We start from the raw sequence: 115,343 nt of genomic DNA on the forward strand, positions 1-115,343 counted from the left end.
CCAAATCGATGTCGTCTCCAAAGCTTTCCTCGGCCTCACCGTTTCGTGCGCACGCTGTCACCATCATAAGTTCGATGCCATCAGCCAAAAAGATTACCACGCGTTTTACAGCATCATGACCAGCACGCGGCCGGCGACGATTAATGTCGATTCCCCCGCACGGCAGCAATTAAACGTTCCGGCAATGAAAAAAATGAAAACCGAGATTCGCGCCGCGCTGGCCGAGCAATGGTTGGCAGAGGCGGATCGGTTCGCCGGGCGTTTACTGAAGCCCGATGGCCCGATGAAAGACGCCCTCAGCAAGGCCGGAGGGAACGCTAACCCGCTCCACGCCTGGCACCGCTTGCAGGCAACGGAGGGCGAAGAGTTTCGGGCCCAGTGGACGCAACTGGAGGTGGACATGAAAGCTAGCTTCGAACGTTGGCAAGCGCAGCGCGCGCGACCGTATGCGCAGCATTGGGATTTCCACCGCGGCGCGGCAATGGCGTGGGTGCAGGCGGGCAACGGGATGGGGCACGACCAACCCGCCGGTAGTCTTGCGGGACAGTTTCGCGTGCTGCCCAAGGGCGACCGCCTAATCGGCGACATTTTGCCCACGGGTATTTACACGCATCTATTGTCGGATAAACACACTGGCTGGCTCGGCTCGCCGCGGTTTCGCATCGGGCCGAACGAAACGCTGTGGGTGCGCGTGCGCGGCAGCGGCGGCGTGATGGCGCGGTACGTCGTCCAAAACTACACGCGCAACGGCACGGTGTATCCTGCCACGCGGCTCAATGACGGCAAGTGGCGTTGGCAAAAATGGAGCCTGAAATATTGGGAAGGCGACGACGCGCATCTTGAAATTTCCACCGCCGGCGAACAAGCCGTGCTCACCGCGGGCAACGCCAATTCGTGGTTCGGTGTCACCGGTGCGCTCGTGCAAAAGCCCGGCCAACCCGCGCCGGGCGATGAATCTGTGGAGACCATTTTGCCACTTTTCACCGGTAATGCGCCGGCTGATCGCGAGGCGTTGGCCGCCAAATATGCCGCCACGCTGCGCGATTGTATCGAGTCGTTTCGCCGCGACAAGATGAGTGATTTTAAGGCGAATTTTCTCAATCATTTTGTGCACGCCAATTTGCTTTCCAACACCGCCGCTGCCGCGCCCGCCGCCGCTCAGCTCGCGGCCGCCTATCGCAAGCTCGAGGCCGCCGTGCCCGTGCCGCAGCGCGCGCCGGGCGTGGTGGAGGGCGACGCGCGGGATATGCCGCTCTTTGTGCGCGGCAGCCACAAGCAACCGGGCGAGGTTGTGCCGCGGAGATTCCTTGAGGCGTTTGACGCAAAGCCGTTTGACACCAAACAATCCGGCCGGCGCGAATTGGCCGAGGCGATGTTGCGGGCGGACAATCCGCTCGTCGCGCGCGTGATTGTGAATCGCGTGTGGCATCATCTTTTTGGGCGTGGACTCGTGGGCACACCAGATAATTTTGGCAAGCTCGGTGAACTGCCGACGCATCCGGAGTTGCTCGACTACCTCGCCACGCGCTTTGTGCGGGAAGGTTGGTCGCTGAAAAAACTCATCCGCGAACTCACCCTCACGCGAACTTTCCAGATTAGCGCCGTCAGCACCGCCGCCACGCGTGACGCTGATCCCGATAACCGTTTGCTCGCGCGCGCGCACTTGCGGCGGCTTGAAGCCGAGGCCATCCGCGATGCCATGCTGCAAGCCAGCGGCGCGCTCGACCGCAATCCGCTCGGTGGATCGGACACGTTTAATACCAATCGCCGCGGTGTTTACGTGAGCGTCATTCGCAACAACCTCGACCCATTTCTCACCGTGTTCGACATGCCCGTGCCCGCCACTGCCAAGGGCCGTCGCGATGAAACCAATGTGCCCGCGCAATCGCTCACGCTGATGAATGACCCCTTCGTTATCAGTCTCGCCGCCCGCCTCGCCCAGCGCGTGACCGGTGAAGAAAAATTTAAAACTGCCGAGGCGCAGATTCGTCGCTTGTTTCAACTGACCCTCAATCGCAAACCGTCCACGCAAGAAATCGCAAACGCAAAAGCTTTTCTTCAAAACGCCGGCGGTCGTCAGCTGGTGGCGAGGAAAAAAATGAACGCCGTGCGCGAACGCCTCAATACCGCCAGCGCAAAGGTTGCCGCCATCCGCGAACCGGTGCGCAAACGGCTCCTCGCCGAACGCAAGCGTGAGCATGAGAACCCAAACCCCGTCGGCCCCAAGCCCTTTGCCGCATGGGATTTTGGCAAAGGCACGGACGACCAAATTGGCAAATTGAACTTGAGCCTGCACAGTGGCGCTAAAGTGGAGAAAGGCGCGCTTGTCCTCGATGGTCGCGCCGCCTTCGCCCGCAGCGCGCCGCTCACTCAACCGCTCCGCGCCAAAACGCTTGAGGCGTGGGTGCAGTTGAACAACCTCAGCCAACGCGGCGGCGGCGTGATGACCGTGCAAACGCGCAACGGCGTGCTCTTCGACGCCATCGTCATTGGTGAGCAACAATCCGGGCATTGGATGGCCGGCAGCAATAATTTCAAACGCACGCAGTCGTTCAATGGCCCTGCCGAAAAAGAATCTCAACCCGTTCAGGTGGCTATCGTTTACGAAACTGACGGGACCATCCTCGGCTATCGCAACGGCAAACCTTATGGCCGACCGTACAAAACGAGTGTACAACCCTTCGCCGCTGGTAACGCGGAAATCCTGTTCGGTCTGCGCCACGGCACCGCTGCGGGCAGCGGCCGGATGTTGTCCGGCAAAGTGCTGAAAGCGCGCCTATATGACCGCGCGCTGAATCCCGCCGAAGTGCTCGCCTCCGCCGGTGGCAATCCGAATTATATTTCAGAAAAAGAAATACTCGCCGAGATGAGCGCTGCGCAACGGAAGCAGCTTGAAGGATTGAAAATCTCACTGCAAAAGCTAAACACCGAAATGAGGGTGCTGGAAAAAACCGGGGCCGATGCGCCCGACCCGTGGCGTGATTTGGCGCAGGCGATGTTCAACCTTAAAGAATTTATTTACGTGCAATGAATCAAAAATCAATATCACTGACCCGTCGCCAAATGCTCGCGCAGTGTTCCACAGGGTTTGGGCTGATGGCGTTGCAGGGATTGATGGGGGGGGCGGCGTTTGGCGCAAAGCGGAAGCCGCACTTCACGCCGCGGGCGAAGCATGTGATTCTTTGTTATATGTCGGGCGGGGCTTCGCAGGTGGATACGTTTGACCCGAAACCGAAGCTCAAGGAACTGCACGGCAAGCCGATGCCGGTGAAAATTTTGCGGACACAATTTAATAATAACGGCAACGTGATGGCTTCGCCGTTTGCGTTTAAAAAATATGGTCAGAGCGGTTTGCCGGTGAGCAGTTTGTTTCCGCACGTGGCGGAGAGCGCGGATGAGTTGGCAGTGATTCGGTCGCTGACGAGCAAGGTGAACGAGCATGCGCAGGGGAATTATGCCTTTCACACCGGCGTGCCGTTCATGGGGCATCCTTCGGCGGGCGCGTGGATGACTTACGGGCTGGGTACGGAGAATCAAAACCTGCCGGGCTTCGTGGTGTTGCAAGCGGGCGGGGCGACGGTGCCGCACGGCGGGGTGGGGTTGTTCAGCAATGGCTATTTGCCGGCAGAAAATCAGGGTAGTATTATCGTGGGCGACAAGGCGCCGGCGGTGCGCAACATCCAACCGCGCGAGGCGGACGCAGCGCAGCGGTCGCGACTGGAGTTTGTGAAGGGGCAGGACACGGATTTTATTAAAAAGATTGGCGGCAATAATGACGTGGAAGCAGCGGTGCGAAATTATGAAACCGCTTATCGCATGCAGACAGCAGTGCCGGAGTTGTGCGACTTGCGCGGCGAGACGGCGGCCACCAAAAAAATGTACGGCATGGATTCGCCCAACGGCGTCACGGCGGCGTACGGGCACCAAGCTCTGCTCGCGCGACGGCTGGTGGAACGCGGTGTGCGGTTTGTGGAGCTGAGTTGTCTGCCCGAAAAAATGGGCGGCGGCCAAGCCCCCAATCCGTGGGACCAACACGGCAACCTCAAAGGCGGGCACGAAAACATGGCGCGCCAAGTCGATCAACCCATCGGCGGGTTGCTCAAGGACCTCAAGGGGCGCGGGTTGCTGAAGGACACGCTTGTCATTTGGGCCGGCGAATTCGGCCGCACGCCCTTCTCGCAAGGCAGCAACGGGCGCGATCACAATCCATACGGCTACAGCGTATGGCTCGCCGGCGGCGGCGCGAAAGGTGGAACGGTGTACGGCGCCACCGACGAGCTCGGCTACCACGCCACCGAAAACAAATGCGACGTCTACGACCTCTGGGCCACAGTGCTGCACTTGTTGGGCGTGGATCACGAGGAACTCACCTACCGCCACGGCGGCCGTGATTTACGGTTGACCGATGTGCACGGGAAAGTGATTCGGGACGTGATCAACTGATGAGCGGAATTGAGCGTGAATGGATGAATCAATCGTTGCTTTTTTCGGTCAAAAATCAAACTCGGACAAAAGCTAATGAGTATTACTAGGAGAACATTTTTGAAGGCGGGCGGGGCGACGATGGCACTGCCGGTTTTGCACTCGGCGCCGGGGGCGATGGCGGCGGCGAAGAAGCCGGGCAAGCCAGACAAAAAGTTGGTGATAATGTACATCCCCAACGGCATCGTGCGGCGGTGTTTTTTCCCAGAGGAGGAGGAAGGGGTGTTGCCGAATTTTGTGGGCGGTTTTAACGCGGACAAAACGAAGGACCGGCGCAAACAGAACAAACCGGGGATTTATCCGCTGGAGCTGACGGAGACGATGCAGCCGTTGAAGGGATACACGAAAGACGTGACGCTGATTACCGGCCTGGACCGCACTTTTAAAAACGGGCAGGACGTGCACGCGCAGGGAGCCTCGTGCTATCTCACAAGCCTCTCGCCGGTGCAGGCGGCCGCGCAGGGGATTCGGCATCCGAACGGGCGCAGCCTCGACCAAGTAATCGGTGACAAGGTGGGCCACAAGACGGCGCTCAACACGCTGGAAATTAGTTGCAACGGATTCACCGCCGGCAAGGAGTCGATAGAATTTGACAACATTTCGTGGTATGGGCCGGATAAAATTGCGCCGTCCATCCGCGATCCGCGCAAGCTCTACGATCGGTTGTTTGGGAAAAATGATTTGCGTGCGCACGTGAACGATGTGACCGGCCTGGTGCTTGCGGATGCCAAGTCGCTTTCCAAAAAATTGGCCAGCGAGGATCGTGCGGCGTTGGATGAATTCATGACGATGGTCCGCAACATCGAGGTGCGTATGGCCAAGCTCGAGAAATTGTTGGCGGGTGCCGATGTGCGCGTGCCAAAAAATGAAGTGCTGCCGCGCGGCAAATACATCCAGTTGCAGGCGGATCTAATGTTGCTGGCGTTCCAGATGGGCATCACGAATATCGCCACGTTCATGATCGGCCCCGAGCGTTGGGAGGCCACGCTGCGGTACGAGGGCGTGTTTGATAATCCGGTGAATCATCACACGATGACGCACAATCAAAAGGGCAAAGGCTACCTGTCGGTGGCGAAGATCGACCGCTTCCACATGCAGCAATACGCCTACGTGCTCAAGCGGATGACGGAAATCAAAGAGTCCGACGGCAGCACGATGCTGGACAATTCGCTGGTCACTTACGGCGCGGCGCTGGGTGATGGTTCGACGCATCAGTATTATGATTTGCCGATGATCGTCGCCGGCCGCGGGCAGGGCCAAGTGAAGCAGGGCCGGTTCATCCAAGCCAAGAGTGGCACGCTTAATTCAAACCTGTGGCTGACGCTGGCGAAATTGATGGGTGTGGAAATGGATTCATTTGCCGACAGCACGGGTGTTATTTCTGATTTGTGGACTTGATCGCAAATGTTTGTTCGACGATTCATTTTTCAAAGTTGCCTTCTTCTTGCGTTATTGGGCATCGCTTCGGCTCAGGCGGCGGAAGAGTTTGAGCAGTTTCTTAAACCGCTCTTTGCCAAGAGTTGCGTGAAATGTCACGGCGGCGAAAAGGTGAAGGGCAAAATTAATCTCAAGCAAATCACCACCGCCCAGCAGTTCCTCGCCAAGCCGGAGCTGATCCAGGAACTCATCGAGGTCATCGACGCCGCCGACATGCCGCCCGAGGACGAGCCGCAACTCACCCAAGCGCAGCGCACAAAAATGCTGGCCACCCTGAAGGCTCAACTGCGCGCGGCGACCGTTGGCATCAAGGCGAGGCCCGTCCGCATCCGGCGCCTCAACCGTTTCCAATACAACAACGCCGTGCGCGATTTGTTCCAGCTCAACCGCGACGTGTTCGCGCTGCCGGAAAAACTGATGACGCGCGAATCGATTTACCTCAACGCGCCCAAGATGCCCGACCGCGTCAACGTCCGCTCGCTGGCACTGAACCCTGCGCCCGGCATGCGCGCGGTGCGGGCGTTCCCGAAAGATTTGCGCGCCGCCCACGGGTTCGATAATCAGGCCAACCAACTCACCCTCTCGCCGCTGCTGCTCGATGCCTTCCTGAGCTTGAGCGTGTCCGTTGTCGAGAGCCCTGATTTCAACGAGCAAACTGTCGGCATTTGGAAAACATTTTTCCAGCCGCCCGCTGAGGGCGCTGACCTTCCCGCCGAAACACGTAAACGAATCGCGGTCTTTTTAGCGCTCGCCTTCCGCGGCCCCGTCGAGTCGACCACTATCGACCGCTACACCGCCTACGCGCTCGGCAAAATAAAGCAGGAAATCCCGTTCACCGCCGCCATGAAAAAAGTCGCCTCCGCCGCGTTGTCCTCGCCGCTTTTTCTCTATCGCTATCAACTTGCTGACGCGAAGAATTCGCAGCACGCCCTTGCCTCCAACCTCTCATTTTTCCTTTGGGTCAGCGGGCCGGATGCCGAGCTGCTGCGTCTGGCCGAGGCGGGCAAACTGTCCGAGCCCGCCGTGTTGGAGAAAACCATCGACCGCATGTTGGCCGACCCAAAAATTGAGCGCTTTCTGGACACCTTCCCCGCGCAATGGATGCAGCTCGAAAATGTATTGGCCGCCACTCCCGACCCCAGGAAACACCGGTTGTTCGCGCTGGACAAAAACAACCCGGCCAGTCTGCAAATGTTGATGGAGCCGCTGCTATTATTTGACGCGGTATTCGTCGAGGATCGACCCATCGCGGACCTCATCACACCTAAGTTTGGTTACCAAAGTGATTTTCTGAAAACATGGTACACCACCGACTTGGAACCGCCGACGGTGGATGTCCGCGAGATTGTGGAGATGAACCGGCGCAACGCGGAACGACGGAACGGCCTGGAGAAACTCATCAAAAACACCAAGACCGATCTGGAAGCGATGCTCAAGCCCGTGCGGGCCAAGTTGCTGGCAGAACGCAAAAAAAATACCGGCGGGAAAAAACCAGTGGACTTGAAGCCCTACGCCGCCTGGGAATTTAATGGCGACCTGAAAAGCTCAGTCAATTCACTCGAGCTCAAGGCGCACGGAAAAATTCAATTCAAGGACGGCATGGTCGTGCTCAATCGCGCCTATCTGTTGAGCAATCATTTGCCAATTGATTTACGCGCGAAGAGCCTCGAGATTTGGTGTAAGGTGGGCAATGTGAACCAACGCGGCGGCGGCGTGATGGGCATCCAAGGTCCGGGCGATTTCTTCGATACCATTGTGCTCGGCGAACGCAAGCCGCGCCATTGGATTTCCGGCAGCAACGGATTCAGCCGCACGCTCGACTTTCCCAACTCAACCCCGGAGAACGCGGCCAACGAATTGCTGCACCTCGTCATGGTTTATCAGCCCGACGGCACCACTCGGATGTATCGAAACGGCAAACCCTACGGCCAACCCTTCCGACGCAGCTCGGCGACGTTTCCCAAGAATCGCAGTTCGGTTATTTTCGGCCTGCGCCATCTGCCGCCGGGCGGAAACAAATACCTCAACGTAAGCATCGACAAAGCCCGCCTGTATAACCGCGTACTCACCGCCGCCGAGGTCGCCGCTTCCAGCACTGGCACCCATCTTTACATCTCCGAGGCTGATGCGTTGCAGGCCATGCTGCCCGCACAGAAAAAGAAACACATGGCTCTGAACGATACGCTCAAACAGGCGGAGGCTGAATTGAAGAACATTCCCCAGCCTCGGGACACCGGAAAAATTCAGCAGGCCGCCCGCCAGAAATTTGACAACGAAATACGCAATAAGCTGCGCGGCAAAACCTTCGAACGTCTGCCGGTGGTTAACCCCCGCTACGGCGGAGTCATCACCAGCGCCGCCATGCTCAGCATGACCGCCGGGCCCAAGCGCACCCATCCCATCGGGCGCGGCGCCTGGATCATCGAGGTGATTTTTAATGACCCACCACCGCCGCCACCCAACGACGTGCCGCCGCTCAACGAGGATGCGTTGGACAAAAACCTGACCATCCGCGAAAAGTTTGCGCAGCACCGAGCCAACCCCAACTGCGCCGGCTGCCATTCCCGCCTCGACCCGCTCGGCTTCGCGCTGGAGAATTTCGACATCACCGGCCGCTGGCGTGATAAGTATCCCAACGGCCGCACCGTCGATGCCACCGGAACCTTGCTGCGAAAATACAAATTCAACGACATCGTTGATTTCAAAAAATCGCTAGTTCAAGAAGATCGACGTTTTGCCAAAGCCTTCACCGCACATTTGCTAAGATTCGCGCTTGCCCGCGAACTCACCCCTGTTGACACACTGGCGATCGATCGCATCGTCAACCAAACCGAGAACGAAGGCTTTAAACTCAAATCACTAATTAGGAAAGTGGTTCAAGCCGAGAGTTTCCTCAAATCAAATTAGTCGCCCCGCCGGAGGTGTTTTTCCATTGGCTTTGGAGGGTTGGGGTGTGTACTTTCGGGGCCAATTATGCTGCGTATTTTTATTGCTCTTATTGTGTTCACGCTGGGCGTTTCGGCTCGGGCTCAATCAATCTCGGATTCAGCGACGCCCGTGCGAAACATTTCGGCACCCGAAGGCTTCAAGGTGGAATTGCTGTACTCGGTGCCTAAGCCGCAACAAGGATCTTGGGTGGCAATGTGCAATGACGACAAGGGGCGGATCATTGTGAGCGATCAGTTTGGAGGGTTGTACCGGTTCACACCGCCAGCACCGGGGAAGTCGTTGAAGCAATCGGATATCGAGCCGGTACCGGCAAAGATCCGAGCCGCGAACGGCCTGCTCTGGGCGAATGGGGCTTTGTATGTGGGGGTGAATGATTACGAACGAAAATTTCCCAGCGGGTTGTATCGGGTGACGGATTCGGATGGGGACGACAAGCTGGACAAGGTGGTGTTGCTGCGTGAGATGTTTGCGCGGGGCGATCACGGCATCCACGCCATTTTGCCCGGACCGCAAAACTCGCTGTATCTGATCACCGGCAACAACACCACGCCGCTCCAGACGCAGAAATCGCGCGTGCCGTTGCATTGGGGCGAGGATCATCTACTGCCGCGCATGCCCGATGGGCGCGGGCATAACCGCGATCGGCTGGCGCCGGGAGGCATTATTTACAAGGTGTCGCTGGACGGGAAGCAGTGGGAGATTGTGTCGGCCGGCTTTCGGAACATTTATGATGGCGGCGTAAACAAGGACGGCGAGCTCTTCACGTATGACGCGGACATGGAATACGATTTCAACACGTCATGGTACCGGCCCACGCGCATCAATCACGTGACCAGCGGCAGCATGTGGGGGTGGCGTAATGGCACGGGCAAGCGGCCGGAATTTTATCCGGACACACTGCCGGCCACGATCAACATCGGCCCCGGCTCGCCCACGGGCACGGTGTTCGGCTACGGCGCGAAGTTTCCGGCTAAGTATCAGAACGCCTTTTACATTCTCGACTGGAGCTGGGGCAAGATTCACGCGGTTCACCTCAAGCCAAACGGCTCCAGCTACACGGGCACGAAGGAGACCTTCATCACCGGCAGTCCGTTGCCGGTAACGGATGTGATCATTCATCCCAAAGATGGTGCGATGTATTTCACCATCGGCGGCCGCAAAGTGCAGTCGGGCGTGTATCGCGTGACCTACACGGGCAAGCAATCCACCGCGCCGGCCGTGAAGCGCACGATGCACTATGGCCGCGTCCTCCGGCAGAAGCTTGAGAATTTTCACGGGGTGCAACACAAGGACGCCGTGAACCAGTCGTGGCCGCATCTGGGCGATGACGATCGATTCATCCGCTGGGCGGCGATGACCGCGGTGATGCATCAACCCGTTTCGGAGTGGCAGGAACGCGCTTTGCACGAGAAGGATGCGAACAAGCGCGTGGTGGCGTTGCTCGCCTTGTCCAAGGTGATCGGAGCAGACCCGAAAAACGTTGTGGCCGGAGAAGCCAAGGATGCGCCCAAGATCAGTCCGGCACAGCGCGCGGCTATTTACAAAGCGCTCGGGCAGGTGAAGTGGAGCCAGCTCACGCACGCAAGCAAACTCACCCTCGTGCGCGCCTACCAAATCGCCCTCATCCGATTAGGCCAGCCGAACGACCGAATTGCCACCGGCATTATCAAGCACTTGGACCCGCATTTCCCCGCAGCAAATTTCGAGCAGAACTGGCTCCTCTGCGAAACGCTCGCCTATCTGCAGGCGCCCCACACGGCGGCCAAGGGCATCCAACTGCTGCAGGACGCGGCCACGCAGGAGGAACAGATCGAGTACGCGCGCTCGCTGCGGATGCTGAAAACCGGCTGGACGCTCGAGCTGCGCACGGCCTATTTCAACTGGTTCCTCAAGGCGGCCAGTTACCGCGGCGGCGCGAGCTTCAGCAAATTCATCGAGTTCATCCGACGCGATGCCGAGGCGAGTCTGGACACTAAAAGCCGCGAGCAGCTAAAGGAATTACTGGCGAAAAAGCCCGTTCAGAAATCGCCGTTTGAGATCATGGCGCAGGCGATGATTGGTCGTAATTTCGTGAAAGAATGGAAGCTTGAAGAACTCAGTACGGCCTCCAAGACCAAGCTCAAGGGCCGTGACTTCGAGCGCGGCCGAAAGATGTTCGCCGCGGGCGGCTGCTTTGCCTGCCACCGATTCGCCAATGCAGGCGGCATGACCGGGCCCGATCTCTCCGGCGCCGGCGGCCGTTATTCGGCGCATGATTTGCTCGAGCAAATCATTCATCCGAGCAAGGAAATCAACGAGCAGTTTGTGCCCGTGATTGTGAAAATGAAATCCGGCGACACCCTCACCGGCGTAGTCGTGAACATGAACGGCGACCGCGTGACGGTGAACACGGACATGTTTGATCCCAATCAACGCGTCAACGTGAACCGCCCGGAGGTCGAGAGCATTGAGCCCTCCAAAGTGTCCCCCATGCCTCCGGGCCTGCTCAACCTCATGCGCGAAGATGAGGTCATGGATCTCCTCGCCTACATCCTTAGCGGCGGCGACCGCGACCACACAGTCTTTAAGAAATAATCATGAAAAAACTCCTCACTCTACTCCCGATAATCTGCCTCACCGCCTGTCTCGGCTGCGGCGGCGGTGGGGGCGATGCAACGCCCTCCGATAACAACAACAGCGGCGCCGGCACCCAAGGCAAGCCCACTGAAAGCAAGGGCGTGATCGCCTACTCGCCGCTCACGCTTTCCAACCCGTTTTTCAAGGTGATCGGCGATCACATCAAGGCTGAGGCCGAAAAGAATGGTTACACGGTCCGCATAGTGGATCCGAATATGGACGTGAAAAAACAATCCGATCAGATGGACGATTTCATTTCCAGCGGCGTCACCGCCATCATCCTTGTGCCGTGCGACCGCCTGTCTGTCGGCCCGTCGGTGCAAGCAGCGAACAAGGCCGGTATTCCGGTGTTCACGGTGGATGCCAAGTGTGCGGCGGAGAACGCCAAGATCGAGGGCCACGTGGGCACGGATAATTTTCAGGGCGGCGAACTAGCCGGCAAGGCGATGATCACCGCGCTCGGCGATGCCGGCGGCAAGGTGCTGGTGCTTGACTTCAAAAAGGCCAACTCTTGCGTGTTGCGCGTGGGCGGATTTAAGAAGGTGATTGATGCTCACAACAAGACGGCCACCGGTAAAATCGAGATTGTCTCTGAACTCGACGGCAACGGGGACCGCACCAAAGGCTATCAATCCACGGCCGATGCCCTGCAGGCGCATGAGGATCTCGATGCCATTTTTGCAATCAATGATCCCTCCGCCCTCGGCGCCTACACCGCTGTGAAGGAAGCGAAGCGCGATGACAAGATCAAGATCATCGGCTTCGATGGCCAGCTCGACGGCAAACAGGCGATCAAGGACGGCAAGTTGTACGCCGACCCCATCCAGCATCCGGACAAGATGGGCCGCCAGATCGTGCAGCTGATCATGAAATATCAGGCCGGTGAGAAATTCGAGTCCGAGACGCTCATTCCCGCCACGCTCTACACCAAGACCGAGGCGGACCAAGATCCGGCGCTGAAATAATCCATGGCCGCTGCCGACCACCCGCCGTTGCTCCAGATGCGCGGCATCAGCAAGGCCTTCCCCGGCGTACAGGCGCTTAGCGGAGTGGGCCTCACGCTGCATGCCGGCGAGGTATTGGCGTTGCTCGGCGAAAACGGCGCGGGCAAAAGCACACTGATCAAAATCCTCGGCGGCGCCCATGCGCATGACGAAGGCGAACTGAGCATCGACGGTTCGCCCGCGCGCATTGACTCCCCGCAGGCGTCACAAGCCGCCGGCATCGGCATTATTTACCAAGAGTTCAACCTCGTGCCCGGCCTGACCGCGCGCGAAAATATTTTCCTCGGCCAGGAACCGGCGGGGGTCAGTTTCATTCCGCACCAAAAAGAAGCCGACCGCGCTCGTAAGCTGTTCCAACGCATTGGTGTGGAAATCGATCCCAATGCCATGTGCCGCGATCTCACCGTGGCGCAACAGCAGGTCGTGGAGATCGCTAAGGCGCTCGCGCAGGACGCCCGCATCATCGTGATGGACGAGCCCACCGCCGCCCTCACCCCGCGCGAGGTCGACGGCCTGCTCCAGGTCGTGAGCGAACTCCGCACCCAGGGCATCGGCATCATTTATATCAGCCATCGCCTTGATGAAATCGATACCATCGCCGACCGCGTCACCGTGCTGCGCGACGGCAGCCACGTGGCGACCCGTGACAAGACCGACCTCGCACGCGATGAAATGATCGAGCTGATGGTTGGCCGCAGTCTCGATAAGGAATTTCCCTCGCACGACTGCCAACCCGGCCCCGTGCGGTTGGCGGTGAAAAATCTCTCGCGCGGCAACAAGGTCCGCGACGTGTCCTTCGAGCTGCACGCCGGCGAAATTGTCGGCCTCACCGGCCTTGTTGGCGCGGGCCGCACCGAGACCGCCCGTCTCATTTTCAGCGCTGATCGCAAGGATACGGGCACAGTGGAACTGGACGGCCAACCCATCGATGCCACCTCGCCGCGCGATGCCATACGCGCCGGCATTTGCCTGCTTACCGAGGATCGCAAATCGCAGGGCCTCGTGCTCGGTCAAACCGTACAGGAAAATTTTGGCCTGCCCAACCTGATGCAATTCACCCGAAGTGGCCTCATTGACCGACAAGCGGAGAGCGATGCCTTCGCTAAGTTTGTTAAACAAATCCCGATCAAGGTATCCGATCACGAACAACTCGCGCGCAATCTATCCGGCGGTAACCAGCAAAAGGTCGTGCTCGCCAAGTGGCTTCAACGCAATGCCGACGTGATCATTTTCGACGAACCGACCCGCGGCATCGATGTCGGCGCCAAGTACGAGATTTACCGACTCATCCATCAACTGGCCGACGACGGCAAAGCCATTCTCATGATCAGCTCCGAGCTACCCGAGATCCTCGGCATGAGCGACCGCATCCTCGTGATGAACGAAGGCCGCCTCACCGGCGAGATCACCGAGGTCCCCCGCGCCTCGCAGGAGGACATCATGAAACTTGCCACACAACGCGAACCCCTCGCCGCATGAAGAACCTCGACTACAGCAAACTGCTTGCCGACTACGGTAATGTGCTCGTGCTGCTGGTGTTGTGCGCAGTGGTGAGCTTCGTCACGATGGAGGAGCAATCGCCCCGCAGTGAAGCCGCTGCAGAGCGGTTAGCGGAGACAATCGCCGGCAACAATCCACCGGACGCCACCGTCGCGATCCTCGTCCGCAGCGGCGAAGGCGCAGAGAAATTTTCCGGCAACCTCGAAACGGCCCTCACCAACGCCGGGCTCACCGTCACCACCAACGTGATCGGCAATCCCGCCGCTGCCCGGGCTGCGCTGGAGAGCCAAGCCGCGCCGCTGACCGCCATCGCTGCCGACGAGCACATGATCGTTTTTTGCAACGAGCAGCTACCCAAGCTTGCTGAGGAATCCCCGCACCTCGCCAAGACCGCCGCGTATCAACCCATCAAACACAAATGGCCGAATTTCCTCAAGCGGGACAACCTGCTCAACGTGCTCAAGCAAATTTCCATCGTCGCCATCATCGCCATTGGCATGACAATGGTCATTATCACCGCCGGCATCGATCTATCCGTTGGTAGCCTCATTGCATTCAGCGGTGTCATCACCGCGCTGACCATCCAGCAACTCGGCGGCAGTGATCCCTCCTTAACGCATTTTCTGCTCGGCAGCGCCGCGGGCATCCTGGCCTGCGCCGCCATCGGCTTCGGCACCGGCGGCTTAGTCACGCTGTTTAACATCCCCGCGTTCATCGTCACCCTTGGCGTCATGTTTATTGCGAAAGGCTTGGCGTTCATCTTTTCTGAATCCGCGCCCGTCCCCATCGAAGGCAGCTTCGCTTGGCTGGGGCGCGGCGCTGATTTTCTCGGCTTGCCAAACTCTGTCGTGCTCATGCTGTTACTCTACGCCATCGCGCACGTGGTGATGACGCACACCTCTATCGGCCGTTACATCTACGCCGTAGGCGGCAATCCCGAGGCAGCGCGGCTTTCCGGCGTGCCGGTGAAGTGGGTGCTCGTGTTGGTCTACACCCTATGCGGATTGCTCGCCGGCTTGGGTGGCGTGATGGAAGCCTCGCTGCACACTACCGGCGATCCCAAGAGCGGCACGCTGGTGGAGCTGCAGGTCATCGCCGCTGTAGTCGTCGGCGGTACGAGCTTGGCCGGCGGGCAGGGGAAAATTTTCGGCACGCTCGTCGGCGCGCTCATCATCGGCGTCATTCGCAACGGCATGAACCTCACCGGCGTGGAATCCCACATGCAAAACGTCGTGTACGGCGTGGTCATCCTCATCGCCGTGATGGTGGACCAACTGAAAAACCGCGGCCTGAAAACCGCCGGTTAAACCAAGTCCCCGCGCAACATGGTCACCGCTTGGCCGCGCAGTTTCACGCGATCGCCAGCCAGTTCCATGTCCACCACACCGCCGCGACGTGAAGCTTGGTAGGCGGTCATGTTGGCTTTGCTGAGTTGTTCCGCCCAGTAGGGAGCGAGAGCGCAATGCGCGGAGCCGGTGACGGGATCTTCGTTGATGCCCGCGGCGGGGGCGAAGAAGCGAGAGAGGAAATCATATTGATCATCCGCGCTGCGCGTGGTGACGATGAACCCGCGCACGGGCAGTTCGCTCAGGGCGGCGAAGTCCGGCGATAATTCGTGCAGTTCCTCTTCATCGGTCAATTCCACGAACAGGTCAAACGGCGTGCGCCCGACGTAGCGCGGTACGCTACCGAGCAGATCGGACAAGCCCGGTGGTGGCTCGATGGGTTCAGGCGGCGTGGCGGGGAAATCCATCTCAATCCAATTGCCGGCCCGCGTGGCGGTAAGCACTCCACTGCGGGTGTGAAACCGGGCGGGTTCATTCCCGGGCAACCGCTCCGTTTCCCACAGTACATGGGCGCTGGCGAGCGTGGCATGGCCGCATAAATCCACTTCGGTGACGGGCGTGAACCACCGCAGATCAAACCCGTCCTTCCGCGGCACGAGGAACGCCGTTTCGGACAGGTTCATCTCGGCTGCGACCGACTGCATCCAGCCAGCGTTCCCTGAAGTTTCCAGCAGGCACACTGCCGCGGGATTACCGGTGAACGGCCCGGACGCAAAGGCATCGACGATGTAAAGGGGAACGCTCAAGGACCCAATAATAGAGTGGGAAGACTGGTAAACCAACCGTTAACAGGGATCATCGTGATTATTCCTGTTCCATTACTCATACCGCAACGCCGCCACGGGATCGAGCCGTGACGCACGCCATGCGGGGTATACGCCCGCGGCGAGGCCGAGCAGCGTGGTGAAGAGGAGCAGTGCGGGAAAGAGCCAGCCAGGCATTACAAATAAATCCGCCGAGCCAATGATGTGGCTCCATTTGTAATGTGAAAAGGTGTTGCCGACTTGGGCCATTGCCCAACCGAATAGGCCGCCGAGCAATCCGCCGAGCAACCCGATGGCGGCGGCCTCGCAGGCGAACATTTTCAGGATGTGCGCACGCGTGGCGCCGAGTGCTTGCAGCACGCCGATCTCGCGCTTGCGCTCCACCACAGCCATCAGCAGCGTATTGACGATGGAAAACGTGGCGACAAAAAACGCGATGCTGCCGAAGAGGATCATGATGTTTTGCAGCGTGGCAAAGAACTCGTGAAGTTTGCCGATGAGATCCTCCATCGTGTGCGCGCGGAACCCCAATTCCTTCACGGCGGCTTTCACGCGCGGCACGTCTTCCTTGCTTTTGGCCAGCAGCACCATCCCCATGCCCCAGTTTTTTTCAGTGTACATTTCTTCGTTATTAAATAGCACACGGCCCATTTGCATCGCGAAACCGTCGGGGACATAGACGATGTTGGTGAGTAAACCTTTTTTGGAAATGCCCACCACTTTGGCGCGGAACTCCACCGGCTCGCCTTCGGGTTCGGCCATTGCCTTGAGTTCCTCAGAGTTGGCGAGGTCGCGCAGCAGAAAAAACAGGTTGAATACCATCCGTACGCGGTTCTTGGGAGGGTCTTTCAACAGCGTGGCGATGCGCTGAATTTTTTCCAGTGCAGACGAATCCAATCCGCCGCGTCCTACCAGCGCAAACATGGGATGTTCCGTCACGCGGATGGTTACCATGCGGCCCATCAATTGGCCGGGGCGTTCGAACCCCATCGACTCCAGATACGCCTCGGAGATGATGCACTCCCGCGCGTCGATGGACGAAAAGCCCGGGCCGCTAGAAAGCACTTGCGCGCCGGCATCGATCCACGGCACGACGATGGTGTCAAACTCCCTCGCGTCGTCGTCGAGTTGCACCGAGCGCGCCAGCACAAACACCTTGGGTTGCACGCGTTCCACGCCGTCGATCTGGCGCATTTGCTCCACCGTTTCATTGTCGATAGTTTGAATTTTCAGTGTGCCAAAAAATTCGTCCTTCTTGTCCTCTTTAATTTCCTGCGGCGCTTTGCCGATGTTTTTGAACATACCGCGGGCGGCGCGATTGGGGCTGCCGCCTTTCTTGGGCCACGCCTCCACCGTGAGCGGGTTGGTCACCGCACGCACTTGTTGATCGAGAAAAAACGAAAGGCCGTGCCCCAGCGAAACCGTGGTCACCACCGCCAGCGCGCCGATAATCACGCCCACCATCGTGAGCGCCGTGCGCATTTTTTTGCGCGTGAGATTCAGGAACACGTCGTGGATCAGATCGCGCGTCCTCATGGCTTCACCGTCTCCTCAATTAATTTCCCGCTGCCGAGGCGGAACTGTCGTTGCGCTCGATCGGCCACCTCCAAATTATGCGTCACCAACAGCATTGCGATCTGATGCTCCGCATTGAGTTGCACCAGCATATCGGTAATTTCGTGTCCGGTCTTTTCGTCGAGATTGCCCGTGGGCTCATCTGCCAGCACCAGCTTGGGCCGATTGGAAAGCGCACGTGCAATCGCCACCCGCTGGCGTTCGCCGCCGGAAAGTTGATTGGGCAAATGCCCGCCGCGATGGCCGAGCCCCACAAGCTCGATCAATTCCCGCGCGCGGGCGAGGCGTTCGGTGCGTTCCATTCCGGCGAGCTTGAGCGGCACCTCCACATTTTCCTCCGCCGTGAGATGGCCCAATAAAAAGAAATCCTGAAAAATAAACCCCACCGAATCGCGCCGATACGCCGCCAGCTCATCGGCAGATTTCTTCTCCAATGCCTCACTGTGCACACTCACGCGCCCCGCCGTGGCCGTGTCCAGCCCACCCAACAGCGCCAGCAGCGTGGACTTGCCCGAACCGCTCGGCCCCACCACCGCCGCCAGTTCACCCTCGGGAACCGAAAGGCTCAAGCCATCCAAAGCCCGCACCTCTTCATCGCCCACTTGATAAATGCGCGTCAAATTTTCCGCCTCAATGGCTGCCATATGTCGCGGGTACGATGCCGAAACAGAGGGGGTTACGGCTAGTTCAAAAACACAAACTCCTTCACATTGAAGAGCGCGAGGCAGAGATCAGTCCAGGGGTTTTCGTCTCGTGGTGGGCCCTAGTCTGATCTCAGACTTCTTAAATGATCATTGAGTGCTTTTGTCTCATCATCTTGGTCATCATTAAGAAGTTTCTTAATTTTCTCAAAATTCGCTCTCTTTTCCGCATTTGGATCCACTCCTTCCACCATTTCCCATGGCCTTTCCTTTACATTACAATTGGACCATTTTTTGCGTTTGGCAAGCTCAGCCACTTTCTCCGTGCAAAATACGTCCATCACCATTTCATCAGCCCGTTTTCCAAGGAATTTATTTCTGTAACCGAATAAATCTTTTTGATTCCAGGATGCAAAATCTAAACCATAAAAGGGTTCCCATAACGGATCATCCCCAAGTATATACTCCAAAGGGGGAGTTCCATCTGCTTCTGGGCTAAAATTACACTTGCTGAAATCCACGCTCACTCCTGGCTCGGGGAGCAGGACATAGTAATCCCGAGGCGGCGGCTTTTTCCATCCATCAAGGTACTTTTTCAGTTTCAGTTTTTCACATTTCAACCCCGTTATTCCAGCCTTTTCCATATCATCAATGACGCGCTGGGAACAAACAACCGAATTATGCCAAACTGTAGGCAGGCCAAAACCAACATCCAGAAAATCAGACCACACACTTCCTGATTCAATGCAAACCCATTTCTTTCCCCGCAAAAAATCAGACCTGGATTGGCAATGAACACCGGTGCCCCCCCCCGACGCGCACAAAGCGAGCACCTCCCCACGAGCAAGTATTTTTATTAGAGTCCAAGATATAAGCTTTATCCATTATAATGCCTCATTTTCTCTATGTGTTTTCGGATTAAAAGGTCTGCTTGGTTTTCGGTGATCATTTTTGACTCTAATAGTTTTAATGGGATCATTTAGGTTATCAAACCTAGTCCAAAAACACAAACTCCTTCACGTTGAAAAGCACGTGGCAGAGATCAGCCCAGGGGGGTTCGTCTCGTGGTGGGCCCTAGTCTGATCTTAGACTTCTTAAATGATCATTGAGTGCTTTTACTTCCTCATCTTGGTCATCATTAAGAAGTTTCTTCATTTCCAAAAATTCTGCTCTCTTTTCCGCATTTGGATCCACTCCTTCCACCATTTCCCATGGCCTTTCCTTCACACTACAATTCGACCATTTCTTGCGCTTGGCCAGTTCCGCCACTTTTTCCGTGCACAACACATCCATCACCATTTCATCCGCGCGTTTACCTCCATACTTGTTGCGATACCCAAACAGATCCTTGCCATTCCACGAATCGTAATTCAGACCAAAAAACGGTTGCCAAATAGGATCGTCCCCGGTCGGCCCGCCATAAGGTGCTTCTCCGTTTCTGTCCGGGGTATAGTTACACTTGTCAATGTCTACACTAACCCCCGGTTCTGGGAGCAGAACATAGTAATCTTTGGGTGGCGGCTTTTTCCATCCAGATAGGTATTTTTTCAGTTCTACCTTCCGATAGTTTAAGCCGGTGATGGCAGCTTTCTCCATATCATCAATTACGCGCTGAGAACAAATGACTGAATGACGCCAGCAAAATGGATCTGTAAATCCTATGTCTAGAAAGCAGCACCATACACTCCCTGTTTCAATAGAAATCCAATGATCATTTTTCAAAAATGCATCTCTTTTCTGACCCATTTGGCCTGATGCGTCATCTCCCGTTTGGGCGTATCTCTCACCACCCCACGAACGAGATAACGCATCTGGTTTTATAGTAAATATTTTCGGTTTCATTTGCTGATCCATTGCGAAATAAATAGTTCAATTTGGTCACGAGCTTGACGTTCTGAAATTGTTCCTTTTTGCAAGGCTTCATCTATTTCATCAAGCATGGATTTCCATTTCAAATTGTATTTATGATGATTATGTAGTCTCCGGTGGATCGATGGAGAGAGCCATTTACCATATGCCGGATTATTCACATCAAATCCATGGGCCGCAAACTTATTTCTGAATTGATAAGGCAGGACGTGATGAGCCTGTTTGTTCTTGGGTATCGTTTTACCACTTGCACGCGCGGATTTTATCATTTCATCTCGAAGTTGGCCGTGATGTCCAACCCGCAAGATCCCTATTTCATACAGTTTTTTGCGGATGTTGAATTTCAGCCCAGCTTTGGCCATCAATTCACGTCCTAGCTTAATGCTCAGCTTTTGGGCACCTCGAATGGCATTCACCACCCTTTTGCGTTGCGTTGCGGCCAATCCCTTAAAAAGAGTGAATTCCGTTCCATCCGGCAATTTGAATTTAATCCCCCGAGCTTTGGTGCTGGCAGTCACGATAAATGGCAAATATGCTGCGGCAGCATAATAGTTGCCGTCTAATATTTCCGATGTCGCCAGCACCCAATCCAACGGCTCACTGGCTAAAGTGATGCCTGCCAGATAGAGATTAGCTACCAATGATGTACGCTGGGCTACTATTTTAACCGCTCCAAATCGAGCCAGCTGAAATGCAGAGTGCCTGTCATAATCGATCAATTCTTTTTGAATGGTCGGCAGAATTTGATGGATTTGGGTAAAGAGTTCCTGAGCGGCATCAACAACATTAGCATCTCTTAGGCCTATTTCAATGAAATGCTGGTTGTCCTTGAACCCTTGCCTGGAGTTGGCTTCTGCATTATTGAAAGTGAAACGCACTAAATCGTTTTCTTCCAGTTCACCGAGTACCTTTTCCGCAATATGTCCATATATAAAATAATACGCACTGATTACTTGGTGTTCTGTGGGTGTCTGACTTTTTCTGTTTGCATCAGAGGGAGGGCGGGGTAGGGAATCATCTGAAAGGGGGAAGAAGGTATAGTCGCTTCTGTCTACCATCTGGCCATCACTAATTACTTTTATTTCTACTTTGGAATGAGACCATGACTCCTTGGCATCTGGGGAATGTTTTTTTGCAGTGGGCAGCTTCAGGATTTCGGGAGCATATCGATAAAAAAGAAAGAGATTTGGTGTTCCTTTTTGTGTAGGATTTTCAGGGTAATAATAGCTTTTTTTTCCGTCAGGGCCTTTGATGTTGATGAGGTTGAATTCTGTTCCATCAATCAACATCTTTGGATTCTTCGGAATCCCAGCTGTTTTGCGGGCACGTGGAATGACTAAATTCCACTTTGGATTTTCGGTCATTTTTGCAATATTCGAAGTTAAGTTGACCACACACTCAAAACCGGTAACTTTCCCAATTTGGAAATATGTGCTCCCATTCACTGTGCGTTGTCCCCGTTCGCCGTGAATACACGTGCTCATTTTGTTTGTGAAAACAAAATGCAAATCACATTCAAAACTTTTCAGGTTTGAATTGTCTTTCATCGGTTCCAGTGCTTTGGTTGGAACCACTGCCAAGTGGGTTAGCGGCCCATGGCTGGGATTTCCACGCCACTCATATGGAAAAGGTGAATTTGGGAAAACCCATGTTTGCAAATTCATAAGTCCAACACTGTTATCAAATGCTGTAACCCGAACGTCAGGGCCTTTGTTGCCTCCAAAATTGGTGTAGTCAAATACGATGTTATCTTGTTTGATTGGGAATATATCCGGCTTTTCAATGGTATGCAGAATGATAGTTGCGTACGCTCGACTGGATAATCCCGCTGCATTCGTAGCCGAGTGAAAGGATACAACTCTGCTGCCGCCCTTTGGTCTTGGAATGCGAATGGAACTGCGAAATTTAAAACGATGATCAGAAGGCTTGAATGGTGTTGGTGTGAAACTTTTATTTACCTTGTTGGTCAGTGTAATGGAACTAGTTGCTTTGCCATCCACATATACGAATAGTTTAGTAACTTTGTCTCTTGAGTATTGTGATAAATGGTCTGCAAACTGCCCTCCAATATCGGCGGACAGCACTTGGTAGCGTGAGTTTTGGTCTGATTCCCAATACAATTTGGGAAGAATTGAAGTGATTTTAAGTGATGAAATTGGCGGCTGTTCGTACTCAGGCAATCTTGTGAATTGTCCACTGACTGGGTCAAACCCTATCATCTCAATTTCAAAAATGGCAGGTGGGGACTCAGGGAGCGTTTCATTATGCGGGACTTGGGGTTTCGGGGGGATTGGAGTTTCTTTGGGAGGCAATGGAATCCCCAACCGAAGCGCCTGCCGCAATTCAGCCAATGTATATCCCTCAGGTGATGGAGGTATGGAATTGTCTGATTGGGCGCTCAGTGTGTTTAGAACCCAAAGGAGTGCGGCGAAAGTAGCGGTTAGGACGGGTTTGTTGCTCATTAATTCGAGGGGATCAAACCTAGTTCAAAAACACAAACTCCTTCACGTTGAAAAGCACGTGGCAGAGATCGCTCCAGGCTTTTTCGGCGGGTTGTTTTTCGCCGTGGGCTTTGGCTTGCGTTTGGAGGAAAGTGAAGGCGGCGTTTTTTTCGTTGGCATTGGGTGGGCGACCGAAGGCGGTTTCGTAGGCGGCGTCGATGCGGTCGGGTTCGTTTACTGTGAGTATGCGTTTGGCCCAGAGTTTGGATTGCTCCACCACGAAGGGGTCGTTCATCAGGATGAGTGCTTGGGCGGGAACGTTTGACGAAGTGCGGCGGCCGAAGGTGGTGAGCGGCAGCGGGAGGTCGAAGGCGAGCATCATCGGCGAAAGAAAATTGCGGCGCACCTCCTGATAAATTGTGCGGCGGCCCGCGCCATCGAGCGGCCCTTTGCGCCCCGGACGGCCGCGGCCTTCCATAAATGGCGTGAGGTGCACAGCCACGGGCGGGCCGTACATTTTTTTGTCCAACCGGCCGGACACCGCGAGGATGGCATCGCGGATGGCTTCGCCTTGCAGCCGCCGCACGCGCATTCGGTGCAGCAGTGTGTTGGCGGGGTCTTTGGTTTCGTTGGCAGCGTTGGATGGTTTGCTGCTCATTTGGTAGGTGCGCGAGAGCATAATTTCACGGATGAGTTTTTTGGTGGACCATCCGTTTTTCACCAGCCGTTGCGCCAGCCAATCGAGCAATTCCGGATGTGTCGGCGCTTCGCCGAGCACACCAAAATTATCCGTGCTCGGTACAATGCCGCGTCCTAAAAGATGATGCCAAATGCGATTGGCATAAACGCGGGCGGTCAGCGGATTTGCCGCATCGGCGATGTGATTGGCCAGCGTGATGCGGCCAGAACCGGCGGGCACCGGTGGATGTTCGCCCACGAGTGCGGTGAGGAAACGGCGCGGCACTTCCGCGCCAAGATTTCCGTGCCCGCCGCGAATGAACACTTTTTCATTCCGAGCCGTGCCCTCCAGCATCACCGGTACCGTGGCCGGAGCCGACACAGCGTTGGCACGTTGCAGATATTTTTTTAGCATCGTTGTCGCTTTGGGGTCGCTCAACTTAACGATCGGCGCCAATCGGGGTACCGCGCTGGTGGGGGGCTTGCCGTTATCAGATATCCAAAGCTCGCGCACCGCCGCGTAGCCATCGGGCTTCAATCCTTTGCCGTTGTGAATTGGGCTGGAGAGATCGGCAAATTCCAAATAGCAGTGGTGCCCTTTCCACATCGCCACGTTAAAGGTCACCCAATGCGGCTGCTCGTTGTTGAGCGTGCGGGTGTTGCCACCGTAAATTGGATTTTGAATGATTTTGAAATTATCAATCACCACATTCACGCGCACATCGCGCCCAAGTGCCAAAAGGTGGATATGGTTTTCGGAAATCTCAAATGTCTGCGACCGTAGCGTGCCCTGAAATTTTCTGCCCAACAATCCGCTGTGCAGCCAACCTGCCGGCACGCCACGGAGGCCATCGGTTTCCACGGTGAACTCGCCGGGCGTTGTCAGCGCATTCGTCCACGCCGCGCCGTCGGCAAACCAATCTTTTCCCACGCTGCGGCGAATGTCGGAAATCAAACGGTAGTCCTTCGGGGCGTCAGCAGCTTTGAGAACGGCAACGGGTTTGAGTTGTGCCTCGAACATTTTTTTCAATACTTCTTTCATTTTCGCCAACGCCTTCTGCGTGTCGCCGAACTTCGCGGGACCATCCACCGAACCGTGCGAAAAACTGCCGCTCTCAATCATCCCGTAGAGCGCATAAAAATCGCGGGTGCTGATGGCGTCGAATTTATGATCGTGACAGCGCGCGCAGGCGATGGTCATTCCTTGAAACGCTTTGCCGATGACGTCGATTTGGTTGTCGATGATTTCGGCTTGGTACGCGCGGATGTCCACCGGCGAATGGCAATGCTGCCCCATCCACCACCATGCGGTGGCGAGGCGGCTCTCGTTCCAGCCGCCGTCCTTGTCAAAGCGCGGTTTGATTTGGTCGCCGGCGATGTGTTCCTTCACGAAACGATCGTAGGGCACATCGTCATTGAAGGCGCGGATCACATAATCACGATAGCGCCACACTTCCTGATTCATAAAATCGAACTCGTGCCCGAACGTCTCCGCGTAGCGCATCAGGTCGAGCCAATGGCGCGCCCAGCGTTCACCGAATTGCGGCGCGGCAAGCAGTTCGTCCACCACCTTCTCAAAGGCCTTGGGCGAGTTGTCCGCCATAAACGCCTCCACCTGCGCCGGCCTGGGCGGCAGGCCGATGAGATCAAAATACGCGCGGCGAATGAGCGCGCGTTTATCGGCCGGACCGGTAGGCTTGAGCCCGGCAGCTTCCAGCTTGGCGAGGATGAATTGATCGATCGGCGACGCGGGCCAGTCGGCCTGTTTCACCTTGGGCGGGGCGCCGGCCTGAACCGGTTGCCAAGCCCAATGCTCGGCCTTGCGCTTGGCGAGGTCGAACTGCTCCCGAGCGCCCGGCCCCACAGCCGCTTCCTTGGGCCACGGCGCACCGCGCTTTACCCACTCTGTGAAGTCGGCAATCTGCTGATCACTTAACTTGCCGCGTGGCGGCATTTCGAGATCCACGTTGTCGTACTCGATGGCTTCGATGAGCAGGCTCTGTGCTGGCTTGCCGGAAACTATCGCCGGCCCGGTATCGCCGCCCTTGAACACGCCGGCGCGATGATCGAGCATCAGATCGCCCTTCAGTTTCTTGGCGTCAGCGCTGTGGCATTTGTAGCAATGCTCAGCCAGCACGGGGCGGATTTTCTTTTCAAAGAACTCGAGGTCCGCCGCGGTGAATTCAGCAGCGGCTAACGGCCAAGCCGTCAAAAAAAACAAAGTGAACAGTCGTCTCATTTTAGGTTTTTATTTTCTGTTTTTGTGATGCCGCCGTGTTGGCGCAGGAAATTAGAAACGTCGCGATGTTCCGCTGCAAGATCGAGTGGTCGATCACCGGCGCGGTCTTTTGTGTTCACCTTCGCGCCATGAGCCACTAGCAGTTTGACCACCGCCAAATGCCCGTCGCGCGCGGCCAAGTGCAGAGGCGTCCACGCGGGGCCGTACGCGGTGGCGTTCAAGTTTGCGTCGGCGGCGATGAGTTCTTCGGCGGCGGCGATGTCGCCGGATTGGGCGGCTTGGTGGAGGGGTTTGGGGTCGTTGATGAACGGGCGAATGATGATGTACTGAATCCCCGTGGAAACAGCGGTGCAACCGGCCAACAACGCCGTGGCCACAATGAGTGGTGTAAACAATTTGAACCGCGTGAGCATCTGCATCGAGTGTACGACATGGCGCACAAAAATCAATTCACCGTTTGCTTGGATTGTGGGGAATTTTTGCGCATCGTCGCGGGCCGTTTATGAGTAGTTCCAAACATATTGAAAATCCGGATGTGGTTTTGATCGGCAGCGGCGTGATGAGTGCCACGCTGGGAGGCGTGCTGAAAAATCTACAACCGGACCTGAAAATTCAGCTCTATGAGGTCACCCCCGAGCTGGCCGCGGAAAGCTCCAACGGCTGGAACAACGCCGGCACCGGGCACGCGGGCATTTGTGAACTGAGCTACACGCCCAATCGCGGCGCGGACGGCGAGGTGGATGTGAGCAAGGCGATTGAGATTTTTGACCAGTTCGAGCAGTCCAAGTATTTCTGGGGCTACGCCGTCCGCAGCGGGATGATTGAGGATCCCAGCCAATTCGTGAATCCCGTGCCGCATATCGCTTTCGTGTATGGGCAGGAACAGGTGGACTTCCTCCGCTCGCGGCACAAGGGCATGAGTGCCCATCATTTTTTCAGCAGCATGGAATACACCGCGGACCGCGACACGGTCCGCGAATGGGCGCCGCTCCTGTTGGCCGGACGCGATGAGACGCCCATTGCCGCCACCAAGATGGATCGCGGCACGGATGTGAATTTCGGCGCGCTCTCCGAGTTGCTCGTGCAATGGCTCGGCAAACAGGACGGTGGCGGTTACGCCACTGAACATCGCGTAACCGATCTGACCCGCACGAAGGACGGCTGGGATGTGGAGGTGAAAGATCTGCAAAGTGGCCGTACCTTTACCAACTCAGCAAAGTTTGTCTTCATCGGCGCCGGCGGCGGAAGTTTGCCCTTGCTGCAAAAGAGCGGCATCGCCGAGAGTAAAGGCTTCGGCGGATTTCCCATCGGCGGCCAATGGCTCGTCTGCCACAAACCGGAGATCGTGGAGCAACACGTCGCCAAAGTGTACGGCATGTCGCCCGGCGCCGCACCCACCATGGCCGTGCCGCACTTGGATACGCGCATCATCGACGGCAAAAAAGCGCTGCTCTTCGGTCCGTACGCCGCGTGGACCACAAAATTTCTCCACGGCGGCGGCAGTTTCTGGGATTTGCCCGGGTCCATCCGGATGGACAACATCGCCTCGCTGATCAAGGTCGGTCTGCACAACATCCCCCTCGTCACGTATCTGATGCAGCAAGGCACCCAAAGCATGAACACGCGCATGAAAGAGCTGCGCAATTTTTATCCCGACGCCAGCACGGATGATTGGGAACTCATCGACGCCGGCATCCGCGTGCAGGCCATTAAGAAGGAAGACGGCGATGCTGGCATCGTGCACTTCGGCACCGAGGTCATTTCCGACCAAGACAAAACCCTCTCCGCCCTGCTCGGCGCCTCACCCGGGGCGTCCGTCTCCACCAACATCATTTTGGAAATTGTGCAGGATTCCTTCGGTGACCTGCTCAAGACCGACGCTGGCCACGAGCGCATGAAGGCGATGATCCCGTCCTACGACGAAAATCTCATCGACCCCAAAAACGCCGCCCGCCAAGCCGCTCTCAGCGAAGAAGCCGAGCAATCACTGCAGTTAATTTGAAAAAAAGACCGCCCTCCTCATCATCGATTCAGACTAGGAAATAAGATTGGTTTCACAACTCCATTTCAATTAGCCTATTCCTATGACAGGCATTTCGTATATGGTGGATGAAGAAGGCCGCAAGACGGCGGCGGTGGTTGACCTGCGGCGGCACGGCAGTGCTTGGGAGGATTTTTATGATGGACTCATGGCCGATTCCCGCGCCAAGGAACCGCGCGAAAGCCTCGCCTCAGTGAAGCGCCGCCACGCCCGCCGCAAGGCCAATGGCTGATTTCACAGTCAGCTTCGCACGCTCGGCCCGCAAGGAGTTGGAGAATCTTCCGAACGCCATCGCGGATCGCGCTTTGGGACGCATCGAAAAACTTGCCACCGATCCTCGCCCACGTGGCGCAACCAAACTTCGTGGCCAGAAAAATCTTTGGCGAATTCGAACCGGCGACTATCGCATCATCTTTTCAATCGATGACAAAGTGGAGGAAATTGATATCACCCACATCCGCCACCGAAGAGATGTCTATCGAGACATTTAGTTATGACTTCCCCTCTTCGCATCGGCATCGAGATTGGCGGCACGAAACAGCAAATCGTGGTGGGCGATGCGGAGGGGCGCATTATTGATCGTTGCCGATTCAGCGTGGATCCCAGCGGCGGCGGCCCCGCTATTCGCGAACGGATCGCCGAAGAGCTGCCCCCGATTTTGGCGGATCATCATCCCGAACGCATCGGCGTGGGCTTTGGCGGGCCGATCGATATCACCACCGGCACCGTTGCCGTTTCACACCAGATCGAAGGCTGGAGCGGGTTCCCCTTGCGCGATTGGCTCAACGAACTTTTCCAACTGCCCGTGGTGGTGGAAAACGACGCCAACACGGCCGCCCTTGCCGAGGCGATGCGCGGAGCCGGGCGCGGCTTCGATCCCGCCTTTTACATGAACATGGGCAGCGGCGTCGGCGGCGGGCTCATCATCGACGGGAAGATTTATCACGGCGACACGCCCGGCGAAGTGGAGGTCGGCCATCTGCGTCTGGATCCGGACGGCACCACCGTGGAAGATCGCTGCTCCGGCTGGGCCGTTGACCGCGCCATCCGCACCGCCTTGAGCACGCACCCCCAAAGCCTCCTCCACACCCTCTGCGACGACACGCCCGGCGGCGAAGCCAAGCATCTCCCCGAAGCCTTGGCGCAAAACGATTCCTTGGCTCAGGACATCCTCGCCACCACCACCCGCCAGCTCGCCTTTGCGTTATCGCACGTGACGCACTTGTTCCACCCCCAAGTCATCACCCTCGGCGGCGGCTTATCCCTGATTGGGGTTCCCCTTCGCAAAAGCATCGAACAACAACTGCCCGATTCCCTGATGGAGATTTACGGCAACGGCCCCCAAATCAAACTCGCCGAACTCGACGAAGACGCCGTGCCGGCGGGGGCGTTACTCCTCTGAACAGGACTCACCGTCCACGTCGGCTTTGCCGTAGAACTTCACGCCGCGCTCGATTTTTTCGCGGCTGTTTTGTTGGCGCCAGTCGTTGGTGTCGCGGAGGCTATAGACGCAGCCGCAGTATTCCTGCTGGTAAAACTCCTCGCGCTTGGAGAGTTCGATCATGCGGGCTGCCCCGCCTTGCTTGCGCCAGTTGAAGGTCCAGTAGGTCATGTCCTCCCAACGCGCAGCGGCGCGGGTACCGCTGGCGTTGATTTGATCCATGTTTTTCCAACGGGAAATGCCCAGAGTGCTGCTGATTAAATTAAATCCGTTTTCAGCCGCATACAAAGCCGTCCGCTCGAAGCGCATATCAAAGCACACGGTACAGCGCGCGCCGCGCTCGGGTTCCTGCTCCAGGCCGCGTACGCGCTCGAACCAGTTGTCCGTGTCGTAATCCGCATCCACAAACTCCATACCAAGCTTCTCGGCGTACCGGATATTCTCCTCCTTGCGCAGCTCGTACTCGGTGCGCGGGTGGATGTTGGGGTTGTAGAAAAAAATCGTGGTCTCAATCCCGCTCGCGGCCATGGCGTCCATCACCTCGCCTGAGCACGGCGCGCAGCACGAGTGCATGAGAATGCGCTGCTCCCCGTTAGGAGTTTCCAATGTCGGCCGCGCGTAATTCTCTAGCGTAAAGTCAGCCATATTAGTGCTGCCGTGTTTTGAATGTCTGCTGGTGGTTGTTACGCGGATTGAAAATGGTATAGCTTTTGCCATCGGCGGCCACGGACATTTTCAGCGCAATGGCCTTGCAATCCTTGGGTTCGCCAAGGTTGGCGATGTGATCTTCGGCCGTGTTGTTTTGTTTGCCATCCGCTCGAAGATTTTTATGCACTTGATACATGGCCTGAATGGATTTGGTGGAGGTCAGGGCGGCAAAGGCGGTGGGCGAGCAGCCTTTGGTGTGGCCGTTGTTCATCACGCTCACGGTCGGAGCCACGCTCTTGATCAGCACGGGGTTGTTGCTGGTGGCGAGGCCATGATGGTTCACCTGATACACATCCACGGTGCCCACGCGATTGACTGGCTCCACCAGCTTGGCCTCCATGTTCCAGGTAAGATCACCGCAATCCAGAAAGCGGAAGCCACCTACCGTGATCAGCGATGCCACGCTGTTGGCATTGTCGGATAAATCCTCGGACTTGGCGGGCACGGAGCCGGCCAGCGGATTCTTCTTTGCCCCTTTCGGAGCGGCGATGAATTTCCGGGCCGCCGCCACGAAGGTGAGTTCCACCGGGAGCGCGCCTACTAATTGCTGCAACGGCAGTTTCGCGCCGGGCTGCACGATTTCGCGGCCATCGACTTTCATGTTTTTGTATGGGCGCACTTTGAGAATGAACGCCGGATCCCGCCGGTTGCGGTCCGGGCTGCGCACGGGAATCCCATTATCATACACCATGCCGATGGGCATCAACTGGCTGAGTGGTGCGGCGCCGCCAAAATGATCCCCGTGAAAATGAGTGGTAATCAGAAAATCGATCTTCTTGAGCTTGGCCTGCTGAGTCGCCACCGCATGAATCCGCTCGGCATCGCGGGTGCCCGGGTTGCCCGTATCGATGAGAATCGATTCGCCGGCCGGCGTCACAATCAATGTGGCCGCCCCGCCTTCCACATCCACCCAATAAATGTCCAAGCCCCTTGTTTCCCGTGCGGAGGCATTCCAATTCAACAAGACCACCAAAGCCAAAAGCATGCGTTTCATTGCGGCCATCTTCCACATCTGGCGCAAAAATGCAATGGGATTGGCCTGATAAAAGGCTGGCTTTAAATGTCTGGTTCGGTCACATTTTCCTGATGAAGATGCCCTTTATATTGAAACTCATTCCTGTCACCTTTGTTGCCGCCGGATTATTTCTTGGCTGCGGAGAAGCTCACGACCACGATCACGACCACGATCACGATGGTGACGGCAAACCGGACCACGGCCCGGGCGAGCACGGCGCCTCGGCCAAAGGCGATGATTACCCGCTCAAAACCTGTCTGGTGTCCGATGAGGATCTCGAAAGCATGGGCGGCGCCTTCGTCCACAAGCACGAAGGTGTGACCGTGAAGTTTTGCTGCGAAGGCTGCGTGGAGGATTTCCAAAAGGATCCCAAGAAATTCCTGGCCAAACTCGAGGCCGCCAAGAAGGGCGAACTGCCCAAGCCCACCACGGAAACTCCTGATGAAGGGGAGAAGCCGAAAGAACCAGGCGAATCCAGTGAGGAAACCGAGGGCGGCGAAAAACCCGCGCCGACTCCCCAAGAATCCTCCGAGTAAACTCGGCGCCCGTTGAACACGGGCCACTGGGGAAACGTCTCACAACAAGCTGATGCGTGCCCTGCTGATTATTTGCCTCTTGCAGCCCGTCTTCACCGGACGGGCTGCGGAGCATTTACCCCAAGCTATTGATCGACTGATTGCCTCCAAGGCTGGGGACCAACCGCTGGCCGGGCCGGCTTCGGATGCGGAATTCCTTCGGCGCGCCACGCTGGATTTTACCGGGCGCATTCCCACAAGGGAGCAAGTGCAGCAGTTCCTCACGGATCCGGCGAAAGATAAGCGGACGCGTTTGATCGACCGGTTGTTCGCGGATCCGCTCTGGGCCGAAACGATGGCGGAACGGTTTCACGTGATGCTGATGGAGCGGCGCGGCGAGGACGGAGAATGGCGCCAGTGGCTTGCCAAATCGTTTGCTACAAATAAACCGTGGGATGCGATGGTGGGCGAAATGGTCGCGCCGGAATTTTCGAACGAGGCAAAACGCGGCGCCGGATTTTTTCTCACCAAGCGACTGGAGAAATACGGGCAAAATCCCACCGACTATCCGGGCCTCACGCGCGATGTGGGGCGGATGTTTATGGGCGTGGATCTCCAATGCGCGCAATGTCACCGTCACCTTTCGGTGAAGGATTACAAGCAGGTGGATTTTCAGGGGCTGTACTCCGCTTTTTCAAACGTTCGTCTGCAGCGAACCAACGAAACCATTCGAGTGGCCTGGGCGTCGGAGGGGTTGCTAAATAAGAAACTGGAATACAGCTCGGTGTTTAGTGAAACAAAAAAAATGACCGGCCCACGGGTGCCTTTCGGCGAGGAGATTACAATCCCGGTTTTTGAAAAAGGCAAGGAGTGGTCGGTAAAAGAGGACCGCAAATTGAAAATTACCGGCGTGCCGGCGTTTAGCCCGCTTCAGGAAATCGCTTCGCGGATGGCTACGCCAGACAACCCATTTTTCGCACGCAACATCGCCAATCGCGCGTGGTTTCTGATGATGGGCCGCGGCCTCATCGAGCCGCTGGATCTTGCCCACTCGAAAAATCCGCCCTCGCATCCGGAGTTGCTCGATCTGTTGGCCAAGGAATTGGTGGCGAACAAGTTCGATCTCAAGTGGCTTTTTCGCGAACTGGCCCTTACGCAAACATATCAGCGCAGTAGCGTTTTGCCCAAAGGCGGGGTGTCAGAAAATTTATTTGTCGCGGCAAAAGAACGCCCAATCGCGGCGGAGGTGCTGCTGCGCAATGTGCTACTTGCCACGGGTGAGCGCGAACGTGTGGCCAAGCTGGAAGAGGAAAATGAGCATTCGCTAAAAAATTTCAAGGAGCTATTCCAGGCCACATTCGCCAACGCCCCGCGCGAGCCGGAACTGGCTGTCAACGCTACACTCAAGGCGGCGCTTTTTCTTCGCAATAATGATACGCTGCTGTGGCTGGTGAAAAGGCGTGACGGCAATCTCGTCGATCGGTTGGTTCAATTGAAGGAACCGGCGAAGATTGCCGATGCCGTTTTCCTAAACGTCCTGTCGCGCATGCCGACGAAGGAGGAACAGTCGATGGTGAAATCGTTCCTAAAAAAACAAACCAATCGCGACCGCGCGCTGGGCGACTTGGTGTGGGCGTTGTTGTCGTCCACGGAATTTTTTGTGAACCACTGAATGATGATGGTTTTTATTTTTAACACAGAGACACAGAGAGCACCGCGGAACGAAAAATATTCTCTCTGTGGAACTCTGTATCCCTGTGCCCTCAGTGTTAAAAAATGAACCATCCACTCTGCAACGCCACCGAGCACGCACTGTCCCGCCGGCAGTGGCTCGGCGGTATGGGAGGGGCGGCCGCGGCGGGAGCGTTGGGCGGATTGATTTCTCCAGCCTCGGGCGAGATGCTCAAGAATAAAGAAAAACAGGTGCTCTTCATTTGGCTCGATGGCGGAATGAGCCAGCTCGAGAGTTGGGATCCCAAGCCGAACACGCAGTTTGGCGGGCCGTTCCGCAGCATTCCCACCAATTTGCCGGGCGTGCACGTGAGCGAGTTGATGCCGCGGATGGCAAGGAAAATGGACAAGATTTGCCTCGTGCGCGGCATTTGCACGAAGGACAATTCGCACTCGCGGGGCGTGGCCCGCATTCAACGTGGGGATCCAAAAAACCGCGGCGTGATTTATCCGTACATTGGTTCGGCGATCGCCAAGCTGATGGGGCCGACCGCCAGCGGCTTGCCGCCCTACGTTTGGGTGAAGCCCGGCAGCGGCGGGTTCAAGCCCTCGGACGCTGGTTTCCTTGGTCCCAAATTTGGTGCGCTGGCGTTTGGCGACGGACAGCCGCCACCGAATTTTGTCCGGCCCAAATCACTCTCGGCGGAGCAGGACGCCTCCCGCAATGAACTGCGCCGTGCGTTAAATCTCAACTACGCTCAACCGCGTCGCAAGGCAAACACCGAGGCCAACTCGTTTGTGTTCGACTCCGCCGATGCGCTGCTTGCGCGCAGCGATATTTTTGATACCACCCAATATCCGCGCAAAGAAAAGGAACGCTACGGCGAGCACTTGCTTGGTGAGCATATGTTGATCGGCCGCAAACTGCTCGAGGCCGGTTGCCGGTTTGTGAAGGTCAACAGCTACGGCTGGGATACGCACGGCGATAATTTTAACGGCAGCACCTCACTCGTCGGTAGATTTGATCAAGCATTTGCCGCCGTACTCGAAGACCTCGAGGCGACCGGCCGGCTCGATCACACACTGGTGATTGCGATGAGCGAATTTGGCCGCACCCCGCGCATTAACGGCCACGCTGGGCGCGATCATTGGCCCGAAGCCTGGTCCATCGCCATGACCGGCTGCGGCCTCAATCGTGGGGTGGTGCTCGGCGAAACCAACGCCACTGGGACGTTTGTCAAAGGCGACGCGTGGGACATCGGCCATCTTTTTCACACATGGTTCCACGCGCTCGGTATCAACTCGCACGGCATTGAATTTGACAACGGCGGGCAACCCCTGCCCATTGCCCACGACGATATGGGCGTCATCCCCGGAGCGCTCGCCTAATGGCTGATTCAACAAAACAACCCGAGCCGAAGCAGATGCAGGAATTGAAGGCCGACCGACAACTGCTTTGCACGCGCTTCAGTCCCGACGGCACCCACCTCATCGCTGGCGGCATGGATGGCAACGTTCACCGCTGGCACGAAGCCGAGCTGGTGATGGAAAAAAAAGAGAAAACCAAGGACAGCGAACAAACGGTCACTGAAAAGAAAATCGAGTGGCAACCTTTACCCGCGATGAACGGGCACCGCGCGTGGGTTGGCGCGCTGGAATTCCATCCGAAAGCCAAACAGATTTTTACCGGCGACAGCTGGGGCCAACTGCGCTGCACCGATTACGAAGGCGAAAAACCGAAAGAACACTGGAGCATTACGGACGCTCACGACGGCTGGCTGCGGCAGCTCGCTGTGGACGAAAAGCATCTGGCCACCGTTGGCCGCGATGGTGCGGTGCGGGTATGGACCCACACAGGCAAACGCATCGCGGAATGGAAAGGCGCGGAGGAAATTTTTGCCGTGACCATCCAGCCCGATGGTAAGCGGGTCGTTTTCGGCGATGCAAAAGGTGTGGTGCGTGTGTGGGATTTCGCCGCGAAAAAAATTGAACGCGAATGCTCACTCGAAGGATTTTACAAACTTGCGCGCATTCAGGATGTGTGCGGTTTGAGGCGGTTAATGTTTCTTGACGGCGGCAAAACACTTCTCGCCGTCGGCTGCGCGCCCACTGACGGAGGCACGATGCAAGGCATCCCCACGCTCGACTGGCTCGATTACACCTCCGGTAAATCAAAACACCGCTACCAATTTGGCGTCGAAAACGATGCCTTCATCAACGATGTCGCCGAGCATCCTGACGGTTATCTCCTCTGCGGCACCAGCGGCGTGACCGGTCGCGGCACCACATTTTTCATTCGCCCCGGTGAGAACGAGTCGTTTTATTCAAACACCAAAATTGCCAATATCCACGCCCTCGCTCTGCACCCGGATAAAAAACGATTCCTCCTCACCAGCACCAATCGGGGCAGCAACGGTAACGGTCGACGTCTCGACAAAGAGGGAAATTACGTGGGCAACTACTCGCCGGTGCACGTGATGGAATTGCCCGCTTAAGCCCGCTTAAGCCCGCTTAATTCAAGCCCGCTTAATTCAAAAAGCGAAAATCCAAACTGGCATAAAGGCCGTGAAAGAATTGAGTCCAGGCATGGATGGGATCTGTTTTATGAGCTAGAAATTTCAACACAATTTCACGTTCGCGCGCGGTGGGACTGCGGCCGAGGGTTTGGCGGTAGGCTTGGCGGATGCGGGCGGGGTCGTTGGGGAGTTTTTCGGTGAGCAGGCGCTGCGCCGCGGCGGCGGCCTGGGTGCGGACGAAGGGGCTGTTCATCAGGAAGAGCGCTTGCGTCGGAACGCTGCTGGTGGTGCGTTCGCCGACGACAAGGTTGGGGTCGGCAAAGTCGAATACGGCTAGAATTTCCAATGGCGTGTTCCGGAACACGGGCGCGTAAAGGCTGCGGCGGGTGTCCTCGAATTGGTAACCGTATTCGGTGGTGGTGCCGGGTTTGATCGTGTTCCCGCCCGATTTCGTATCCAGCTGGCCGCTGACGGACAGCACCGCATCGCGAATGGCCTCGGCTTGAAGGCGGCGGCGGTTTTGCCGCCAGTGCAATTTATTTTCAATGTCCACCTGTTCTTGATTTGAGTCTCCTGATTCAGAGCTCAATTGATACACCCGCGAGAGGACAATTTCGCGGATGAGTTTTTTCACCGACCAACCTTCATCGACGAAGCGCGCAGCGAGGTGATCGAGCAAGGCTTGATCGGTAGGAAGCCGACCGCTGTGGCCAAAGTTATCCATGCTCGGCACGATGCCTTTGCCGAAAAGATGATGCCACACGCGATTCACAAACACGCGTGAGGTGAGTGGATGATTCGCGCTGGCGAGCCAGTTGGCAAGTTCGGCGCGGCCGCTGGTTTTGGCGTCGATTATTGGCTCGGGGCCACGGTTCAGCACGCGGATAAAACTGCGCGGGGTTTTGGGTCCGGCGTTGTGCGCGTTGCCGCGAATGGCAATTTGGATGTCGCCAGGGTTCTCGCCCTCATCAGCGGCGATGATTTGTGGTTGCTTCACGGCCGTTTTTTGCAGCGCCTTCAATTCCGCCTCCATTTTTTTCAACATTGCCTGCGCGGCCTTGCCTTCCGGCTTGGGCGCGGGCTTCGCCACTGCCGGCGCGTTCTTCGATAACATTTGCACTGCATCGGCAATCACGTGCGCGGTGGTTCCCTTTGTGGAAATCACCACTGCTTCCCATTCGCCCACGAGAAAATCAAACGTCCCCAGCGAAATGAAATGGCCGTCAATCGGTGGCCGCTTGGTTTGGTCGATGAACTTCGTCACCTCGCCGTCCGCATGCCGAATGAGCACCGGCACTTTGGCATCACGATTGGTGCCGTGCGTGTACGCCACCCGCACCTCAAATTTTCCGTCGCCGGGAATCTTCACCCGATACGTCACCGACTTGTCGCCTTTGCCCACCGCGCCGTCATGAATGTAATTCGCGCCCACGTATCCTTGATTGGAAGTCGATCGCGTCCAATCGCCCTTCAGCTTCGCCTGCAAATCGTCCACCACAATGCCGGGCAAACTCGCCACCGGAACCGGCCCGCCGGTTTTTCCGCCGAGCTGTTTCTTTAGCGCGGCGATTACCTTTTGCTTCGCGCCAATCGCCGCTGCATGTTTCTCGGCCAAAGCCGCCTCCTTTGCCGACATCGGCAGCGGACGTTTGTTCCACGTGGACACATTACTGTGAATCACCACCTTCGTGCTTTTGAAAATGCCCGCCATTCCGTAGTAGTCCTCCGTGCGGATGGGATCAAATTTGTGGTCGTGACAGCGCGCGCAGCCGATGGTGAGCCCCATAAACGCCTTGCCCATCGTGTCGAGCTGCTCGTCCACGATGTCCATCTCCAGAATGGTCTTGTCCTGCAGCTCGTAATTCGTTGGGCCGAGCAGCAGAAATGCCGTGGCCGTGAGCCGCTCGCGCTGCTGCTCCAGCGTGCCGCCGGGGATGAGGTCGCCCGCGATTTGTTCGCGAATGAATTCCGTGAATGGCTTGTCGGCGTTGAAGGCGTTCACCACATAATCGCGATACCGCCACGCGTCTTTCATTAGCAACGTGCGGCCGCCACCGGTGGATTCGGAAAAGCGCACCACGTCCAGCCAATGCCGTCCCCAGCGTTCGCCGAAATGCGGGCTGGCCAACAGGGTGTCGACGGTGTTTTCGATTGCGGCTTGGCGATTGACGATTGCCGCTCTTTCGAATGCCGCCATTTGTGCCGGAGTGGGCGGCAGGCCGATGAGGTCGAAATAAATACGGCGTAACAAGGTGAGGTCATCTGCGTCGCGCACCGGCTTGATGCCTTTTGCCTCCAGCGCGGAGAGCACAAAACGGTCTGTGTCTGTGCGTGGCCAATCAGTTTGCTTCACTTTGGGTGCCGGAAGTTTGCGGACGGCTTGGAAGGCCCAAAACGTTCGTGCGGCGGTAAGGTTGAGTTTCTTTTCCTCATTTGTGGATTTGCTGGAAGTGCGGGGGTCAGGCGCGCCCATGGCTACCCATTTTTCGAAATCCGCAATCTGAGCCGCCGTCAGCTTTTTTTTTGGCGGCATTTTCAAATCCGCATCCGCATGCCGGATGGCTTGGATCAACAAACTCTTCCCCACGCGCCCCGGAATGATCGCCGCACCGCTTTCGCCGCCCTTCTGCCATCCGCCCCGCCAATCCAGCCGCAGCTCGCCCTTTATTTTCTTTTCCGCGCTGTGGCATTTGTAACACTCACTCACAAGCACGGGCCGGATTTTCTTTTCAAAAAACTCAATGCCGGCCAAGTCGGCAGAATCCGCCGCGCCCACAGCTCCGCCCAAAACCAATAGCGAAATAATTATAGCGCGTGTAAAATTCATCGCTCAATTCTAGGCAAAATGGACGCCCCGTACGAGTAGAACCTTCAGGTTAATCCAAAGTCTGTCCGGCACAAACATACCTTACTTCAACTCCCGCACGCGGAGGTTGCGGAACTTCACCGTGCCGCCTTTGCCGTGGTGCTGGATGCCGAACCGGCCTTTGAGCGATTGCTTATGCTCGACCTCGGCAATGAGTTTGCCGTTGAGAAAGGTGCGGATGCGCGGTCCCTTGGCTTCCACGCGGAAATGATTCCAAGCCTCGGGCTTGAACAGATCCTTGGTGGCCTTTTTGTACGCGGCGGTTTGCTCCGGCCCTTTGGGAAACAGCCAGCCGCCCATGCCGATGCCGTACACGCCGGCCGGTTTACCGCGGTCAATCTCGCATTGATAGCCCTTGGGCTTGCCTTGGTCGCCGATGAGCCGAAAGCCGAGCCCGGAATTGAAGCCCTTGTTTTCCTGCGGGATCATCACCTCGGTCTCCACCTCGAAATCGCCCATTTGCAGTTCGCTCACCACCCAGACGTTGACCTGGGAAGACAAATGCAGCTCGCCATCCACCGCCTTGAAGGTCTCCACCTTGGCGCGCGGCTCCCAGCCCTGGGTGCTCTTGCCGTCAAACAGCGGGGTCCATTTTTCCTCAGCCATCAGCGACAGGGAAACCGTCATTAAAACCAGTGCGGCACGAATCATGTCCGCAGCATACGGACGTTCCAAATTTTTTGAAACGAAGAAATTTTGGGCCACCGATGGAGGGACGAGCCAGCGAGTCCGAGGTCGCTCCGGCATGAGGGAGGGCGCGCTTGGAGAGCCCGCCTTACCTTATTCTACGCCAGAATTTCCTTCACCACATGTCCCTCCACATCCGTTAGGCGGAAGTCGCGGCCGTCGTGGAAGTGCGTGAGGCGCTCGTGGTCGAGGCCGAGGAGGTGCAGGAGGGTGGCGTGGAAATCGTGGGTGTGCACGGGGTGATCGACGGCCTTGAGGCCGATCTCGTCGGTGGCGCCGTGGGTGATGCCGCCTTGCACGCCGCCGCCGGCGAGGAAGGTGGTGAAAGCCCAGTTATGATGCTCGCGCCCGGGTGCATCGGCTTTATTATTAAACGGCGTGCGGCCGAACTCGGTGGTCCAGACCACGAGTGTGTCGTCGAGCAGGCCGCGGCTCTTGAGGTCGGTGAGCAGACCGTAGATCGGGCGGTCCACCTGCTTGGCGAGGCGTTCGTGATCCATCATGTTGCCGTGGCTGTCCCAGTTGCCGGATGAGCCGGTGTGAATCAGCTCGATGAACCGCACCCCGCGCTCGGCCAATCGCCGGGCCGCAAGGCATTGCCAGCCAAAGCCATTGGTCTGGCCGCGCTTCAGTCCGTACAACGCGTGGGTGGCGTCGGTTTCAGCTTTGAATTCAAACGCCTCGGGCACGGCCATCTGCATGCCAAACGCCGTTTCAAACGCACGCATGCGGGTGGCTAGTTCCGGATGGGCCGGGCGCGTGTTGAGCTGCCGCGCATTGCGCCGGCGCAGGGCGGCCAGCTCCAGTTCCTGTAAGTTGCGCGACACGCGCGGGGTGATGTTCGGCACCGGGCTGGCCCCGGGCTGCACGCGGGTGCCCTGATGCGCGCCGGGCAGGAAATCCGAGCCCCACACCTGGCCGCCGGCGTAGGGCGACTGCGGCGCCAGCACCATGAACGACGGCAGGTTTTGGTTTTCCGTGCCCAACCCGTAGCTCACCCACGCGCCGAGGCTCGGCCGGCTGACGGTGAATGAGCCGGTGTGCATGCCCAGCGTGGCGTTGTAATGGTTCGAGTGGCTGGTGTGCATGCTGTTGATGAACGCAATGTCATCCACGCACCGCGCCACCTCGGGAAACAGCGCGCTCACCGCCTTGCCGCATTGTCCGTACTTTTTAAAAGCCCACTGCGTGCGCTTCAGAAAAATGCGCTCGTAGCCCGGCCGATTTTGAATCTCCGGATGGTCGCCCTTGGCAATCTCCTTGCCGTGGTTTTTGATCAGCTCCGGTTTGGGATCAAACGTGTCAATATGCGACACGCCGCCGCTGAGATTAATAAAAATCACCCGCTTGGCCTTGGGCGAAAAATGCGGCCGCCGCGGCGCCAACGGATTGGCCGGCTCCGCTCCCAGCATCTCCGAAACCAACGCCGGCAACAACACCGAGCCCGCGGCCATGGAGCGCAGAAACTGTCGGCGATGCGGGTGGGGGTGAAAGGGATTCATGATTACTCCACAAACAAAAACTCATTGCTCCCGAGCAGCACGCGGCACCAGGCGGCCCAGGCTTTGGGGGCATCGGCGGCGGCGGTGTAGGCGGTGATGAAGTCGCGGGCTTCGGTCAGTTCGGCATGGGTGGCGGGGCGGCCGAGGGCGAGGGTGTGGGCGCGGCGGATGCGAGCATCGGGATCAGGCGTGGCGGCCAGTTGCCGGGCAAAGCCGGCGGCGTGGGTGTGCAGGAATTCGTTGTTCAAGAAATAGAGCGCCTGCGTGGGCACATTGCTGAGGCGACGCTGGCCGGTGCTGGCGTTGGGATCGGCGCCGTCAAAGATGGCCATCAACGGACGCCGCTGGATGCGCTGTACCATGAGGTACACACTGCGGTGGGCGTGGTCGTAATTCGCGCGAAACGGATTGTGCTGGCTGAAACCGCGCCCCTTCGGGAAGGGATGCCCCTCGGGTATGGTGAGGTTTAGCGTGCCGCTGAGGGTGAGCAGCGTGTCGCGCAGTTCTTCGGCGCTGAGCCGGCGCGGGGTGAAGGCGCCGTAGAGCTTTTGTGCGGGCCCCTCGACGGCGGCGGTTTGGTAGGTGGCCGAGAGCATGATGGTGCGGTGCAGCGCCTTGAGCGACCACTTGTGGCGGATCAGCTCGGTGGCCAGCCAATCGAGCAACGCCGGATGCGTGGGCGGCTGGCCCTGTGTGCCAAAGTCATTGGGCGTGGACACCAATCCGCGCCCGAAATGATTCAGCCACACGCGATTGGCAATCACGCGCGCTGTGAGCGGGTTTTTTTCTGTGGCAATCCACTGGGCCAGCTCCAAACGGCCGCTGCCGCGCGTCACGGGTTGGCCGCCGAGCAGGTCGAGATTTTTGCGCGGCACCACGGCGCCGGGTTGCTTGGGATCGCCGCGCTTGTGCAGGGCCACGTGCTTCACGTTGGCGGGCATCTCCTCGCTCACCGCGTAGGCGTGCGGCCTGTTCATTTCCGTGGCCCCATGCGTTTTCAGCGCGGCCTCGGCGGCGGCAAGTTGTTTCGTCAGGACTCCCGGTTGGGGAAACACTTTGCGGAAATCGCCTTTGAGATGTTCGAGTTTCCAGTCCACGCCGTCGCCAAAGGCGTGCCCATCCTTGACCTTGCCCTTCAGCGAAATTTTGCCGGTAACCGGGCTGGTCCACGCGACCGCCACGGGCCCGTCCGCTGCGGGGTGCACATAAAACGTGCGCGGCGGCAGGGCGGTCCACGCCTGCACGGCTGCGTTTCCGGAATTCACCATCACATGCGGCAGCCCGCCAACGGCGGCTTTCCACGCCTGTAACGGTTTGTGTTTATCGACTGCGGCCTCCGGTGCGGTGAGCAACACGCCCGGCTTGCGGGCATCGAGAAAGCTCCACGCAAAGGCGTTGCCGTGCCGGTCGGGATGCGGATTGGCGGCGAGCAGGTTGTCCAGCGTGTCGGCGGTGAGATCCCATTTCAGTTTGCCCTCGTTGCCGTCGGTGGATTCCAGTTCCCACTCGATCATGGCCGTGTCCGCGCCGTGATTGGCGCGCGGGCCGATGGTGAGTTGCAACAGGTCACCGGCTTTGACCTCCAACGCGGCCGCAAAGGTTTGCTCCGTTTTGATCGGCACGATGCCCTTGGCCAGTTCGGTGCGCGGTTGCGAGGCGAGCTTGATGAACGCCGCGGATTGTGTGGTGATTTCTTTTTTGATCGCCGCCACCTGGCTTTCCAGCTCCGTCTTGCGCGTTTTCCACTTGGCGATGCGTTCGGCCAGATCGCCGGTAGGATTCAGTGGAACCAGATCGGTAATCGGCCGGTTGCCTTCCGAGCCGGGATAGGCGTAGCGCGTGCTGGCGAAGATGCCGTACAGCCCGTAGTAATCCGCCGCCGAAATGGGATCGAACTTGTGATCGTGACAGCGCGCGCAGGCGATGGTGAGACCGAGGAAGGATTTGCCGAGCGTGTCGATGGTGTCCTCGATGGTCAGGTAATGATCCTTCTTCGCATCATGCCCGTGCCGCCGCGAGATGGCCAGATACCCCGTGGCGGTGATCAGTTCGCTGTAGCGTTCGGTCGATACGGTCGCCGCCGTCTTGGCTATGATATCGCCGGCCAACTGCTCGCGAATGAAGCGGTCAAACGGTTTGTCCGTATTGAAGGCGTGGACGACGTAATTGCGATAGCGCCACGCGTCGTCCACCGGCATATCGGAATTCTCCCCGGCCGTGTCCGCGTACCGGACCACATCCAACCAATGCCGTCCCCACCGCTCCCCGTACCGCGGCGAAGCCAGCAACCGATCCACCACTTTGGCGAATGCCTCAGGCGAATCATCCGCCAAGAACGCGGCAATCTCCTCCGGCGTCGGCGGCAAGCCGGTCAGGTCAAACGTGGCGCGCCGAATCAGGCTGGTCTTAGAGGCGCGCGGCGCCGGGGTCATCTGTTGGGATTCCAGTCGGCCCAAGACAAAGCGATCCAGCGGAAGTTTGACCCAGTCGGAATGGTTGACGACCGGCAAGGGCGGGGCGGTCGGAGGCTGAAAGGCCCAGTGACCGTCGGCCGCCGACAGACGTATCCCGCAAATCACCAACAGCCAAAGCGGACTCAAACGCATAGGACAGAGCCTTTTATAACCGAGAATTGACGTCAACCCCTTTTTTCTAGATTGAAATGGCCTAACGAATCGTGAATAACCTCTTGACCCGCGAGCGGGAGAGTGTTATCATTACAAACATAATCAATTTACTAAACATTAAGCACCATGTCTGAATCGGAGCCGAAATTGACGAAAAACGAGATTATCAAAGCGGAAAATCCGTCTTTGGCGGGGAATATTGGGGTGACACTGCATAATCCGGAGGCGGAGATGTTTGATGCGGATGATCAGCAGTTTCTTAAGTTTCACGGGATTTATCAGCAGGACGATCGCGATGTGCGCAAGCAGGGGAAGCATTTTATGTTTATGATCCGCGGCGTGAATCCGGGTGGGTTGATGACGCCGGATTTGTATCTGACGTACGACCGGCTCGCGGATGAGTGCGGCAACCAAACGCTGCGCATCACGTCACGGCAGAGTTTTCAATTTCACGGCGTGGTGAAGGGCGGTTTGGGCGCGTTGATGAAGGGCATCAATGACGCGCTGGCGACGACGCTTGCCGCGTGCGGCGATGTAAACCGTAACGTAATGGCGCCGCCCACGCCCGCGCGCAACGGCTTGGCCACGCGGGTGCTGAAGGATTGCGATCGCGTGGCGCAGGCGTTACTGCCGCAAACGGCGGCGTACCATCAAATCTGGGTGGAAGGCGTGAAGCTGAAACTGGACGATTCGGATTACGTGGATCCGTTGTACGGCAAAACTTATTTGCCGCGAAAATTCAAAGTCGGCTTTGCCACGCCGCCGCACAATGACACGGATGTGCTGACCAATTGTTTGGGCTTCGTGGCCATCGAGGAAGGCGGCGAATTGGCCGGATACAATCTCACCGCGGGCGGCGGGATGGGGATGACGCACAACAACACGAAAACGTATCCGCGCGTGGCGGATGTGATTGGATTTTTTACGCCAGAACACATTGAGGCTGTGGCGAAGGCGGTGCTGATGATCCATCGCGACTTTGGCGACCGCACGGATCGAAAACACGCGCGATTGAAATACGTGTTGGCCGAGCGCGGTGTGGAATGGTTTCGCAATGAATTGGAGCAGCGCACGGGTCTGCAGTTGGAAGAGCCCAAGCCGTTTGCGTTCGATCAGCAAGGCGATGTGTTTGGCTGGCACGAGGCGGCGGATGGTTCGTGGTTTCTCGGACTGCACGTGTTGTCGGGGCGCGTTCAAGGCGAACTGAAAACGGCACTGCGCAGCATCGTGGAGAAACATCGCCCCGAAGTGCGACTGACGCCTTCTCAAAATCTTTTGCTGTGTGGCGTGGCCGAAGCGGACAAAGAAAAAATTGATTCCATTCTATCTGAAAACGGTTTGGCGGTGGACGAAACAAGTCAGGGCACGGTGCTGGAACGCGCGGCGATGGCCTGCCCGGCACTGCCCACGTGCGGCTTGGCGTTGGCGGAGAGCGAGCGTTATGTGCCGGAATTTCTCGGATTGGTGGATAATTTATTGGATGACGCCGGTTTGGGCGGCGAAGAAATCATCGTGCGGATGACCGGCTGCCCCAACGGCTGCGCGCGGCCGTATATGGCGGAGTTGGGCGTCGTGGGCAAGTCGCCGGGCAAATACGCGGTGTATCTCGGCGGCAATGTCGCCGGCACGCGCTTGGCGCGCTTGTACAACCAATCCGTGCCGGCCACGGAAATGGCTGATCAACTCCGCCCCTTGCTTGAACGCTACGCCCGCCACCGGCACGAAGGCGAACGCTTCGGCGATTATTGCGCGCGCGAAGTGTGGCCGGAAATCGAAGCTGAATTATGACATCAGAATCCATTGATCAATCCAACAAACAACTGCGTGATAAATCTGCGCGGGACGTAGTCGAGTGGGCCATCGCGCAGGCGGATGGGCGCGCAATTGTGTCGACAAATTTTCGTCCGTACGAGGCGGTGATTTTGCATTTGGTGACGCAAGCGCAGCCGGACATTCGCGTGCTGTGGGTGGACCACGGATATAACCGCGAAGCAACTTACAAACACGCGGAGGAATTGAAGGCGCGACTGAATTTGAACATTCAAGCCTTCGTGCCCAAACTCACCGCGGCACATTACGATGCCGCGCACGGCGGAATGCCGGAGCCAACGGAAGAGAACGAGGAAGCCATCAAAGCCTTCAGTACGGTAATGAAGCTGGAGCCGTTCCAGCGCGGGATGAAGGAATTGGCGCCGACGGTATGGTTCACCGCGCTGCGCAAAGTGCAGAATCCAAACCGCGCAGAACTGGATGTGGTGAGCGCCGACAACAATTTTGGTTCATTAAAAGTAAGCCCCGTTTTCAATTGGAGCGATGAGGAGATGGAAGCTTATTTGGAGCAGTACGACCTCCCGAATGAATGGGATTATTTCGATCCCGCAAAGGCCGATGAAAAACGCGAATGCGGGTTGCACGCGGCGTGGGGCGGGGAGGCGGTAGCGGACAAATGAGTTCGTATCATCTCGACCATCTTGAGTATTTGGAGACGGAGGCAATTCATGTGCTGCGGGAAGTGGCGTCGGAATTCGAACGGCCGGCGGTTTTGTTTTCGGGCGGCAAAGATTCCATCTGCATTTTGCGGTTGGCGGAAAAGGCATTTCGGCCTTCGGAGATTCCGATGCCGTTTTTGAATGTGGAAACGGGGCACGAGTTTCCTGAGTTGATTGAGTTTCGCGATCGGCGTGCAGAGGAACTTGGCGCGAAACTGATTGTGCGCACGGTGGATGAAGCGATTGAAAACGGGTCCGCCACTCAAACTCCGGGACAGACCAGTCGCAATAAATTACAAATCCCCGTGCTGCTCGGTGCGATTGACGAATTTCAATTCGACTGCTGCATCGGCGGCGCACGGCGCGATGAGGAAAAGGCGCGCGCGAAGGAGCGGTTCTTTAGTTTCCGGGATTCGTTCGGCCAATGGGATCCCAAAAACCAGCGGCCGGAAATTTGGAATCTGTACAACGGTCGCATCAATCCCGGTGAAAATATGCGCGTGTTTCCGCTGTCCAACTGGACCGAAACTGATGTGTGGGAGTACATCCAAAAAGAAAACCTGGAAGTGCCAAACATCTATTTCAGTCACGAGCGCGAGTGTTTTTTCCGCAGTGGCCAATGGCTGCCCATTCCACCGGCGCACGAAGAAAACGGCAAGCCCGATCCGTACGAAGGTGCGCGCCCGAAGGAGCAAGAGGAACATCGCACGATGACGTGTCGCGTGCGAACGATCGCCGATATGATTTCCACGGGCATGATCGAGAGTCCCGCGGAGTGCATCGATGACATCATCGCCGAAGTCGCTGCCGCCCGAGTGACCGAGCGCGGCACACGCGCCGATGACAAAGCAAGCGAGGCTGCGATGGAAGACCGGAAGAAAGCGGGGTATTTTTAATCCGTGAAATCCGTGTCCCAACATCCCGTCGAGCTGCTGCGTTTTAATACGTGCGGGTCAGTTGATGACGGCAAGAGCACGTTGATCGGGCGGCTGCTTTATGATTCGAAATCGATCATGGAGGATCAGATGGAAGCGCTGGAGCGGTCGGCGGATATCACCGGCGGCGGCCAAGTGAATCTCGCTAACCTCACCGATGGCCTGCGTGCAGAGCGCGAGCAGGGAATTACCATCGACGTGGCATACCGCTTTTTCGCCACACCGAAGCGCAAGTTCATCGTCGCCGACACGCCGGGCCACGTGCAGTACACGCGCAATATGGTGACGGGCGCGAGCACGGCGAATTTATCAATCGTGCTGGTGGATGCGCGCCACGGGGTGATCGAGCAGACGCGTCGGCACAGTTATATCTCTGCGCTGCTCGGCATTCCGCACATTGTGTTTGCGGTAAACAAAATGGATCTTGTGGACTGGAGCGAGGAACGCTTCCGCGAAATTCGCGATGACATTGAAGATTTTCTGCCCAAGCTCGATACATTTAAGGATGTGAAATTCCTTCCGCTGAGTGCGCTGGACGGAGGCAATGTGGTCGATCCCTCCGAACACACTCCTTGGTACGAAGGGCCTACGCTAATGGGGCATCTTGAATCCGTGCACATCGCCAGCGATTGGAATTTGAACGCGTTTCGGTTTCCCGTGCAATGGGTGAATCGGCCGAACAATCCCACCGATAAAACGCTGCACGATTTCCGCGGGTTCTCCGGTCAAATAGCCGGCGGGATTGTCAAAGCAGGGCAGGAGGTGTTGGCGCTGCCCAGTGGCCGGAAAAGCGCGGTGAAAGAAATTTGGACGTTGGATGGCAAGCTTGAGGAAGCGTTTTCGCCGCAATCGGTGACGCTGGTTTTGGAGGATGACCTCGACATCAGCCGCGGCGATATGATCGTGGGTATGGATTCATTGCCCGGCCACAGCGCGGATATTTCCGCGCGCGTGTGCTGGATGGAGCAACGCCCGCTGCAGCCCGGCCAAAAATATTTTCTCAAACACGGAACACAAACTGTGCAGGCAAAAGTCATCAGTCTCGACAGTCGAATCAATATCCAAACCTACGAGCCCGAGCCGCATCCGGCCGAGCTGACCATGAATGACATTGGCGAAGTCCGGCTGCGCACCGCCAAGCCGTTGGTGTTTGATGGCTACACCACCAATCGCCTCACCGGCTCAATCGTTTTAGTGGAGCCCAGCACCAACGCCACCGCCGCCGCCGGAATGCTACGCGGCCCCGAAAAAGTTTATCAGCCGGAGTATGACGACTTTATGATTTAGCAATATGCTTACGGTTGCCAAATCGGCACGGCACCGGACTTGATGAGGTCACTGTCGTGCGTTGCAAGAGGCACTCCCAAAACCCGGGCAGTGGCGGCGATGATTCGGTCGGCGGGGTCTTTGTGAAACGGAATCAGGTTATTAATTTCCACCACCACTTCCGAGGTAATCCGTTGTAAATCTACCACCGATGGGTTTGTTGCTTTTTGAAACCATTCATTCAGTGTTAGTGGCAAGGTCATACCACCGCAGGCCACTGCGGTTTGAATCTCCCAAAGAGAAATATCGCTCACCATCAATGGGGCGTTTTGGATTTCCAACTCCAATGATCGCCGATAATCAAGGTTTAATCGTGAATCCTGATTGGCCAGCCAAACCCAAATGTGGGTGTCGATCAAGATCATTGCTTGAGGGGATCAGACGTCGAACCATCCTCTTCCCAAAAGCTCATTTCAGGCGGGCCATTCCACTGGATTCCACTGCTAATGCTGCGCAGCCCTTCCAAAGCACGTCGCACTTTTTCGAGTCGATTGGGGTCCATCGGTTGAGAAACCTCAGTTTCCAAAGCCCGGGCCACGATTGTTTTCAACGGCACCCCTTCTTCAACAGCCATCATTTTAGCCATTTTCATTACTCTATCGGGAATATCCAATGTCGTTCGCATAAAGGCACATTCACACATTTATGCTTTTATGTCAATGTGCGAAAAAAACGGCGCTGGGGGTCAGCGCCGTTTGCGGGTTGATTTTGTCGGGTTTAGCCGTTTAGGGCTTCGTAGACGTTGCCGACCATTCCTTCATTTGGCGTCAGCGTTTTGTCGCCGGGGGTCCATTTGGCGGGGCAGGCTTCGGCGGGGTTGGCGGCGCAGTGGGCGTTGGCTTCCATCACGCGGGTCAGCTCTTCCATGTTGCGGCCGACGTTGTAGAAGTTGACCGTGGCGCTCACGAGCTTGCCTTCGGGGCTGATGATGAAAGTGCCGCGCAGCGCGAGGCCAGTGGCGTCGTCGTACACGCCGAAGAGGCTGGAGACCACGCCGGTGGTGTCGGCGGCGAGCGTGTATTTCACGTCGGCCATCAACTTCTCTTCACGGCACCAGGCGAGGTGGGCAAATTTTGTGTCGGTGGAAACCCCGATCACTTTCGCGCCCAGTCCGGTGAGCTTGGCATCCTGCGCGGCGAGGTCGGCCAGTTCGGTGGGGCACACGAAGGTAAAGTCCGCCGGATAAAAAACGAGGATCGTCCACTTGCCGGCTGCTTTGAGGTCGGCAAGATTCACCTCGCCGAATTGGCCGGTGGCCGGCTCGTAGGTTTCCATTTTAAAATTCGGCACCTCTTCGCCCACGCTAAGCGTTGGGAGGTCGCCGCACAATTCACAACCCAGTTCATCTGACATAGTTATTCTTTCTGTTGAGGTTAAAAAGTCGGGGAGTTGGATGCCTGAAGCGGCGCGGGAAGTCAACTCTTGTTCAATTTTCCCAATCCTTCGCGCGCGCGAGGGCTTTGGTCCAGCCGGTGATGAGTTGGCGGCGGGCGGCGGGTTTCATTTTGGGCGCGAAGCGGCGGGCTTGTTGCCATTGTTTGGCGATGTCGTTTTTAGAGTCCCAATAACCGACTGCCAAACCGGCCAAGTACGCTGCGCCGAGCGCGGTGGTTTCGGTGACGCGTGGGCGCACGACGGGGACGTTTAACAAATCGCTTTGGAATTGCATCAGCAAATTATTTGCGCTGGCGCCGCCGTCCACGCGCAATTCTTTTAGCCGCACACCCGCGTCGGCTTCCATTGCGGTAAGCACATCGCGGACTTGATGGGCGATGCCTTCAAGCGCGGCGCGGGCGATGTGGGCTTGGGTGGCGCCGCGGGTGAGTCCGCAGATGGTGCCGCGCGCGTGTTGATCCCAATGCGGCGCGCCGAGTCCGGCAAAGGCGGGGACGAGGTACACGCCGCCGTTGTCCTTCACGCTGGCGGCTAGTTTTTCGATGTCGGCGGCGTTCTTGAAAAAATTCAGTCCATCACGCAGCCATTGCGTTACCGCGCCGGCGATGAAGATGCTGCCTTCGAGCGCAAACTCTGTGCGCCCGTCGATGCGCCACGCCACGGTGGTGAGTAAATTATTTTTTGACGACATCGGTTTTGTGCCGGTGTGCATCAGCATAAAGCAACCCGTGCCGTAGGTGTTTTTCACCATACCGGGCCGTGTACAACATTGACCGAAAAGGGCGGCTTGTTGATCGCCCGCGATGCCCGCGATGGGAAGGGTTTTGCCGAAGAGTTTTGTTTCTCCGACCACTTCGCTGGAGCCTCGAACTTCGGGTAACACGCTGCGGGGCACATTGAAAATTTTCAAAAGCTCTTTGTCCCAATCGCCGGTACGAAGGTTGTAAAGCATGGTGCGCGAGGCGTTGCTCGCGTCGGTGACGTGCGTGGTGCCGCCGGTGAGTTTCCAAATGAGCCACGAATCCATCGTGCCAAAGGCGAGCCGGCCTTGGCGGGCAAGGGCGCGCGCGCCATTTACATTCTTGAGCAGCCACGCAATTTTGGTGGCGGAAAAATAAGCATCAATGACGAGCCCGGTTTTGCGGTGGATGGCAGGGGCGTGGCCGGCGGCTTTGAGTCGGTCACAGTTTTTGGCGGTGCGTCGGTCCTGCCAGACGATGGCGTTGGCGATGGGCTGGCCGGTTTGGCGATCCCACAGCAGGGTGGTCTCGCGTTGGTTGGTGATGCCGATGGCGGCGACATTGGCGGCAGTGAGCTTGGCTTTTTTGAGCGCCGCCTTGGCGGTGGCGAGTTGGGTTTTCCAAATGGCTTCCGCATCGTGCTCTACCCAGCCGGGTTTGGGGAAAATTTGCGGAAACTCTTTCTGCGCCATCGCTTTCACGCGCCCCGCGTGGTTGAAAATAATCGCGCGCGAACTGGTGGTGCCCTGATCGAGTGACAGGATATATTTCATTTTTTATTTAACACAGATATTTACGATGTTCAGGATTTTTTATCTTAAAAATCGTGTCTATCTGTGTTCGTAAACGGTTTCACATCCAGAGCATCTTGTAAACGAGCGCGCCAAGGACGCCACCGATGCACGGGCCGATGACGGGAATCCACGCGTAGCCCCAATTGGATTTGCCCTTGCCGTGGATGGGCAGCAGCGCGTGGGCGATGCGTGGGCCAAGATCGCGGGCGGGGTTGATCGCGTAGCCGGTTGGCCCGCCAAGCGAAAGGCCGATTGAAAAAACGAGCAGGCCGACAAGCAAGGGTTTAAGGCCGAAGGCCCATTCTTCTTGCAATCTTTTCGACTCATCAGTACCTCCCAAATTTTCCTGTACTGGCGTGAGGGCGTCTGGTGAAAAGATTGCGAGGACGCCGAAAACCAGGACGAAGGTTCCAATTATCTCGCAGAGCAGGTTGGCAAACGGTTTGTGAATAGCAGGTGCATTCGAGAATACGCCAAGCTTGGTGGCGGGATCCTCGGTAACTTCCCAATGAGGCAGATAGGCCAGCCATACGGTGGTTGCGCCGAGGATGGCGCCGAGGAATTGGGCTGCGACATATTTGGGCACATCGCTCCAAGGCAATCCGCCGATGCTCGCGAGGCCAAGTGTGACGGCGGGGTTGATGTGTGCGCCACTGAAATTTACCACCGCGTAAATGGCCATAGTCACGGCAAGGCCCCAGCCGGCGGTGATGACAATCCAGCCCGAGTCGTGCCCGCAGGTTTTTTTTAGGCTGACATTAGCGCACACGCCTCCGCCCAATAGAATGAGGAGGAAGGTGCCTACCAGTTCCGCAGTAAATTCATTCACGCGGCGGAGTGTAGCGAGCGGGTAGCGGACTAAAAGGAAAGAATGCGGTCCGAGCGGTTACTTTCCCTCGCGCATGATATCCACAGAGCAGCCGACGGCTTCAAGTTCACCACCGACGCGAATGGCTTCATCGTGGTCGTAGCCGGTGAGCGCAGTAGGGCGCTCCTGTTCCAGCAGCTCAAAAATATCAAAGGTGCTCAGCATGGGCTTGATTCGGCGCATCACTTGTACGGCTTCATAGGAATCAGTGGGCACACGGCGGATAAGCACGCGTGTGCCTTGAGGCAGTTGGGGCTCAAGGATTTCCGGCTGCGGCTCGGGTGTGGGGAGCATCGGTGGCAGTTCCTCTACTTCAAGTTTTGGTTCGGGCTCATTTTCCAAAACATCCGGGTTGATGATTTTACCCAGCGCAATTGCGTAGCGTTCGTTGATGCCCATCGGGCTGAGGTTCACATGATTGCCCACTTGCTCCACGGATGCGGGATCGAAATAAATCACGGCTAGTTTGCCGCTGTTGTGGGTGTAAATCAATTCGGATCCTGAAGAGTCGCCCAGTTCCAGCATTTTGGGCTCTAAGACAGGAGGCTCTTCCCCTTTCGTTGGCATCTCGCTGATGTCTTTTAATATTAAAACGCTTGAGTTGAGAATTTGTTCCCGCTTTAGCACAAGGGTGCCATTGGAGTCGACGAGGTAACAATGAATCATGCTGTTTTCATCTGTGTAAGCATTGGCCTCCACTCGAACCTCTCGTTTCTGGCCGCGCCGATTGAGGTATTGTAGTAATACCACCACGGGCTCTCCCTCGTCCTCTGGCGTTTTAATGCGAAAATTCGGATTCAATATCTTCAGGTCTTCGGGGTTGATGATCCGTTCCAGATTCAAAACGATGATGTCCCCCGTATCCGCCCGGACACATTGCACGTTGTTATTTTCGTTCCAGCATGCTTCGGGCTTCACCGCGAGCTTACGTATGTCGGTGTTTTCCCAGTACTCCAGCAGCACGAATTCCCCTGAGGGCAGAACCGGGGGCAAAGGCTCCTGTTTAATCGCTTTCAACACATGCCCGCAATTCCAACAACGCATTTCACCTTCCCATGCCCGCACGTGGCCGTTGGAACAATTCGGGCAATCTCTGCTGGCAACGTTATCCTTGTTTTGTGGGTTCTTCGATAGCCCGAGCACTTCGGGGTTTTTGATGCGCTCAAACACCAGTTCCATTTTGCCTCGGCTGTTCGCAAGATTTACTTTTACCTTGTTATGATTTCGAAATGCCGAGGCGGGATCCACATAAGCGGTGCGATGTTCTCCCGATGAATTGACGTACTGGAGCAGGACTCGTTTTCCGAATGGCTTTGAGCGGGTGGCTTTTCTGTTTTCAATTTTATCTCCAACGTAATTGCCAGTTTTTGATCCTATCCAAACAAAAAAAACTATAGATGCAATCATTGCCAAGCCTCCGATGTCAGTACCAAAACCGATTTCATCCAGCACCGCAATAACCAGAATCCCTCCAATAAGGCCCACAAAGGAACCAACTATCATGAATAAGCAGCTACAGGCTTTCTTCATTATTTTAACTCCACCGTGCAACCGGCGGATTCGAGGTCTTGTTTAATTTTCTCCGCCTCAGCCCGTGGGAGGTTTTCCGCCGCCACCTTGGGAAAATCGCGGAGCATGCCGTACACGTCAAACGCGCCCAAATCCGGCCGCGCGGCCTGCAGCACTTTTGTGGCTTCGTACGAGGTCATCCCAATGGCGGTGATAACGACATTCACCGTGGCCGGTTCTGTGGTCACTGGTTCGGGTTCCGGCTCCACAGGCTCTTCCAACACCGGTGTGATTGGTTCTTCAGTGAGCGGTGGTGCTGCCGTTTGCAAATCGCGTTGCTCTAAAATGTTATCCTGTTTCAGCGCGATGCGCGTGAAGGTGGGGGCCACCCAAACATTCATGTGCGCGTTCGACGGCTGCATGGAACAGGCGAGGGCCTCGAATTCTTTTTCCTCGCCGCGAAAGTTGCGATAGCGGATGGCCTTGTCAGCGATCATCCGTTCGCGCGTGAGCGTGATGCGCTGGAAAGTGGGCTCCACGCGCACGCTGATGGTGTTGCCTTTGGAGGTGATGGAATTCCACACGGCGTTGAACACCTTGTGTTCGCCTTCGTGATTGCGGTAGCCGATGGCCGCGTCCCCGCTCCAGCCGAGTTGTTGCGGGGTGAAATCTTGTTTGCAATAGGGGCAGTGCTGTTTTTCGTTTTGCTCAACGAGAAACAGATACGCGCATTCAGGACACCGCTCCGCTTCCGGACCGCGATAGCGGAAGAGGGAGTGATCGTAATCGGATCCTTCTTCGAAGTCTTTCCCGGGTTCCGGGAGGGGGCCCAATTCATCCTGATTGAGAATACGATCCTGATTGAGCGCAATGCGGATCTTGTCCGGTGCCACCAAAATGTTCATGTGATTGCCCGTCACCTCAATCGTTTTGCGCCAGCCCTCAAAGGTTTTTTCCTCCCCTTTGGAATTGTGGTAGCGGATGGACATATCGGGCGGACCGGTGACTTTTTGCTCCCAGTTGCGCTTACGTTTGGGTTTGGGTTGGTTTTGGTCGTCGCAGTAATTGCCTAGTTTTATGCTGTAACGCATAATTACAAAAAAACCAATCAGGCCGATGGCTTGCACGACTATGTTGTCCGATGCGGATATGGTAGCCCCGGAAATAGTGCACGCAAGCGGGCCGCCAATCAGTAGTACTATCGCCCACGTACAACCTCGGCTTTTTACTTGTTCTTCCATTTCAGTTTTTCCAGTTCTTTGATTTCGCAGAAGCGAAGGCGGCTCGGTACTCGACCGTCCGCATACTGCTGGACGGCTTGCCGTCCCGCAGTATGCGGACGGGCTTCCATAACATCTGTCCACAGGTGGCCCTCTCCCTTACGAGGCCGTTTCCGGTAATGCCACTGCTTTCAGCTTCGGAGGGAACCGGTCCACGCGCGTTTGCCCGTAGCCCGGTGGCAGCCGCCTCCGCTTCTGCTCAATCAATTTCTCGGTGCGTAAAGTAAAGAACGATGATTCCAAATGCCCGTGCCGCAGCAATCGCCGCCGATGGCGCAAACTGGGCAGCCTCATCGCGCGTAATTTGGCAAAGGGCATTTTTTTGAAGTGACCTTTTTTGTGACTCTTCTTTTTGCCGTAACTAAAGGCAATGGCCAGCACTTCCTCGGCCAACCAACGGTCGAGCCGCCGCAGTTGCTGCTCGTCGTCCACGTGTTTCAAATAATAATCGATGATGGCGATGGAGCGATAGCCGTGCTCGAGCACATCGTTGGCCACCTCGATGGCCTTCCGCGCGCGGCCCTTGGGTGAGCGCAGCTTGCCGAGCTTGTGCGCGTAACGCCGCCACGCGAAGCGAAACAGGTTTTGGATCTTGCGCGATTTATCACGCGAAAGTCCCACGCCCCCGTCGGCGCGAAATTCCAGCCCGAGATGCCGGAACTTCTCACACGGTTCAAAATGTTCATCCACTTGGCTGCAATCAGCCTCCGCCGTGAAATAAAAATTCCGGTGATGCTTTGGCTTGCTGCGAAGGCGCAGGGATTCAAAGGATTCGCTGATGATCTCCTCCGCATGCGCCGTTGCGGCACGGTCGCCCGAGAATGCCAATAAATCATCGGCATAACGATAGTAGCGCAACCCCGGTACGCTCGCGAGGCGGCGGTCCAGCGGCGTTAAATATAAGTTGGCGAAGAAACACGCGATGGCCGTGCCGAAGGCTACGCCGCATTGGTTGGTGGTCACGGTGCCGTGTGTTTTGATTCCAAACTCAATCCGTTGGCGTAGCAGTTCGAAGAGGATGTCATCCGGCTCCACCCATTCCGCCAACATCGTCAGCAAGCGCTCGTGGTCGAGGCTGGGGAAATAATCCTGCACATCGCGTTTTACAAAATAAATTGGGCGCGGCAATTGACGCAGTCGCGCGTTAAGGCTGCGCTGGCATTGGTCCACGCCAAAGCCGCCCATCCGATACGCGTGGCAGTTCGGCTCGAATACGCCGTGAAAATAGTGCGTGAGCACACGGTACAGCAGCAGATCCACAATTCGCTCTTCCCACGGGAACAGGTTGATGGTGCGATGTTTGCCATTGAAGTTATAGTGCAACGCAATGCCCGGGCGAAACTGGAATGTCCCGTCTGTCAATTGCTGGTGCAGCTTGTGGATGTTTTTCAACGAATGCCGCGCGAAATCGTACAGCGTGCGGCCGTCGTGCGACATCCCCAGCGCCTTGCGCCACGTGAAGAGCGGTTTGGAATAGGCACGAATCACTGCCTGATGCAGCGCGAGCTCCGAATACACCCGCGCAAAGGTAGCTTTGCGATGCGTCGACGGTAATGGGCAATGGAGATTCATCCCGATAAACAATCTTCGGGCGCGCAGGGTTTGTGGAGGATACCCAAATGCTATGAAATAGAAAACACAAATTATCCACGCGAAATTGACGGCGCGTCTCCTGGGCGTTATGCTTGGCGCGATGTCAGTCGCCACACCCACGGACGCGTTGTCGCAGGAAATCGCTGAGCTAAAGCAACAGCTCAACGCCATCATCCTCGTGCACAATTATCAAGTGCCGGAAATTCAGGATATCGGCGATTACGTGGGCGATTCGCTGGGGCTCGCGCAACAGGCGGCCGATACGGATGCGGACGTTATCGTGTTCTGCGGCGTGCATTTTATGGCTGAGACGGCCAAGATACTTTCGCCCGAAAAAACCGTGGTGCTGCCCGATCGCGATGCGGGCTGTTCGTTGGAAGAAAGTTGTCCGCCCAACAAACTGCGCGAGCTGCAGGCCACAAATCCAAATTTTTTCACCGTCACTTATGTAAACTGCAGCGCCGAAGTGAAGGCGCTCTCCGATGTCATTTGCACCAGCGGCAACGCCCAAAAAATCGTCGAGCAATGTCCGCCCGAAAAAGATTTGCTGTTTGTGCCCGACGAAAATCTCGGCCAATGGGTGATGGAACAAACCGGTCGTCCGATGACCTTGTGGCAGGGCAACTGTTACGTGCACGTCGAGTGGACGCACGCCGCCATCACCAAAATCCGAAACGAATATCCAGACGCCCCCGTTGTCGCCCATCCTGAGTGCACCAAAGCCGTCCGCATCCTTGCCGACGAAGTGTGTTCCACCGAAAAAATGGTGCACTACTGTCGCGCCGCCGAGAGCGACGCGGTCATCATCGCCACCGAAGCCGGGATGCTGCATCGTTTGCAAAAGGAATGCCCCGACAAAAAATTCATCCCCGCTCCCACCGAAAAATGCGCCTGCAACGAGTGCCACTTCATGAAAATGAACACCCTCGAAAAAGTAAGAAACTGCATGCGCGACCTCACCCCGCAAGTCGAGCTTTCCCCCGAAATCATCCAACGCGCCAAGCTCCCCATCGAGCGGATGCTGGAGTGGACGGCGCGGTAACGTGCAACCGGTAGGATGCCGGAAGCACAATTCGCCTTGCCAGCATTTTGGCGCGTGCCACACTTGGGCATGAACCGTTATTTGATTTTCTTCGCGGCACTGTACCTTTCAACAACCCTCTTCGCCGCCGAGCGGTTGGACCGGTTAAATCTTTTGCAATTCCGTGATGCCAAGGGTGTAGTGCAGCCGGTGAAGACTCCGGCGGATTGGGAGCTGCGGCGGACGGAAATTTTGAAGGGGATGGTGGCAGTGATGGGGCCGGTGCCGGGGAAAGCGCGGCGGGTTCGATTGGAGGTGAAGGTGGAGGAGGAAGTGGATGCGGGGAAATATTTTCGGCAGCTCATCACGTTTCAATCCGAGCCGGGCTCGCGCACGCCGGCTTATCTTTGCATTCCGAAATCTGTTTTCATCATCAAGGGCGGCAAGGCACCGGCGGTGCTGTGTTTGCATCCGACGGATAACAAAGTGGGCCACAAAGTAGTGGTCGGACTCGGCGGGCGCGAGGGGCGGGCGTATGCGGCGGAATTGGCGGAGCGCGGTTACGTGACCCTTTCACCGGCGTACACGCATCTCGCCAACTACTGGCCCAACCTCGGCAAGCTCGGCTACGTGAGCGGCACGATGAAGGCGATTTACGACAACACGCGCGCGCTGGATTTGCTGGAAACGCTGCCGTATGTTGACGCCAAGCGCGGCTTCGGCGCGATCGGCCATTCGCTTGGCGGGCACAATGCTATTTATACAGCGGTGTTAGATAAACGAATCAGCGTGCTGGCGAGCAGTTGCGGTTTTGATGCGTATCCGGATTACTACGATGGCGCGGAGCGCAACTGGTTTTTCGGCCGTGGCTGGTGCCAAATCCGTTACATGCCGCGCTTGTCGGATTACCGCGGGCGCACAAAGGAAATCCCCTTTGACTTTCCCGAACTGCTCGGCGCACTGGCCCCTCGCCCACTCTTCGTGCACGCGCCTTTGCGCGATTCAAATTTCCGCTGGAAAAGTGTGGACGTTTGCGCCAAGGCAGCCCTGCCCGTTTACAAATTGTTGGGCAACGAAAACGGACTGACCATCAAGCACCCAGATTACAATCACAACTTCCCCAAGGACATGCGCGAATCGGCTTACAAATTGATTGATTCAGTTTTGAAGAAATGAAAACCAATTCACCACAGAGGCACAGAGAGGTAGGGCGTGCTCTCCGAGCGCGCCAAGGCGGTTTCGGAGAAACCGCCCTACCATTCAAGTGCTGCCAAATCATTAAATTTTGAACAACTTCTTTGCATTTTCAAACAGCAACTTGCGTTCGATTTTTTTGGTTTTGCTGTTGCGGCGGACGGCGGCAATCGTGCGGCTGCCTTGACAGCCGGGGCCGCGGCCGATGGTGTCGGCGCAGTCGCTGCCGTAGAGGAGTTGGTTTTGGTGGCGGTCGAAAAATTCCTTGGTGTGCGCCTCGTCTCGGATGAGTGCATTAAGGCCGGAACCGGCGGAGAGATCGCCAAACATGTTTTCATGATTTGAAAGCAGCTTGTCGGTGATGCCGCCGGGGGTGACTTTGCCTTGCGGGTAATTGATTTTTTGAACGTGTTTTTTGTCGATGTTGCCCCACCACGCTTGGGCGTGGCCGATGAAGTTGACTTTCGGGAATTTCTCCAGCGTCCGATGAAAATTATCGATGCCGAGGTTGTAGGTGTTGTGCTGGAAATGCAGCAGCATCGGCACGCCGAATTCCTGCGCGACCTCGGCCACGGCCCACACGAATTTTGAATCGCACGGCACCTTGAATTTCTGCTCGCCTATAATTACCGCGCCGGCCTTGAGATATTTTTCCAACTCCTTTTGCATATCCGGCAAATCCGGCACTTCATTGGCTCCAAACAAAAACTCCTTTGGATGCTGCCTGGCCATCGCATGCACCGTTGTGTTGCCACCGGTCTTGGCCGCGAGTCCGTTGCTTTTGCCATTGTGGGTGGAAGGGCGATTCACGGGCTTGCCCGAAGGCAACAGAATAGTCGTGGTCACTCCCATGGCCCGCTGATGCTTGAGCATCTTTTCGTCCGTGCGCCCGTGATAATGCGTATGCTGGTGAATATCAATAATTGGCTCCGGCGCATCCGCAGCGGCAATGTCGCGCAGCGCACAACCGGCGGCGAGGGTAGTGGTGGAGGAGGTCAAAAAACGTCTGCGGGAAAGAGCGGAGTTCATCTCTCCAGTGTGCGGGGTGAACGTAAAAAGTCAAAACGCAAAAACCTAAACCACAACTAAAAAGGCAAAAGCAACAACATCAAAATATCAGAGCTTTCGATTTTTTACTTTTCAAAAACCACTTTCAATTCGAAGGCGGGGCCGATGGTTTTGGATTCGGCGTGGTGGGCGGTGGAGTAAGTGGCGTCGGGGGGGAGGTTGGTGGTGAGCATTTGCACGCGCAGCCAGAGGTTGGTGCCGCCGAGGGTTTCGGCAGGGAGGTCCTCAAAGTAAAATGCCGCGCCGCCCCACTTCGGTTGCGGGCGGAGTTGGTCGTGCAGCCACGTCCAGTTTTTGCCATCGCGGCTGGCGGCGAGGGCTATGGCGCCGCGTCCGTTGCCGCGTTGACTGGCCTCGAAATCCCAGCTGTGGCTCCAGCAACTGAAATGCGCCCGCCGCACCCGTCGCGGGCCGAAGGGGAAGCGGTAAGTCAGTGTGCCCACTTCGCGATCACGCGCGGGGGCCCAGTAGGTGATGCCCTTGCCGTCATCTTCCGTAATGCGTTTTACGTTGTTGGTGGCGGCGAGGTAGCGCAGGGCGATGGGGTTTTGCACGGATTGAAACTGGTAGTTGAAATCCCAATCTACGGAGCGTGGGCTGGCGGGCGGGGCGGACTCGGCCTGGTGCAGGGCTTTCATTTCCGGGGCGTCGAGTGCGCGGTTGTAAATGCGCAGGTTTTCCAGCAAGCCTGCGTAGCCGGGCGGTTGTGCGCCGAGAGTGAGCGGGTGGGGCGAGGCGCCGATGCGACCGGTGGCGGGCGAGCGGGCGATGGCTTGGCCGTTGAGCCACGCAACGGCTTCGCCGTTTTCGCCGGGGGTGAAAGTAAAGGCCACGTGTTGCCACGCGTGCGAGCGGATGGTTTCGATGGTGACTTCGTGCTCGCCGTCGTCGGATCGGAAGGAACCGGTCAGTCGGCCGTTGCGCAGTTCGGCTTTGAAGGCACCGCCGTTGGCCCAGTTATGGCTGACGAGTTGATGGTTAAAACAAATCGTGTCGAAGGGATGCAGCCAAAAACAGAAGCTCAAGCCCGGGCCGTTCACTGGAAATGAGGACACGTCCACGCGGGAAATTTTCCGGCCGGTCATTTGCAGCGCGCCGTGGGCGATGCCGAGGCGGTCGGTGGCCCACGTGATGTGCTGCGCCACGGCGTGGTGGCCGTGGCGGGAGTGGTCGCGGGTGTCGCCGTGGAAGGGGTAATAGCCGATTAGATTTTTTGCCAACGTCGCCGGGCCCGCATGGGGAGCGTCGGGAGCGGGGAGTTTGGCGGCTGGTGCGGCTGGTGCGGCTGGTGCGTCGTGGGAGTTTTCGGGTGGGGAATCATTGAGCACGCTCCAAGCCACGGCGGTGAACAGGAGAATCCCTGCCGCGATAGCCCAAAGCGCAGGGCGGCGTTGCGGGGCGAGCGGCCGGCCTTGGGCGAGGCGGCGGAGGTCTTCGGCCATGGCTTCGGCGGAGGGATAGCGGCGGGTGGGCTCGGGATGGCAGGCGCGCACGATGACTTCATTGAGGGCGAGCAGTTGGTCGGTGCGTTCTTCGCCGGAGAGCGTGGGGAAGCTCGGAAACTCCATGCGATCTCGGCCGGTGGCCATTTCATAAAGGGCCACGCCGAGGGCGAAGAGGTCGCCGGCGGGCCGTCCCACGCCTTCGGGCGGCACGTAGCCCGCCGTGCCCACGGCGGTGGCGGCGCTGCTCTCGGTGCGCACGAGGCCCACGTCAGCGAGGCGCGGTTGGCCGGCGATATAAATGATGTTGGAGGGTTTCACATCGCAATGCACCAAGCCGCGCGCGTGCAGTGCGCCCAGCGCGGTGGCGAGGGTTTCGGCGATGTGCAAACAGTCGGCGAAGGGCAGCCGGTCGTGGGTGTCGAGTTGCTGGGCGAGGGTGCGGGGGGTGTAATTTTCCGGATTGAAATCCTCCGAATTGGAATCGAGGTCGTCGGCAATGGCGTTGTCCGCGAGGTCGAGAGTGCAGTAAAACCAGCCATCGCCTTCGCCGGTTTCGTGAAGGGTGGCTAGCTCGGGCGTCTCTCGCGCAACGGGCGCGGCGGCCTGCACGGCACGGAGTTCGCGGAGGTACGGCTTGTCACTGCCGAAGGCGTCGCGCCGGACCACTTTGATTGCGCGCCACACACCGGTGTCAGTACCGGCATTGGATTGCGCCAGCCACACCGTGCCGTAGCCACCCGCGCCGATTTGTCGGTGCAGCGTGTGCCCGGGGATTTCAGGCGGTGTGGGGGTTGGCTTGGGCATTGAGTGGGGATCAGTGTTTAGTGCTAACCCTCAACCCTCAACTCTTTTCCTCTTCAATCACCTTGGCCACCTCGGCGCGGATCAGCTTGGCCACGCGAGTGCGCGCGAGGTACACTTGCATCTTGCTCACGCCCAGCTTCGCCGCCACCTTTTCCACCGGCCAATCGCGGTTCACGTACAGGTCGAACATCTGAAACTGTTTCGGCGCGGCGGTTCGTTGCACGCGTTTTTGGGCCACGTCCAGCAGGTCTAGCTGCGCGGCTTCCCAGTCGCGCAGCGGGTCGATGCTTTCGGGGTCGGGCAGTTGCTCGATGGCGTCGGTCTCGCCCGCGCCCGCGCGTTGGCGGGTCGGCTGGCGGGAGTCGCGCCGGAAATGGTCGATGATCCGCGAGCGCGCCAGCAGCAGCAGCCACGTCTTGAACGAGGCCCTATCCGGATCGTACTGGAACCGGTGGATTGCCCGCGCCACCTGCACGAACGTCTCCTGCGTCACATCCGCCGCATCCTCCTCCTCCAGCCCCGCCTTCAGGCAAAACCGCCACACCACCTCCTGATACAACTCCATAAACTCCCGCCACCCCTCGAAATCCTCCGAATCCCGCAACCGCTCCAGCAACGCCACCGGCGTGGAGACCCGATCCGCCCGGCGCGATCTTTTCTTTTTCGGCTTCGCCATCAACAACCCCTTTTACCCTTCAACGCTCGCGGCCGCCAATTTTTTTCAAAAAAAAGTATTTTGATGAAAAAAAAGCAATCGTCTCAGCGTTTAAGGGTAAAAGACCGTATCGGTCCAGCAATCGGCCAAGCCCCTGAATAGCAGTCTTTTCAATGACCATCCACCTGAGCAGAAAGGGCCAACAATACGGGCCGTACACCTTGGTGCAGGTCAACCACTACTTGGAGGACGGCACGGTACTGCCCACTGATGATGCTTGGGCCGAGGGGATGGCTGGCTGGGTGCCGGTGGGGCAAATCCCCGGAGTGGAGCTGCCCGGGAGCATTGCAGCCAACAGCATCCCGCCCCCGCCGCCACCGATGATGGCGGCGCCTTTTGCGCCCATAGGCGCACCCATGCCGGCCCCCCGCACACGGCGAACTGGATTGATCGTGGGCATCGTGCTGGGCGTGCTGGGAGTTGTGCTGGTGGTGGGGCTGGGGCAGGGGGACGAGGGTGTGGAGTTTGGCAAGATGCACCGAGCGTACCATTCGCGGATTTTTCCTATGGAGATGGAAACGCTCAAGGAATTGCAGCGCCTGGAGAATGTGCGGTCGGACCGCGAGGTCTTGGCCATCGCTCGCGACGTCGAAAACAACCTTTCGATGCGGATTTTGGCCCTGAAAACCATCGACCTGAACCATAATGAAATTGAGGGGTTGAATGACGATTATATCAAAAACTGCGAGCGCGGATTGGAGAGCTGGGGCGAGACGATCCGCGCCCTTGAAGCCGGGAACGATCGCGAAGCCGAAGCCATTCTGGAAAGGCTCACCAAGCGCGAGTTGGACGGCATGATCGAATGGGTCAAGCGTTTCAACCGCCTTTGTGCCAAGCACGACCTGCCAGATCTGGAGACGATCATGGAGGGAATCGCTGAGGGCATGTAACGCCCGGATCGCTGTCATGACGGTGGAATTGAAACAATACTGCCCGTATTGCAGTGGCAAGATTGCCTATCCGCAGGCCTTGGCAGGCACCGCCACCCATTGCCCGCATTGTCGGCGCGAAGTGGAGTTGGCAAAAGATGTGCTGCAGGATTGCCGCTCATGCGGGGAAAAAATGGTATTTTCTGAATCGATGGTGGGCGAGCAGGTGCGCTGTCCGGGCTGTGGGCGAACACTAAAACTGCACCGGCCCGCGAAGGATGCCCTGTGGCGCTCAGGCAATACAGAGGAGACTGCCTTGGCCAAGAGTCAGTTTTTCCTAGTCATGCGCGGGCAAACGGAGGGCCCGTTCACCGAGGCGGAGGTGTGCAATTATATTGAGAAAGACTGGGTGCGCGCGGACACGCGGGTGCAAATGGGCGCGGGCGGGGCGTGGCTTATCATTGGTCAAGTGCCGCAGTTTGCCGCGAGCTTTGCCCAGCAGCGGGCGCCCAAGATGGCGGTGGAGGAGGAGTTTACCGACTCAGGTCCCCCGGAAATTACCGTGCAGCTGGGCGACCAGAATTATGGCCCGTACACCGTCGGTCAAGTGCGTCACGCGCTCAAGATTGGTTCATTCGACGGGTACGCCAAGGCGCATCGTCCCGGAATGCCCGGCTGGCTGCCGCTAAAAAAATGGGGAGAATTCAAAAATCTAGAAGTGGTCAAGGCGCTGGGCGCTGGCTCCAAAAGCTCGAAAAACCAAGGGTTCCCGTGCGCCATAGAGTGTTTGTTGACGGGACTTATCTTCTGGGTCGTCGCTTTGTTTACTCAAGTTTTCAGTGGGCCTATAGGGGTGGTGCCTATGGGGGCGATTGTCTCGTTATGCCTAGCCGCCTGGATCTGGTCGATGTGTCGGTCTTTAGTTTATCCGGATCTCGGCTTTGAAGAGGAGAGTAGCATCTTCTCAGCGCAAGGCATGCGTTACGAGAAAGTCATAGCAGGCATAGTGTTTTGGGGCACGTATATAGGATTAAGGGTCAGTGATATGTGGAAAAAGCATACCGGGCAGGGCGAGGAGGTTTGGCTGAAATTTTTTCTGATTCTTGTCCCCACTGGTTATTTGTTGTTTCGCGGGTTGATGGCTGGAATGCTATTTTTCTCCAAACCGGAAAAAACAATCTCAAGTTGGATCATTAACTCTATCGGGCTATTGATCCATGCCATTTGTTTGTTGTTTTTTTTAATTGGGTTTGTTGTTCTGCTTAACGCCCGTTAAAGATGAAACAATCCGAGTTGTTCACTCCGGGCATCTTTTAGGCACACATTGAATTTTTGAATTGTGGTTTTTCCTTTCGACTTTCCCCTTTTCACCTATCGTTTCCGCATGAAACCCGCATGTTTGCTTTTGGCAGTTTCTCTTTCGTTGAACGCCGCTGAGCCGGTGCCCGATCCCAAGGAATTGCCGCGTATTCCGTTTACGGCGGCGAAAGATGCGCGCGGGACGTTTACGGTGAAGGAGGGCTTCGAGCTGCAGCTCGCGGCGGCCGAGCCGTTGGTGGTGGATCCGGTGGCGATGTGTTTTGATGAATTCGGGCGGTTGTTTGTGGTGGAAATGATTGGCTACTCGGAACGCCAAAACGAAAAGCTCGGGCGTGTTCGGCGGTTGGTGGATACGAATGGCGACGGGCGGTTTGATCAATCGACAATTTTTGCAAAAGGATTGGCGTGGCCGACGGCGTTGTTTTGCAGCAATGGCGGCGTGTACGTGGGAGTGACGCCGGATTTGTTTTTTTTCAAGGACACCGATGGCGATGGCGTTTCGGATACACAGAAAAAAATCTTCACCGGCTTCGGCAAAGCGCGGCTGAATGTGCAGGGAATTTTCAACAGCCTGCGCTGGGGATTGGATAATCGCATCCACGGAGCCACCGCGCATAACGGCGGCGACATCACCCAACCGGGCACCGACGGCAAACCGGTGAGCCTGCGCGGCCGCGATTTTTCATTTGATCCACGCACGCGGGAATTCCGCGCCGAGAGCAGCACCGCGCAGCACGGGATGAGCTTCGACGATTTCGGGCGCAAGTTTGTGTGCAGCAACAGCAGCCACATTCAGGCCATCATTTATCCTTCGCGCTACGCCGGGCTCAACCCGCACTACGCGCTGCCGAGCCAACGCGTGAGCGTGGCGTCCGATGGCGCGGCGGCGCCGGTGTTTCGGCTGAGCCCCGACGAGCCGTGGCGCATCGTTCGCACCCGCTGGCGCGTGGCCAAAGCCGTGCGCGGGCCGGTGGAAGGCGGCGGGCGTGTGTCGGGTTATTTTACGGCGGCCACGGGCATCACCATTTATCGCGGGGATGCTTTGGGCGCCGGCTTCGTGGGTAACGCGTTTATCGCCGATGCCGGCAGCAATCTCATTCACCGCAAGTTATTGCATTACGATAATCACGTGCAACCCGTCGCCGAGCGGCCGAAGGACGAACAAAAGCGCGAGTTCATCGCCTCGACGGATAACTGGTTTCGCCCCGTACAATTCGCCAACGCGCCCGATGGTTGCCTGTATATAGCCGATATGTACCGCGAAACCATCGAGCATCCGTGGTCCATTCCGTTGTCGATCAAGAAACATCTCGACCTCAACAGTGGCAACACCCGTGGACGCATTTGGCGTATCGCGCCGAAAAACTTTAAGCCGCGCCAACGCAAGATGCCTGGAAATATGACCACTGCCGAATTAGCCGCCACGTTCAATCAATTCAACGGCTGGCATCGCGACACCGCGGCACGGTTAATTTACGAACGGCAGGATAAATCCATCGTGCCCACACTGGAGAAAATGCAATTAAATGCCAACACGCCTGAAGCTCGTATCCACGCTCTGTGGGCTCTGCAGGGGTTGGATGCGTTAAAGCCAGTTCACGTGTTGCGGGCATTGGTTGCATCGCCTCGTCACGGGCTGATTGTGGCCGAGGATTTTCTTGATAACAAAACGGTGGCCGCCGCTGTTCTGGGACTGGCCGATTCGAATTCGGCGGCAGTGCGTTTTCAATTTGCGCTCACGGCGTCGCGTCTTCCCAATAGTGATGAAAAATTTCAGGCGTTAGCTTTTGCGCTCGGCCGCGCCCAGGGCGATCGCTGGAATGAAGCGGCGGTGATGAACGCGCTCACCGCCAATCTTGGCGATTTGTTTGTAGCGATAAACCTTGATCCTGAAACTTCCGCCACGGCCAAGCTCGAGTTGCTCAAGCTCATCGGTCGACGCAATCAGCCACGCGAAGTGGGCAAGGCAATGGAGGTAATCGCACAGCGGCCGCCCAATGCCGAAACCATCATGTGGGTCAACGCGCTCGGCAAAGCAGCGGGGCCGTTGGCCGCGTTGGAAAAGGAAGCGCTGCGATGGATGACGTTGCCGGTGAATCAAAAAACCGATGCGGAATTGATTCCCGCGATGCAATTGGTGGCGCGAAGCGGCTATGTTTCGGCAAAGCCTGCTCTCGCAACAGTGGCGCGCCTTCGCAATGCGGATGCCGTGCAAGTGGCAGTGGTGCGTGCGTTGGCACAGTTCCACGAACCGCAAGTGGCGGGCGATTTGCTGGCGTTGTGGCCAAGGGCATCGGGCCGCGTACGTGCGGAGATTTTGGCGGCATTGGTAACGCGGGCCGGGCGGGTGACGGTGTTGCTTGCGGCGTTGGAAACAGGCGACGTGATGAAGGGCGACGTTCCGGCGGCAACAATCACTATTTTGCGCGGGCAAAAAGATGCGAAACTGCGCGCGCGGGCGGTGGCGATTTTTGGCGCACCGGCCAAGGCCAAAACCCGGGCACAAGTGGTCAAGGAATATTTGCCCGCGCTGGCGTTGAAGGGCGATGCGGCGAAAGGGAAAATTATTTTCGCGGGACGTTGCGCGATCTGCCACAAGCACGGCAAGGAAGGGTTCGCGTTGGGGCCGGATTTGGTGACGATTAAAACAACCGGCCGCGAAAAGATCCTGACCAATTTCATCGACCCCAACCGCGAAGTGCTCGCCAGTTATGTGGCGTACAACATCTCAACGAAGGGCGGCGAGGAAATCGTAGGCTTGCTTGGCGAAGAAACTACCACCCACGTGCGCATCAAGCTGCCGCTCGGTCAACAGCGCCTGCTGCCGCGCGCGCAGGTGAAGGCCATGCGCAGTGCCGGGAAATCGATCATGCCCGAAGGCCTCGAAGCGGGCCTCACCCAAGAGCAAATGGCGGATTTGTTGGAATTTATTTCCACGGTGAAGTGAGCGTGACCGATCTCTGTAGCCCGGGCCGGTGGCCCGGGTGGTTTATAGGGGAGCACACCTGAGCCACCGGCCCGGGCTACAAAAGAACCACCGCGGCACGCGCGCCGCGATGGTGTGCGGAGGGCCCAACCGCCCTCGTCATATTTAAGACCGGCCTAACAGAAAGCATTCCACTCAGAACCTGTGTCTTCCGGCGCACTTCAAAGTTCAAAAGCGCGCCGGGCAGGGTTACTGGTTTACCGGTCGGTACTGGAAACCCTTTTTCCCGTTGGGGGCATTTCGTGGACAGGACTTGCACTCTCGCCCCTATGCCTATGACACAGCATTGCCTATGCCACTTAATATTAAAATAGAAAATTGTGAATAAGTTTGCAGCCCCCGCTACGGTGGTTGTCGCTAAAGTTCCTCCTGCAATTCCGCCAGTTCCTCGCGGAAAATCACCCCCACCCGGTGCTTGGCCAGATACACCTGCGCGCGGCTTACCTCCAGCGCGCGCATGACCTCCGCCACGTCCCATTCCCGAATCACATACGCGTGGAAAATTTGGATTTGCAGTGGGCTCACCCGCTCCTTCAGTCGCGCCAGCGCGCCCTCCACCAGCGTGTTCTGCCATTCCTCCTCCCACACCGTCTCAATTTCGGGCCCCTTGGGATCGGGCACCTGCTCCAGCGGATCATCCTCAGAATGTCGCGGCTCTTGGCGCAATGGCTCGCGGTTTAATTTTTTGTAAAAATTACTAATCCGGCTGCGCGTCACCGTGCACAGCCACGCCTTGAACGAGCCCCGATCACGCCGCTTCTCAAACCGACCGATGCCTTGATAAACCTTCAGCGTCGTTTCCTGGACAATATCCTTGGCATCCGCATCCGAAAGCCGTGCCCGCCGCGCCACATTATAAATCAAGTCCGAGTAAATCTCGAAAAACTCCTCCCAACTCCCCTGATCCTCCTTCGCCTTCAGCCGCGCCAACAACGAACTCCGCGTCGGCGTAGGCATTTCCCCAGCCAATTTGGATCGCTGGCCAGATTGGCTGGATTGACCAGATTCAGGTGATTTTCCCTCAGACATACGCCGAAACCGCGAGGCCCGCAACGCCAACCCCGGCCCACGTCCCCGAATCAGGAACCCCGACAAATCCGCCAATCTTTCACTCGCACTCATTTTTTTTCAAAAAAATCACTTCACCTTGAAAGATACCCCCTCATTTGGAGGTTTCTATTTTAGGGTTGTGTCTTCGTCCGAACAAGCTTCGACGAGGATCCAAGCCAAATATTAGCGAAATAACAGGGGAAAATAGAAAACCCCCCGCACATCGGGCCAAGGTGATATGAAAATAAACACCAACGTAGAAGCGCAACGCGCCGCTTCAAACCTGAACAAAAGCCAGAAAGCGCTCGGCGACTCACTCACTCGCCTCAGTTCCGGCACCAAAATCGTCAACCCCAGCGATGACGCCGCCGGGCTCGCAGTCAGTTCCCGTCTCTCCGCCCAAATCGCCCGCCTCACCGCCGCGCTCGACAACGTTGCCAACGGCGTCTCCTTCAGCCAAACGCAGGACGGCTATCTCAAGTCCGTCGATCAAGCCCTCTCCCGAATGGCCGAGCTGGCTATGCTCGCCCGTGACGGCACCAAATCCCCCGCCGACCGCGGCCTGTACGACGCCGAGTTTCAACAACTCAAATCTTTCATCCGCGAAACCGCTGATAAAGAACTCAACGGCATCCAGCTATTCGATGGCACCCAATGGGAAGTCAACACCGACGCCGAAGGCGGCACCTTCGCCATCACCAAACCCGACCTCGGCACCGACGCCTACACCGACGCCATCGCCGAAAGCACCACCACCTGGCAAACCAGCATCGACCTTTGGCAAACCTCAAAGGACGGCTACATCACCAAAGTCGATCTCTGGAAAGACGGCTCCGGCAACTGGCACACCGTCGACCCCGGCAGCGCCACTAAGTTTGACGCCGGCTCATTCCTCGCCACCGAGCCGACGTTGGCGGGGCCAATTCTTGATATGCCATTAGATGGCAACGCCAATGATATCAGTGGGAATGGGCACAACGGCACACCATCTGGTGTAGATCTGACAACAGACAAGAATGGAAATGCCAATGGTGGATATTTTTTCGATGGCACTGGTGGAGACAAGATAGACATTCCCCATAATGCGAGTCTAAATCCAAACGTATTCACAGTAACGGCTTGGGCAAAGCCAACAAACATCAATACTTCGGGCTCAGGGAATATTTTTAACCGCAGAATAATTTCAAAGGAAGGCCCAGTGGGTTCTGGAAAAACCGGGTATTTTTTCAACCAAAGCTCGCTGAATCAGTTTTCTTTCGCGGTAGCTTGGGATGGTACAAATTCATCAGGGGCTGGGAGAGGAAACGTTGGAGGCCTTGGAACTGTAGTTGCAGATAGGTATTACCATCTTGTTGGAACTTACGACGGGACGAATATGAAATTCTATATCGACGGGCAATTGCAAGGAACAACCGCAGCTAATTTAAACCTATCTTCAGATTCTTCCCTAAGAATCGGTTCAGTACCCAGTCGCTCAGATCCGAATCCAAATTTCGTTGGAGTTATTGATGAAGTATCAATTTATGATAGGCCATTATCGGCAAATGAGATTTCAGATTTGTATAATGCAACGGCATCTGAAGTGGCTGCCGCCTCATCAACTAATGAACTTGTTTCCACCGACCCCACCGCCACCGGCACCAACGAAGACCCCGCCGCCACCAAGATCACCGCCGGTAGCCAAATGACCACCGACCCCACCTCAGTCGATCCCGGTGCCACTCAAGTAGCGGTTGCCGACTCCAACCTGAACACCCTCGCCGCATCCGATTCCGCCGTCAAAGAAGTCAAGGAAGCCATCCAGCAAGTCGCCATCGATCGCGCCAACCTCGGGGCCTCCCAAGCCCGAATGCACTCCACCAGCCAACAAATGATCGAGGCCACCCAAAACCTCCAACAAGCCCGCAGCCGCATCACCGATGTGGACATGGCCGCCGAGTTGACCGAATACACCCGCCGCAAAATCCTAGTCCAATCCGGAACCCAAATGCTGCAAAACGCCAACGACCTCCCCCAACAAGCCCTCGACCTCATCCGAGGCCTGAAAAAATAACATGCCCCCCCGTGAGGGACAAGTTCCACCTTGTCCCGTTCATTAGAGACAGATTTACACAGATGTAATATGGGGCTACATTGCAATGTAGCTCGGGCCGGGGGCCCGGGCTATAGAGTTGCATTCGCGAAAAATTATACCCCTTTTCTAAAAACCTGATAACATCCAAGCGAGCCCTATGAAAAACCACACTCAAAACTTTACAGAATTAGCGTTGATACTATTCCTCGCCATTTTTATTTCACTATCATCCGGCTGCTCCTCCATCGAGGCCCGCGGCAAAGGGGTGGCCAAACCTTTCCCGGGCATCCAATATATGAGCGATTCGCGACACAGCGTTTATGGCACGGATGGATGGTTGAAACCCAAACCACCCGAGCCAATGCCACTGCCGGAATCGGACGCGGAAAACTCCTGCGATTGGGCGATCGGATTATCTGCTGCTCTCCCCCTGATGGGCGATGAAGCATCAGCGGCCATCGTGTTAATGATCTACGCCCCCATCGACCTCACCGCCACACTCGCCTTCGATCTCCTAATGTGGCCAGCCGACGCACTGGATAACAAAGCCCGCAAGCGGGAGGGGCAAGTTCCACCTTGTCCCGTTCATTAGATACAGATTTCACGGATCGCACAGATTGATTCATGGCAACCCTGTAGCCCGGGCCGGGCTAAAATGGCGAAATTTATCGCTCTTATTTGAAAGATTTGCCTTCTCGTGGTGGTTTCATAGTTAGGCTGTGTCATAGATCAAAAACCCGAACAACGAACCAACCAGAAAAAACACCTATAAAATACAAAAAGGACACGCCGTGAACCCCACTACTTCCTCCTCACCACTCACTACACCCCCGCGCAAAGCGGGCTTCACCCTCATCGAACTCCTCGTCGTCATTGCGATTATTGGGATTTTGGCTGCGATGCTTTTGCCCGCCCTTGCCCGAGCGAAGGCGAAGGCTAACCGAATCAAATGCGTAAATAATCTTGGCTCCATTGGCAAAGCGTTGATGGGGTTTGCGCATGATAATGGCGGGCGATTGCCTTGGCAGTTGATCCCGAGCCAACAGCGCAATCATTTTGGCACCAAATACGTTGAGGATCTGGCCCCGATTTTTTCCACTGCCGCGATGAAGAGCGAATTGCAGACAGCCAAGATTTTGCATTCCCCGTGTGATGCCGACCGCGAGGCGGCCAATGAAGATGCTCAAAAAGGTTGGAAAGGATACAATGCCAAGACCGGCAATCTCATTTCGAAAAGTGCCATCAGCTATGTCCTAATTAAGGGGGCGGATATGGCTCGACCTTCCACAGTCTTGGCTGCTACGCGAAATCTTTCCACTTGCGATTTGGCCTCGGCAAACTGGACTGGCGCGGATGAAGACCCCATTCCCGATCACGCTATGACCGGCCTCAACAAAAGTCAGGGCCAACTCGTGAAGGGCGACGGCAGCGCAAGCTTCTCTACCGATGCAGATTTTGGCACTTCGGGTAAACTCATAAAGGGCCATATCAACTCGAGTGGCGGCGTTAGGCTTGGCAAAGCCAGCACACAGGTAATTGGCTGTAGTGCCAAAGGGCCAATATTGGGATTGCTTTGGAGTAAGCCTTCTTCAGACGGTCGCATCGCCGGATATGTTTTAGAAAAAGGAGGCAAGTACGTAATGGTGGCAACCCGTGGTATCAATTGGAATCAGGCAAAAGCTGATGCCGTAAAACGAGGCGGACAACTGGCGGCTTTTGAAACCAAAAGCGAATACAAGTCCTTTGTTAAAATTTCAAAAGGTTGGGCGAAGAATAACTTCTTGTATGTTGGTGGAACATATAACACCGGGTCTAAATCTTGGCAGTGGCTTAGCGGAGGATCCATTGATTCTGAAATGTTTGCGGGACAAGAATTTAACGACACGGACGAACACGAACACTATGTCGTGTTCCAAAACTGGTAATGCGGCTGACTTTTAATACGCACCGACCGAAGGCAATGCTTTAGGTTTTCTAAATCTTAGACCGTCATCGAACGTATTAAAAATTTTGTCGGCTCCTATGATATCATTGAGGTCGGACAATTGTTTGACGTCCTTTAACTTATGAGAACCCCAGTCTTTATGGGCTCTCAGAGATGTTATTTCATTAGGAATAGAGTCCGCATCTGCAAACAAACAATCCCATAGTTTTAAGAACCCTTTCTCAGAACTAAATACCGCTTGTCCTAGGGATGATCTGTTCCTATAAAAAGTGCACCGGATCACTCGAGTATCACCTTCGGAATAGATGCCGCCTCCCGATTCCCAGGCGAAGTTTGTTGCAAAAACGCTACGGTATACATTGCCGATTGATCCCAATCCTAAATACAATCCACCTCCCCATTGATAGCCGGTGGGGGAATCGGTGGTTTGGTTTTTAAGGAAAAGGGTATACTGAATTTCAAACCGGGATCCGCTGCCGATCATTACTGTGCCGCCCCGGTGGGATAGGTTGGCGATGAATTCGCAGTGGTCGATGTGGATTTTGCTGTGGCCGCTATCCCATAGGCTGGCGGCGGAGTTGGCGGTGAGGGATTGGAAACGACATTGGCGCAATGTGAGGTGGGCTTCTTTCATTAGGATGCCCGCGCCGGTGCCATTTAGTTTTGGATCATTTACATCTGTTGTGTCGGCATTGGCGCTGATCAAGGTGAGGCCTTCGATGAGGGTGGGGGTGTCTCCGGGTAATAGAGTGAGAAGATGAATGGTGTTGTCGGCGCGGGTGGGTTCGGATCGGTGGATGTTTTGGTTGTCGTTTCCCTTGAGATCGCCACTCAGGATTGTGGGGTGTTGGTGGCGGTCCTGTTCATTTCCATTTCCTGATAAAGCCTCCCCGCAGTCGGACGCCGGCAGGGAGGGCGAAGGTGGCAGTGCGATCGCCGGTTTGGCTGGGTTTGTAAATGCCGGCGGCAAGGCGGATTTCATCACCGGGTTCAGCAATTGCCAATGCGGCGTGGAGGTTGCCCAAGGCGTTAGTCCAAGCGTGGTCATTGCCAGTGGCTTTGGGGCGGACAAAAATAACGCGTTTGGGCGGCGCGAATTCCATCGATGCCATTTGCGGCGGAGGTTTGGGAATGGCTTTTTCGGAATGAATTTCAGAGTTGTTTTTGGGCCGGGGGGAATTGTTGGCAATCGCAAACCACAGCCCGGTGGCGGTTAGGGCGAGGGTGGCGGCGATTGCTAGGGTGCGGCGGCGTTGGCGGGCGGCGCGGAGGGGGCGGTGGGTGTCGACGCGGCGGATGTCTTCGGCGAGGTCGGTGGCGCTTTCGTAGCGGGCGGTGGGGTCGATGGCGCAGGCGGTGGTGATGACTTGATTCAACCGGCGGGCTTCGCGGGGCCAATCCTTGGTGCGGGCGATTTCGGGTAGGCGCGGGAAGGCGGCATGGTTTTGGCCGGTGCTGATTTCGTACAATAGTTTCCCGAGAGCAAAACAATCGGCAGAGGGATGGCCGGGGCCTTCAGGGGGGAGATAGCCGAGGGTGCCGACCAGAGTGCTGGCGCCGGCTTCGGCCACCAGCCCAGGATCGGCCAGGCGGGGCTGGCCATTGAGGTAAACGATGTTGGCGGGTTTGAGGTCGCGATGGATGAGGCCGGCGGCGTGCAGATGCGCGAGTGCTTCGGCGAGTACGCAGCCGGTGGTGAGGGTGATTTCGAAGGGTAAAGGTTTGCCGGGGGTTTGGGTGGCGGCGAGGGTGTGCGGGGTGTAGTCGGCTTCATCGGGATTGTGCTCGCCGGTGAGGTCGTCGGCCAGTTCCATGACGTAATAGAAAAACCCGCGTTCATCGTTGCGGCCGACGTGGTAAACGGGGATGAGGCCGGGGTGGGAACGGCTGACGGGGCTGTAGGCTTGGATGCCGCGGAATTCGCGCTCGTAATGTTTATCCTCATCGAAGCGCTCGCGCTGGACGATTTTGAGCGCGCGGTATTCGCCGGTAAGGGCGCGGGCGAGCCAAACTTCGCCGTAGCCGCCCTTGCCGATGCGGCGCAGAAGTTGATAATCGGGGATGTTCATTTCACAAAAAACGGCCCGAAAAACCGGTTAAAATTTCTGGAGCCAGATACCCGACTTGAACGGGTGACCTGCAGGTTACAAAACTGCTGCTCTACCAACTGAGCTAATCTGGCGCGCGGGAAAGGTAGTTTGCGCGGGCGGTTTTGTCGAGGGAGGGTTTTGGGGGTTGATCCTCTTCATCAACCGCCGTCGTTGGCGGCTCATCCGTAGCGTTTGACTAACAAGCGGCTGCGGGAGGCTTCGAGAGCCATTCGGAAGTCTTCGAAGCTGGCGTAGCGTTTCTCGGGGTCTTTGTGCATGGAGCGCAGGATGGCGGCTTCGGTGTCTTTGCTGACGCTGCTGACGAGTTTGCGCGGCGGATGCAGGCGGGTTTTGACGTGCATCCACACGGTTTCCTCCACGGTGGGGGCGTCGAAAGGGACGCGTCCGGTGAGGGCATGGTACATGGTGGCGCCGAGGGAATACATGTCGGAACGGAAATCCTGCCGACCGAGAGCCACGCGTTCGGGGGCGATATAAAATGGGGTGCCAACGAGGCCATCGGGGTGGCGACCTTCGTCGGTGCGGCGGGCGATGCCGAAGTCGGTGAGCTTGGGTTCGCCGTCGGCGTTGTAAAGTATATTGTCGGGCTTGAGGTCGAGGTGGATCATTCCTTTTTTGGCGACCAACTCGAGCGCGGATGAAATTTTAACGCCGACGTCGAGCACATACAGCTCGTCCACGCGGCCATGTTTTTGGATGAGGGCATCAAGGTCGCCGCGGTCGGCCACTTCCATCACGAGAAACTTGTGGCCATCGTCTTCACCGTAGTTGTAAACCTGCACGATGTGGGTGTGGTTGAGCGAGGCTTGATAGCGGGCTTCTTTAAAAAAACCATCCATCGCGTTGACGTCCCGTGTAAACTCCGGCTTCATCAGTTTCACCGCCACGTCGCGATCAAGAATTTCATCACGTGCTCGGAATACCGTGGCCATGCCGCCGGAGCCGATCACCGATCGCAGCTCAAACTGCCGCAGCTTCACGGGCGTCATCACCGAGTGCCCGCAGTTTTTGCAGTTGGCATATTGAAACATTCCCGTATCGGACGGGATAAACGTCTGCGTATTGCAGCGCTCGCACGGAACCATGCGCATGGCGCGTCTGGGTGGGGATGTGCTCATTTGGCTCATTGACTCACTCAAGGTAGACGGGTCTGACGCTGGTTGATGGCGTCGGATTCATTTCCCATTGCTGGACAGATTGTATCAGTTAGGCAGCGAGTTGCAATGGCAAACGAAGCGATTTACGTTGCCAAGCCAGTCATATTTTGGTAATAAATAATCCGATTTATTGCGGCGATCCAATCGCCGCATTTGCCATGAAAAACCTGACGCTTTGGATGCGCGGGCTGGGGCTGCTGCTCCTGCTGGCGGGAGTGGTGGATCTCGCAGCCACCGAAACCGAAGGGGCCCACGCTGGGCACGAACACGATGAGCATCACGCTCATGGTGTGGATGGCGGGGGGCTGAGCGTGTGGTGGGTGCTGCCTTTTGGAGGCATGCTGCTCTCCATCGCGCTGGGGCCATTGGTGGCGGCGCATTTTTGGCACAGCCATTATGGCAAAGTGGCTGCGGGCTGGATTGCTGTGTTCGCCGTGCCTTTTCTTGTTTCGTTTGGCGGCCACGGCTTTTATGAAATCCTCCACATTGTGCTGCTGGATTACGTGCCGTTTATCATATTGCTGGCGGCACTCTTCACCGCCGCAGGCGGTATTTGCCTCAAAGGTTCCCTGCGGGGATCGCCGATGGTGAACACGGCCATTCTTTTAATCGGTACAGTGCTGGCCAGTTGGATGGGAACCACCGGCGCGGCGATGCTGCTCATTCGGCCTATCTTGCGCGCCAACGCCTGGCGCAAGCATCGCGTGCATGTGGTCGTGTTTTTCATTTTTCTGGTGGCTAACATTGGCGGTTCGCTGACGCCGCTGGGTGATCCGCCACTCTTCCTCGGATTCCTCAAAGGTGTGGATTTTTTCTGGACGATGAAGCTGCTTCCCGTGATGGCCCCGGTGTCGGTAGCATTGCTGATTATTTTCTTCATCGTGGATACGATGATGTTCCGCAAAGAAGGCGAAGCCCCCGATGACGGCGAGAAAGTGCCGCTCAAACTCGAAGGCGCTTTAAACTTCGCGATGGTGGGCCTGATTATCGGTGCGATTTTATTTTCCAAATCACTGGGTGATAGTAAATTCAAGGATGCCACCGTGGCAGAGGAAAAAATGGGGATTATCGTAAATTCCAGTGAATCATCCGATCCTGTTAAAGGGGCTTTGATGCGTGAGGATTCCGATGAAACATATATTGTAATCAAGCAAGTCAATGAAACTGAGATAATAATCCCTGTTGCATCCATCACTGAGAGAAAAACATCGCCAAAAGCTATTGCGCCGTCTGAGTTGTTTGCCTTGGAAGAAAAAATGAAAAAAGCCAAGGATAAGTTAAAAAAATATGTAAAAAACAATCCGAGTGTTAAATTTGATGAATCCAACGAGGCCTATCACACCACACGCGTGGAGCATTTGCATTCAATTGCCGAGGTAAACAAGATACGCGCAAAGATATCACACGACGAGGCAACGGGACTGCACATTTTCGGCGTTACTGTGCCTTATTCAAATTTAGTGCGCGATGGGTTGTTGATATTGATCGCGTTCATCAGCCTACGTATCACGCCAATGTTTCGGACGCAAAAGGATGAACACGGTCACGAAGTGGCCGCCGAAGGCGAGGAGGAAACCAATGTGCGAGCCGCCAATGGCTTTACTTGGGAACCGATCCTTGAGGTGGCCAAGCTCTTTATTGCCATCTTTATATGTATGATTCCGGCTCTGTTAATTCTAAAAGCCGGCGTGGATGGCGGTCTCAAAAGCGTTATCCTGATGGTGCAGACGAGCACAAATGATCCTATTAACGCGATGTATTTCTGGCTCACCGGCGTGCTATCTAGCTTCCTCGATAATGCGCCGACGTATGTGGTGTTCTTTAACACCGCCGGTGGCGACCCCACTTCGCTGATGGGCAAAGGCGGAATGTTCGACATAAACGTCGGCAGCACGCTGCTGGCCATCAGTTGCGGCGCGGTGTTTATGGGCGCCAACACCTACATCGGTAATGCGCCCAACTTTATGGTAAAGGCCATTGCCGAAGAAAATGGCGTGAAGATGCCCAGCTTCTTCGGCTACATGGCCTGGAGCGCGGCGATTCTAATTCCCGTCTTCATTGTCGTATCAATCTTTTACTTTTAAGGGATGGTAGGGACGCGAACGGGCGTCCCTACCCTCGACCTTGCGCTTGGTTTGTGGCAAAACGCCACGGCGTATGCGGCTGCTTTATAACATTCTTTTCCCTGTTTTTTTTCTGCTTAGCGCGCCGTATTATTTTTGGAAACTATGGCGGCGCGGGAATTGGCGCGCGGGCTTCGGGCAACGGTTTGGCGGGTACGGCGACTTAGCGGCAAAATTGCGTGGCAAAAAAGTGCTGTGGTTGCACGCAGTTTCAGTGGGTGAAGCAAATCTTTCAGTGCAGCTCGTTGAAAAACTACGCGGACAATTGGAGGGCTGGACCTTCGTGGTGTCCACCACCACCACCACCGGCATGGGCGAGCTGGCGCGCAAGCTGCCAGCGGACGTGCATCGGGTTTATTATCCGGTGGATTGGATGCCCTTTGTGCGGCGGGCTTTTCGTGCGCTGAACCCTGCGGCGATCGTTTTGGTGGAGGCGGAAATTTGGCCCAACCTTTTTTGGCGCGCGCGTGACGTGGGGGTACCGATGCATTTGGTGAACGCGCGCCTTTCGGAAAAATCCTTTCGCGGGTATCGGCGGTTTGGGGTTTTGTTCCGGCCTCTCTTCGCCTCATTGCAAACCGCCGGCGTTCACAATGAGGCGGATGCAAAGCGGTTGGCAGAACTAGGCACTGAATCCAAAGCTATCGCGGTCACCGGAAATATGAAATTCGATGGTGCGTTTGAAGCGGGCGCGGATGCGATGGATGCCCGCGCGTTATTACAGGAATTGAACGTGGCCGATGATGCGCCGGTATTGGTGGCGGGTAGCACGTTTGAAGGGGAAGAAATTCTATTGGCGGAATTATTGCCGCAATGGCGTGAGGCGTTTCCGAATTTGTTTTTGATTTTGGTGCCGCGGCACTTCGAACGCGCGGCGGCAGTGTTGGATCAATTGAAATCCACACAATTAAAAGTGGCCCGCCGCACGGCGATGGAGGCCGCGCCGGAAAATCCCGATGTGTTGTTGGTGGATAGCACGGGCGAATTGAAGTCGTTCTTCAAAGTGGCCACGGTGGTGTTCATGGGCAAGAGCCTCACGGCGCAGGGCGGGCAGAATCCGATTGAGCCGGCGGCGGCGGGGCGGGCAATTGTGTTTGGACCGTTCATGCAAAATTTCCGCGCCGTGGTGGGTGAATTGCTGGCGGCAAAGGGCGCGGTGCAAGTGGCGGATGAAGGGGAGTTGGCCGAAAAAATCCCTGTTTTACTGGGTAATTTAGAGCAACGCGAGGCTTTGGGTGAGGCGGCGCTCGGGGTGGTATCGGCAAACAAAGGCGCCTCGCAGCGAACGGCCGATTGGCTCGGGCAAACGCTGCGGGCGTTGGCTAAGTAGTGTGCCTCCGGACTAAAAGTTGGGCTCGGGCTTGCGCTTCAAGAGTTTCTTGATTTGATCGCGCTTGCCTTCCTGCATCATACGCCACATTTGAATGACCCGTTCGTGGGTTACTAGCTTCCCAACTACGCGCTTGTCGTATTGGTCGTCATAGAATTCCACGAAGCCATTCTCGTAGACGTCGAGTTTCCATCCTTCGTCGTCGTGCAGAGTGATGTTTAAATACTCCGTGCCGGGTGTCTCGAGTTCCTCGAGTATGGATAAAACCTCCCCTGTGCTCGGATCCTTAAACTCTACTCCCTCCTTTTTCAGGTAAGTCGTCAAGTGTTCCACCTCCCTTCGCTCCGTGAAGAGCATTCCTCCTGTCGCGATGGAATGCTTTTTCGCCAGTGCGGTCAAGCAAAAAGCCGCCCCAGTTGTTGGCCGGCTTTTGTGGATGATGAAATGAAGTGTGTTTTATACAATGCCCGTGTTGATCTCAATGCCTTGAAACCACATTTCCAGTTGTTGCGGGCTGGTGCAGTTATCCATTGCGATCTCTTTGGAGATGCGGCCTTCTTCTACGAGGTTGTACATGCAGCGGTTGAAGCTGAGCATGCCGTCATCCGCGCTGGCGTCAATGCATGCGGGCAGGCGGTTGAGTTCGCCATCAAAGATTTTTTGTTTCACCAGCGGCGTACCGATCATGATTTCCTGGGCGGGCACCATGCCGCCATCCAGCGTGGGGCACATACGCTGAGCAACGGCACCGACGATGACTTCAGCATATTTTTTGCGCTGCATTTCGCGTTCTTCTTCGGGGAAAAAATCCAACAACCGGCCGGGGACGGAGGCGGCGGTTCGGGTGTGTACGGTGGAGAGCACCATCGCGCCGGTATCCGCCGCGCGCATGGCGGCGCCAATGGAGGTGGCATCGCGCATCTCGCCCACGAGCACCATATCGGGGTCTTCCCGCAGGGCGCTTTTGAGAGCCCGCTGAAAGCTCATCGTGTCGAGTCCTACCTCGCGTTGTTCGATGACGCATTGTTCGTCTTCGAACATCATTTCCACGGGGTCCTCAATGGTGATGATGTGTTTGCGAAAGTTTTTGTTCAAATGCATCACCATGGCGGCCATGGTGGTGGATTTGCCGGAACCGGTGATGCCGGCCAGAAGCGTGAGCCCGCGCTTGGCTTCGGCGAGTTTCAGGCAGATGGGATTGATGCCGAGCTTCTCAATGGGGGGAAGGTCGTTTTTGATGTACCGCATGGCCAATGCCCATTTGTCGCATTGGGAAAACACGTTGACCCGGAAGCGTCCGAACTTGGGATTGAAATAGGAGAAATCAGTCTCGCGGTCTTCCTTGAATTTTTCGACAAAATGCTCGGGGCACATATTGAAGATGACTTTTTCAATCCATTTTCGGGTGGGCTTGGGCCAATCCCGATCGCGTAAGCCGCGGCTCATGCGGAAGTGGACGTAGTGATCCTCCTTGATGTGGAGGTCGGCCACGTCTTCATTAATCGCATCCTGCAAAATCAAATCGAAGAGCCGAAGGTCATCGTCTTTGATGGACTTATCTTCTTCGAGTCCGTTCCAACACTCTGAATTTTCATTCGATTTGAGCAACAGGCCGGCGGGGTAACGCAGGCTGATGTCCTCGTCCTCAGTAAGCAGGATGCCGCCTTTGGGATCGCGATCGCGTTCGCTCAATGGCACGGCTTGGTCGGCGGAAATCTTGAGTTCAATAGGAGCGATTTCAGGAGCGGCTTCAACCTCCGGGGCTACTTCAACAGCAGGAGGGGTTGGGGCTAATTCCGTGCCGGTGGGATCAACCGCCGGTGGGGCGATTTCCATACCGGGCGCGGGGGGAGGTGCGGCGGCGGGATCCACCACCACAGGTGCGGGTGGTGGGGCTTCTTCTGCAAAAGGCATAGCTGGGGCAGGAGGTGCTTGGGGGGGCGGGGGCGCGGTAATTTGCATGCCCGGCGGGGGCGGAGGCGCGGCGGCATCAGGAGCGGCAGGGGGAGCTGCGGGGGCGGCTTCGGCCGGAGGCGGCGGGGCTGGCGGCATCGTTTCCATGTCTCCCAAAGTTTACTGCCCAAACAAGGAAAAAGCAACTATTGGGGATGGGTTCGGGAGGGAGGGGCTTTGCACGTTCCTCCCGTTCACCATTCCAGAACCGTGGCGCCCCACGTTAATCCTGCGCCGAAGGCGATGATTAGGATTTTGTCGCCGCGTTTTACTCTGCCGGTTTGGAGGGCTTCGTCCAGGGCGACGGCGACGCTGGCGGCGGAGGTGTTGCCGTATTTTTGGAGGTTGACAAATACCTGATCTTCACGCGCGCCGAGGCGGCTGCCGATGGCGCTGATGATGCGCTGATTGGCTTGGTGCGGAATGATGCACTGGATGTCTTCGATGGTGAGGCCGCTGGTTTCGAGCACTTCCTTGGCGGCGGCGGTCATGGCATTAACGGCGTTTTTATAAACTTCCTTGCCCTCCATTTTGAGGAAGTGGATGCGTTCGTTCACTGAATCGACGGTGGCGGGTTGGCGGCAACCGCCACCGGGCATAGCGAGGATATCGGCTTTGTTGCCGTCGCTACCGAGGCGGGTGGCGAGCACGCCGCGCGCGCCTTCGCGGCGCTGGAGAACAGCTGCGCCGGCGCCGTCGCCGAAGAGGACGCAGGTGTTGCGGTCTTCCCAGTCAATAATTGAGGAAAGTTTTTCTGCGCCAACAATGAGAACATTTTGATAAATGCCGCTGGCGATAAAAGCGCGGCCGACTTCGAGGGCGTAAATAAATCCGGAACAGGCGGCTTCCAAATCAAAGGCGGCTGCTTTGTCCGCGCCGAGTTCTTTTTGCACGAGGCACGCGGTGGCAGGGAATGGCATGTCGGGCGTGATGGTGGCCACGACGATGAGATCCAGGTCGGCGGCATCCAAGCCCGCTTGGGCGAGGGCTTTGCGCGAGGCGTGCGCGGCGAGGGTGGAGGTGTGCTCGCCTTCGGCGGCGATGCGGCGTTGTTTGATGCCGGTGCGGGAGGTGATCCAATCGTCGGTGGTATCGACCATTCCTTCCAGCTCGGCATTGGCGAGGATACGTTCGGGGACGTATGAGCCTACGCCGGTAATGGCGCAGCCTTGGAGCTTGTTTTCGTCGCTCATAGAGAACGGCCGTTTCCGGCAAAAAAACTACGGGCGGGTTAGCCCTGGCTTTTCACAGTGAGCACTTGGCGGCCTTTGTAATAGCCGCAGCTTGGGCACACGCGGTGCGCTTGAGCGGGCTCGTCACATTGCGGGCAGGATTGAACCTGGGGCAGCGTGAGTGCGCTATTGGAGGCCAGGCGCTTGCGGCGGCGGCTGCGTGAGGTTCTGCGTTTTGGTACGGGCATTGTTTTTCCTAACTCTTTGGTTGCTTCCAGTCATCCAGCTTGCTCCAAGTATTGGAGTCGGCCACGTCGGCTGGGGGCGGGCTTTCCTGTTTGAAAACCAGTCCTTCGCACGCGGGGCCACACAGCGGATGCTGTGGAAGGCGAAGGAGAATATCGTCCCGCAGCCATGGAGTCAAGTCCACGGAATCCCAACCATACTCGATGGCATCGTCGCCTTTGAGGGGCAGGGCGACGGCCCATTGGGGCAAATTGATCGGGAATTCAAACGGCTTGAGGCAGCGCGCGCATTCGGCGGTAAAATCCATTTGCAACTGGCCAAAGACGATCAGCGTATCGTCCGACTCGCTGGCGGTGAGCGCATACGCCAACGGCCCGGCCGGCTTCATCAGTGCTTCCTCTTCGCCAAGTTCCAGCGCAAGTTCGGTGGGCGTGAGCTCGCCTTCGAGGTGCAGTTGCTCGTCTTGGAGATCATCCAAAATAATCTTGAGGGCCATAGCTGCTCCTTATTTACGGCACTCGGTGAGCGCGCGCTCCACGTGCGGCGACACAAACGCGCTCACATCGCCGCCGAGTTGCGCGATTTCTTTAACCAGTTTGCTGCTGAGAAACGTGTACGTTTCGCGCGGCATCATAAAAATTGTTTCGATGTCCGGCTCCAACTTGCGGTTCATCAATGCGAGCTGAAATTCAAATTCAAAATCCGACACCGCCCGCAACCCGCGAATGATCGCCTGTGCTTTTTGGTCACGAGCGAAGTCCACCAGCAACCCGTCAAAGGCACTCACCTCCACATTACCCAGCACCGCCGCCGCCTCGGTGATCTGCGCTTGCCGTTGGTCCTTCGTGAAGAGCGGCGCTTTCGAGCTATTCACTGCCACCGCCACGATGACGCGATCGAACAGCTTCGCCGCCCGTTCAATGACGTCCAAATGGCCGTTCGTGATCGGGTCGAAACTGCCGGGATAAATAACCGTGCGCACCGCGCCAACATCCCGTCCCGCGCCCATGCGTGCAAGGCTTTTCCGGCCGCCCTCGACAAATCGCCCCATTTGGCCTTATATTAACCAAACCGGCTATGCCAGCAGACGACATTCCACCGCCGCCGCCACCCGAGGAAATTCCCCCGCCACCCCCGGAGGAAACCGCCGCGCCATTGCCAGCAGGAGATGGACCGCGCCGCTGCGGCAAAGCCTTTTCCAGTTTGCTGCTTGGCTTCATCGGTTGCCTCCTCGGCGGCGTGGCGCTTGCCGGAATGTACTACAACCCCGGCGCATCCGAATCTGTGAAAATAACCGGCAACCTCAACACGATGCAGGAAGTCGTCGTGCAGGATGCCACCAACCGTGGCCTCAAAATGTTCCTCGCTTCCTTCGGCCAATGGTTCGGCTTCGTGGGCGCTGCGCTTGGGCTCGTCGGGTTTATTCAAGGCCTCACCCATCTATATCAAGCCAGCGAAAAACTGGTGCTCCCCAAACGCTGGCTCGCCAGTTTTGGCACTCTATTTTCCTTCATTGCCTGTTGCAGCATCCTCACCGCGCTCAAGCACGGCTACGATGCCCACGTGGGGTTGCCCAAAGAAAATGCCGAGGAAGCCTTCAATCGCGTCGAACAAGTCGCCGGCATTATCCAACAAGGCGTGGACATCGCCAACGGCAAGGAACCCCCCAAACAAGGCGGACTCGGCAGCAAAGCCACCGGCATCGGCGAAGGTATTCTCGGCGGTAGTTTGAATCCCGTGCAGCAACTTTTGACCGAAGACTACATCGGCCGCACCGCGCCCGCGCTGGATGTCTACGCCGTGAACACCCGTCGCAGTACCTTCGAACTCTCCACCCTCCGCAACACCCGCGTGCTCATCGCTTTCCTCAACCCCGCCAGCCCCGCCTGCGGTAAAGTGGTCGCCCCCCTCAACGCTCTCTTTGACCGCACCTCACGCGGCCAACTGTGGATCATCGGTTCCTGCCCGCCCAAAACTCAAGGTGCCCTCGCCTTCACCAAAACTTACGGCGCAAAATTCCCCATCGGACACGCCCAATTCTACCGCGAACCCTACTCCGACATCACACTCCCGCCCGCATTTATGGTCGTCGATGAAAACGGGGCTATCGTATCCTTCCACTTTGGCCTCGCCTCGTTGCCGGCGGCGATTCGTGCTGCGGAAGGGAAACCTTGATCATTGAAAATTGAGCCTTCTAATATCCCACCCCGCCTGAACCAACGCCGCCCGCGCCCTCCCTTCCTCCGCCCCCGTCAACGTCTGCACAATCCGCACCGCGCGATCGCGCAGCTTTTTATTCTTCGGATCCAAATCCACCATCAAATTCCCGCGTACCTTTCCCAGTCGCACCATTGCCAGCGTGGTAATGCAATTCAAAATCAACTTCGTTGCCGTACCCGCCTTCAAACGCGTGGAACCCGTCAGCACCTCCGGCCCAATCGCCGGTGCCACGATGAGGTGCGGCACACCCGCGCGCCGTTTCAATTTCGGATCAAAACAAACCAACGCCGTCCGCGCTCCGCGCTTTGCCGCCGCCTCCATCGCCCCCCATACAAACGGCGTGCGCCCGCTCGCGGCAAGGCCGATCACCACATCCTTTTTCCCCACACCACGAAATTGAACCGCCGCCGCACCCGCATCCGAATCATCCTCCGCGCCTTCAATCGACCGCGTTAACGCACGCGGGCCGCCTGCGATAATCCCCTGCACCTGTTCCGGCCGCGCTCGAAACGTGGGAGGGCATTCGCTCGCATCCAAAACTCCCAACCGCCCGCTTGTCCCCGCGCCCACATAAAACAACCGCCCACCATCCTTCAACGCCGCCGCCACCCAACCGACGATGCGCGCAATTTTTTTGCTCTCACCCAACACCGCCCTCGCCCCGAGCGCTTCCTCACTGAGCATCAGCGTGATAGCCGATTGCGTGGGAAGCTTATCGAGATTCATCGAACGCCGGTTGCGTTCTTCGGTGGCAGGAAGATGCCCCGGCGATTGCGGACTGGCGGGCTCGTCTCTCCATTGTCCGCTGCGTTGCGCCTTGGAGGGACGAGTCTGCGAATCCGTTTTCTTCAATAACGCCGTCCCCAACACAATCGCGCCCCAAACGCCGTCGCGTTTTTGGGTGGATACGTTTGCATTCGGCCAGCGGGATTTGATTTCAGCAGCCACGTTGCGGGCAAAGGCCGGTTGATTGCGCAGCACGCCGCCGGACAACACGAACTCAACGGGCGAATTTTTCTTCACCAACTTCCCCGCACAAGCGACCGCGTCCTTGGCAAGCATTCCCGCCGCACCCACCAACACATCGCGCGCAATGCGGTCGCGTTGCTTGGCGGCAGCAAACACCTCCGGTGCCAACGCGGCAATCGCGTCTTTGTCCGCGATCGCCACCCAATCAATGAGATCATCGGGGGCATTGCAGCCAGTGGCCGCGAGCAGCTTTTCGCCCAATCGACTCCACGCGCCATCGCGGTCAAAATAAAACACCACCGCCTTCAACCCGCGCAGGCCGATTTCAAACCCGCTGCCCTTGTCACCGAGCACGTGCCCCCAACCGCCCATCTTCGCCGTACGCCCATCGGGTGCCATCCCAAAACAACACGAGCCCGTCCCCGAAAGCACGAGGACTGTCGGTAGGGCGGGCTGCCCCAGCCCGCCGCGGCGCGCTCGGAGAGCGCGCCCTGCCAGTGCAATTTCCAAATCGTGCGTCACGTGGCACGGCATTCCCCTCCAAACCTTTGCCACCGCAGTCCGCACGCGTTTTCGATCCGTTTCATTCCGTGCCCCCGCCAAGCCCAAGCCAATCGCATCCGGCTTCTCAAATTGTTTACCAATTCCACGCAGCAATTTCACCAATGCCCGATCATCCAGCAACCGCACATTCCCCGGCCCGAATGTGGCACGCTCCATCTCCCGCCCGTGGGCATCCGCCAGCAGCGCCGTCGTGCGCGTGCCGCCCCCCTCGATACCAAGAGTGAACGGACGTTGAAATTTTAGAGCCTTCGCCACGCGCGGAGTCTGTGCGCGCGCCGCCGTGCAGCGCAAGCCAATGTAGCCCGGGCCGATGGCCCGGGCCCCGGCCCACCGGGCCGGGCTACAAACGCGCCCGCTCAATGGTTTTCACCAACCCCGATCTTGGTTTTGCCCTCAATCTGCGGTATCCCAAACGCATGACCGATACGGAACAGGCGTTGCTCGACACCTTGCTGGAGCTGGAAACCGCTGTGGCCAATGTGAATGCCGAGCCTAAACCGGATCTCGTGGGCATTTTCGCGCGGCTGGACGACTTGACCGCCGCGCTGCCCAAAGATGCACCGCGCGATTTGCTGCATTATCTCCACAAAAAAAGTTTCCAAAAAGCGCGCCTCTATTTGCAGGGGCAAGATCCGGAAGCTGGCACTTGCGCCCATTAATTCCTGAAATGATCGACGACACCATTGCCGCCATTGCCACGCCGCTGGGCGAAGGCGCGCTGGCGATCATCCGGCTTTCCGGGCCGGATGCGCTCGCGATTGCGGGCAAATGTTTTGAGCCCATCGGCGCGGCTTCCGCTTCGCCTACTGACGCCCCCACGCACACGTTGCATTACGGAAACATCGTGGCCAAGGGCCGCACCATCGATGAAGTGTTGCTGGCGGTGATGCGCGCGCCACGCACGTTCACGCGCGAGGACACGGTGGAAATCACCTGCCACGGCGGAATGGTCGCCAGCCAGGCCGTGCTGCAAACGGTGCTGGCCGCGGGCGCGCGCAGTGCGTTGCCGGGGGAATTCACGCGGCGCGCTTTTTTAAATGGCCGCATTGACCTCACGCAAGCCGAGGCTGTGAGCGATGTGATCCACGCCCGCACCGATCTCGCCCTTGCCGCCGCTAACGAACAACTCGCCGGCAAACTCAGCCAGCGCATCAATGAACTCCGCGATGACCTCATGCAAACGCTCGCGCACATCGAGGCACACATTGATTTCCCTGATGAAGATATTGCGCCCGACACGCTCGCTCAACTTACCGGAAGGCTCGAAGCCGCGTTGGAGTTCATCGACACGCTGCTCGCCACCGCGAACGAAGGGCGCATCCTGCGCCGCGGCATTCGTGCCGCCATCATCGGTCGGCCCAACGCCGGCAAATCCAGTTTGCTCAATCAATTGCTCGGGCACAACCGCGCCATCGTGACACCGACCGCCGGCACCACGCGCGATACCATTGAGGAAACCGCCAACATCCGCGGCATCCCCGTGGTATTCATTGATACCGCTGGCCTGCGCGAAACCGCTGACGGAATTGAGGCCGAGGGCATCCGTCGCAGCCACGAAAGCATCGCGCACGCGGAACTCATTTTGCATGTGCTTGACGCCGGCGAAGCGTTTACTGCTGAAGATCAAAACTATCTCGAAGCATTTACCGACAAAAAACGCCTGCTCATCGCCAATAAAATCGACCAACCACGTGCGCTCGATGTGCCGGTTGATTGCCACGAAACCTGCGCGCTCGATGGCACCGGCATCGAGGGCCTTAAGGACGCCATCCGTGATGCAGTGTGGAGCGGTTCCATCCGCGCCGATATGTTACCGGCGATGATCAATGCCCGCCATCAGGACGCCTTGCGCCGCGCCCGCGCGGGCCTCACCGATAGCCTTGCCAGCCTGCGCACCGAAGCCACGCTCGAGCTCATCGCGATGGATCTCCGCATTGCCGCCAACGCCGTCGGCGAAGTCGTGGGCAATACCTCCACCGAAGATTTACTGGATTCAGTCTTCAGCCAGTTTTGTATTGGAAAATAATCGGCTATCGCGTCTTCGCCGCACTGCCGATTAATAAACAAGAACCCGCCAGCGCCGGCACCAAATACAACCCACCATCGCCCGTGAGGCTTTTGATGAGGCCGATCAGCATCGTGACGCAAAAGCTCAGCTTCGGCCCGAAATCACCGCCGCCTTTAAAGATGTCGATGAAGTTGCCCAGCAATATAATTACATTTGCGAGAACGATCCCGCCAATCAATAGCTTGATTGAAAGATCACTCTTCGTGGCCACTTCGTGCGAGGACTTTGTGCGGGTGGTGACAAAACAAATGATGCTCGCAGCGATCTTCAAACCCAGTCCGGCGATCATTGCGAGCCCCGTCATCACCGAACCCTTAAATGCCTTAAACGCGTCGATCAACGGCACTCCTTGTCCTTTTGCGGGCACGAGGCACGACAGCACCAGAAACCCACCGCCCACCACCGCAATAATATAAGCCGGCAAATTGGACGGCCGATAATGGCGCGCATAGCAGCCCATCAACAACGCCGTGAGGCCAATGAAAAATATGATGGGTTGGCCTTGAAGCATTCCCGATGGGGAAGAGAATGTGGGACGTGCGCCCGTCACAATCAGATTGCCGCCAATCGAGATCATCGAAGAAGTGCGCGTGCCCGAGCCAAATGCCGAGACTCCGCTGTTGGAAAAAAGAATAATCATCAACACCAAGCTGAGGCCAAGCGCCACGCTGCAACGCACAGGGTCTTTCGTGCTCTTCGCCATCGCAGCGAGCGTGATGCCGACGATCAGCGGGCCGATCATGGCGATGATGTACTCCGCGCTTTTCCCGTCTCCCAAATCAAAATTCGGGAAATTAATTTTAAACGGACTGAACATCACCATCGGTAGCACCACACCCACGATGCCGAGAATGCCAAGCGTCATAAACTGCGTGGATTTTTGCGTCTCTTCATCGTACGGGCTGTAGGTGCCCGCGACGGCCGGTTGGGGGGCAACAGCAGCGGCGATTTGCCCAGTGCTTCCGGGGACAACTTGCGGGTAGAGTTCGCCGAGCGGTTTCCAGCCGTCCATCCCTTCGTGCCACGCGCTGTCGGTGGGCAGGAGTTGACCGCCTTCGAGATGGATCTTTGCCGTTTCGTATTTGTACGGCCCGTGCTTTTCGCCTTGGCGTGAAATGTGCACAGCGGTATCCGGCGGCGGCCCAGCAGGCGCAGCTTCGGTGGTGGGAGCAGGGGGCGGTGGCGGCGGTTCGGCGGCTTTGGTTTCCTGTTCTTTGGCGAATAATTCTTCCAATGGTTTCCAGCCATCCGCACCCGCGTGCCACGCCAAGTCGGTCTTTAGCAAAGTGCCATCTTCCAAATATTGCTTAGTAATATCCTCCGGATACGGGCCAAATTGTTGGCCTTTGCGGGTGATATGAATTTTACGGGGCTCGTCGGCCATAACAGAAACGTTGTGGACGATACGCGAAACTGAACTGTTTTTCAATGAAATTGGCGTGACCTTTGCTCGGCAATCGGCCAAGACCAACCGCGATGCACTCGTTGGAAGAAGCCCGCGCGGAAATGCTGAAGCACATCGCGCCGTTGCCAGCGGAAACCATTCCGCTCACACAAGCGGCTGGCCGTGTGCTGGCCACCGAAGTGCGCGCGGCGATCAACTTGCCGCGCTTTGATAATTCCGCGATGGATGGCTACGCCGTGCGCGCCGCCGAAGCAAACAAAGGCGCAAAGCTGAAGTGCATCGGCGAAGTGCCTGCGGGCAGTTCATTTGAAACCGAATTAGGCGCGGGCGAGTGCGTCCGGATTTTCACCGGCTCCCCCATGCCCGCCGATACCAACGCCGTGGTGATGCAGGAAGATACACGCGTGGAGGGCGATACCATCGAAATCACCGATGACGCGAAGCCCTTCGAGCACGTTCGCTTGCGCGGGGAGGATGTGAAAGCGGGCGAGATAATTGGCCACGCCGGCGAACGCCTTCACGCGGGGCGCTTGCAATTGCTCGGCAGTGCGGGCGTGGCGGAGGTCAGCGTGCATCGCCAGCCCATCGTGGGGGTGTTGGCCACGGGCGATGAATTGCGCGAGCCGGGCGAGGATTTGGGCGCGAGTGGCATTCATGAAAGCAACCGGCTGGCGCTGGCTGAACTTATCCGCCAATGCGGTGCGGCACCGCGCGTGCAACCGCTGGTGCGCGACACGATGGAGGCGACGATGGCGGCACTGCAAACCGCCTTCGCCGAATGCGATGCGGTGGTCACTTCCGGCGGCGTGTCGGTGGGCGCGCACGATTATGTAAAAGCTGCGTTTGAAAAACTGGGCGGCTCACTGGATTTTTGGCGTGTGAACATTAAGCCCGGCAAGCCATTCGTCTTCGGCCGGCTTGAAGGCAAACCCCTCTTCGGCGTGCCCGGCAATCCGATTTCGGCGATGGTCACGTTTCTCGTTTTAGCGCGCCCGGCGTTGATGCAGTTGCAGGGCGCAGCGGAATTGAATTTGCCCGCCCATCCCGGCGTACTTGCTGATCCGCTGGCCAATCGCGGTGACCGTCGCCATTTTATGCGCGTCCGCGTGGACGCCAAAGGAACCGTGCATGCCACCGGTTTGCAAGCGTCTCACGCCGTCAGTTCGCTGAGGCAAGCGAACGGTCTCGTGAATGTGCCGCCGGAAACCCATCTGGTGGAAGGGGAGAAGGTGGAGGTGTTGCGGTTTGCCTGATTTTCCTACAGGTACTCTTTCAATTTTTCCTGATACTTGTGGTACAGCCCGCTGAGTACAATTAGGATCACGCCCAGTCCCATAAACGTGAGAATGCGCGGGACACCGTTGAGCTTGCTCCACGCGAGGAAGACGAGATTGGTTGTGGCGGCGAGCATCACGATGAGGCCAAAGATGCGGTGTGTGCGTTCGGCCGCGTAGAGGCCGAGGCCAATAAAAATGCCGGCGAGCAGTCCCCATGTGAGCACGTCCAAATCGCCTGGCACTATGCGCGAGCCCCACACCCACAGGCTGAGGTTCATCGCCACAATCAACAGCACGTGCCCGACTTCGGGGATAATATTTTCCGTGTCGCGTTTGCGCGCGAAATATTGTGCGCCCAAAAGCAGGGCAATTGCCAGCCCATCCCACGCCACCGGTTCGTGCCAATGAAAAGCGCAGTGCCAGCCGAACATCATCCATCCAAGCAACCCAAACGCGGTGCCAACTAAAATGCGTTCGAAACGCGTGCGCCGCGCGTGGGCCATTATATGGCCGATGGCTACTGCGCTGAAGGTGACAAATAAATATTTCGATTCCACAAAACTATACCCCCACGCCAGCACCAGCAGCCAGCCGAACAGAAAATAAACCGACGTGTTCGCCTTGGCCAATTTGGCGAGCGGACTTTGTGGGTCGTCAATCAGCGTGCGCGCGTGCAGCAGAAAATGGCTCATCCCCAGCATCGCTAGTGCGGGGATGAGGGAAAGCACGCGATCGGCATCGGCGCCCATCATTTTGAAGGGCGAAAAAAATGCGGCTACCACCAGCCACGCCTGCGCGGCCATTAGCGCGGGCGTCAGCCGTAGCATCAACGCGCCCGTGCTGAGCGCGATACCGATGACGGGCAGCATCCACAACAGCCGCTCGTCCGCCACAAAGTTGATGGCGATGAATAGCCCCACCAAAACCGCCGTGACCTGTCCCACCGCGCTGGTGGGCGCGATGTATTGCCCGGCCGATTCGAATCGTTTTCGCAAATTCTCCTGCGAGCGATTGAGTGCCCACGCGTTGGCCAGCAGCAGCACGGGCGCGATGAGCGCCAACCCCCAAGTCAGTTCATTGCCCGGCAAAAAAGTTTGCGGCACTACCATCGCCGCACCGCCCCACAACGCCAGTTGACCCACGCCAAACAATTGCATCGACCGCATCGCCCAACCGAATCCCGTGAACGCCAGCCCCAGCAATGCCAGACACCACGTGGCGTTATTGAGGTCGAAATTCAGTCCGATGCCCAGCGCGATGAGCACGGCCGCCAGCGCCAGCAATTCGTTGGCCAATCCTTTTTCATCCGGCAACTGCCGCCGCAAAAATCCGTGCAGTGCCGCCAACGCCAAACCATACACCAGCGGGAACCCCCAATAATTTCCCCGCATTTCCGGAAGCGCGAGCAGTGTGAATGTGATGAAACTAAAATACGCGATGTTATTGATGTGAATGAAGCTGGCGCGCCGGGCGGCACTCATCGATTCGTGGCGGGTGAGGAGGGCCGCCAGCGTGAAGATGATCCAGTACGCCGTGAGAAATCCCGCGCCATTCCAGAACCCCGCGTCTATGCCCGCCGGATGCATAAATCGCCAATAACCAAACCCGGCGAAGGTGGTGACGAGACTCAGAAAGGGAAGGTTGGCCCAACGATTGCGAATGACAAACACCGTGGCCGCGATGGCAAGCGCCACGTTGGAGAGCAGCGTGAAGCCCACGTGCGCGCCGGTGGTGTCGTGGATGAGCGGCACGTACGAGGCATAATACGCGCCGGCAATGGCGAACATGGCCATCACTTCCGAGCGCCTTCGCGTGGCCACGACGACGATAAAAATCGCCCAAGCCGCAAGCAGCACGCCTGCCAACACGGGGCTTCCGATGAGGCCAAGATACGGGCGCTCCACAAAATAAAGTGCGTACGTGGAAAAATACACGGCGGCAAAACCGCCGCCGGTCAGCACTTCCGAATAATTTTTTAAAGACTCAAACCGCCGATGCAACCACAGCCCCGCCGTCAACATTCCAAAGCTGACCGCATATAATAGTGACGCATTGATATAAGGGCGCACCGAGTCGCTGATGCCCTCGTAGCCCATGCGCGCGAGATAAACCAGGCCGGTGAGCACCATCAACACACCCAATCGCACCAGCCAAACTTTGCCAATTTGCAATTCAATCGAACCTTTGTCCGGGGCCGCGGGAGGAACGGGAATGGGTTCGGGAGCAGGATCAATTTCCGGTAACGTGGGCAGCGGTTTTTTGGGTTGCACCGTCGAAGGAATCGGATCGGGCATCGGCGAAGGCGCGACCGGTGCGGGCGGTTGTTCCGGTGTGGCCGATGCGGTTGCCACCAAGACGGGCGGTAAATCCGAGAGCTCCGCCTTGGCCGGAGCCGTTGGAATGACTTGGAAAATTGGGGCGGAGAATCCCTCAGTTCCACCCATTTGCTGGCGCAGCATCTCAATTTGCTGCGTTTGCTCGCGACTTTGGGTTTCCAGAGTAACCACGCGTTGACTCAAATGCCTGACGGAGTTCGCGCTCGTAGATCGCGTCGCAATGGCGATTAACCCGACCACCAGCAATACCGTTGAACATAGACAAATCCATTCCATACCCCGACGGTACTCCATCCACCCCACGCTGAGAAATTGATTCGACTGCGGCCGTTATCGACTGACTCAATACAAAAACATATCAACATATCCGGATATGTTGATTTTACTGTTGACGTTGTCGGGTGGCGGGTTAAGCTCTTCGCGGTATGAAAAACTCGCCCATCATTGAGGAACTGCGGGAGCGGTTGGCCTCGCGCATTCTGTTTTTGGATGGCGCGATGGGCACGATGGTGCAGCGGTTTTCATTGGAGGAGGCGGACTTTCGAGGGGAACGCTTTGCTGATCATTCGGGCGAATTGAAGGGCAACAACGATTTACTGTCGATCACGCGACCGGAAATCATTCGTGGCATTCATACGGAATTTCTGGAGGCGGGCAGTGACATCATCGAAACCAATACCTTCAGCGCCACACGCATTGGGATGGCGGATTATTCGTTGGAGGAAGTTGCGCGCGAATTGAATGTTGCCAGCGCCAAGCTGGCGCGCGAAGCGGTGGAGGCCGTGATGGCGAAGGATGCGTCGCGACGCTGTTACGTGGCGGGCGCGATTGGGCCGACTAATCGTACGGCGTCGCTTTCGCCGGATGTGAACGATCCGGCGTACCGCGCGGTGACGTTTGATGATCTCGTGGCAACGTACCGCGAGCAGACCGAAGGGCTCATCGAAGGCGGTGTTGATATTTTGCTGCCGGAGACCACCTTCGACACGCTGAATCTCAAGGCGGCGCTGTTCGCGATTGAACAGGTCTTTGAGGAAACCGGCGAGCGATTGCCGGTGATGGTTTCGGTGACGATCACTGATGCCTCCGGTCGCACGCTTTCGGGGCAGACGACTGAGGCGTTTTGGAATTCCATCGCGCACGCGAAGCCTTTCACCGTGGGCATCAATTGCGCGCTCGGTGCCAAGGAAATGGCGCCGTACATCCGCGAACTTTCGCGCATCGCGGACACGTTTGTGCATTGCTACCCAAACGCCGGCTTGCCCAATCCGCTCGCGGAAACCGGCTACGACGAGCGGCCCGTCGATACCGCGGAAGCGTTGCGCGATTTGGCGGAGCAAGGGTTGCTGAATGTCGCGGGTGGTTGCTGCGGCACCACGCCGGCCCATTTGAAGGCGATCATCGGATCGCTCGCCGAGGTGAAGCCGCGCGTGCCGCAAACGCGCAAGACATCACTGCGCCTCAGCGGTTTGGAGCCGCAAACGATTGGTGATTCGCCGGGGCAACTCGCAATGGTCGGCGAACGCACCAACGTGATGGGCTCGCCGAAGTTCAAAAAACTCATCAAAGATGACGATTTCGAAGGCGCGCTCGCGCTTGCGCGGCAACAAGTGGAGAATGGCGCGAACGTCATCGATATTTGTTTCGACGAAGGCTTGCTTGATGCGGAGGCGTGTATGAAACGCTTTTTGAATTTGCTGGGCTCCGATCCGGATATTTCGCGCGTGCCGATTATGGTGGATAGCTCCAAATGGAGCGTGCTCGAGGTGGGCCTGAAATGTTTGCAGGGCAAAGGCATCGTAAACTCCATCAGCCTCAAAGGCGGCGAGGAAGAATTTCTGCGCCAAGCCGCGTTGTGCCAGCGTTACGGCGCGGCCGTGGTGGTGATGGCGTTCGATGAAAAAGGACAAGCGGCCACCGTCGAAGACAAAGTGGCCATCGCCGAACGCGCGTACAAACTGCTCACGGAGAAACTGGATTTCACGCCGGAGGACATTATTTTTGACCTCAACATTTTGACCGTCGCCACCGGAATGGACGAGCACAACGATTACGCGGTGAACTTCATCGAAGGCGTGCGCCGCGTAAAAGAAGTGTGCCCCGGCGCGCGCACGAGCGGCGGCGTGAGCAATATTTCGTTCTCATTCCGCGGCAACAACACCGTGCGCGAGGCGATGCACTCCGCGTTTTTGTTTCACGCCGTGGAAGCCGGATTGGATATGGGCATCGTCAATGCCGGGATGCTCGAAGTGTACGAGCAAATTGAGCCGGAACTGCTTGAGCACGTTGAGGATGTGCTGCTCAATCGCCGCGCGGATGCGACTGATCGGCTTATTGATTACGCGGAAAAATTCAAGGGAGTTAAAAAAGAACGTGCCGCCATCGACCAAAAATGGCGCGACGAACCCGTGGCCGCACGACTGAGCCATGCGTTGGTGAATGGCATCACCGAATTCATTGAGGCCGATACTGAGGAAGCGCGCGCCGCTGCCGATCGGCCGTTGGAAGTCATCGAAGGACCGTTGATGGACGGGATGAAAGTGGTGGGCAAACTTTTCGGCGCGGGAAAAATGTTTCTGCCGCAAGTGGTGAAAAGCGCGCGCGTGATGAAAAAGGCCGTGGCCTATCTCACGCCGTTTATGGAGGCGGAAAAGCAAGAGGGCGACGAGGATTCGGCCAATACAATGGTGATCGCCACCGTGAAGGGCGACGTGCACGACATCGGCAAAAACATCGTGGGCGTCGTGCTCGCTTGTAATGGCTACAATGTGGTGGATCTCGGCGTGATGGTGGATTGTGATTCAATTTTAAAAGCCGCCGAAGAACACAATGCCGACATCATCGGAATGAGCGGCCTCATCACGCCCTCGCTCGATGAAATGATTTTTAACGCCAAAGAAATGCAACGGCGCGGATTGAAAACGCCACTGCTCATCGGTGGCGCGACCACCAGCAAAATGCACACGGCGGTCAAAATCGCGCCTTCGTACGAGGGCTCAATTTGCCACGTGCTCGACGCTTCGCTTGTGGTGGGCGTGTGCAACGATTTGCTGAGCGAAAATCGTCGCGAAGATTTCCAAAAGGAACTCGAGGTGGAACACGAACGCCTGCGCGAGAAATTCGCCGGCGGCGATGATGGCCGCAAAGACATCGTGCCGCTTGCCCGAGCACGGGCCGCCGCGCCGTCATTTGACTGGGCGACCGAAGAAATTCGCAAACCGGAAATCCTTGGCCTGCAACATTTTGAATCCATCCCGTTGGATGTGCTGGCAACGTACATCGATTGGTCGCCCTACTTTTGGGCGTGGCAATTGCACGGCGTGTACCCGACGATTTTCAACAAACCGGAAGTCGGCGCCGAGGCTAAGAAACTTTTTGCTGACGGCAACAAAATGCTCGAGGACATCATCGTCAACCAACGATTTACCTCCCGCGCCGTGGCAGGCTTTTGGCCGGCCAACGCGGTGGGTGATGATGTGGAAATTTACAGCGACGAAACGTGCGCGGAACAGCTCGCCACGTTTTATTTCCTGCGCCAACAGCGGCAGAAAAAAGAAGGCCAGGTTTGCCGCAGCTTGTCTGACAACGTCGCCCCAAAAGACAGCGGCCGCATCGATTACTTTGGCGGATTCGCAGTGACGATGGGGCAGGAAGTTGAGGAATACGCCGCCACCTTCCGCGATGCGGGCGATGATTATACCGCCATCATCGTGCAATCGCTCGGCGATCGCTTGGCCGAGGCGTCCGCCGAATATCTCCACAAAACCCTGCGCCACCAATGCGGCATCGGCCAGAATGAAGGGTTCGCCGCGGAAACCAAACTCGACGAAGAGCAGGCAAAATTTTTAATCAAAGAAAAATACCGCGGCATTCGACCGGCCGCCGGTTACCCCTCGTGTCCCGACCACAGCGAAAAAGCGACCCTTTGGAAACTGCTCGAAGCGGAGCAACGCACCGGCGCCACGCTCACCACAAGCTACGCGATGAAACCCCCTTCGAGCGTGAGCGGTTTTTATTTGAACCATTCGGACGCAAAATATTTTAATCTCGGCCGCATTGGTGAAGACCAAGTGGCCGACTACGCCCAACGAAAAAACATTTCCCAAGCCGAAGCCGAAAAATGGCTGAGACCGCATTTGGGGTATGATGAAGAATAGACGAAAAATGAAATTGAAACACACTAACGCATTTACGCTCATTGAACTTTTGGTTGTCATTGCCATCATCGGCATCTTGGCGAGCCTGTTGCTGCCCACGTTGGCAAAGGCCAAGCAGCGCGGGATGACTGCCCAAAGCCGCAACAACCTTTTGCAAATCGGCCAAGCCTCCACGATGTACGAGGACGACCACGACGGCGAGTTGGCCGGCGTGGCCGATTCCACGGGTGTGCAGTTTTTCGGCCGCTACTTGGGCCCCGGAAAAGCCGTGGATTTTTCCGGCGGCAGCCTCAGCCCTTACGTGGACAATGCTTCGCGCGTCTGGAAAGATCCTGGTTTCCGTTCGTTCAGTCGCCGCGCCAAGGACCACACTTGCAGCTACGGTTACAATCACCATTATTTAAATGATCTGGAACAATCCGGAAATTGGTGGGATCCAAACTACAGTTACAAATGGCGTGGCATCGATGCCCAGCAAATGCAGCGCCCGGTGGAAACCGTGCTATTCGGTGATTCTGCCCGCAATTGGATGGGCCCGCTTGAGGAAAACTGGTTTTGGACGCCCCCTTCCCAAGCGCGCGCGTGGCCCGGTTGGGAAACGGCTTATGCCCATTTCCGCCATCAGGGTCGCTGCACCATACTTTGGGGCGATGGCCACGTGGAGGCATTGCTGCCGCATGATCAATGGGCGCTCAACCGCCACAACTTGGGCTACATTTGCGGACTTGATGACCAGCATTTCAAACTGGAAAAATAAATGACCCGAACGCAAATAATCATCATCGCCGTGGCTGTGGTTGTCGTGGGAGTGACATTATTCACGCGGCCAAAGGACAATGAGTTTGCCGATCGCGATGTGGCGCTGGACTCCGATGAAGCCAAAGCGGCGCTGGCGATTATTGAAAAGCTCGCTGAATCCACCAACTATCTTGCGGCGAATTTGAGCGCCGAAGCTCCGCCAATGGCGCGCCAGCAGCTCTTGCAGCTTTCGCAGAAACTCACTCAAGCCGCGAACGTCAAACTCAAGCGCGTGTCGTGGCGCGGCGAATATTTGAGTGTTGCGGTGACTTGTTCACCCGCGACGGAGCATTGGTTTTATCTGGCCGAAGATGATGATGGGCAGTTAAAACTCCTCGGCGTGCAACAATGAAAACACCGCGACACATCCCACTGCTGCTCGGCTTGCTCGCGCTCTTTACACTGATGCGCTGGCCGGGATTGTTGCCGTGGAACTTTAGCCCCGTGTACGCCATTTGTTTTTGTGCGGGCGTTTATTTCAAAGGCCCGCGCGCGTGGCTCGTGCCGGTGGCGTTTATGTTCGTGAGCGATGTGTTGATGAATTTTTTCCATTGGCGCGGATTGGGGTTTTCAACTTTCACCTCGCATATGTGGGTGACGTACTCGCTTTACCTTGCGCTAGCGGCGGTCGGCTGGTGGATGACCGATCAGGCTCGGCCGACGGCATTGATCGCAGGCGGTGTCCTTGGCGCGTGCGGATTTTTTCTGGTCATCAACTCATTCGCGTGGTTAAGCAATCCGGTTTACGCAAAGACGTGGGCGGGGTTGGTACAATCGTTCACCATTGGCCAAGCGGGTTATCCGCCGCCGATTGTTTTTCTGAAAAACACGATCACCTCGGGCGCAATGTTCACGGCGGCGATTGTGTTTGCCGTACACGTTGCGCGGGCAAAGGAACGTGAGTCGGCAGAATTTCAGTTGAAGGCTTAATGAAGGGGCGCGCTCGGAGAGCACGCCCTACCTAGTTTTCCCCGATTTGGGCGGCGATGGATTCGCTGATTTTTTTGCTCCATTCGTTGAGCTTTGCTTCATCTTTGCCTTCGAGGAGCAACCGGATTTTGGGTTCGGTGCCGGAATAGCGCAACAGCACGCGACCGCCGTGGGTTTGGAGGTCGGCCTCGGCTTCGGTGAGCAGGGCGGGGACGTCTTCGAGTTCTTCGATGGGTTTCTTTTCGGTGACGCGGATGTTGGTGAGTTGTTGGGGGAAACGGCTCCAGCATTTGGCTAATTCGCTGAGGGGCTTTTGTTGAGCAGCCATGATGCGGAGAATTTGCAGGGCGGCGACAAGGCCGTCTCCGGTGGTTCCGTGGTCGCCAAAAATGAGGTGGCCACTTTGTTCGCCACCGAAGTTGTGGCCGTGCTTCAGCATTTCATCGATGACGTTTTTGTCGCCCACATCGGTGCGGATGACGTTGCCTCCGGCGGCTTCGATGGCGGCGTCGAGGCCGGCATTGCTCATTACGGTGGACACCAATGTGTTATTGACCAGTGAGCCTTCGTTGAGCATTTCGAGCGCGGCGATGGCCATGATGTCGTCGCCATCAATGAGGGTGCCGGTTTCGTCGCAGAGGAGCACGCGGTCGGCGTCGCCGTCGTGGGCAATGCCAATGTGGGCGTTATGTTCCTGAACCCAATGGCACATTTGCTCTGGGTGCATTGAGCCGCAGCCGGCGTTGATGTTGGTTCCGTTGGGGCGGTTGCCGTAAACAATGACGGTGGCGCCGAGTTCGCGCAGGACGCAGGGGGTGGCTTGGTAGGCGGCGCCGTGGGCGCAATCGACGACGATGGTGACGCCTTCGAGCGTTTGGCCGCGGGGGAAACAGCGTTTGGCAAACTCGATGTAACGGCCGAGGGCATCGTCGATGCGGATGGCTTTGCCGATTTCGCCGGCGGTGGGGCGGACGTCATCGATGTCGCCGCTGAAGACGAGGTTTTCGATTTGGGCTTCGATGGCGTCGTCAAGTTTGTAGCCGTTGTGGCTGAAAAATTTCAGGCCATTGTCGTCGTAAGGATTATGCGAGGCGGTAATGACAATGCCGGCATCGGCGCGGAGGCTGTGGGTGATACGCGCCACGCCGGGCGTGGGTAGCGGGCCAATGAAAAGAACATCGACGCCCATCGAGAGGATGCCGCTGGCGAGGGCGTTCTCGAGCATATAACCGGAGAGGCGCGTGTCTTTGCCGATGACGATTTGATGACGACGGCGGCTGCGTGATTCAGGGTTGAGATTTTTGAATACGTGCGCGGCGGCGCGGCCGAGTTTGAGCGCGGTCTCGGCGGTGACCGGTTCGATGTTGGCACGACCGCGTACGCCATCGGTGCCGAAAATTTTATTCGTTTGATTCATCGTCAGGCTCATTGTTTTCTCCGTTAAGATCGGGATTGGCCAAGGAGGGCGCATTGGTGGTGGTCGGCTTGGGTTCGGGAGTTTTTCCCTCGCGACCACGGTTGGTGTAGGAGAGTCCGGCGACGGTGGTGATGATAAACCACACCATAACTGCGATGGCCACGGAACCGATTTTCCACCAAAACTCGTTGGGATCGTGATCGCTGCGTTCGGTGCGGTCCTGTTTGTCGGTCATGAACGATCCTTCGGTCGGAGTTTTTTGTTGATGATTTGTCCGAGGTCTCGCAGCGAATCTTTGACGCGCGCGGCGAAGGTGAGCTTCTCCACGGGCGCGGCGTCGGCTTTGAGTTTTTCAGTAAGAAAATCCTTGAGCTGATTCACGGATACGTTGGCGTGCAGCGCGCCGGCGTGGCAGTATGAAATGTCGCCGGTTTCTTCGGAGACGATTACGACGATGGCATCGGTTTCCTCGCTCAACCCAATGGCCGCGCGGTGGCGTGTGCCGAGGGTGCGGTTCACATCCAGCCGCCGCGTGAGCGGGAAAATGCAGGAGGCGTACATGATGCGGTCGGCGCGGATAACCACGCCTCCGTCGTGCAACGGCGAATTGGGGAAAAAAATGGAATCGAGCATTTCAGGCGTGAGCGCGCTGTCGAGCAACACGCCGCTTTGGGTTTCCTGATGAATGTCGATGGTTTGCTCAATGGCCATGATGGCGCCCACGCGATGGCGTGCCAGGCGGTGGGTGGCTTGCACCACGGCGTCCACGTCCAGTGGGCTTTCTTCTTCGGAGGAAAAGAGCGGGAGATTGCCCAGCTCGGCAAGCAGCCGGCGCAGCTCCGGCTGGAAAATAATTAGGATGGCCACGGTGGTGAACAGAAACAATTGTTGCAGCAACCAACTCAGCACCTGCAGCTTGAGCATCGCGATCATGGTGGTGATGCCAATGAGCACGAGGAAGCCGACCACCACCGGCCAGCCACGCGAGCGTTGGAGGAGGTTGAACATATAATAAATGCCCACTGCCAGCGCGGCAATTTCCACCACGCCACGGAGAATCCACGTCCAATCGAGCTTAATCCATTCCCAGATTTCCTCGATGAACGGCGGTAGATTCGCCTGTGCGAGAATAATTGCCTCCATAGTTTATCCGCCTTCTCCGCTGCTAATGGCCTCCGCTGCGCAGGGCTTGCACTGTTTCGCGCACATCGTGCACGCGGACGATGTGTGCCCCATCCGCGGCGGCCCGGCAGGCGCAGGCGATGCTGCTGTCCAACCGCTCGGGGATCTTACCGCCGAGGAAGGATTTGCGCGATGCGCCGACCATCAGTGGCCGTTGGAATTTTGTAAAACGAGTGAGCCCCGCGAGCAACGCCAAATTATGCCCCGCCGTTTTACCAAACCCAATTCCGGGATCGAGCGCCACTTGTTCAGCGGGCAATCCTACGGCGGCCATCGCCTCCAGTCGCTCAGCAAAAAAGGCCTCCACCGTCGCAACCACGTCGTCGTATTCGGGCGCGTTTTGCATTGTTTGCGGCGTGCCCTGCATATGCATGGCGATGTAGCCCGCGCCGGATTCGGCGGCCACGCGCCACATCGCGTCATCCGCGCGATGGGCGGCGATGTCGTTAATGACCCGCGCGCCGACGGCCACGGCGGCTTTCGCAACGGTGGGTTTTTGGGTGTCGATTGAAATGACGGCATCGGTTTCGCCTGCGAGTTTTTCGATGACCGGAATGACGCGGCGCAATTCCTCGGCTTCATCCACTGGCGGTGCGCCGGGCCGTGTGGATTCGCCGCCGACATCCAACAGCTCCGCACCCTCCGCGGCCAGTTGCAGCGCGTGAGCGACGGCGGCATTGGCGGTTGAGAATTTGCCGCCATCAGAAAATGAATCGGGCGTGACGTTAATGATGCCCATCACCATCGTAGGGCGGGGGAATTGCCACGTGATGTTACCCGTTTGCCAGTTCATGCGGGGAAACTAGTAGCCGCCATCGCCGGGACTGGGCCCGCGCTGGATGACTTCGATTTCGTAGCCTTCGGGCGCGTCGATGAAAGCGAAGCCGCCGCCGTCATCCTTGAGATGCGGGCCGTCGGAATAGTCCACGCCGTGCGATTGGATGTGTTTTTCAAACGCCTCCAAGCTATCGACGAGAAAGGCGAGGTGGGTGAGATCTTCCTGCACGTGTACGCCGCCGCTGCTGGGATAAGAGCACAGTTCGATTTCCTCGTCGCTGTTGGGCGTGGCGAGAAAGACGAGCGTGGAGCCGCGTGGCGACGTGTGCCGGCGCGTCTCGGTGAGCCCGAGAATTTCAGTGTAAAACTTCACCGAGCGTTCGAGGTCGTCCACGCGGTAACGGGTGTGTAGCAGTTTGGTGACAATCGGCATCGGCGGAGCCTCGCAGGAATTGGGCGCGGATGCCAGCCTTTGCGCTTGCCACGGTGCGCGTGCGGGGGAAGATGGGCGGCCCGTGAAACGATTTTTATATTTGATAATTCTTGCCCAAACCGCGCTGAGTGCGCCAGAGGTTTCCTCGCCCACAAATATCGTAACGCGTGGGTTTAAGGACAAAGAATTCTCAGCCGAACGCGCCGCCAAACTTGCGCCCTATCTTAACGTGCGGCCGCTGCGGTTTCAGGATTGGCATCCCACCGCGCACGCGATGCTCATCACCCGCCGCCCCGCCCGCGGGCAAGTTACGCAGTTGCACGTGGTCAACAAGCCCAACGGCGAACCGGTGGTGCTGACGGATGGCGCGGAGCCGGTGCAGTCGGCGGTGTATCATCCGAAGGATGGAAACCGCATTTTATTTTTGCGCGATGCCGGCGGCAGCGAAAAATATCAAGTGTTCCATCTCGATGTCGCCGCGAAAAAAACCACGATGCTCACCGATGGCAAACACCGCCACACCGGCGCGCGGTGGTCGCCCGATGGTCGTCGCATCGCCTATTTTTCCCCCAAACGAAACGGGCGCGACAACGATCTTTACACGATGGACCCTCTCAAACCCGCCAGCGAAAAACTTCTCGCCAAGCTGCCAGGCGGCGGTTGGTGGATTACTGATTGGTCGCCCAATGGTCGACTGTTGTTGGTCATCGAATACCTTTCCATTAATCACAGCCGCATCCACATCATCGATGCGGTCACCGGCGAGCGCTCGTTGTTTTCGCCCGAGACCAAAGCTAGAGTGAGCCACGGACTTGCGCGGTTTGATCCGCAAATGCGCGCGGTGTATTATACTTGCGATGAGTCCTTTGATTTTCAACATATCGTGCGTGTGGATTTCAGGGACGGTCGCCGCACGCGCTTCCTCACGGAAATTCGCTGGGACGTCGAGAATCTGGAAATTTCAAAGGACGGCAAAACGCTGGCCGTGGTGCACAACGAAGGTGGCGTGAGCCGGTTGCGGGTGGTCGATGCAAACACGCAGCGCGTGTTCTATTCGCCCAAGTTGTTTGCCGGAGTCATCCACTCGGTCAGCTGGCGCGCGGATGGATTGTTGGCGTTTGACCACGAGTGGGCGCACGCCCCGGGCGAAGTGCATGTGCTCGATTTTTCGCCGGTGAGCAGCGTGCGCTGGCAATCGGCGGGGCTCGACGGATTGGATCCCTCCAAACTGCCCATTCCGGTGAGCGGCACCTTCACCAGCCGCGACGGCACGAAATTTGATGCGTGGTTTTATTACCCCGGAAATTATTTTGATAAAGGCAGGCATGCCCAGTTTTCCCGGCTGCAAGTGTCCGGCGGATTGCCGACGGTGATTTATTATCACGGCGGGCCCGAAAGCCAATTCCGTCCGCGCTTTATGGGTGGCTACAATTATTTGCCCGGCGAAATGAATGTAGTACTCGTGTGCCCCAACGTGCGCGGCTCACGCGGGTACGGCAAAAGGTTTCTCGCCGCCGACAACGGCGCGAAACGCGTGGGCGTGATGCTGGATGTGGAAACACTCCGCAACGGCCTCAACGAAATGCCCAACATCGATGGCAATCGCCTCGCCGTGATGGGTGGCAGTTATGGCGGTTATATGACGCTCGCCTCGCTCACGCATATGCCCGGCTTCTTCAAATGCGGCATCGATCGCGTGGGCATTTCCAGCTTTGTTACGTTCCTGAAAAACACCAGCGACTACCGGCGCGATTTGCGCCGCGCGGAATACGGCGATGAGCGTGATCCCAAAATGCGCAAAGTGCTCGAGGAAATTTCCCCGCTCAATCAAATGCAAAAGCAAATGAAGGAGCCGGATTTTCAATTCAGCCCGCTGCTCATCGTACAGGGCGCCAACGACCCCCGCGTGCCCGCCAGCGAAAGCGCCCAAATGGAAGCCGCGCTGCGCGCCAAAGGCCAAACGGTGTGGTACCTGCTCGCCAAAGACGAAGGCCATGGATTCCGCAAAAAAGTAAATCGTGATTTTCAGTATCTCGCCACCATCGAATTTTTCCGAAAGCATTTGCTCGGAAAAAAGTAGTCCTTCCCGTACAACGCGCCCATGAAACGCGCGCGCCATTTTGCCAGTGACAATAATTCCGGCATCTGCCCCGAAGCTTGGGCCGCGTTGGAGGAAGCCAACCACGGTCACGCCTCCGGATACGGTGAGGATCAGTGGACCCGAAAAGCCTGCCGGCTTATCCGCGACTTATTTGAGACGGACTGTGAAGTGTTTTTTGTGTTCACCGGTTCCGCCGCCAACGCGCTCGGGCTTGCGTCGGTTTGCCGCAGCTATCATTCCATCATTTGCCACGAGGCATCCCACGTGCAAAACGACGAATGCGGCGGCCCGGAATTTTTCAGCGGCGGCGCCAAAGTGCAAACGCTGCCCGGTAAGGACGGCCGACTCACACCCGACGCGATCCTCGCCGCGGCTGCGGCCCGGCGTGATCTGCATTTTCCCAAGAGCGGCGCATTGAGCCTCACGCAATCCACCGAGCTGGGCACAGTGTATTCGCCCGCGCAAATCAAGGCCAACTGCCGCGCGGCAAAAAAAGGGGGGTTAAAAACCCATATGGACGGCGCGCGGTTTTCCAACGCTGTGGCCAGCCTTGGCGTGGCACCCAAGGACATCACCTGGCGCGTCGGCGTGGATATGCTTAGTTTTGGCCTCACCAAAAATGGTACGCATGCCGGCGAGGCGCTGGTTTTTTTCGATAAGACCCTCGCGCGTGAATTCGATTGGCAAAACAAACAAGCCGGACAACTCGCCAGCAAAATGCGTTTTCTTGCCGCGCCGTGGGTGGGGTTGCTTAAGGACGGCGCATGGTTGCGAAACGCTGCGCACGCTAACCAAATGGCCCGTCGCCTCCGCCGCGCTTTGGCAAAGATTCCCAGTGTGAAATTTCTCTACCCTACGCAGGCCAATGCGGTGTTTGTCGATCTACCGCCGGTGTTGGTGGATGCGTTGCACCAGCGCGGTTGGCATTTTTATACGCTGTATTCTGAAAACGACGCGCGTTTCATGTGCTCGTGGGATACCACACCGGAAGATGTGGATGATCTCGCCGACGATCTCGCTGACTTAATGGCCAATCGAAAAAAACTGCGCCCTAAATCCCGAAAAGGGCAGGGGCGCTAAAATTCACCGGGAACCCGTTTTACCTGCGGGGTTGTTGTGCGGGGGTACTCAGTGCCCCGAGTGGAATTTCCGGCAACGGACGGATGCGCGGTTCCGTCGCGTCCGTGTTTTTGTGGAGATGGGCTAACTCGTGCGCGACCAGCGCAAAGGCGTCGGCTCCGGTGAGCTTGCCGCCGGGTTGGGGTGTTTCCAGTTTGGCACCGGTGGGCAAAGTGAGCACGATTTGCTGATCGCCAAAGGTAAGCGTGAGCACATGTGGGTTGGCGCCACTAAATTTTCCAAGGCGCGCGGGGAGCTTCTCAATGTTTGCCGTGTTCATTGTGGCCTTGATGGCTTGGGCTTGGGCGTCGGTCAGCTTGCCCTGCTGCTCGATGGGTCGGAGTTGTTGGTTGAAAAACTGCCGACGATTCCACGTGCCGTCCACTTTGACGGTGGTGACCCAACCGGTGAATCCCGCGACCCCTCCCTGCGCATCCTTGAGCGAAAGTTTCTTGGGAATCACGCTGCGTTTTGGGTCTTGGTTGCCATTGCCCCGGTTAGGGTTGGCTTTGTCTTTGTCCAAGTTTTGCTGAATCCAGCGGGCTAACGTGCTGCTGCCGCGGCCGTATCCGCCGGGGAGTGGGCGTAGGTCCTTGGTTTGCAGCCGCGGCGGCGCGCCCCAATGCGCTGGAAAACGGCCTTTGCCTGGATTCGGGCGGGGGCTCGGCTTGACGACGGGCGGGTTTTTTCCACCGTAAAGCATTTTGTAAACTTCACGCGGGGAGCGGCGTTCGCCTTTGCGTTCGTCGAACCATGGGGAGCCGCCCAGAAACACGCGGCCGCGCGGAATTTTCATGCCGCCCTTTACCCATGTTTCGAACGTGGGCGCGCCGTCGTTTTTTCCGGCAGTCAAGGTTGCCAATTCCTGTTCGAGTTTGGTGATTTTGGCTTGGTGCGCCTTGAGGCCTTCCTGCGTAAATCGTGCGCGTCGGGCAAAATCTTTTAGCTTCGCAATCTCCCGCTCCAGCTCGGCAATACGTGCGGCGTTGTTGCCGCCGGTCGGGTTTGCCGGCCCGGCGCGACCGTCTTTGGTGATCGCGATATTGATCTTCACCGTTTTGGCCGGTGCTTTGTTGTTTTCAAAAACACGATTGTAATGGAGCACGATCGTGCCCTTGCCAATTGCCGTGGCAGCGAAAGTGGCCGTGGACATTCCGGGCGCGCCGACCAGTCCCGGACGGCCGCCGGATTGGGGGGAGACTTTACCCATCAGCTTGAGCACGCCTGCTGGCGTGGCATTGTTCCAAGTAAAACCGGTGGTCGGGTTGCCGCGTAATTTTACGCGCACGATGCTGCCCTGTTTCACCGTAATCGTTTTGCCATTTTCGGCCAGACCCAAGTGGAGTTGATGCGCCTCGGTGCGGCACTGCGCACAGTCTCCCGCGGGCAGCTCGCGTACGGGGGTGGGGGCTGGGCGACCGACAACGCGCGGGGGCGGCGGGATCTGTCGATTGGGAGTGGGTGCCTGTAAGCCCAGAACGATCGGTGGCCGTGGCACGGGCTGAATCTGGATGGCGCCGTTTTTTTTCTTCGCGTCCTTGGCGAGGTTTTCCTGAATCCATTTCCGTAACGTGCCGCTGCCTCGTCCGTAGCCGCCGGGAAGGGGACGGAGGTCGCGGGTTTGGCGAAGAGGCGGTGCGCCCCAGTGGGCGGGGAAGGCGTTGCCGTTGGGCGCTTTGAAAACTTTTTTCGGCTTATCACCAGCCTTGTCAGCGAGGGTGATTTTGCCGAGGGCTACGCCATTGCGCGGGGCGTCATCCGCGATGCGACGATCCATAACGAAACAGGAAGTCAACAAGCCTTGTTTGTCCGTGCGCACGTAACGCACCTCGTGCGGCGGCAATGCTTTGGCGGCGATGGCGGCGGCGGTTTTGTAAATCTCATCGAGTGTTTTAGCCGGGGCACCTTTTTTGTTTTTGCCGACGGTCGTTTCATTTTCAACGAAACCGTTTGGGGCAGCACCGGGGCCGGCACGGCGATTGAACTCTTCATAAACGCGCCCCACTACTTGATTATTTTTCACAATAATCGTGGTCGTGTGGCCGAAGCCAAACGCGCTGGAGAAGCCGACGGTGTATTGGTAGTTGCCGCCGCATTTCATTTTCGCCTTGGCCCACGCCTCGAGCGCGGTCTTCACCTTGGCGATGTCGGCCGGATTCACCTTGGGCGCGTTGAGAGGGGGGGCAACTGGATCCGGATTTGGAGCGGGGGCAGGTCCGGGAACAAGTTTGATTTTCCCGACCACAGGTTGTTCGCAATGGGCGCATTTGCCGGATTGGGTGCTGCAGGTTTTGCAGAGTTTGAAGGCGCCGCTGCTGGTGTGGTTTTCGCATTTTGTGCATTTGCCGATGCTGGAAATGTACGCGAGCTTGCTGCACTTGGGGCAGAGCGCGGCCCAAGCATTGAGGGTAAATACTGCCAGTACGATGGCGAGGAGCAGGTTAGTTTTTTTCATTTTTGGTGTCTTCAAAGATTTCGTAGATGGTTCCGTTCAGCACAAACTGCACATTGCGGCCGAGGGCCAGCCATTGGGCGGCCTTGGGTTCCTTGGCGAGGAGTGTGAAGTAGGCGTCGCTGTTAAATTTGACGCGCGTGCGCTTGGCCTTGGCGACTTCGGCGGTTTGCACGGAGCTGTCCACCCAATAGCGTTCGTTCTGCGTAAAGTTTTTGCCGGCGGCAAATCGCATCGGCTGTGACACGGTGCGGGTTTTGCCGATTTGGCCATTGGCATTGCGGCGTCCGGGCGCGTAAAATTGCGCCCCCCCACCGCCCAAACCACCGCCGGGGGCGTTGGAGCCCGGAGCGGGAATGCCTCCCCCCGCCGCACCTTCGCCGCGATAGCCGAAGTTGGCTTGTTGCGCCTCGCGACTGCTGAGGGCGGAAGCGGCCTGAACCTTGGCTTCTTTTAACAGTTTATTGGCGCGCGCGCTGCCGACGGCTTGGTCGCCGCTTTTGTCCGCCTTAAAGGCATCGTACTGCGCCCGGGCTTGCGCGAGCACTTGGCGGTCGGCCTCGAAGTTGCGCAGCGTGCGCTGGGCGACGGGCACGCCGCGTTGTTTTTCATCTTCGATGATGAGGTACGCGGTGTACGGCGTCACGATGCCATACTGGCGCGCGAGTTGGGTGACCTCTTCTTTGATTTCTTTTTTCTCGCCGTGCAGCCGGATTTCATCGAGTAAAAAACCGACCCGCCGCGTGGCCCACAGGCGCGGGATGAAGGAGTGATCGGCGTGTGCGGGGAAGGTCACCGGAAATTCAAATTGCGTTTTTTTGCCGGCCAACGTGCCCTCAAGCAACACGTCGCCCTTGCCGTTGCCTTTGTAACGGCCGACGAGCACGAGCTCTTCGCCCTTAAATAAATCAGGCAGCGGGTTGGGGTAGAGCTTGCTTACGCGAATGCCGTTGGGAAATTTCAGCTTGGGATTGGATAGCACGGGTTCTTTGATTTTTGTGTAAAAACTGGAGACCTTCACTTCGATGTCTTCGTTGGGTGTGACGTAAGTGGAACTGGCGCGGGTTTCCTCGGTGATTTTATCGAGCAAATGCGCGTTCACATCCGTGCCGATGCCGAAGCAAAACACGCGGCTTTTACCGGCGGCGGCGTCGACGTTTTTCACAATTTGGCCTTCGCCGGTGATTCCGATGGTGGGACGACCGTCGGTGAGGAAAATTACAAGGAACGGTCGATCGCTTTTCTCCGGCTTAAGGTCAAGGGCCTCGGTGAGTGCGGCGTTGATGGCGGTGCCGCCGATGGGTTTGAGATCGCGAATGAAGTCCAGTGCCTGTTTGCGATTGCCGGAGCTGGCTTTTTTGAGGCCGCCGAAGAGCGAATCGGTTTCAGTGGAAAAACGCACGACTTCGAAGCGGTCGCCGTCATTCAAATTCGCCACGCAAAATTGGAATGCTTTTTTCGCTTGCTCGAGCTTGTTGCCGGCCATCGAGCCGGAGGTGTCGATGACAAAGGCGATGTCTTTTTCGGTGACTTCGCCTTTCGCTGCGTCCACGCCCGGCGCGGCGAGCATCAGGAAGTAGCCTTCATTGCCTTCGCGATGGGCGATGACGTTCACGTTGATGTCTTTTTGCTTGGGCGAATAGAAAAGGGAGAAGTTGCTGTTGGGCCGCACGCCTTTGCCCTCGAAAGCGATGGCCGCTTTTTTGGAGCCGCTGCGTTTCACTTCCACATCGTGTGTGGGCGAGTAGATTGCTTTCACCGGCACCTTGGAATCCAACTGCACGTTGATGGATAGATTCTCAATCGGTTTGGCCGAGTACTTCGCGGTGTTCAGCGGGAACGTGTAGCTCACGAGGCCGGCGTCATTTTTCAACACCTGATTGTAAGTGAGCTTGATGCGCTTGGTGCCGTGCGCCTCGAAGGGGAAAATGCGCACCTTGAACAAATCCTGCTCCGCAAATTCCAGCAGCGCGGGATCTTTCATCGAGCGCACGATGTCGGTGTAAATTTTGCGCGCCTTTTTGGCGTCCAGCAATTCGGCCTTCTGCAGTTTGCCGTTGATCTCCATTTGGAATTTTTCGATGGCCGCACCCTTGGGCACCGGAAACAAAAACGTGCCTTCCTGTCGGCGCGGATTGGGATTGTAAAAAACCTGCTCCACCGTGGTGTGGGCGACTTGGTTTTCGATTTTCACATCCACCTTCTGCGAGCGCAGCTCCAGCGGCGCAAACACCGGATGCGGAATCGGCCGAGGCCAAGGCCGCGGCGGGATGATAATGGGCGGATGCGGATGCGGCAAAATGCGAACATCGTGGCAAATAATCAGCCCGCCCGCGTGGGATTGAAAAGAAGGCGCCAAGGCCATAAGGGCCAACAAGGAAGCAAACAGCATTTTTCTCATAGGTAGTAGACGTTTCAAGCGGTCAAAATACTCCCATTTACAGTGGTGTCACGCCTTTTGACCGCTTGACGCTGATCGACTGCCGTCCCACACTCTGCCCATGCAAAAGCACTTTTTCTTGGCCGTTGGTCTGTTGTCCCTTTCGCTTACTATTGCCAATGCCGCTGATTACAAAATCCACACTTGGACCAAGCATCATCTCACGCCGCATTTCTGGTCTGAAGGCGGGCACTTTGGAGATTTTAACAAGGACGGCCAAGGCGATGTGGTCGTGGGCCCGTACTGGTACGCGGGGCCGGATTTCAAAAAGCGCCACACCATCTACGATGATTCCCCCGCCTTCGAGATGATGAAGGACGGCAAAAAAATCAAAGTGGCCGGCTACAAGGGCGAGCTCAGCGGCAGCAACGGGTATTCCAACAATTTCCTCACCTACACCTACGACTTCAACAGCGACGGCTGGAAGGATGTGCTCGTGTTTGGCTGGCCGGGCAAAGACACCACCTGGTACGAGAATCCCAAAAACAAAAAAGGCCCCTGGAAAGGTCACAACATTTTTCCCGTGAGCGATGGCGAATCCCCCCGTCTTGAGGACATGAACGGAGACGGCAAGCCGGAGATTCTGGTCTTCCGCGACAAACACCTCGGCTACGGTCAAGCCGATTGGAATGATCCCACCAAGGAATGGAAGTTCATCAAGATCAGCACCCCCGGCAAGTGGCACCGCTACTCACACGGCTATGGCGCAGGCGATATAAATGGCGATGGCCGTAAGGATATTCTGGAAGCAGCCGGCTGGTGGGAGCAGCCCAAGAACGTTGATGGCGCCACCCCGTGGAAATTTCATGCGGCCCCCTTCGGTGCCGGGGGCGCTCAAATGTACACCTATGACGTGGACGCCGATGGCGACAATGATGTCATCACCTCACTCGCCGCCCACGGCTATGGCCTTGCGTGGATTGAGCAGACCGCTCCCAACCAGTGGAAACAAAACACCATCATCAACGCCAAGCCCGAGGAAAGCCCTTACGGCGTCAAGTTCAGCCAGCTTCATGCCATTGATCTAGCTGACATCGACGGCGATGGCTTGCTCGACATCATCACCGGCAAACGCTTCTGGGCGCATGGCCCCAAGGGAGATCAGGAACCCAGCGCTCCAGCCGTGCTGTACTGGTTTCAACTCACGCGCAAGGGCAAGACCGTCGAGTACATCCCGCATCAGATCGATGACAATTCCGGCGTCGGCACCCAAGTCGCCGCCGGCGATGTGAACGGCGATGGCACGCTCGACATCGTGGTCGGCAACAAAAAAGGCGCCTTCGTTCATCTGCACACGGTCAAGAAGGTCAGCAAAAAGCAGTGGCAAGCGGCGCAGCCCAAGCGGATTCATTGAGAAGTAATCAATGAAACCCACCTTCATAGCTTTGTTGGCTTTGTGTCTGCCTTTGACGGGTGCAGACAAGAAGAAACCCGGCACCGTCCTTTGGGAATTCAAAACGGGAAGTTCTGTGCTCTCCTCACCCGCCATCGGCTCTGATGGCACGGTTTTCGTCGGGTCATTTGACGACAAGCTCTATGCCATCAATGGCAAGAGTGGGGTCAAGCTATGGGAAATTGAAACGGGAAATGCTGTGTTCTCCTCCCCCGCCATCGGCTCTGATGGCACGGTTTACGTGGGGTCAGATGACAAAAAGCTCTATGCCATCAATGGCAAGACTGGGGATAAGCTATGGGAATTTGTAACGGGAGGTCAGGTATTTTCCTCCCCCGCCATCGGTTCTGATGGCACGGTGTACGTTGGGTCAAGGGACAACAGTCTCTATGCCATCAATGGCAAGACTGGGGATAAGCTATGGGAATTTGTAACGGGAGGTCAGGTGTTCTCCTCCCCCGCCATCGGTTCTGATGGTACGGTGTACGTTGGGTCAGATGACAACAAGCTCTATGCCATCAAGACCGACTCCAAAGGCCTAGCCAAAAGCCCGTGGCCCATGCGTGGGCAGAATGCGCGGCATACGGGGCGTGCACCCAAGAAATAATTTAAAATGAAAAAACAAATCCTCTTTGCCCTCGTAGCACTACTGCTCGCCCTGCCATCATCGCAGGCCGCCAAGCCCAATTTCATCGTCGTTTTCTGTGATGATCTTGGCTACGGCGATATTGGGCCATTCGGCTCCACGAAACACGCCACGCCGGTATTGGACAAGATGGCCAAGGAAGGCATGAAGCTAACCGACTTCTATTCCACCTGCCCAGTCTGCACGCCTTCGCGTTCCAGCCTCATGACCGGCTGTTATCCGCGCCGCGTGAATATGCACGTGGATGAAAAAAACCTGTGCGTGCTTTTTCCCGCCGCCCGCAAGGGCCTCAACCCCAGCGAGATCACCGTGGCCGAGGTGCTCAAAAAAGAAGGCTACACAACCATGTGCATCGGCAAATGGCACCTGGGCGATCACCCCGATTTCATGCCCACCAGCCAGGGCTTCGATCATTACTTTGGCATCCCCTACAGCAACGACATGAACCGCAAGCAGGTACCGTTGCCCTTGGTGCGCGATCTTGAGGTAATTGAGGATAGCGTACAGCGCGATACCACCATCACCACGCAGTACACCGCTGAGGCGGTAAAATTCATCAAGGCCAACAGCAAAAAGCCATTCTTTCTTTACCTGCCACACACCGCCGTGCATCTGCCGCTGGTGCCTGGCGAGAAATTCAAGGGCACCAGCAAGGACGGCCCCTACGGCGACTGGGTGCAGGAGATCGATTGGTCCATGGGCGAACTTTTCAAGGCGCTGAAAGCCGAAGGCATCGATGAAAATACTTTTGTTCTCTTTACCAGCGACAACGGTTCCTTCCGCGAGAAGCAAGGCAGCAACCTCCCTCTGCGTGGACGCAAGGGCCGTACTGATGAAGGCGGCATGCGTGTTCCCTGCGTCGTGCGTTGGCCGGGCAAAATCCCCGCCGGCACCAGCAGTGGCGCGCTCACCAGTACGCTGGACATCCTGCCCACCCTCGCCGCAATCGCCGGCGGCAAAACACCCACCGACCGTATTATCGACGGCAAAAATATTTGGCCCATTCTCAGCGGCAAATCACAAGCCCACCCGCGTGAGGCTTATTACTATTACCAAATGGATCAGTTGCAGGCCGTGCGCTCCGGCGTCTGGAAACTTTTCATGGCGATGGATTCCAAGAAACGAAACTGGGGCAAGCCCGAAGGCAAAAAGGAGTTAAAACTTTTCAACCTCGCCAAGGACATTCACGAAGACCGCAACGTCGCCGCTGAAAACCCGAAAGTGGTCAAGCAACTGCTCGCCTACGCCGAGGCCGCCCGTAAAGACCTCGGCGACACCAACCGCCCCGGCAAAGGCCAGCGCGAGGCCGGCTGGGTAGACAAGGCTTCACCTCGGTTGTTGAAGCAATAATCGACTTCATCTCGCTTGACCGCTTTCGTGGGGACTGCCAACAATTGGGCGTGATCCGTTTTTCTTTTTTTCTTTTTGTCGGTACGTGGCTGGCAGCAGCGCAGCCGGAGCAATGGCGCAAGGAGCGGCGGCTGATTGATCTGCACATGCACGTGGGGTATTCGGAAGAACACCTCAAACGCGCGGTGGGTATTATGGACCGCGCGGGGATCGGTGTGGGCGCAAATCTAAATGGCGGCACAGTCACGCGCAAGGATGGCAAGCCCTCGGCGTTCGAGCGTAATAAGACACTGGCGGATCGGCTGTTCCCGGGGCGTTTTGTGCATTACGCAAATCTGGACTACACCGGCTGGGATGAGCCGGACTTTGCCACCAAGGCCGCGGCGCAAATTGATGAGGCGCATCGTTTGGGAGCGGCGGGGCTGAAGGAATGGAAGCGGCTCGGCCTCTATTTGCGCGACAAAAACGGCAAGCTGATTCTCATCGATGATCCGCGGCTCGATGCGGTTTGGAGACGTTGTGGTCAACTGGGGCTGCCGGTGTCCATTCACGTGGCCGATCCACGTGCGTTTTGGTTGCCCTTTAATTCCAAGAACGAACGCTGGGCCGAGTTGAAGGATCACCGCCCGTGGTGGTTTGGCGATAAAGCGAAGTACCCGCCGCGCAT

The 115,343-nt window shown here is 57.1% G+C and carries 89 protein-coding genes and 1 tRNA gene (1 of these 90 running past the window's edge); 44 read left to right on the forward strand and 46 right to left on the reverse strand.

All coding sequences use genetic code 11. From position 1 onward, the window contains the following. From H8E27_10200 to H8E27_10235, 8 genes are all read left to right on the forward strand, one after another. Positions 1-3,031: DUF1553 domain-containing protein (locus H8E27_10200; protein ID MBC8325983.1), on the forward strand; the 3,031-nt coding region annotated here is incomplete at its 5' end. Further along, on the forward strand, positions 3,028-4,443 hold the full coding sequence (locus H8E27_10205; protein ID MBC8325984.1) for a DUF1501 domain-containing protein: 1,416 nt from the start codon (positions 3,028-3,030) through the stop codon (positions 4,441-4,443). The genes H8E27_10200 and H8E27_10205, both read left to right, overlap by 4 nt. A gap of 75 nt (positions 4,444-4,518) precedes the next feature. Next, positions 4,519-5,880, forward strand: a complete 1,362-nt coding sequence (locus H8E27_10210; protein ID MBC8325985.1) for a DUF1552 domain-containing protein — start codon at positions 4,519-4,521, stop codon at positions 5,878-5,880. A 6-nt stretch (positions 5,881-5,886) separates the two neighbouring features. Further along, positions 5,887-8,826 carry a DUF1588 domain-containing protein gene (locus H8E27_10215; protein ID MBC8325986.1) on the forward strand — a complete coding sequence of 980 codons (2,940 nt, stop codon included), beginning with the start codon at positions 5,887-5,889 and terminating at the stop codon, positions 8,824-8,826. Between the two features lie 66 nt (positions 8,827-8,892). Beyond that, positions 8,893-11,442 (forward strand): c-type cytochrome, encoded by a 2,550-nt coding sequence (locus tag H8E27_10220; GenBank protein MBC8325987.1) that lies wholly within the window; start codon positions 8,893-8,895, stop codon positions 11,440-11,442. Between the two features lie 2 nt (positions 11,443-11,444). After that, complete coding sequence (locus tag H8E27_10225; GenBank protein ID MBC8325988.1) at positions 11,445-12,449, forward strand: substrate-binding domain-containing protein; 1,005 nt, start codon at positions 11,445-11,447, stop codon at positions 12,447-12,449. A 36-nt stretch (positions 12,450-12,485) separates the two neighbouring features. Beyond that, positions 12,486-13,967, forward strand: coding sequence for a sugar ABC transporter ATP-binding protein (locus H8E27_10230; protein MBC8325989.1), 1,482 nt, complete (start codon positions 12,486-12,488; stop codon positions 13,965-13,967). Beyond that, positions 13,964-15,295, forward strand: a complete 1,332-nt coding sequence (locus tag H8E27_10235; GenBank protein MBC8325990.1) for an ABC transporter permease — start codon at positions 13,964-13,966, stop codon at positions 15,293-15,295. The genes H8E27_10230 and H8E27_10235 overlap by 4 nt, the downstream gene beginning before the upstream one ends. On the opposite strand, the gene H8E27_10240 is transcribed toward H8E27_10235, so the two are convergent. From H8E27_10240 to H8E27_10275, 8 genes are all read right to left on the reverse strand, one after another. Continuing rightward, the gene (locus tag H8E27_10240) at positions 15,292-16,080 is read right to left on the reverse strand and encodes a PhzF family phenazine biosynthesis protein (protein MBC8325991.1); all 789 of its coding nucleotides are present in this window, start codon (positions 16,078-16,080) and stop codon (positions 15,292-15,294) included. The two genes, H8E27_10235 and H8E27_10240, sit on opposite strands and share 4 nt — an antisense overlap. Positions 16,081-16,152: 72 nt before the next feature. Beyond that, entirely contained in the window at positions 16,153-17,634 is a 1,482-nt protein-coding gene (locus tag H8E27_10245) for an ABC transporter permease (GenBank protein MBC8325992.1), read from the reverse strand. Further along, positions 17,631-18,317 (reverse strand): ABC transporter ATP-binding protein, encoded by a 687-nt coding sequence (locus tag H8E27_10250; GenBank protein MBC8325993.1) that lies wholly within the window; start codon positions 18,315-18,317, stop codon positions 17,631-17,633. Before H8E27_10250 ends, H8E27_10245 begins: the two co-directional genes overlap by 4 nt. A gap of 119 nt (positions 18,318-18,436) precedes the next feature. Next, positions 18,437-19,045 (reverse strand): hypothetical protein, encoded by a 609-nt coding sequence (locus H8E27_10255; GenBank protein MBC8325994.1) that lies wholly within the window; start codon positions 19,043-19,045, stop codon positions 18,437-18,439. Between the two features lie 343 nt (positions 19,046-19,388). Next, positions 19,389-20,156 carry a hypothetical protein gene (locus H8E27_10260; protein MBC8325995.1) on the reverse strand — a complete coding sequence of 256 codons (768 nt, stop codon included), beginning with the start codon at positions 20,154-20,156 and terminating at the stop codon, positions 19,389-19,391. Then, positions 20,153-22,645, reverse strand: coding sequence for a hypothetical protein (locus tag H8E27_10265; GenBank protein ID MBC8325996.1), 2,493 nt, complete (start codon positions 22,643-22,645; stop codon positions 20,153-20,155). Before H8E27_10265 ends, H8E27_10260 begins: the two co-directional genes overlap by 4 nt. Before the next feature lie 19 nt (positions 22,646-22,664). Beyond that, positions 22,665-25,541 (reverse strand): PSD1 domain-containing protein, encoded by a 2,877-nt coding sequence (locus tag H8E27_10270; protein ID MBC8325997.1) that lies wholly within the window; start codon positions 25,539-25,541, stop codon positions 22,665-22,667. After that, a complete protein-coding gene (locus tag H8E27_10275; protein MBC8325998.1) occupies positions 25,538-25,960 on the reverse strand; it encodes an ankyrin repeat domain-containing protein in 423 nt (140 codons plus the stop codon). Before H8E27_10275 ends, H8E27_10270 begins: the two co-directional genes overlap by 4 nt. 83 nt (positions 25,961-26,043) lie before the next feature. Here H8E27_10275 and mqo point away from each other — a divergent pair, with 83 nt between their 5' ends. From mqo to H8E27_10295, 4 genes are all read left to right on the forward strand, one after another. Further along, on the forward strand, positions 26,044-27,543 hold the full coding sequence (gene mqo, locus H8E27_10280; GenBank protein ID MBC8325999.1) for a malate dehydrogenase (quinone): 1,500 nt from the start codon (positions 26,044-26,046) through the stop codon (positions 27,541-27,543). Between the two features lie 82 nt (positions 27,544-27,625). Further along, on the forward strand, positions 27,626-27,814 hold the full coding sequence (locus H8E27_10285) for a hypothetical protein (GenBank protein ID MBC8326000.1): 189 nt from the start codon (positions 27,626-27,628) through the stop codon (positions 27,812-27,814). Then, positions 27,807-28,073: a type II toxin-antitoxin system RelE/ParE family toxin gene (locus H8E27_10290; GenBank protein MBC8326001.1), complete on the forward strand. Its 267-nt coding sequence runs from the start codon at positions 27,807-27,809 to the stop codon at positions 28,071-28,073. The genes H8E27_10285 and H8E27_10290 overlap by 8 nt, the downstream gene beginning before the upstream one ends. A 2-nt stretch (positions 28,074-28,075) precedes the next feature. Beyond that, the gene (locus H8E27_10295; GenBank protein MBC8326002.1) at positions 28,076-28,984 is read left to right on the forward strand and encodes an ROK family protein; all 909 of its coding nucleotides are present in this window, start codon (positions 28,076-28,078) and stop codon (positions 28,982-28,984) included. On the opposite strand, the gene H8E27_10300 is transcribed toward H8E27_10295, so the two are convergent. Together H8E27_10300 and H8E27_10305 are read right to left on the reverse strand one after the other, a co-directional pair. Then, positions 28,973-29,668: an epoxyqueuosine reductase QueH gene (locus tag H8E27_10300; GenBank protein MBC8326003.1), complete on the reverse strand. Its 696-nt coding sequence runs from the start codon at positions 29,666-29,668 to the stop codon at positions 28,973-28,975. The genes H8E27_10295 and H8E27_10300 overlap by 12 nt on opposite strands. Before the next feature lies 1 nt (position 29,669). Beyond that, complete coding sequence (locus H8E27_10305) at positions 29,670-30,725, reverse strand: MBL fold metallo-hydrolase (protein MBC8326004.1); 1,056 nt, start codon at positions 30,723-30,725, stop codon at positions 29,670-29,672. A 92-nt stretch (positions 30,726-30,817) separates the two neighbouring features. Between H8E27_10305 and H8E27_10310 the strand changes: the two genes are divergently transcribed. The 4 genes from H8E27_10310 to H8E27_10325 all read left to right on the forward strand — a co-directional run bounded on the left by H8E27_10310 (position 30,818) and on the right by H8E27_10325 (position 35,427). Beyond that, positions 30,818-31,282 carry a hypothetical protein gene (locus H8E27_10310; GenBank protein MBC8326005.1) on the forward strand — a complete coding sequence of 155 codons (465 nt, stop codon included), beginning with the start codon at positions 30,818-30,820 and terminating at the stop codon, positions 31,280-31,282. Positions 31,283-31,334: 52 nt separating this feature from the next. Continuing rightward, positions 31,335-32,933: a DUF1549 domain-containing protein gene (locus H8E27_10315; protein ID MBC8326006.1), complete on the forward strand. Its 1,599-nt coding sequence runs from the start codon at positions 31,335-31,337 to the stop codon at positions 32,931-32,933. A 104-nt stretch (positions 32,934-33,037) separates the two neighbouring features. Further along, positions 33,038-34,321, forward strand: a complete 1,284-nt coding sequence (locus tag H8E27_10320) for a DUF1501 domain-containing protein (GenBank protein ID MBC8326007.1) — start codon at positions 33,038-33,040, stop codon at positions 34,319-34,321. Continuing rightward, a complete protein-coding gene (locus H8E27_10325) occupies positions 34,321-35,427 on the forward strand; it encodes a hypothetical protein (GenBank protein MBC8326008.1) in 1,107 nt (368 codons plus the stop codon). Before H8E27_10320 ends, H8E27_10325 begins: the two co-directional genes overlap by 1 nt. Before the next feature lie 31 nt (positions 35,428-35,458). On the opposite strand, the gene H8E27_10330 is transcribed toward H8E27_10325, so the two are convergent. The 4 genes from H8E27_10330 to H8E27_10345 all read right to left on the reverse strand — a co-directional run bounded on the left by H8E27_10330 (position 35,459) and on the right by H8E27_10345 (position 43,109). Continuing rightward, positions 35,459-38,275, reverse strand: a complete 2,817-nt coding sequence (locus tag H8E27_10330) for a DUF1553 domain-containing protein (GenBank protein ID MBC8326009.1) — start codon at positions 38,273-38,275, stop codon at positions 35,459-35,461. An 81-nt stretch (positions 38,276-38,356) separates the two neighbouring features. After that, positions 38,357-38,965 carry a DUF1080 domain-containing protein gene (locus tag H8E27_10335; protein ID MBC8326010.1) on the reverse strand — a complete coding sequence of 203 codons (609 nt, stop codon included), beginning with the start codon at positions 38,963-38,965 and terminating at the stop codon, positions 38,357-38,359. 134 nt (positions 38,966-39,099) lie between these two features. Continuing rightward, a complete protein-coding gene (locus H8E27_10340; GenBank protein MBC8326011.1) occupies positions 39,100-40,503 on the reverse strand; it encodes a DUF1501 domain-containing protein in 1,404 nt (467 codons plus the stop codon). Positions 40,504-40,505: 2 nt separating this feature from the next. Beyond that, positions 40,506-43,109, reverse strand: a complete 2,604-nt coding sequence (locus tag H8E27_10345; protein ID MBC8326012.1) for a DUF1549 domain-containing protein — start codon at positions 43,107-43,109, stop codon at positions 40,506-40,508. A gap of 147 nt (positions 43,110-43,256) precedes the next feature. On the opposite strand from H8E27_10345, the gene H8E27_10350 reads away from it, so the two are divergent. The 4 genes from H8E27_10350 to H8E27_10365 are packed head-to-tail and all read left to right on the forward strand — an operon-like array spanning position 43,257 to position 47,841. Beyond that, positions 43,257-44,918 (forward strand): NADPH-dependent assimilatory sulfite reductase hemoprotein subunit, encoded by a 1,662-nt coding sequence (locus H8E27_10350; GenBank protein MBC8326013.1) that lies wholly within the window; start codon positions 43,257-43,259, stop codon positions 44,916-44,918. Next, complete coding sequence (locus H8E27_10355) at positions 44,915-45,580, forward strand: phosphoadenosine phosphosulfate reductase family protein (protein MBC8326014.1); 666 nt, start codon at positions 44,915-44,917, stop codon at positions 45,578-45,580. Before H8E27_10350 ends, H8E27_10355 begins: the two co-directional genes overlap by 4 nt. Further along, positions 45,577-46,515: a sulfate adenylyltransferase subunit 2 gene (locus tag H8E27_10360; GenBank protein MBC8326015.1), complete on the forward strand. Its 939-nt coding sequence runs from the start codon at positions 45,577-45,579 to the stop codon at positions 46,513-46,515. The genes H8E27_10355 and H8E27_10360 overlap by 4 nt, the downstream gene beginning before the upstream one ends. A 12-nt stretch (positions 46,516-46,527) precedes the next feature. Next, positions 46,528-47,841, forward strand: coding sequence for a sulfate adenylyltransferase (locus H8E27_10365; protein MBC8326016.1), 1,314 nt, complete (start codon positions 46,528-46,530; stop codon positions 47,839-47,841). A gap of 8 nt (positions 47,842-47,849) precedes the next feature. On the opposite strand, the gene H8E27_10370 is transcribed toward H8E27_10365, so the two are convergent. From H8E27_10370 to H8E27_10405, 8 genes are all read right to left on the reverse strand, one after another. Next, a complete protein-coding gene (locus H8E27_10370; protein ID MBC8326017.1) occupies positions 47,850-48,245 on the reverse strand; it encodes a type II toxin-antitoxin system VapC family toxin in 396 nt (131 codons plus the stop codon). Further along, positions 48,242-48,505: a hypothetical protein gene (locus H8E27_10375; GenBank protein MBC8326018.1), complete on the reverse strand. Its 264-nt coding sequence runs from the start codon at positions 48,503-48,505 to the stop codon at positions 48,242-48,244. Before H8E27_10375 ends, H8E27_10370 begins: the two co-directional genes overlap by 4 nt. Positions 48,506-48,597: 92 nt before the next feature. Beyond that, a complete protein-coding gene (locus H8E27_10380) occupies positions 48,598-49,233 on the reverse strand; it encodes a peroxiredoxin (GenBank protein MBC8326019.1) in 636 nt (211 codons plus the stop codon). 73 nt (positions 49,234-49,306) lie between these two features. Continuing rightward, the gene (gene glpK, locus H8E27_10385) at positions 49,307-50,788 is read right to left on the reverse strand and encodes a glycerol kinase GlpK (GenBank protein MBC8326020.1); all 1,482 of its coding nucleotides are present in this window, start codon (positions 50,786-50,788) and stop codon (positions 49,307-49,309) included. 79 nt (positions 50,789-50,867) lie between these two features. Beyond that, entirely contained in the window at positions 50,868-51,638 is a 771-nt protein-coding gene (locus H8E27_10390; GenBank protein ID MBC8326021.1) for an aquaporin family protein, read from the reverse strand. Positions 51,639-51,695: 57 nt separating this feature from the next. After that, positions 51,696-53,207, reverse strand: a complete 1,512-nt coding sequence (locus H8E27_10395; GenBank protein MBC8326022.1) for a hypothetical protein — start codon at positions 53,205-53,207, stop codon at positions 51,696-51,698. Next, on the reverse strand, positions 53,207-54,277 hold the full coding sequence (locus H8E27_10400) for a ribosomal protein L7/L12 (protein MBC8326023.1): 1,071 nt from the start codon (positions 54,275-54,277) through the stop codon (positions 53,207-53,209). Before H8E27_10400 ends, H8E27_10395 begins: the two co-directional genes overlap by 1 nt. A 288-nt stretch (positions 54,278-54,565) precedes the next feature. After that, positions 54,566-56,038, reverse strand: coding sequence for a hypothetical protein (locus H8E27_10405; protein MBC8326024.1), 1,473 nt, complete (start codon positions 56,036-56,038; stop codon positions 54,566-54,568). Positions 56,039-56,159: 121 nt separating this feature from the next. Here H8E27_10405 and nadA point away from each other — a divergent pair, with 121 nt between their 5' ends. Beyond that, positions 56,160-57,101: a quinolinate synthase NadA gene (gene nadA / locus H8E27_10410; protein ID MBC8326025.1), complete on the forward strand. Its 942-nt coding sequence runs from the start codon at positions 56,160-56,162 to the stop codon at positions 57,099-57,101. A gap of 69 nt (positions 57,102-57,170) precedes the next feature. Then, positions 57,171-58,256, forward strand: a complete 1,086-nt coding sequence (locus H8E27_10415) for an alpha/beta hydrolase (protein MBC8326026.1) — start codon at positions 57,171-57,173, stop codon at positions 58,254-58,256. 102 nt (positions 58,257-58,358) lie between these two features. Here H8E27_10415 and H8E27_10420 read toward each other — a convergent pair whose 3' ends face one another. The 3 genes from H8E27_10420 to H8E27_10430 form a co-directional block, all read right to left on the reverse strand. Next, positions 58,359-59,303: an amidohydrolase gene (locus H8E27_10420; protein ID MBC8326027.1), complete on the reverse strand. Its 945-nt coding sequence runs from the start codon at positions 59,301-59,303 to the stop codon at positions 58,359-58,361. 104 nt (positions 59,304-59,407) lie between these two features. After that, a complete protein-coding gene (locus H8E27_10425; GenBank protein MBC8326028.1) occupies positions 59,408-61,591 on the reverse strand; it encodes a protein kinase in 2,184 nt (727 codons plus the stop codon). A 37-nt stretch (positions 61,592-61,628) separates the two neighbouring features. Beyond that, the gene (locus H8E27_10430) at positions 61,629-62,267 is read right to left on the reverse strand and encodes a sigma-70 family RNA polymerase sigma factor (protein ID MBC8326029.1); all 639 of its coding nucleotides are present in this window, start codon (positions 62,265-62,267) and stop codon (positions 61,629-61,631) included. A gap of 152 nt (positions 62,268-62,419) precedes the next feature. Here H8E27_10430 and H8E27_10435 point away from each other — a divergent pair, with 152 nt between their 5' ends. From H8E27_10435 to H8E27_10445, 3 genes are all read left to right on the forward strand, one after another. After that, a complete protein-coding gene (locus tag H8E27_10435) occupies positions 62,420-63,196 on the forward strand; it encodes a DUF4339 domain-containing protein (GenBank protein MBC8326030.1) in 777 nt (258 codons plus the stop codon). Then, positions 63,135-64,451, forward strand: a complete 1,317-nt coding sequence (locus H8E27_10440; protein ID MBC8326031.1) for a hypothetical protein — start codon at positions 63,135-63,137, stop codon at positions 64,449-64,451. The genes H8E27_10435 and H8E27_10440 overlap by 62 nt, the downstream gene beginning before the upstream one ends. A gap of 108 nt (positions 64,452-64,559) precedes the next feature. Beyond that, positions 64,560-67,442, forward strand: coding sequence for a c-type cytochrome (locus tag H8E27_10445; GenBank protein ID MBC8326032.1), 2,883 nt, complete (start codon positions 64,560-64,562; stop codon positions 67,440-67,442). Positions 67,443-67,838: 396 nt separating this feature from the next. Here H8E27_10445 and H8E27_10450 read toward each other — a convergent pair whose 3' ends face one another. Continuing rightward, a complete protein-coding gene (locus H8E27_10450) occupies positions 67,839-68,438 on the reverse strand; it encodes a sigma-70 family RNA polymerase sigma factor (GenBank protein ID MBC8326033.1) in 600 nt (199 codons plus the stop codon). A 331-nt stretch (positions 68,439-68,769) separates the two neighbouring features. On the opposite strand from H8E27_10450, the gene H8E27_10455 reads away from it, so the two are divergent. From H8E27_10455 to H8E27_10465, 3 genes are all read left to right on the forward strand, one after another. Further along, positions 68,770-70,584 carry a hypothetical protein gene (locus tag H8E27_10455; protein MBC8326034.1) on the forward strand — a complete coding sequence of 605 codons (1,815 nt, stop codon included), beginning with the start codon at positions 68,770-68,772 and terminating at the stop codon, positions 70,582-70,584. 178 nt (positions 70,585-70,762) lie between these two features. After that, positions 70,763-71,197 carry a hypothetical protein gene (locus H8E27_10460; protein MBC8326035.1) on the forward strand — a complete coding sequence of 145 codons (435 nt, stop codon included), beginning with the start codon at positions 70,763-70,765 and terminating at the stop codon, positions 71,195-71,197. Positions 71,198-71,396: 199 nt separating this feature from the next. Next, positions 71,397-72,530: a prepilin-type N-terminal cleavage/methylation domain-containing protein gene (locus tag H8E27_10465; protein ID MBC8326036.1), complete on the forward strand. Its 1,134-nt coding sequence runs from the start codon at positions 71,397-71,399 to the stop codon at positions 72,528-72,530. A 12-nt stretch (positions 72,531-72,542) separates the two neighbouring features. On the opposite strand, the gene H8E27_10470 is transcribed toward H8E27_10465, so the two are convergent. The 4 genes from H8E27_10470 to H8E27_10485 form a co-directional block, all read right to left on the reverse strand. Continuing rightward, positions 72,543-73,532 (reverse strand): hypothetical protein, encoded by a 990-nt coding sequence (locus tag H8E27_10470; protein MBC8326037.1) that lies wholly within the window; start codon positions 73,530-73,532, stop codon positions 72,543-72,545. Continuing rightward, complete coding sequence (locus H8E27_10475; protein MBC8326038.1) at positions 73,414-74,619, reverse strand: protein kinase; 1,206 nt, start codon at positions 74,617-74,619, stop codon at positions 73,414-73,416. Before H8E27_10475 ends, H8E27_10470 begins: the two co-directional genes overlap by 119 nt. A 37-nt stretch (positions 74,620-74,656) precedes the next feature. Then, positions 74,657-74,732 (reverse strand) — tRNA-Thr (locus tag H8E27_10480). A gap of 87 nt (positions 74,733-74,819) precedes the next feature. Continuing rightward, entirely contained in the window at positions 74,820-75,752 is a 933-nt protein-coding gene (locus H8E27_10485) for a serine/threonine protein kinase (protein ID MBC8326039.1), read from the reverse strand. Between the two features lie 224 nt (positions 75,753-75,976). On the opposite strand from H8E27_10485, the gene H8E27_10490 reads away from it, so the two are divergent. Further along, a complete protein-coding gene (locus H8E27_10490) occupies positions 75,977-77,902 on the forward strand; it encodes a sodium:proton antiporter (protein MBC8326040.1) in 1,926 nt (641 codons plus the stop codon). A 73-nt stretch (positions 77,903-77,975) separates the two neighbouring features. Then, a complete protein-coding gene (locus H8E27_10495) occupies positions 77,976-79,271 on the forward strand; it encodes a 3-deoxy-D-manno-octulosonic acid transferase (GenBank protein ID MBC8326041.1) in 1,296 nt (431 codons plus the stop codon). A 12-nt stretch (positions 79,272-79,283) separates the two neighbouring features. Here H8E27_10495 and H8E27_10500 read toward each other — a convergent pair whose 3' ends face one another. The 6 genes from H8E27_10500 to coaD all read right to left on the reverse strand — a co-directional run bounded on the left by H8E27_10500 (position 79,284) and on the right by coaD (position 83,651). Further along, positions 79,284-79,670: a hypothetical protein gene (locus H8E27_10500; protein ID MBC8326042.1), complete on the reverse strand. Its 387-nt coding sequence runs from the start codon at positions 79,668-79,670 to the stop codon at positions 79,284-79,286. Between the two features lie 57 nt (positions 79,671-79,727). Beyond that, positions 79,728-81,107, reverse strand: coding sequence for a PilT/PilU family type 4a pilus ATPase (locus tag H8E27_10505; GenBank protein MBC8326043.1), 1,380 nt, complete (start codon positions 81,105-81,107; stop codon positions 79,728-79,730). Positions 81,108-81,418: 311 nt separating this feature from the next. After that, entirely contained in the window at positions 81,419-82,417 is a 999-nt protein-coding gene (locus H8E27_10510) for a ketoacyl-ACP synthase III (protein MBC8326044.1), read from the reverse strand. Between the two features lie 38 nt (positions 82,418-82,455). Next, positions 82,456-82,644 carry a 50S ribosomal protein L32 gene (gene rpmF, locus H8E27_10515; GenBank protein ID MBC8326045.1) on the reverse strand — a complete coding sequence of 63 codons (189 nt, stop codon included), beginning with the start codon at positions 82,642-82,644 and terminating at the stop codon, positions 82,456-82,458. Between the two features lie 8 nt (positions 82,645-82,652). Next, positions 82,653-83,138 carry a DUF177 domain-containing protein gene (locus H8E27_10520; protein ID MBC8326046.1) on the reverse strand — a complete coding sequence of 162 codons (486 nt, stop codon included), beginning with the start codon at positions 83,136-83,138 and terminating at the stop codon, positions 82,653-82,655. A 9-nt stretch (positions 83,139-83,147) separates the two neighbouring features. Next, a complete protein-coding gene (coaD, locus tag H8E27_10525; protein ID MBC8326047.1) occupies positions 83,148-83,651 on the reverse strand; it encodes a pantetheine-phosphate adenylyltransferase in 504 nt (167 codons plus the stop codon). 68 nt (positions 83,652-83,719) lie between these two features. On the opposite strand from coaD, the gene H8E27_10530 reads away from it, so the two are divergent. Then, positions 83,720-84,817, forward strand: a complete 1,098-nt coding sequence (locus H8E27_10530; GenBank protein MBC8326048.1) for a hypothetical protein — start codon at positions 83,720-83,722, stop codon at positions 84,815-84,817. Here H8E27_10530 and H8E27_10535 read toward each other — a convergent pair whose 3' ends face one another. Further along, positions 84,818-86,650, reverse strand: a complete 1,833-nt coding sequence (locus H8E27_10535) for an N-acetylmuramic acid 6-phosphate etherase (protein ID MBC8326049.1) — start codon at positions 86,648-86,650, stop codon at positions 84,818-84,820. A gap of 104 nt (positions 86,651-86,754) precedes the next feature. Here H8E27_10535 and H8E27_10540 point away from each other — a divergent pair, with 104 nt between their 5' ends. Together H8E27_10540 and mnmE are read left to right on the forward strand one after the other, a co-directional pair. Further along, positions 86,755-87,054, forward strand: coding sequence for a hypothetical protein (locus H8E27_10540; protein MBC8326050.1), 300 nt, complete (start codon positions 86,755-86,757; stop codon positions 87,052-87,054). Positions 87,055-87,062: 8 nt separating this feature from the next. Further along, positions 87,063-88,421, forward strand: a complete 1,359-nt coding sequence (mnmE, locus tag H8E27_10545) for a tRNA uridine-5-carboxymethylaminomethyl(34) synthesis GTPase MnmE (protein ID MBC8326051.1) — start codon at positions 87,063-87,065, stop codon at positions 88,419-88,421. Between the two features lie 4 nt (positions 88,422-88,425). Here mnmE and H8E27_10550 read toward each other — a convergent pair whose 3' ends face one another. Then, positions 88,426-89,847 carry a DUF4339 domain-containing protein gene (locus tag H8E27_10550; protein ID MBC8326052.1) on the reverse strand — a complete coding sequence of 474 codons (1,422 nt, stop codon included), beginning with the start codon at positions 89,845-89,847 and terminating at the stop codon, positions 88,426-88,428. Between the two features lie 92 nt (positions 89,848-89,939). On the opposite strand from H8E27_10550, the gene H8E27_10555 reads away from it, so the two are divergent. Next, positions 89,940-91,121, forward strand: coding sequence for a molybdopterin molybdotransferase MoeA (locus H8E27_10555; protein MBC8326053.1), 1,182 nt, complete (start codon positions 89,940-89,942; stop codon positions 91,119-91,121). Between the two features lie 5 nt (positions 91,122-91,126). On the opposite strand, the gene H8E27_10560 is transcribed toward H8E27_10555, so the two are convergent. After that, a complete protein-coding gene (locus H8E27_10560) occupies positions 91,127-93,652 on the reverse strand; it encodes a DUF2339 domain-containing protein (protein ID MBC8326054.1) in 2,526 nt (841 codons plus the stop codon). A gap of 254 nt (positions 93,653-93,906) precedes the next feature. Here H8E27_10560 and metH point away from each other — a divergent pair, with 254 nt between their 5' ends. Genes metH through H8E27_10580 form a run of 4 tightly spaced genes read left to right on the forward strand, consistent with a single transcriptional unit; the run spans position 93,907 to position 99,366 of the window. Beyond that, the gene (metH, locus tag H8E27_10565) at positions 93,907-97,638 is read left to right on the forward strand and encodes a methionine synthase (protein MBC8326055.1); all 3,732 of its coding nucleotides are present in this window, start codon (positions 93,907-93,909) and stop codon (positions 97,636-97,638) included. A 7-nt stretch (positions 97,639-97,645) separates the two neighbouring features. Beyond that, the gene (locus tag H8E27_10570; GenBank protein MBC8326056.1) at positions 97,646-98,395 is read left to right on the forward strand and encodes a type II secretion system protein; all 750 of its coding nucleotides are present in this window, start codon (positions 97,646-97,648) and stop codon (positions 98,393-98,395) included. Further along, complete coding sequence (locus H8E27_10575; GenBank protein ID MBC8326057.1) at positions 98,396-98,788, forward strand: hypothetical protein; 393 nt, start codon at positions 98,396-98,398, stop codon at positions 98,786-98,788. Then, positions 98,785-99,366: a hypothetical protein gene (locus tag H8E27_10580; GenBank protein ID MBC8326058.1), complete on the forward strand. Its 582-nt coding sequence runs from the start codon at positions 98,785-98,787 to the stop codon at positions 99,364-99,366. The genes H8E27_10575 and H8E27_10580 overlap by 4 nt, the downstream gene beginning before the upstream one ends. Before the next feature lie 31 nt (positions 99,367-99,397). On the opposite strand, the gene H8E27_10585 is transcribed toward H8E27_10580, so the two are convergent. Genes H8E27_10585 through H8E27_10605 form a run of 5 tightly spaced genes read right to left on the reverse strand, consistent with a single transcriptional unit; the run spans position 99,398 to position 103,175 of the window. Further along, a complete protein-coding gene (locus H8E27_10585) occupies positions 99,398-100,783 on the reverse strand; it encodes a phosphoglucosamine mutase (GenBank protein ID MBC8326059.1) in 1,386 nt (461 codons plus the stop codon). Further along, on the reverse strand, positions 100,767-101,018 hold the full coding sequence (locus tag H8E27_10590; protein MBC8326060.1) for a hypothetical protein: 252 nt from the start codon (positions 101,016-101,018) through the stop codon (positions 100,767-100,769). The genes H8E27_10585 and H8E27_10590 overlap by 17 nt, the downstream gene beginning before the upstream one ends. After that, positions 101,015-101,926 carry a TIGR00159 family protein gene (locus H8E27_10595; GenBank protein MBC8326061.1) on the reverse strand — a complete coding sequence of 304 codons (912 nt, stop codon included), beginning with the start codon at positions 101,924-101,926 and terminating at the stop codon, positions 101,015-101,017. Before H8E27_10595 ends, H8E27_10590 begins: the two co-directional genes overlap by 4 nt. Before the next feature lie 22 nt (positions 101,927-101,948). Continuing rightward, positions 101,949-102,758, reverse strand: coding sequence for a dihydropteroate synthase (folP, locus tag H8E27_10600; protein MBC8326062.1), 810 nt, complete (start codon positions 102,756-102,758; stop codon positions 101,949-101,951). Positions 102,759-102,767: 9 nt separating this feature from the next. Beyond that, complete coding sequence (locus H8E27_10605) at positions 102,768-103,175, reverse strand: VOC family protein (GenBank protein MBC8326063.1); 408 nt, start codon at positions 103,173-103,175, stop codon at positions 102,768-102,770. 82 nt (positions 103,176-103,257) lie between these two features. On the opposite strand from H8E27_10605, the gene H8E27_10610 reads away from it, so the two are divergent. Next, positions 103,258-105,255 (forward strand): S9 family peptidase, encoded by a 1,998-nt coding sequence (locus H8E27_10610; GenBank protein MBC8326064.1) that lies wholly within the window; start codon positions 103,258-103,260, stop codon positions 105,253-105,255. 21 nt (positions 105,256-105,276) lie between these two features. Continuing rightward, a complete protein-coding gene (locus tag H8E27_10615; GenBank protein ID MBC8326065.1) occupies positions 105,277-106,356 on the forward strand; it encodes a low specificity L-threonine aldolase in 1,080 nt (359 codons plus the stop codon). Positions 106,357-106,375: 19 nt separating this feature from the next. Here the strand turns inward: H8E27_10615 and H8E27_10620 are convergent, their stop codons facing one another. Both H8E27_10620 and H8E27_10625 read right to left on the reverse strand, forming a co-directional pair. Continuing rightward, positions 106,376-108,850 carry a protease inhibitor I42 family protein gene (locus H8E27_10620; protein MBC8326066.1) on the reverse strand — a complete coding sequence of 825 codons (2,475 nt, stop codon included), beginning with the start codon at positions 108,848-108,850 and terminating at the stop codon, positions 106,376-106,378. Beyond that, entirely contained in the window at positions 108,837-111,239 is a 2,403-nt protein-coding gene (locus tag H8E27_10625; GenBank protein MBC8326067.1) for a VWA domain-containing protein, read from the reverse strand. The genes H8E27_10620 and H8E27_10625 overlap by 14 nt, the downstream gene beginning before the upstream one ends. A gap of 109 nt (positions 111,240-111,348) precedes the next feature. On the opposite strand from H8E27_10625, the gene H8E27_10630 reads away from it, so the two are divergent. The 4 genes in view from H8E27_10630 to H8E27_10645 are tightly spaced (at most 50 nt apart) and all read left to right on the forward strand, a layout consistent with a single transcriptional unit that may run on beyond the window. Then, positions 111,349-112,641, forward strand: coding sequence for a VCBS repeat-containing protein (locus tag H8E27_10630; GenBank protein ID MBC8326068.1), 1,293 nt, complete (start codon positions 111,349-111,351; stop codon positions 112,639-112,641). A 10-nt stretch (positions 112,642-112,651) separates the two neighbouring features. Next, positions 112,652-113,287: a PQQ-like beta-propeller repeat protein gene (locus tag H8E27_10635; protein ID MBC8326069.1), complete on the forward strand. Its 636-nt coding sequence runs from the start codon at positions 112,652-112,654 to the stop codon at positions 113,285-113,287. 6 nt (positions 113,288-113,293) lie between these two features. After that, on the forward strand, positions 113,294-114,676 hold the full coding sequence (locus H8E27_10640; GenBank protein MBC8326070.1) for a sulfatase: 1,383 nt from the start codon (positions 113,294-113,296) through the stop codon (positions 114,674-114,676). A gap of 50 nt (positions 114,677-114,726) precedes the next feature. Further along, on the forward strand, positions 114,727-115,343 hold the beginning of the coding sequence (locus H8E27_10645) for an amidohydrolase family protein (GenBank protein ID MBC8326071.1). 1,102 nt of this gene lie beyond the right edge of the window; only the first 617 of its 1,719 coding nucleotides appear in the window; its start codon is at positions 114,727-114,729; its stop codon lies beyond the right edge, outside the window.

The sequence above is a fragment of the Limisphaerales bacterium genome, from assembly GCA_014382585.1.
Classification (GTDB): domain Bacteria; phylum Verrucomicrobiota; class Verrucomicrobiia; order Limisphaerales; family UBA1100; genus JACNJL01.

Excerpts from the sequence above, each read along its gene's own strand:
- H8E27_10570 (MBC8326056.1), top strand. The coding sequence starts at position 97,646 with ATGAAATTGAAACACACTAACGCATTTACGCTCATTGAACTTTTGGTT.
- H8E27_10510 (MBC8326044.1), bottom strand. The coding sequence starts at position 82,417 with ATGAGCGACGAAAACAAGCTCCAAGGCTGCGCCATTACCGGCGTAGGC.
- H8E27_10435 (MBC8326030.1), top strand. The coding sequence starts at position 62,420 with ATGACCATCCACCTGAGCAGAAAGGGCCAACAATACGGGCCGTACACC.
- H8E27_10605 (MBC8326063.1), bottom strand. The coding sequence starts at position 103,175 with ATGCCGATTGTCACCAAACTGCTACACACCCGTTACCGCGTGGACGAC.
- H8E27_10225 (MBC8325988.1), top strand. The coding sequence starts at position 11,445 with ATGAAAAAACTCCTCACTCTACTCCCGATAATCTGCCTCACCGCCTGT.
- H8E27_10215 (MBC8325986.1), top strand. The coding sequence starts at position 5,887 with ATGTTTGTTCGACGATTCATTTTTCAAAGTTGCCTTCTTCTTGCGTTA.
- H8E27_10245 (MBC8325992.1), bottom strand. The coding sequence starts at position 17,634 with ATGAGGACGCGCGATCTGATCCACGACGTGTTCCTGAATCTCACGCGC.
- H8E27_10640 (MBC8326070.1), top strand. The coding sequence starts at position 113,294 with ATGAAAAAACAAATCCTCTTTGCCCTCGTAGCACTACTGCTCGCCCTG.
- H8E27_10490 (MBC8326040.1), top strand. The coding sequence starts at position 75,977 with ATGAAAAACCTGACGCTTTGGATGCGCGGGCTGGGGCTGCTGCTCCTG.
- H8E27_10270 (MBC8325997.1), bottom strand. The coding sequence starts at position 25,541 with ATGAGACGACTGTTCACTTTGTTTTTTTTGACGGCTTGGCCGTTAGCC.
- H8E27_10460 (MBC8326035.1), top strand. The coding sequence starts at position 70,763 with ATGAAAAACCACACTCAAAACTTTACAGAATTAGCGTTGATACTATTC.
- H8E27_10635 (MBC8326069.1), top strand. The coding sequence starts at position 112,652 with ATGAAACCCACCTTCATAGCTTTGTTGGCTTTGTGTCTGCCTTTGACG.
- H8E27_10575 (MBC8326057.1), top strand. The coding sequence starts at position 98,396 with ATGACCCGAACGCAAATAATCATCATCGCCGTGGCTGTGGTTGTCGTG.
- H8E27_10300 (MBC8326003.1), bottom strand. The coding sequence starts at position 29,668 with ATGGCTGACTTTACGCTAGAGAATTACGCGCGGCCGACATTGGAAACT.
- H8E27_10230 (MBC8325989.1), top strand. The coding sequence starts at position 12,486 with ATGCGCGGCATCAGCAAGGCCTTCCCCGGCGTACAGGCGCTTAGCGGA.
- H8E27_10290 (MBC8326001.1), top strand. The coding sequence starts at position 27,807 with ATGGCTGATTTCACAGTCAGCTTCGCACGCTCGGCCCGCAAGGAGTTG.
- H8E27_10455 (MBC8326034.1), top strand. The coding sequence starts at position 68,770 with ATGAAAATAAACACCAACGTAGAAGCGCAACGCGCCGCTTCAAACCTG.
- folP (MBC8326062.1), bottom strand. The coding sequence starts at position 102,758 with ATGAACTGGCAAACGGGTAACATCACGTGGCAATTCCCCCGCCCTACG.
- H8E27_10370 (MBC8326017.1), bottom strand. The coding sequence starts at position 48,245 with ATGATCTTGATCGACACCCACATTTGGGTTTGGCTGGCCAATCAGGAT.
- H8E27_10615 (MBC8326065.1), top strand. The coding sequence starts at position 105,277 with ATGAAACGCGCGCGCCATTTTGCCAGTGACAATAATTCCGGCATCTGC.
- H8E27_10260 (MBC8325995.1), bottom strand. The coding sequence starts at position 20,156 with ATGAAACCGAAAATATTTACTATAAAACCAGATGCGTTATCTCGTTCG.
- rpmF (MBC8326045.1), bottom strand. The coding sequence starts at position 82,644 with ATGCCCGTACCAAAACGCAGAACCTCACGCAGCCGCCGCCGCAAGCGC.
- H8E27_10540 (MBC8326050.1), top strand. The coding sequence starts at position 86,755 with ATGGTTTTCACCAACCCCGATCTTGGTTTTGCCCTCAATCTGCGGTAT.
- H8E27_10625 (MBC8326067.1), bottom strand. The coding sequence starts at position 111,239 with ATGCTGTTTGCTTCCTTGTTGGCCCTTATGGCCTTGGCGCCTTCTTTT.
- H8E27_10360 (MBC8326015.1), top strand. The coding sequence starts at position 45,577 with ATGAGTTCGTATCATCTCGACCATCTTGAGTATTTGGAGACGGAGGCA.
- H8E27_10355 (MBC8326014.1), top strand. The coding sequence starts at position 44,915 with ATGACATCAGAATCCATTGATCAATCCAACAAACAACTGCGTGATAAA.
- H8E27_10595 (MBC8326061.1), bottom strand. The coding sequence starts at position 101,926 with ATGGAGGCAATTATTCTCGCACAGGCGAATCTACCGCCGTTCATCGAG.
- H8E27_10400 (MBC8326023.1), bottom strand. The coding sequence starts at position 54,277 with ATGCGTTACAGCATAAAACTAGGCAATTACTGCGACGACCAAAACCAA.
- H8E27_10520 (MBC8326046.1), bottom strand. The coding sequence starts at position 83,138 with ATGGCCCTCAAGATTATTTTGGATGATCTCCAAGACGAGCAACTGCAC.
- H8E27_10335 (MBC8326010.1), bottom strand. The coding sequence starts at position 38,965 with ATGATTCGTGCCGCACTGGTTTTAATGACGGTTTCCCTGTCGCTGATG.
- H8E27_10320 (MBC8326007.1), top strand. The coding sequence starts at position 33,038 with ATGAACCATCCACTCTGCAACGCCACCGAGCACGCACTGTCCCGCCGG.
- H8E27_10550 (MBC8326052.1), bottom strand. The coding sequence starts at position 89,847 with ATGGCCGACGAGCCCCGTAAAATTCATATCACCCGCAAAGGCCAACAA.
- H8E27_10425 (MBC8326028.1), bottom strand. The coding sequence starts at position 61,591 with ATGCCCAAGCCAACCCCCACACCGCCTGAAATCCCCGGGCACACGCTG.
- H8E27_10590 (MBC8326060.1), bottom strand. The coding sequence starts at position 101,018 with ATGACCGACAAACAGGACCGCACCGAACGCAGCGATCACGATCCCAAC.
- H8E27_10235 (MBC8325990.1), top strand. The coding sequence starts at position 13,964 with ATGAAGAACCTCGACTACAGCAAACTGCTTGCCGACTACGGTAATGTG.
- H8E27_10445 (MBC8326032.1), top strand. The coding sequence starts at position 64,560 with ATGAAACCCGCATGTTTGCTTTTGGCAGTTTCTCTTTCGTTGAACGCC.
- H8E27_10580 (MBC8326058.1), top strand. The coding sequence starts at position 98,785 with ATGAAAACACCGCGACACATCCCACTGCTGCTCGGCTTGCTCGCGCTC.
- H8E27_10475 (MBC8326038.1), bottom strand. The coding sequence starts at position 74,619 with ATGAACATCCCCGATTATCAACTTCTGCGCCGCATCGGCAAGGGCGGC.
- H8E27_10310 (MBC8326005.1), top strand. The coding sequence starts at position 30,818 with ATGAAGATGCCCTTTATATTGAAACTCATTCCTGTCACCTTTGTTGCC.
- glpK (MBC8326020.1), bottom strand. The coding sequence starts at position 50,788 with ATGAAATATATCCTGTCACTCGATCAGGGCACCACCAGTTCGCGCGCG.
- H8E27_10250 (MBC8325993.1), bottom strand. The coding sequence starts at position 18,317 with ATGGCAGCCATTGAGGCGGAAAATTTGACGCGCATTTATCAAGTGGGC.
- H8E27_10430 (MBC8326029.1), bottom strand. The coding sequence starts at position 62,267 with ATGGCGAAGCCGAAAAAGAAAAGATCGCGCCGGGCGGATCGGGTCTCC.
- H8E27_10330 (MBC8326009.1), bottom strand. The coding sequence starts at position 38,275 with ATGAATTTTACACGCGCTATAATTATTTCGCTATTGGTTTTGGGCGGA.
- H8E27_10265 (MBC8325996.1), bottom strand. The coding sequence starts at position 22,645 with ATGAGCAACAAACCCGTCCTAACCGCTACTTTCGCCGCACTCCTTTGG.
- H8E27_10315 (MBC8326006.1), top strand. The coding sequence starts at position 31,335 with ATGCGTGCCCTGCTGATTATTTGCCTCTTGCAGCCCGTCTTCACCGGA.
- mqo (MBC8325999.1), top strand. The coding sequence starts at position 26,044 with ATGAGTAGTTCCAAACATATTGAAAATCCGGATGTGGTTTTGATCGGC.
- H8E27_10295 (MBC8326002.1), top strand. The coding sequence starts at position 28,076 with ATGACTTCCCCTCTTCGCATCGGCATCGAGATTGGCGGCACGAAACAG.
- H8E27_10305 (MBC8326004.1), bottom strand. The coding sequence starts at position 30,725 with ATGAAACGCATGCTTTTGGCTTTGGTGGTCTTGTTGAATTGGAATGCC.
- H8E27_10275 (MBC8325998.1), bottom strand. The coding sequence starts at position 25,960 with ATGCAGATGCTCACGCGGTTCAAATTGTTTACACCACTCATTGTGGCC.
- H8E27_10220 (MBC8325987.1), top strand. The coding sequence starts at position 8,893 with ATGCTGCGTATTTTTATTGCTCTTATTGTGTTCACGCTGGGCGTTTCG.
- H8E27_10325 (MBC8326008.1), top strand. The coding sequence starts at position 34,321 with ATGGCTGATTCAACAAAACAACCCGAGCCGAAGCAGATGCAGGAATTG.
- nadA (MBC8326025.1), top strand. The coding sequence starts at position 56,160 with ATGTCAGTCGCCACACCCACGGACGCGTTGTCGCAGGAAATCGCTGAG.
- H8E27_10345 (MBC8326012.1), bottom strand. The coding sequence starts at position 43,109 with ATGCGTTTGAGTCCGCTTTGGCTGTTGGTGATTTGCGGGATACGTCTG.
- H8E27_10485 (MBC8326039.1), bottom strand. The coding sequence starts at position 75,752 with ATGCGCATGGTTCCGTGCGAGCGCTGCAATACGCAGACGTTTATCCCG.
- H8E27_10530 (MBC8326048.1), top strand. The coding sequence starts at position 83,720 with ATGCCAGCAGACGACATTCCACCGCCGCCGCCACCCGAGGAAATTCCC.
- coaD (MBC8326047.1), bottom strand. The coding sequence starts at position 83,651 with ATGGGCGCGGGACGGGATGTTGGCGCGGTGCGCACGGTTATTTATCCC.
- mnmE (MBC8326051.1), top strand. The coding sequence starts at position 87,063 with ATGATCGACGACACCATTGCCGCCATTGCCACGCCGCTGGGCGAAGGC.
- metH (MBC8326055.1), top strand. The coding sequence starts at position 93,907 with ATGAAAAACTCGCCCATCATTGAGGAACTGCGGGAGCGGTTGGCCTCG.
- H8E27_10380 (MBC8326019.1), bottom strand. The coding sequence starts at position 49,233 with ATGTCAGATGAACTGGGTTGTGAATTGTGCGGCGACCTCCCAACGCTT.
- H8E27_10340 (MBC8326011.1), bottom strand. The coding sequence starts at position 40,503 with ATGAATCCCTTTCACCCCCACCCGCATCGCCGACAGTTTCTGCGCTCC.
- H8E27_10505 (MBC8326043.1), bottom strand. The coding sequence starts at position 81,107 with ATGGAAATCGCCCCACCGGCGGTTGATCCCACCGGCACGGAATTAGCC.
- H8E27_10415 (MBC8326026.1), top strand. The coding sequence starts at position 57,171 with ATGAACCGTTATTTGATTTTCTTCGCGGCACTGTACCTTTCAACAACC.
- H8E27_10210 (MBC8325985.1), top strand. The coding sequence starts at position 4,519 with ATGAGTATTACTAGGAGAACATTTTTGAAGGCGGGCGGGGCGACGATG.
- H8E27_10620 (MBC8326066.1), bottom strand. The coding sequence starts at position 108,850 with ATGAAAAAAACTAACCTGCTCCTCGCCATCGTACTGGCAGTATTTACC.
- H8E27_10350 (MBC8326013.1), top strand. The coding sequence starts at position 43,257 with ATGTCTGAATCGGAGCCGAAATTGACGAAAAACGAGATTATCAAAGCG.
- H8E27_10395 (MBC8326022.1), bottom strand. The coding sequence starts at position 53,207 with ATGAAGAAAGCCTGTAGCTGCTTATTCATGATAGTTGGTTCCTTTGTG.
- H8E27_10285 (MBC8326000.1), top strand. The coding sequence starts at position 27,626 with ATGACAGGCATTTCGTATATGGTGGATGAAGAAGGCCGCAAGACGGCG.
- H8E27_10420 (MBC8326027.1), bottom strand. The coding sequence starts at position 59,303 with ATGAACTCCGCTCTTTCCCGCAGACGTTTTTTGACCTCCTCCACCACT.
- H8E27_10495 (MBC8326041.1), top strand. The coding sequence starts at position 77,976 with ATGCGGCTGCTTTATAACATTCTTTTCCCTGTTTTTTTTCTGCTTAGC.
- H8E27_10375 (MBC8326018.1), bottom strand. The coding sequence starts at position 48,505 with ATGCGAACGACATTGGATATTCCCGATAGAGTAATGAAAATGGCTAAA.
- H8E27_10585 (MBC8326059.1), bottom strand. The coding sequence starts at position 100,783 with ATGAATCAAACGAATAAAATTTTCGGCACCGATGGCGTACGCGGTCGT.
- H8E27_10205 (MBC8325984.1), top strand. The coding sequence starts at position 3,028 with ATGAATCAAAAATCAATATCACTGACCCGTCGCCAAATGCTCGCGCAG.
- H8E27_10630 (MBC8326068.1), top strand. The coding sequence starts at position 111,349 with ATGCAAAAGCACTTTTTCTTGGCCGTTGGTCTGTTGTCCCTTTCGCTT.
- H8E27_10470 (MBC8326037.1), bottom strand. The coding sequence starts at position 73,532 with ATGAAATCCGCCTTGCCGCCGGCATTTACAAACCCAGCCAAACCGGCG.
- H8E27_10405 (MBC8326024.1), bottom strand. The coding sequence starts at position 56,038 with ATGAATCTCCATTGCCCATTACCGTCGACGCATCGCAAAGCTACCTTT.
- H8E27_10555 (MBC8326053.1), top strand. The coding sequence starts at position 89,940 with ATGCACTCGTTGGAAGAAGCCCGCGCGGAAATGCTGAAGCACATCGCG.
- H8E27_10450 (MBC8326033.1), bottom strand. The coding sequence starts at position 68,438 with ATGCCTACGCCGACGCGGAGTTCGTTGTTGGCGCGGCTGAAGGCGAAG.